Genomic DNA, 112,458 nt, shown 5'->3' on the forward strand with positions numbered 1-112,458 from the left:
TCGGTGGAGTCGCCGGCGTGTTCAACGGCATGATGATCACGCGGGGCCGTATTGAAGCCTTCATCGTGACGCTGGGCACCATGGGCATCTTCCGCTCGCTGGTGACGTTCCTCGCCAATGGCGGCACGCTGTCGCTGAACTTCGAAGTCGCCGACGTCTATCGCCCGGTCTATTACGACGGCCTGCTTGGCGTGCCCTATCCGATCATCGTCTTTGCCCTGGTGGCGATCGCCGGCGAAATCGTCATGCGCCGCACCGCCTTCGGCCGCCACTGTGCCGCCATCGGATCCAATGAGCAGGTAGCCCGCTATTCCTCGATCAATGTCGATAACGTCCGCCTGATGACCTACATCCTGCAGGGCGTGCTCGTCGGCGTCGCTGTGCTGCTCTACGTGCCGCGCCTCGGCTCGGCCTCGAGCACCACTGGCGTGCTGTGGGAACTGGAAGCCATTGCCGGTGTGATCATCGGCGGCACGACGCTCAAGGGTGGCTATGGCCGTATCTGGGGCACCGTCGTCGGCGTGGTGATCCTCGGGCTCATCGGCAACATCCTCAACCTGCAAAGCCTGATCAGTCCCTATCTCAACGGGGCCTTCCAGGGCGTCATCATCATTCTCGCCGTGCTGCTGCAACGGGGCAGCCGCCGCACCTGAGCGAGCAAGAATTTACATCGCCCATCCAAGGGCACTTACGGGAGGACTACGCATGAAACTGGCTAAATCCCTATTGGCAGCGACGGTTATCGTCGGCGCCCTGGGCGGCGTTGCCGTCGCGCAGGACAAGATCGTCATCGGCGTTTCGGTTCCGGCGGCCGATCACGGCTGGACCGGTGGCGTCAACTACTTCGCCCAGCAGGCCATCGAGCGCCTCGGCGCCACCTATCCGGATGTCGAGTTCGTCTTCGCTTCGGCGCCCGACGCGCCCAAGCAGATTGCCGACATCGAGGACATGGTCGCAACCCGTGGTATCGATGCGCTCGTCATCCTGCCGGGCGACCCGGACGCGATGACTTCGGCCATCAAGCAGGTCAAGGACTCCGGCAAGTTCGTCACCGTGGTTGACCGTCAGCTGTCGGTCGACGGCGTGGAAGACCTCTACGTGGCCGGCGACAATCCCGGTCTCGGCGCCAACGCTGCCGCCTATATCAAGGAACAGCTGCCCGAAGGCGGCAACATCGTCATTCTGCGCGGCTTGCCGATCCCGATCGACCAGCAGCGCTTCGACGGCTTCATGGCCGGTATCGAAGGCAGCAACATCACTGTTCTCGACGACGAATTCGCCAACTGGAACCGCGATGACGGCTTCAAGGTGATGCAGGACTTCCTGACCCGCTTCCCTGACATCAAGGCCGTGTGGACCCAGGACGACGACATCTCCCTGGGCGCCATCGAAGCCATCAAGCAGGCTGGCCGTGAAGGCGAAATGTTCATCGTCGGCGGCGCCGGCATGCAGCAGATCCTGCAGGCCGTTGCTGCGGGCGACGCGCTGACCCCGGTCGACGTCAGCTACAGCCCTGCTATGATCGCCACCGCGATCGAACTGACCACGTCCCACCTCGTCGGTGGCATCCACGTCAACGGCCGTTTCGTGCTCGAATCAACGCTGATCACCCAGGACAATGCGGCTGAATACCTGGACGCCGACAGCCCGTTCTGATTGGTTCGCTGATCAAGCAATGCGGAGGGCGCCCGGTGGGCGCCCTTTGTCTTTTGGGAGCGGCGCCAGCCAAGCGCTGTTGGAACCTCGTGCCTCAAGCCGCTTCCGGCGTATACCCCGCCTCGCGAATGGCTTCCTCGCCCTTCACCCGGTCGCCGGTAAACTCCACCCGGTGCGTCGCCAGGTCCACCGAGATATCAGCCCCCGGCAGCGCCTCCTCCAGTGCCTTGCGCACCGTGCCCACGCAGTGGCTGCAGGTCATGTCGTTGACGGCGAAGATGGTCTTGTCGGTCATGTCAGTGTCCTTTCGAAATGGGGTGCTCGCCGGCCAGGTCGTCGAGAATGGGGCAGTCCGGGCGGTTGTCGCCGCCGCAGCAATGGGCCAGGTGCTTGAGGGTTTTGACCATGCCCTGGAGTTCGGCGATCTTGCTTTCGAGCGCCTGGATATGGCCGGTCGCAATGTCCTTCACCTCGGCGCTGGCGCGTGTCTTGTCGTGCCAGAGGCCCAGCAGGGTGGCGGTTTCCTCCACCGAGAAGCCCAGCGTTCGCGCCCGTTTGACGAAGCGGAGCACGTGGACTTCGTCCTCGCCATAGACGCGGTAGTTGCTGCCGGTGCGCAAGGGCGCGCGGATGAGGCCGATGGATTCGTAGTAGCGGATCATCTTGGCCGATACGCCCGTGGCGCTGGAGGCTTGGCCGATATTCATGCGGATACTCCTTTGACGGCGCGCAGGCGCTGGGCGTTGCCCACGACAAAAACCGAACTCAGCGCCATGGCGCCAGCGCCGATCATCGGATTGAGCAGGATGCCGAAGGCGGGGAACAGCACGCCCGCAGCGACGGGGATGAGCAGGATATTGTAGCCGAAGGCCCAGCCGAGGTTCTGCCAGATATTGCCCATGGTAGCGCGGCTGATGGTGAGGGCGTTCAGCACGCCCTTGAGGTCGCCGCCGAGCAGGACCACATCGGCGCTTTCGATGGCGGCGTCGGTGCCGGTGCCGACAGCGATGCCGACATCGGCTTCGGCGAGGGCAGGGGCGTCGTTGATGCCGTCGCCGACATAGGCCACCGGGCCGAACTGGCGCAATGACTTGAGCGTCGCAACCTTGTCCGCCGGCAGGACTTCGGCGCGGACCTCGTCGATGCCGAGCTGGCGGGCGATGGCCTCGGCGGTGCGCCGGTTGTCGCCCGAGATCATTGCAGTCTTGAGCCCCAGCGCATGCAGCGCATCGATGACCAGCTTGCTGGAGGGCTTGATGGTGTCGGCGACAACGATGGCCGCTGCGAGCTTGTCATCGATGGCGGCAAAGACGGGAGTCTTGCCTTCGTCGGCGAGTTTTTCGATCGCGCCGGCAAAATCAGAGAAATCGAGGTGGCCGAGGTGACGCTCTGAGCCTATCGAAACCAGCCGGCCATCGACGCGGGCGGTGATGCCATTGCCGGCATGGGACTGGAAGTCGGTGACGGCGCCAAGCGGGAGGCCGGCTTTCTCTGCCGCCGCGACGATGGCGGCGCCGATCGGGTGCTCGGATTTGGCCTCGACGGCCGCAACCAGCGCCAGGACTTCGTCATGGGTGAAATCGTCGTCGAGGATGAGGTCGGTGAGGGAGGGCTTGCCTTGCGTCAGCGTGCCGGTCTTGTCGAAGGCCACGACCTTGACGTCGCCGAGCTGTTGCAAGGCTTCGCTCTTGCGAAACAGCACGCCGAGTTCGGCAGCGCGGCCGGTGCCGACCATTATGGAAGTCGGCGTGGCCAGGCCCATTGCGCAGGGGCAGGCGATGATGAGAACGGCAACGGCGTTGACGAGGCCGAATGTATAGGCGGGGTCGGGGCCCCAGATGGCCCATACGGCGAAGGTGGCGATGGCGAGAGCGATGACCACAGGCACGAACCAGGCGGTGATCTGATCGACCACGCCCTGGATCGGCAGCTTGCCGCCCTGAGCTTCCTCGACCATGCGGATGATCTGCGCCAGCATGGTATCGCCGCCAACCTTGGTAGCGCGATAACGGAAACTGCCCGATGTATTGAGCGTTCCGCCGATGACGGTGGCGCCGACGCCGCGCGAGACGGGCAGGGGTTCGCCCGAGATCATGGACTCGTCGATATGGCTGGAGCCTTCAATGATTTCGCCATCGACTGACAGCTTCTCGCCGGGGCGGATAACGATGATCTCGTCGACCGCGACCTGCTCGATGGGCAGTTCGACAATTCTGCCATCGCGCTCGACGCGGGCGGTCTTGGCCTGTTCCCGCACGAGGCGCTGGATGGCCTCACCGGTCCGGCCCTTCGCGATCGCCTCAAGCCAGCGACCGACAAGGATCAGCGTGACGATGACGGCCGCGGCTTCGAAATAGACGTAGCGCGTCCCATCGGGCAGCAGCTGCGGGGCGAAGGTGGCAACCGTCGAATAGAGATAGGCCGCGCCCGACCCCAGAGCGACCAGCGAGTTCATTTCGGGGGCACCGCGCAGCAGGGCGGGAATGCCAATCTTGAAGAAGCGCCAGCCGGGGACGAACAGCACGATGCTGGCGGCGACGAAATAGGCGGGCCACAGCACGTCCATTGAGACGACCGACATCAGCCACATGTGGAAGGGCATATAGAGATGCCCCAGCATTTCGAGCGCGAAGAGCGGGAGGGTGATGACCGCAGCGATCAGGGTGTCGCGGCGAAGGATGGCGGCATCCTCGTCGTGGTGATGGTGGCCGACATGATCGTGGCTGTGGTTTTCGGGCGTCTTGCTGCCCTTGTAGCCGGCCTTGGCAATGGCGGCGAACAGGGCATCGACATTGGACGTGTCGCCGAGCTGCACAGTGGCGCGCTCGGTCGCCAGGTTGACGGAGGCCGACGTGACGCCGGGCACCTTGAGCAAGGATTTCTCCACCCGCGCCACGCAGGAGGCGCAAGTCATGCCTTCGATATCGATGGAAACGGGCTTGGCGTGGACGTGTTCGTTCATGATGGTTCACCTCGTCCGTGGGTATATAGACCTTCCCATGATGGGAGGGTCAAGGGGTTACTGCGACAATCGTGGGCAGTGCATGCGGCAGGATGGCGCTGCGACCTTTGCGCAGGTTAAAGTGCTGGCGGCGCGAGCCTATATGGACGGTGTCAGGAGACGACATGCCATGCAGCCCGTCCGCAACGACATCCACAACTCCACCATTCCCGTGCTCTGCCAGAGCTGTGAGGCTCGCCACCAGGGCATATGCGGCGCGCTGACGCCGGAGCAGCTTTCGGCCCTGGCGCGACACACGCGACGGGTGCATCACGATGCGGGTGACGAGCTGCTGGCCGATGCCGAGCCGATCACCAGCTACGGCAACGTGCTGCGCGGCGTGGTCAAGCTGTCCAAGGTGCTGGAAGATGGCCGGCAGCAGGTGGTGGGGCTGCAGTTTGCGCCTGACCTGCTGGGACGGCTGTTCGCCAATGAGAGCCGGGTGACGGCTGAGGCGGCGTCGGATGTCGATCTTTGCATGGTGCCTAAGGGCGCGATGGAAGCTTTGGTGCGGGAAAATCCTGCGCTGGAGCATCGCGTCATGCTGCAGACGCTGCGCGAGCTCGACGAGGCGCGCGACTGGATGGTGACGCTGGGCCGAAAAACGGCTGCCGAGAAGGTGGCGAGCTTTCTTTATCTGATCGCCAGCCACATCGATCCCACGGGGGAGGTCACGACCTTCGACCTGCCGCTGAGCCGGACCGATATCGGCGATTTTCTGGGCCTGACCATCGAAACCGTGAGCCGGCAGATAAGCAAGCTCAAGGCCGATGGGGTGATCGAGATCGAGAACTACCGGCATGTGTTGGTGCCGGATCTGGCGCGCTTGCGGGTGCGGTGCGGGTAGGTCACAGCTCTCACCCCACGCTTACTCTAGCCGACCATTTCTGAGTGTCAGCACCCGGTCGATTGTCCCCTCGGGGATGGCTGCATGTGTGACCACGATGACTGTGCGACTCTGCGCGGCCACATGCAGGGTTTCGAAGAATGCCACCTCCGCCGTGCGATCGAGGCCTGTCGTCGGCTCATCGAGCAACAGTATCTTTGCATCGGACAGCAGCACGCGGGCCAGGCATAGACGCCTTGCCTGACCGACCGAGACGGTGCGGCCACCTTCTCCAATAAGGGTATCGAGCCCCAACGGCAGCGTACGGACGAAAGGTTCGATGCCGGCGGCGGCGAGGGCGTCCCACAGCGCTTCGTCATCCGCGTTGGGGCGCGCGAGCAGCAGGTTGGCGCGGATGGTGTCGTTGAACAGCGGGCTGTCCTGGCTGAGCAGGGCCAGGCTGGCATGGACATCGGCTTGTAACAGCGCCGGAAGGGCTACGCCACCGAGGGTGATCCGGCCCAGTTGTGGTTCGGCTAAGCGAAGCAGCAGCGCTAACAGGCTCGATTTGCCGCTGCCGCTGGGGCCAGTGATGGCGATGTGCTCGCCTGCAGAGGCTTTGAGCGAGAGGTTGCTCAGGATCGAAGGCGCATCATCGTAGCCAAAGGTCAGGTCGGTGATGTTCAGGTCGAATCTCGGGGGCAGAGCGGCGGGCGTCGCTGGATCGGTGATGGCGATCGGCGTGTCGGCGATGGCCCTGAGCCGTTCGGCTGCGGCGATGGCGGTGGTCAGCTTGCCGACGCTGCGCACGATGGTGCTGGTGGCTTCGAAACTGCCAGCAATGGCCAGCAGCAGGCCGGCAAGGACCGGCCCGTCGATCTGGCCGGCAGTGAAGGCGTTGAGCCCCAGCCAGAGCGCGCCGACCAGGGCAAAGGCGGCGAGCGCCTGCACCCCAAAGCCGGACATAGCCGTGAGCGTAGCGAGGCGACCGCGAGCCTGAGCGAGGCGTTGCGCGGTGGAGAGAAAATCAGCTTGAGCCGAGCCGAGGGCGCCGAACAGGATGAGATCGGCATGGCCTTCGATGCCGTCGAGCACGGCGGCGCGGGCGAGGGCGGCACTGGTGACGATGTCGCTACCCACTTTGCGACTGGCGATGACCAGGCCGGTGGGCACCAGCGCGACCGCCGCGGCAAAGCAAATCCCATAGACCAAGGCCGCTGATGGCAGCAGCCAGGCGAGGACGGCGGTGAGTGCGCCGCCGATCAGGAGCGCCGCTGCAATCGGGCCGATAGCGACGAGAAAGGCGGTATCGAGCGCATCGACATCGGCGGTGAGGCGGCTGACGAGGTCGCCATGGCGCAGGCCACGATCGCTCAGCGGCAGGCGGGGAAACAGGCGCGCGAACAGCCAGCTGCGGATGTCGGTCAGCAGGCGCAGGGTGGCGTCGTGCCCGGTCAGCCGCTCGCCGTAGCGCGCGAGAATGCGGATAAACGAGAATGCCCGCACCAGCGCCGAGGGAACGAAGAGGTTGAAGCCCAGGCCTGCCGTGGTCAGCGCTGCCGCGGTGATGAACCAGCCGGAGGTGCCGAGCAGCGCCACGCCGGCCGCCAGCACGATCAGCGACAGCAGCAGGGCGAGCAGCAGGCCCTTGGCCTGGGCGGAAAAGAGGTGGCGGAAAGCGAGGAGGGCTCTCATGCAACGCTCCGCTTGGCGGGCAGGGGTGTCTGAACCAGGGTTTCGCCGGCAATGCGCCAGGCTTTGTCCATGCGGGCCGCGACGGCAAGTGAGTGGGTGGCGATGATGAGCGTACGGCCGCGGGCAAAGCGCTTGAGGTCGTCGAGCACCAACTGTTCGAGGTCGGCGTCGAGATGGGCAGTCGGCTCGTCGAGCAGGATCAGGCCTGGATCGCGTAGGTAGATGCGGGCGAGGGCGATGCGTTGGGCCTGGCCGCCGGACAGGCCCAATCCGCCTTCGCCGAGCAGCGTATCGAGGCCATCGGGCAGCGCATCGGCGAAGCCGGCGACATGGGCGAGTTCGGCGGCGCGGCGGATGTCTGCGGTCGACGCTGTGGGGCGTGCCAGGGCGATATTGTCGGCCATGCTGCCAGCGATGATGCGTGGCCTTTGACCGAGCATAGTGACCCGGTGGCGGAGATCGGGTTCGGGCCAGTCGGCCAGAGCATGATCGCCGAGGGTGATCGTGCCGTCATAGGGGCGGAGCCGCGCCACTGCTTCGAGCAAGGTGGACTTGCCGATGCCGCTGGGGCCAAGGATGGCGATGTGCTCGCCTGGGGCGATGGCGAGGTTGGCGGCGTCGAGGATGACGCTGGCATTGTCGGGAGTGCGCAGGGTGACGGCCGCAAGGGCTAGGGCTAGAGCGCCGGACCCGGTACCGGGATCGGGCGTGGCGAGCGATACGATCTCGGCGGGCAAGACACCGAGCTGGCCTTCGATCTCGCCGATAGCGGCCTTGGCAGAGGCGCGGTCGTGGTAGTGGGCCGCGAGCAGGCGCAGCGGGTTGTAGACTTCGGGAGCCATCAGCAGCAGGAACAGGCCGAGTTCGAGGCTCAGCGGGGTGGTGCGCAAGTGCAGGTAATCGATGAAAGTGAGGCCGACATATAGGGCGATGCCGGCGACGCCGAGGGCGGCGAAGAATTCGAGCACCGCGGAGGAGAGGAAGGCGATGCGCAAGACGCGCAGGGTGCGACGACGCAGTTCGTCGCTGGCCGCAACGATGCCCGCGGTTTCGGCTTCAGCACGGCCGAAGAGCTTGAGCGTGGTGAGGCCGCGCAGGCGATCGGCGAAGCGGCCGGTGAGCAGGGATAGTGCGCGGGCTTGGCGGCGCGTGGCGATCTGGGCGCCCAAGCCTGCCAAAGCCATGAACAGCGGAATCAGCGGCGCGGTGACGAGGAACAGCAGCCCAGCCAGCCAATCGAGCGGCAGGATGATGGCGCCAAAGGCGATGGGCAGCACGGTCGCTTGGATCATCGCCGGCAGGTAGCGGGCAAAGAAGCCATCAACGGATTCGACCTGGTCGATGATCGCGGCGGAGGCCGCGCCAGCTTGGGGTTGGTCCGGCGCGCGAGGTGGGCGGGCGAGAAGCTCGGCGAACAGGGACTGGCGCAGGTGGAGCTTGATGGCTTCTGCGGCAGCAGTGCCGGCGCGGTCGCCGATGGCGGCAAGCCCGGCACGGATAAGGAGAAGGACCAGCAGCAGCGCGATGGCTGGCGCCAGCGTGTCGAGGGCGGCCCTAGATTCGATGGACCGGCCGAGAATATCAGCCAGAGTCCACGCTTGCCAGACGAGCAAGGCACCACCAAGCAGGGGCGCGCCAATGGCCAGACCGAGCCACGGACCGCCGAGACGGCTGAGGCCAGACAGGGTCTTGCCGTTCAGGCGATCGTTGTCAGTCACAGGCGGTGTCCGGTGGGTATGATGGTATCCAGAAAGGGCATGATCGTACAATAAACTGCAGGCCACAGAAGGCCTTGATCTGAATCAAGGCGCGGACAAGCCTCAACGCGCATAGAGTGCGCAGTGACGGCCGCGACTCAGGCGTGCCGCCAACCAAAAGGGCCGTATCGCCATGATCGACATGACCGTTGTCGAACTCTCGCGCTGGCAATTCGCCGCCACCGCCATGTATCACTTCCTGTTCGTGCCGCTGACACTTGGTCTTTCCGTGATGATGGCTATCATGGAAAGCACCTATGTGATGACGGGGCGCGACGTATGGCGCAAGGCGACCCTGTTCTGGGGCACGCTGTTCGGCATCAATTTCGCCATGGGCGTGGCAACCGGCATCGTCATGGAATTCCAGTTCGGTATGAACTGGAGCTACTACAGCCACTATGTGGGCGACGTATTCGGTGCACCGCTGGCCATCGAAGGGCTCATGGCCTTCTTCCTTGAGGCGACCTTCATCGGACTCTTCTTCTTTGGCTGGGACCGGTTGAGCAAGGTGGGGCACCTTGCGGTCACCTGGCTCGTGGCGCTGGGCACGAATTTGTCCGCGCTATGGATCCTGGTCGCCAATGGCTGGATGCAGAATCCAGTGGGTTCCAAGTTCAATCCCGACACCATGCGCATGGAAGTCACCGACTTCATGGCGGTCATCTTCAATACGGTGGCACAGGCCAAGTTCGTTCATACTGTCAGTGCCGGCTACGTGCTGGGTGCGGTCTTCGTCTTTGCCATATCGTGCCTGTTCCTGCTGCAGGGCCGGCACATCGAGATGGCCAAGCGCTCGATGGTGGTGGCGGCGAGCTTCGGCCTGGCCTCGGCCCTGTCGGTGGTTGTACTGGGCGACGAGAGCGGCTACGTCGCAACCGAACACCAGCAGATGAAGATCGCGGCCATCGAGGCCAGCTACCACACTGAGCCGGCGCCTGCGCCTTGGACTGTCATCGCCTTTCCCGGGCCAGACGGTGGCGCGCCCAGCTTTTCGCTGCAGATACCGTGGCTTGGTGGCCTGATCACGACACGTTCGCTCGACCAGGAACTGCCCGGCATCGAGGAGTTGGTCAGCAATGCGGAAGGGCGAATCCGCCAAGGCATGATCGCCTATGACACGCTCCAGACCATCCGCGCCAATCCCGATGACGGCCTGGCGCGCGCTAGGTTCGAGCAATACTGGCCCCACCTGGGCTATGGCCTGCTGCTCAAGAAGTATCGCGAGGATGTGGGCAATGCGACGCCGGAGGAAATCCGCCTCGCCGCCGAAGACACCGTGCCCGATGTGTGGTCGCTGTTCTGGACCTTCCGCATCATGATGGGGCTGGGCTTCTTCTTCATCGCCTTCTTCGCGCTGTGGTTCTATCGCGCCTCGCGCGGCTGGCTCGATACCAACCGCCCGCTGCTGTGGGTCGGTTTCCTGATCCTACCGCTGCCCTGGGTGGCCATCGAGGCCGGCTGGTTTATCGCCGAGTTCGGGCGACAGCCCTGGGTGGTCGAAGGCGTGCTGCCGACATTCTACGCCGCATCCGGCCTCAACTTCTGGGACTTGGTCATCTCGCTAGGCTTCTTCGTCACGCTCTACACCATCCTGCTGGTCATCATGGTCATGCTGATGATCAAGACCATCAAGGCCGGGCCGCAGGACCAGCTGTTCACCGCCGCCGACGAAGGCGACGACGAGGATTTCGTCATCGCTGCCCTGCCTGCCAATGCTGCCACCAAGGAACTCGGATCATGAGCACCATTCCGCTCGACTACGAAACCCTGCGCCTTGTCTGGTGGCTGTTGCTGGGCATTCTGCTGATCGGTTTCGCCATCATGGGTGGCCGTGATCTGGGTGTCGGTGCATTGCTGCCCTTCGCCGCCCGCACCGACGACGAACGGCGCGTGCTGCTCAATCTGGTCGGACCGACCTGGGAAGGCAATCAGGTCTGGCTGATCCTGGGCGGTGGGGCGATCTTCGCCGCCTTCCCGCCGCTCTACGCAGTCAGCTTTTCCGGCTTCTATCTCGCCATGATTGTGATCCTGCTGGCGCTGATCCTGCGCCCGGTAGGCTTCAAGTATCGCGGCAAGATCAAGGACGAGCGTTGGCGCGCGGTGTGGGACTGGGCGCTGTTTGTCGGAGGCTTCGTTCCATCGTTGATCTTCGGTGTGGCTGTTGGCAATGTCTTTCTCGGCGCGCCGTTCCACCTCGATGACACGATGCGCTCGTTCTACACAGGCAACTTCTTCCAGCTGCTGATGCCGTTTGCCCTGCTGTGCGGACTGGTCAGCGTCGGCATGATCGTGGTGCAAGGCGCGGCAGTGATTGCCGGCCGAACCAGCGGTCCGTTGGCCGAGCGGGCCCGGACCTACGGCTCGCTCGTTGGCCTCGTGACCATCGTGCTGTTCGCGCTGGGCGGCGTGTGGGTTGCCTTCGGGTTGGACGGCTATGCAATCACCAGCGTTGTCGATGGCAATGCGGCCATCAATCCGCTGGCCAAGACGGTGGTGCTGACGCGCGGCGGCTGGATGGCCAATTACGGGCTCTATCCCTGGATGATCGCCGCGCCGGTTCTGGGCTTTGTCGGCCTGGTGGGTGCAGTCCTGGGTTTCCAGGCTCGGCTACGCCTGGTCACGCTGCTGGCGTCGAGCCTGGCGATCTTTGGCATCATATCCACCGCTGGGCTGTCGCTGTTTCCGTTCCTGCTGCCGTCGTCGACCGTGCCGGAATCGAGCCTCACGGTGTGGGATGCCAGTTCCAGCCACCTCACGCTGTTCATCATGCTGCTGGCGACATGCCTCTTCCTGCCTATCATCCTGCTCTACACCAGCTGGGTGTTCCGCGTCATGCGCGGGCCGGTCACGACCCAGTCGCTCGAAAAGAACCCCAACGCCTACTAGGAGACGATCATGTGGTATTTCTCTTGGATACTGGGACTGGGGCTGGCCTGCAGCTTCGCCATCCTCAACGCCATGTGGTTTGAGATGCGCGAAGACCGCCGCATTGCCAAAGAAGAAGGGCGCGAGCCGATCCAGCGCTAGGCGCATGGCTCTTTACCGGATGGTCAAAAAATCGTTAAGACGGGCGTCGCGTGAGTGGCGTCCGTTTTTCGTTGTAATATCAGTGCGTTGAGAACGTCGTCGCCAGGCGTTGAGGGCAGGGTCCGACTTCGCTACCTGAAGCGAGTGTGAATGACATGCCTCTTTTGTTTGCACTCAGTGCATAACGGATGTGCACAGAGTCCATCTTCTAATCACGACCGAGCGGCTATAGATATTGGTCATCGAAAACGAAGGGGAACCGAAATGAACATCCGCCAGAAAATCGCACAGTTTGCTCAGTACCAGCGCACGATGCGCGAGCTTAACGCTCTCGACGCACGTCAGCTCAACGATCTGGGCATCACCAAGGGCGACATCAAGAACATCGCTCGCGGCAACTACGCCAACTAATACCTGGCTTGCCGAAATAGACTTGAGATGAAGGCGTCCATTCGGGCGCCTTTTGTCGTTTTACCTCTCCCTCTGGGGGAGAGGTCGACCCGCCTTCGGGTCGGGTGAGGGGGGGCGTTACTCGGCACCTGACCCATCAAAGGCCCCCTCACCCGTCGGCTGCGCCGCCGACCTCTCCCCCGAAGGGAGAGGTGAAGAGGCTCATTCCGTGATGGTGAACCGCGTCACGCTGCCTGCAGCGAGGTTCATCCGCTCGTACGCTTCGCCGCCGCCCAACTCGCCACCACCCACATCCCAGCAGCCGGACGACAGCGTGAAGGTGCGCGCATCGCCGGGCGCGATCGAGTCGCCGTCCGACAGGCGGTTGAAGCCGTAGGTGAAATTGTTGCAGTCGGAAATGACGATGGCGTCGAGATAGCCGTAAGAGCCGTTGATAATGATCAGCGTGGCTGTCGGTTCGCCCGGCCGGATCAGGTCGCCGCCGGTAACGCTGCAGCCGGCCAATGTGACTGCGGTCACGGCCGCGAGGCCGAGCGCGATGAGCTTGTTCATGATGGTGTCCCTCCAAGGATGGGGCGACACTAATCATTGCCAGCGCCCAGCCTATCCCTGAACAGGGGGGCTACCGGATTAGGTCCGCCGCCTTGGCGCTCAGGGCGGCGATCAGATCGTCCGGCTTCATCCGGATTTGTAGGCCGCGCTGGCCGCCATTGAGGAAGATCTCGTCTTCCAGCGTCGCAAGTTCCTCCACCGCGGTAGGAACTGCCTTCTTCTGCCCGAACGGACTGATGCCCCCGACCTTATAGCCGGTGAGCCGCTCGGCATCGGCTGGTTTCATCATATGCGCCGACTTGCCGCCAAAGGCCGCGGCCAGCTTTTTCATGTTCACTTCTTCGTCCGAGGGGACGACGACGCAGACAGGCTTGCCATCGACCTCGGCCATCAGCGTCTTCAGCACGATGGACGGCGAAACACCCATCGCCTCGGCGGCCTGCAACCCGACCCGGTCGGCATCGGGGTCATAGTCATAGGTCGCCGTGGCGAAGGGTAGGCCAGTCTTGGCAAGGGCGAGGGTGGCTGGGGTGGTCTTGGACATGGAGTGGTTTTAGTAAGGCGGGCGGCGGGAGCGCAAGCCTCGGTAGGCAAGTCTGGTGTGGGAGGCGCAGGTTGTGTGGCCGATGGTCCAGTCGTCTCCCTCCCCCTTGTGGGGAGGGATCAAGGGTGGGGTGGGCAGCAAGCGGCGAGCTCACATCACTTGCGACGCTCGCCGAGGTTGCCCTCCGTCATCCCGATATCGCGCAATAGGTGCGGTGAGGAATGGATCAGGTCGATGGTCGCCCGCTTGCGCTGGTGCTCGGCGGAGGACAGGCGCGGAATGGCCCAGCGGGGCAGATGAAAAGTGGCAATGATGGGCTTGGTCATGGCTGTCATGGCTGCAATCGTCCTTATGAGGACGCCTCCTGCTTGGTGTTCCATGACCATAGAATGGCTGGATAGGCTGTGCATTTCCAACTAAAGCTCAGCGGGTAAGCATAAGGAGATTTGATCCATGAGCACTTTGCCGCCACTGACCGCGTTGCGCGCCTTCGAGGCCGTGGCGAGGCATCTGAGTTTCACCAGGGCCGCCGAGGAACTGGGAATGACCCAGGCGGCGGTGAGCTACCAGATCAAGATTCTGGAGGAACGGGTGGGAGCGCCGCTCTTCCTGCGCAAGCCCAGGCAGATTGCGCTGAGCGAGACCGGCGCACGGCTGGCGCCCGATGTGGGGCAGGCCTTCGATATCCTGCGCACGGCCTTCGACAACTCGCGCGGGCAGGTGGATGGCCTGCTCAGCATCACCTCGGTACCCACCTTTGCCAGCCACTGGCTGGCCGCCAATATCGGGCTGTTCCAGCTTGCCAACCCTGATATAGCGGTGCGGGTCGAGAGCTCGCCGCATCTGGTGGATTTTGGCACCGAGGAGTTCGACCTTGGCATTCGGGCAACGAGCACATTGCAGCAGGGCATGGTGTGGCACCTGCTGCTCAAGGCCGAGTTCGCGCCGCTGCTGAGCCCGAGACTGGTCGAAGAGTACCAGGTGCGTGAGCCTGCCGACCTGCTGCGGGTGCCACAGATCACGCCGGATGATCCCTGGTTGTGCGCCTGGCTGGAGCTGGCGGGCGTGAGCATGCCCCCAACGCCGGATCGACCCTTCAGCCGCCTCGGCTCGCAGAATCTCGAGGCCGCTGCCGCCATTGCAGGGCGTGGCGTCGCCATGGTGACTCCGGCTTTCTATCGTGATGACATCGCCAGCGGGCGGCTGGCGCAGCCGTTCGACCTTACCGGCTGGGACGGCCACGGCTATTACCTGACCTATCCTGAGGCGCGACGCAATTCGCCCAAGATCAGGGCTTTCCGCGATTGGATCCTACCAGCGACGGCCGGGTTGCGGGCCTAGCCAAACATGGCCCGATCGCGCGCGACGATCTCGGCCAGGAATTCGGCGACCAGCGCTACACGGCGGATGTTACGCAGGTCTTCGTGGACGACGGTCCAGTAGCCGCGCATCAGCGTGTGGGCGGGCAGCACCGGTATCAATCCGGCATCGCGGTTGGCCATAAAGGCGTGGAGAATGCCGATGCCGGCGCCGGCGCGCACGGCCTCGGTCTGGCCCATCGCAGACGAAATGGCGAGCGACGAGCGCCAACCTTTGAGGAACTCGGCGGTGTAATCGAGCGAGGTGGTGAAGAGCAGATCGTCCACGTAGCCCACAAGCTGGTGGTCGTTGAGGTCGTCCAGCGATGCAGGCGTGCCGCGGCGACTGAGATACCTTTGCGCGGCATAGAGCCCAAGGCGGTAATCGGTGAGCTTGCGGGCTACGAGCCGCCCCTCGCGCGGACGCTCGAGTGTCACGGCAATATCGGCTTCTCTGCGAGACAATGAGAAGGCGCGGGGAACCGGCACCAGTTCGATGCGAAGACCCTTGTGGCGATCGGTGAGTTCGCCGAGGCGCGGGGCAAGGAAGGCGACGCCGAAGCCGTCGGGGGCGCCGACGCGGACCGTGCCGTCGATGGCACTATCGGCACCCGCGGATTCGTTGGCGGCGAGCATGGCGCTTTCCATGGCCTCGGCGTGGACAAGAAAGCGCTCGCCGGCTCCTGACAGTTCGGAGCCGTTGGTCTTGCGGGTGAACAGCTTGCTGCCCAGCGCGTGCTCAAGTGCAGTCAAGCGGCGCGCGACGGTTGCGTGGTTGAGACCAAGCGCCTTTGCGGCCCCCAGGATCTGACGGGACCGGGCTACGGCGAGAAAGATACGAACGTCGTCCCAGTTCATTTGAACTTCAATTTCTGCACAACAGATGCGATATCTATCGCGTTGCGATGCGCAGAATGTAGCGCCATGACTGCTCCCCAACAAGGGAGAGCTTCATGCGCACTATTGGCCATTTCATCGACGGTACTGAAACCACTGGCAACAGTGCCGAATTCCAGGATGTGTTCAATCCGGCAACGGGTGAAGTGCAGGCGCACGTCGCGCTGGCAACCGAGGCCGATTTGAACGCTGCCGTCGCATCCGCCGCTGCGGCCCAGCCCAAGTGGGCCGCGACCAATCCTCAGCGCCGGGCTCGCGTGTTCTTCAACTTCGTGGCGCTGATCAACCGTGACATGCAGGAACTGGCCGAACTGCTGAGCGCCGAGCATGGCAAGACGATAGAAGACTCCAAGGGCGACATCCTGCGCGGCCTCGAGGTCGCCGAGTTCGTGGCCGGTGCGCCGCACCTGCTCAAGGGCGAATTCACCGATGGCGCCGGGCCGGGAATCGACATGTATTCGATGCGCCAGGCCGTTGGCATTGGCGCAGGCATTACCCCATTCAACTTCCCTGCGATGATCCCACTGTGGATGCTGTCGCCGGCCATTGCCGCGGGCAATGCTTTTATCCTCAAGCCCTCGGAGCGCGATCCGTCCGTGCCGGTCAAGCTGGCGCAACTGGCGATCGAAGCCGGGCTGCCCAAGGGCATCCTCAACGTGGTGCATGGTGGCAAGGCCGTAGTCGACGGCATCCTGCACCACCCCGAAATCGGTGCGGTGAGCTTTGTCGGTTCGACGCCAATCGCGCGCTATGTCTATGCGACGGCGGCGAGCGAGGGCAAGCGCGTGCAGGCTTTCGGTGGCGCCAAGAACCACATGATCATCATGCCCGATGCCGACATGGACAAGGCCGCCGACGCGCTGATGGGCGCCGGCTACGGCTCGGCCGGCGAGCGCTGCATGGCGGTATCGGTGGCGGTGCCCGTCGGTGACGAGACGGCGGATCGGATCGTGGCGGCGCTGAAGCCGCGCATCGAGGCGCTCAAGGTCGGTCCGGCGACAGACAAGGCGAGCGAGATGGGACCGGTGATCACCAAGGCAAGCAAGGACCGGATTGCCTCGCTGGTCGAATCCGGCATTGCGCAGGGTGCTACGCTGGCCGTCGATGGTCGCGGTTTCTCGTTGCAGGGCTATGAGAATGGCTATTTCGTCGGGCCGTCGCTGTTCGACAACGTCACTGCCGAGATGGACATCTACAAGGAAGAAATCTTCGGGCCGGTGCTGTCGGTAGTTCGTGCCAAGACCTATGAGGGTGCACTGAAGCTGACCATGGACAATCCCTATGGCAACGGCACGGCGATCTTCACGCAGAACGGCGATGCGGCGCGCGACTTCGCGGCGCGGGTCAATGTCGGCATGGTCGGCATCAACGTGCCGGTGCCGGTGCCGCTGGCCTATCACAGCTTCGGCGGCTGGAAGGCGAGCGCCTTCGGCGATCTCAACCAGCATGGGACGGATTCGATCCGGTTCTGGACCAAGACCAAAACCGTGACGGCCCGCTGGCCGAGCGGCATCAAGGATGGCGCTGAGTTCCAGATGCCGACAATGAAGTAGTCTGCTGACAGCACCCGTCAGCACGGAGTTGAGATTGTCGTCCCCACAACAACGGGGACGACATGACTATCGACGAACTCACTGCCATCATCGTAGCCGCCAAAGCTGCCACCTATGTCGGCGGCGGCAACAAGGTTCCACCATCACGCGCCGGCGCGCATGATCTGAGCTGGGAAAGCGGCGATTGGCGCTATCTCGACAGCTATTTCGGCGGGACGGACTTCCTTGGACAGGAAGTGGTGTGGCATCGCGGACATCCGGTCTGGTCGATGAGTTACTACGGCTACATCAAGCGCGCCGACCTGATCGATGGCGAGCGGGCAGGTGCCACGATCAAGGCGGCGCTTTCGGCTATGTATGAAGAAGGCCGATTCCTCGGCGGCTTCGACTGGACCGGGCCACATGGGCGCTATCGCGATCGCAGCGAGGGCAGCACGGCACAGTTTCGTGGGCGGGAGGTGATCCTGGTCGATGAGGTTGAGGCTTATGCGCTCGACTATTTCGGCGGGCTGGTAAAAGCATAAGCCAAAGGCCCGGTGATCGCTCACCGGGCCTTTGTTTTTCCACGCGGGGAGGAGCGTGGATATTCTAGACGATGCCGCTTGAGCCGGCCGCGACTTCGGGTCGGATTTCAGAGACCTTGGCACGGTAGCCCGAGGCGCGGTAGGCGCCGAGCAGGTCGATGGCGCCGCCCTGTTCGAGGCGGGCCATGGCCAGGATCGGTTCGACATCGGTGCGGTAGGCGAGGCGCAGGGCCTGGGTGGCGGCGAGGGCGTCGTTAGCCTCCTGTGCCGCCTTGAGGCCGGCGCGATCAACCAGCAAAGCCTGGGCATAGGCACGCTGCACATCGGCGGCCGAAAGCATCAATGACTCGATCGGGTCGGTGACGTTATGCGACTGGTCGAGCATGTGGGCCGGATGGAAGTCGCTATAGCGATCCTCGGCATCGACCAGTTCGTTGAAGACGAGGAACAGGCGGTACGGGTCGATGGAGCCGGCGTCGAGGTCGTCGTCGCCATATTTGCTGTCATTGAAATGGAAGCCGCCGAGCTTGCCGAACTGGGCGAGGCGGCTGACGATCATCTCGATATTGACGTTCGGCGCATGGTGGCCGAGATCGACCAGGCAATAGGCCTTGTCGCCCAGTTCCTTGGCGATGAGGTAGTTGGTGCCCCAATCCTGCACGACCGTCGAATAGAAGGCCGGCTCATACATCTTGTGTTCGGTATAGACGCGCCAGTCATCGGGCAGGGCGGCGTAGATCGCCTTGGCGGAGTCCAGATAATGCTCGAACTGGGTGGCGAAATTGACCTGTCCGGGAAAGTTGGAGCCATCGCCGATCCAGATGGTCAGGGCCTTGGAGCCGATGGTCTTGCCGATCTCGATGCATTCGAGATTGTGGTCGATGGCCTGCTGGCGCGTGGCCTTGTCGGCCGAGGTCAGCGAGCCGAACTTGTAGCTCTGCAACTGGCCCTTGGCGTCGGCGAAGGTATTGGAGTTCATGGCGTCGAAGCCGAGGCTGAAGCGGCTGGCGGCCTGCTTCAGACGGTTCGGATCGGCCTTGTCCCACGGGATATGCAGCGAGACGGTGTTGGTTGCCTGCGTCAGCTGGGCGATGACGGCGCAATCCTCGATCTTGTCGAAGATGTCGCGCGGCTCGCCCTTGCCGGGGAAGCGGGCAAAGCGCGTGCCGCCGGTGCCAACGCCCCATGACGGAACGGCGACATTGAAGGCGCCGACCTTGTCCTTGATGGCGTCGATATCGATGCCGCGGCGGTCGAGGCGTTCGCCCAGCGTGTCGTAATCGACATTGAGGTCAGCCAGGCGCTTGGCGTTATCGGCTTCGACGACGGATGGGTCGATGATGGTATCGGTCATGTCGATCCTCAGCGCGTAAACGACTGGGCGTTGCCCGCGTCGACGTTGATGATGTTGCCGGTGGACTTGGCCGAGGCGTCCGAGGCGAAGAAGTAGATGGCTTCCGCGATGTCCTCGGGGAACACCGAGCGCTTGAGCATCGAGCGTTCGCGGTACATTTCCTCAAGGCCATCCTTGTCGGTCTTGTAGGTCGACGCGCGCTGCTCGAGCCATTCACCAGCCCAGATCTTCGAGCCGCGCAAAACGGCGTCAGGGTTGACGACGTTGACGCGGATCTGCTCGGCCGCGCCTTCCAGGGCGAGGCACCGGGCGAGGTGGATTTCGGCGGCCTTGGCGGTGCAATAGGCCGAGGCGTTGGGCGAGGCAGCGAGGCCGTTCTTGGAGGCGACGAAGACGACATTGCCGCCGATCTTCTGCTGGCGGAACAGCCGGAAGGCCTCGCGCGAAACGAGGAAGTAGCCCGTGGACAGGATGTCCATGTTCTTGTTCCACAGCTCGAGCGAGGTTTCCTCGATCGGGGCCGAGGAGGCGATGCCTGCGTTCGACACGAGGATATCGAGGCCACCGAATTCGACCACCGCTTCGGCGAAGCCGGCAATGACCACGGCTTCCTGCGTCACGTTGAGCTGGACCGGACGGACGAAGTCCTTGCCGAAGACGCCGCCCAGTTCGTCAGTGGCGGCGGCAAGTGCGTTCTCGTCGATGTCGGCCAGCACCACGCAGGCGCCTTCACGCAGCAGGCGGACAGCCGTGGCCTTGCCGATGCCGCCGGCGCCGCCGGTGACCAGCGCGATCTTGCCGGCCAGCGATTTCGGCTTGGGCATGCGGGCGAGCTTGGCCTCTTCGAGCAGCCAGTATTCGATGTCGAAGGCTTCCTGCTCGGGCAGGCCTTGATATTCGGACACGGTCGACGAACCGCGCATCACGTTGATTGCGTTGACATAGAACTCGCCGGAAATACGGGCTGTCGCCTTGTCTTTGGCGAAGGTGAACATGCCGACGCCCGGCATCAGATAGACCACGGCATTGGGGTCGCGCACGGCCGGCGAATTGTCGTGTTTGCAGCGGTCGTAATAGGCCTGGTAGTCGACGCGATAGGCGGCGATCTGGTCGCCAAGGCCGGCGATCACGGCATCCACATCCGGATTGGCCCGATCGAAGTCGATCACCAGCGGACGGATCTTGGTACGCAGGAAGTGGTCGGGGCAACTTGTCCCCAAGGCAGCAAGGGGGCGCAGGTTGTTGGAGTTTACGAATTCCAGCACGGCAGCCGAGTCATCGAAATGGCCGAGCTTATGACTGTCCTCGGAGATGAAGCCGCGAATCTTGGGCATCAGCCGCGCAGCGATGGCCCGGCGCTGATCGGCCGGCAGGGACTGGACGGCGGCGCCACCGAAGATGGTCTTGCCTTCGGTCTGCTGCTCAAACCACTCGATGGCCTGGTTGATAATGCCGATGGTGGTTTCGTAGCATTCCTTGGGCGTGTCGCCCCAGGTGAAGAGGCCATGCGACTCAAGGATCAGGCCCTTGGAGTTCGGGTTTTCCTCGCAATACTTGCCGAGCCACAGGCCCAGCTCGAAGCCCGGCTTCTTCCATGGCAGCCAGCCGATGCTGTCGCCGAAAATCTGCTTGGTCAGTTCTTTGGAATTCTTGCTCGCAGCGATGGCGATGATCGCGTCCGGGTGCATGTGATCGACGAACGGGTGGTTCACATAGGCATGCAGCGGGGTATCGATCGAGGCAGCGCGTGGGTTGAGATTGAACGTGGCGTGGGGCAGGTAGCCCACCATTTCATCTTCGAATTCGACGCCGCGATAGAGGTTCTTCAGCGCGCGCAGCTTGTCCATATAGAGCGTCGAGAAGCCATCGAGCTTGATCGAGGCGCTGTCGCCGCCCGAGCCCTTGACCCACAGCACTTCGACCAGATCGCCAGTCAGCGGGTCCTTCTGCATGATCTTGGACGAGGTGTTGCCGCCGCCGTAATTGGTGACGCGCTTATCCGATCCGAGCAGGTTGGAGCGATAGACGAGGCGTTCCGGCTCGCTCATCGCGGCAGCCTTGGCGTCGTCCCAGAGGTTCGCGAGGCGCTTTGGCGCGGAAGTGGACATGAGACTCCTCCCAGAGGGTAGTGGTGGTCAGGTTAGTTTGGCCGGACATGGCCACGATCGATCATCACTGTCAATCACAAACAATCATGATTGCGCATATCTCAGCATCAACGCTCGAACCTGAGCGTTTGATGATTGACACTGATTGAAATCGGTGTGAAGGAATGCGCCAGGGAGATACCAGCCTTGCATGAAACAGAGCGCCAGAGAGTGATCATTGCAGCCGTCCAGACACGGCCGGTGGTGACTGTTGCCGAGCTTTGCGAGGTCACCGGATCGTCTGAGGCCACCATTCGCCGCGATATCGCCGCCCTCCACGTGCAGGGCAAGTTGCGCCGGGTTCGTGGTGGTGCCGAGGCGCTGACCCCGCCGGAACAAGGTGGCCTGATGGGCCGTCCGTTCTCGGTGAACGAAACGATCAACATTGCGCAGAAGCGCGCGATTGCCCGCGCCGCCGTCGAGCTGTGCAAGGACGGGGAGCCGATCATCATCAACGGCGGCACCACCACCTACCAGATGGTGCATCATCTCACGGATCGCCGGCTTTCCGTCTTCACCAACAGCTTCGGCATTGCCGAATTCCTCATCCACAACTCGCGGAACTCGGTCGTCATTCCCGGCGGCACGATCTATCGCGAGCAGAATGTCATCCTGTCGCCGTTTGGTGGCGTGGTGGCGTCGCACTTCTACGCCAAGCGCATGTTCATCGGCTGCCAGGGCATCGGCGCGCACGGACTGATGGAGGCCGATCCGATGGTCGTCCAGTCCGAGCTCGGCCTCATCGGGCAGGCGGACGAACTGATCGTGCTGGCTGACTCATCCAAGTTTTCGGGGAGATCGAGCCTCATCCTGTGTGGGCTCGACCGAATAACCGCCGTCATATCCGACAGCGGCATCCGCGACGAAGACCGCCAAATGCTGGAAACGGCAGGCGTGCGGCTCATCGTGGCGGAAACGACTGCTCATGCCGATCGTCAAGCGACGGTCGCGTGAGATCTCAAGACCAAGACCAGAACGTCCCAGGGAGGGATTACCTATGAAACTCTTGAAGATTTTGGCCGCTACCACTGCTGTCGCAGTGCTGCTCGCCGCCCCAGCCTATGCCCAGACCCGCATCGCGCTGGTCGTCAAGTCGCTCGGCAACGGCTTCTTCGATGCCGCCAACAAGGGCGCGCAGGAAGCTGCTGCTGAACTCGGCGACGTCGAAGTGATCTATACCGGCCCGACCGCCGCCACCGCCGAAGCTCAGATCGAAGTGATCAACGCACTGATCGCCCAGCAGGTCGACGCTATCGCCATCTCGGCCAACGATCCGGACGCTCTCGTCCCGGCTCTGCAGAAGGCCATGGAACGCGGCATCAAGGTCATCAGCTGGGATTCGGGCGTCGCTCCCGAGGGCCGTCAGCTGCACCTGAACCCGTCCGAGACCAACCTGATCGGCGAGACGATCATTAAGCTGGCCGCCGACTTCCTGCCTGACGGCGGCGACGTTGCCATCCTGTCGGCCTCTTCGACCGCGACCAACCAGAACGCCTGGATCGAAGCCGCCAAGGCCGCGCTCCCCACCATGTTCCCCAATATCAACCTCGTCGCCGTGGTCTATGGCGATGACGACTCGGTCAAGTCGACCGACGAAGCCAAGGGCCTGATCGCCTCCTATCCTGATCTCAAGGCCATCATTGCACCGACCACCGTCGGCGTTGTGGCTGCAGCTCAGGTCGTCACCGACATGGATCTGATCGGCAAGGTCAACGTAACCGGCCTGGCTCTGCCGTCCGAGTTCAAGCAGTTCATCGACAATGGGGCGTCGCAGGCCGTGGCGCTGTGGAACCCGATCGATCTGGGCTACTCGGCTGTGATGCTGGCCAACGACCTCGTCGAAGGTGGCACGGCTGAGCCGGGCGCAACCCTCTCGATGGGCCGCATGGGCGAACTGACCCTCGATGACACCAACTCGGGCGCCATGGCTGCCCCCTTCACGTTCGACAAGTCGAACATCGAAGAGTTTTCGAAGATCTACTGATCTTAAGTGACCCGGCGCCAAGGCGCCGGGTCGACCTTCTTGACGGTTGTGTGCCACGCCCTCGTGGTTCGAGGGTCGCTACGCTCCCACCTCACCATGAGGACTACTTGGAGTTCGATGTTCCAGTAGCCCTCATGGTGAGGTGCGAGCTCTTGCGAGCCTCGAACCACGAGGGCGTGGCACACGTAACCGTAAGCGCCTGGAATATCATTCATGACCGACCCCATCCTTACCCTATCTGGCATATCCAAGAGCTTTCCCGGCGTGCGGGCGCTCAACGATGTGTCGCTGGAACTCTATGCCGGTGAAGTCACCGCGCTGATCGGCGAAAACGGGGCGGGCAAGTCGACCCTGGTCAAGACCATGACCGGCATCTACCAGCCGGACGCCGGTGAAATCCGTGTCGGCGGACAGGTGGTCACGCTGCCGACGGCGCATTCGGCCTCGGCAGTCGGCATCACCGCCATTCATCAGGAAACCGTACTGTTCGACGAGATGACCGTCGCCGAGAACATCTATCTGGGCCACGCGCCGCGCAATCGCTTCGGGATGATCGACTGGCGCACGATGCGCGCCGAGGCGAAAGAGACGCTCGATTCGATGGCAGCCGGGATCGATCCGGACATCAAGCTCAAGGAGCTCGGCATAGCCAAGAAGCACCTCGTCGCCGTCGCGCGGGCGCTATCGATCGATGCGCGTGTCGTCATCATGGACGAGCCGACCGCCGCCTTGAGCCAGAAGGAAATCGAAGAGCTCTACGTGCTCATCGACCTGCTCAAACAGGACGGCAAGGCGATCCTGTTCATCAGCCACAAGTTCGATGAAATCTACCGCATCGCCGACCGCTTCACTGTGTTCCGGGATGGTGAGCAGGTGGGCAAGGGCTTCATCAAGGACAAGACGCAAAGCGAGATCGTGCAGATGATGGTTGGCCGCGCGGTGGAGCATATTTTCCCCGAGCGCAAGGCCGATATCGGCAACGTAGTGCTCGAGGCCACGGGGCTGAGTCACCCGACCGAGTTCGAGGACATTTCCTTCGCCGTGCGCAAGGGCGAAATCCTGGGCTTCTATGGCCTGGTCGGGGCAGGGCGCTCCGAGGTCATGCAGGCCGTGTTCGGCCTGACCAGGCCATCGTCCGGCTCGCTGGTTCTGGACGGCAAGGCGATTGCGCCAAAATCACCCGCCGACGCGGTTGAAGCGGGCATCGTCTATGTGCCCGAGGAACGCGGCAAGCAGGGCGTCATCACCGGCGAGCCGATCTTCAAGAACGTGTCGCTGCCCTCGCTGGGCAAGACCAGCAAGAACGGCTTCCTGCGCATGGCCGAGGAATTCGCGCTGGCCCGGACCTATACCGAGCGGCTTGATCTGCGCGCCTCGTCGCTGAGCCAGAATGTGTCGACGCTGTCGGGCGGCAATCAGCAGAAGGTGGTGATCGCCAAATGGCTGGCGACGCTGCCCAAAGTCATCATTCTCGACGAACCCACCAAGGGCATCGATATCGGCTCCAAGGCGGCGGTGCACCAGTTCATGGGCGAGCTGGTGGCGCAGGGGCTGTCGGTGATCATGGTGTCATCCGAGCTCCCCGAAGTGCTGGGCATGAGTGACCGCATCGTCGTCATGCGCGAAGGGCGGATCGTCGACACGCTCGACAACAAGGGGCTCAAGCCCGAGACGCTGGTGCGGCTGGCGGCCGGTATTGCCGAGGAGCAGGCAGCATGAACCGGCTGTTGAAGCACCGCGAAATCTTCCTGGCCCTGGCGATCCTGCTGGTGCTGGTTCTGGTCACCGTGCGCTTCCCGCGCTTTGCCCAGCCGGGCAACCTGCTGACCATCTTCAACGACACGTCCATCCTGATGATGCTGGCGCTCGGCCAGATGGCGGTCATCCTGACGCGGTCGATCGACCTGTCCATGGCGTCCAACCTGGCACTGACAGGCATGATCGTCGCCATGGTCAACGCGGCCTTCCCGTGGATCCCAATACCGCTGCTGATGGCCGGCTGTGTCGTCGTCGGCGGCGCGCTGGGCGCGTTCAACGGCATTCTGGTCTGGAAGCTGAACATCCCCCCAATCGTGGTGACGCTGGGCACGCTGACCATATTCCGCGGGCTGGTCTTCGTCATTTCCGGCGGTGCCTGGGTCAACGCGGCGCAAATGAGCCCTGATTTCATCGGCCTGCAGCGCACCATTTTCCTCGGCCTGCCGCTGCTGAGCTGGTTCGCCATCGTGGTGGCTTTGCTGTTCTTCGTGCTGATGACCAGAACGCCGCTGGGCCGGTCGCTCTACGCCATCGGCGTCAACCCGACGGCCTCGGTCTATACCGGCATCAATGTCGGTCGCACCAAGTTCTATGCTTTCGTCATCGCGGGCGCCGTTGCCGGCCTCTGCGGCTACCTGTGGATATCGCGCTACGTCATCGCATCGGTGGAAGTTGCCGGCGGCTATGAGCTGACCATCATCGCTGCTTGTGTGATCGGCGGCGTGTCCATTGCTGGTGGCATCGGCTCGGTGCCCGGCGTGCTGCTTGGCGCGATCTTTCTCGGCGTCATCAACAACGCGCTGCCCGTCATCAATATCAGCCCGTTCTGGCAGATGGCGATTTCGGGAACGGCGATCCTGCTGGCGGTCGTCCTCAATGCGCGCGGCGAACGCCGCAAGGGGCGCATCATCTTGAAGAAAGCGGAGGCGGTTTGATGGAAGGCCAGTATCTTGCCACGCCCTCGTGGTTCGAGGCTCGCGAAGAGCTCGCACCTCACCATGAGGGCTGTTCTGAACTCCATGCTTCAGTAGCCCTCATGGTGAGGCGGGAGCGTAGCGACCCTCGAACCACGGGGGCGTGGCACCCTTGCCTCCCGGATTTCTGTTCATGACCGATACTCCCCTCCACCGCAGGCTCCCCAACCGCCTCGACAATCCGCTCAAATCCGCCGTGTTGAGCTGGGAAAGCCTGCTTGTGCTCGTCGCGGTGGCGATCTTCATCCTCAATTCGTTCGCCTCGCCGTATTTCCTCAACGCCTGGAGCCTGTCCGACCTTACCTTCAACTTCACCGAGAAGGCGCTGATCGCCCTGGCCATGGCCCTGCTGATCATCTCGGGGGAGATCGACCTGTCGGTGGCGGCGATCATCGCGCTGGCGTCGACGCTGATGGGATTTGCGCTGCAGTTTGGCGCCGATACTCCCGCGCTGGTGGCCATCGGCATCGGCACCGGCATCGCCTGCGGTGCCTTCAATGGCTTCCTCGTCACCGGCCTCAAGCTGCCCTCGATCGTGGTGACGATCGGCACGATGAGCCTGTTCCGCGGCATCGCCTTCATCATTCTGGGCGACCAGAGCTTCAAGGGTTACCCCGCCAGCTTCTCCTGGTTCGGCCAGGGCTATGTGTTCTGGGTGATCTCGTTCGAACTGGTGCTCTTCCTCGTCTGTGCCTTGATCTATTGGATACTGCTGCACCGCACCAATTTCGGCCGCCGGGTCTTTGCCATCGGCAATAACGACGTCGCAGCGCAGTTCTCGGGCGTGCGCGTCGACAAGATCAAGTTCATCCTGTTCTGCCTCACGGGCCTCATGAGCGGTATCGCCGCAGTCCTACTGACGGCGCGACTGGGTTCGACCCGTCCGTCCATCGCCGAGGGCTTCGAGCTCGAGGCCATCACCATGGTTGTGCTCGGCGGCGTGTCGATCCTGGGTGGGGCAGGGTCGATCCTGGGCGTTGTCCTGGCGGCGCTGATCGTCGGCCTGGTGACCTTCGGCCTCGGACTGCTCAACGTGCCGGGCATCGTCATGACAATCTTCACCGGCTCGATGCTGATTGTGGTGATCGCGCTGCCCATCCTGTTCCGCATGTGGAGGCAGCGCGCATGATCGAGGATGCCGGCTACGAAAAGCACGCCTTCAAGATGCAGCTCAATCCCGGTATGGCCGCCGAATACCGGAAGCGCCACGATGAGATATTCCCCGAACTGGTCGACCTGCTGCACGAAGCGGGCGTGAAGGACTATTCGATCCACCTCGATGAGGAGACAAATATCCTGTTCGGCGTGCTATGGCGGCGCAAGGACCACACGATGGGCAACTTGTCTAATACCGAAGTCATGAAGCGCTGGTGGGCGCATATGGCCGATGTCATGGCGACCAACGAGAACAACGAGCCGCTGTCGACCGATCTGGTGCCGATGTTCTGGATGAAGTGACGGTCGGCACTGTTACTGCGGCGGCGGACCAAGCGTTGCGAGGATCGCCCGGCCTATTGCCGCATTGCCATAGGGCCAGCACAGCCAGAAGTTCATGTCGTATTGCGGCGGCAAGGCGAGCTGGCGCAGGTCGCTGCGGATACGTGTTACCGATGCCTGGGGCAACACGGAGACGAAGCCGTGATGCAGGACGAGATTGAGGATGACCGGGATGGAGTCGATCTCGATCAGCCTGATGGCGCTGCGCTCGGTCTCGTTGAGGTGCTCATCGAGAATGCGATTGATGCGCTGCCGCAATCCGCTGCGTGGGCTCGGTACCGCCAGCGGCGCCGTCAGGAGCGCATCGGCAATGCTGTGATAGCCTTCGGCAACGCCGACGACGGCGAGCGGCGTGCGGCCCACGATCTCGCCCTCCAGGTCGGGTGGCAGGCGCTCGGTGTCGAGGAAGGCAACGTCGAACAACCCGGTCTTGAGCCCCGCCAGTAAATCTTCTGCTGTGGTGGAACTGACAAACAGCGGCGCGCGTGGCCGCTCGGCCAGCCAACGGGCTGTGAGATTGGCGAGGAGGCGCGCGATCTCGCTTTCATAGCCCAACGGAATGATTGAGCCGAGCCGTGCCGTGGCCGCCGTCTTGCGAAACCGTTCCTCAGACGCCCCTGATAGCCGCCGCCACGCCGCCAGCAGCGCGTCCGCTGCGACAGCAATGCGCGCTCCCTCGGGTGTGACGCTGGAGCCGCCGCTGCCGCGTTGCAACAGTGAACAACCCAGGCTGGCTTCGAGCTGTGCAATCTGCCGGGTCAATTGCGGTTGGCCCAGACCCATGCTGCGAGCGGCGCGGCGGATGCTGCCCAGGTTGGCGACCGACGAGAAGCGTTCGAGCGCGTCGAGCTTGATGGCGTGGATTGGCGAGATTGCACGAGCCAATGCGGCGGCTGCGGTGATTTCGGGTTCAAGCCGAACGGCTTCGAGACTGGCAACGAGTCCGGAGCCAGCGCGTTCAACAAGGTGGATCGATATTTCGGCCTCGAACCGCGCGATAGATGCGGCAATGGTGGAGGCGGGTCGGCCCAGCAGGCGGGCGGCCCCGCGCACACTGCGTTCCGAGAGCACCGCGTCGATTGCAATCAGCGTCGCCGTATCCATGTGCCCGCCATTCGAGCAGGCGTCCTGGATGCACACGAAAACCGCATCGCCTGTTCATCATTTGGGATATCCCATGTCGCCAGACTATCCAATAGCGTGCCCATCATGAACGATCTGGCGATGACAGTGCGCGGCGCTCCCATCACCCTCAATGGCAAGCCGTTGAGCTTCTCGGACATTGCCCGGATCGGCCGTCGCAAGGTTCGGCTGGTGGCTGATCCTGACGCCATGGTCCGCGTCGCCAATGCGCGCGCCGTCATCGAAGAGGCCATCGCCAACCACCAGCCCGTCTATGGCTCGACCACTGGAGTGGGCGCCATGAAGGACGTCGAGTGGACGGATGACCAGCTCGACACCTTCAACATGGGTCTGGTGCGAGCACACCATTTCGGCACCGGCGAAGCCTTTTCCAGCGAGATCATCCGCACGGCGATGGCCATTCGCGTCAACATGGCGCTGACGGGGCGTGTGGGTTGCACCACCGACCTGGTCGAAGCCTATCTGGCGCTACTGTCAGCCGACGTCGTGCCTGTCGTGCGGCGCACTGGCTCCATCGGGTGCGCCGATATCGGCTTGATGGGCCAGATTGGCGCAGTGTTGACCGGGGCGGGCGAGGCCGTTTTCAGCGGCAAGCGCCAGCCCGCGGCAGATGCGCTGGCCTCGGCTGGCCTCAAGGCCTTCCGCCTGGCGCCGCGCGATAGCCTGGCTTCGATATCCACCAACGCAGTGGGCTATGCCGCCGCAGCCGCCGCCATTCGCGATGCAGCTGGCGCGGTGCGCGTCATGCTGGCAACGGGTCTGACCACGGCTGGCGCCCTCGGCGCTTCGCGCGATCCGTGGAAGGCCGTGGCCCATGTCGGCACTGAGCGCGAAGCCGGCATCGGTGCGTGGCTCTATTTCAACGCCAAGGGCTGGGACTGGCCCAACGCCACCCATATCCAGGATCCGCTGTCGCTGCGCATGATGAGCCAGGTGTTTGCCACCGGCTTCGAGACGCTGGTGGCAGCAGGCAAGATTCTGTTGGCCGCCACCGGGCGGACCGACGACAATCCTGTGGTCGCGGGAGGACAGGTTTTGACGTCGGGTGGCTCGCTGCCGCTCGACGTCACCGTCTTCCTGCAGACCGCACAACTGGGCCTGGCCCATATCGCCCGCAACTCGTTCAACCGCTGTGTGCTGCTCGGCAATGGCCAGCGGCGCGATTTGCCGGTCAACCTGGTCCAGCCGGGCGCGATTGCGACCGGCTTCGGCCCGATCATCAAGCTGGCCGGCGAACTCTTCGCCCGCGTGCTGACCATGACCAATCCGATCTCGGCAAATTCCATGGTCGTCGCCGGCGGCCTGGAGGACGAGGCAACGTTCCTGCCGCTGGTGGTCGAGCGACTGGAACGCCAGGTGCTTGCCCTGCGGCGCCTGGCAGCACTCGAAGCCATGCTCGCCGCGCAGGCGATGGACATATCTGGTGACCGGCCGGGTAACGTCCCCGGCATCATCTACGAATTGGTTCGGCGACATGCTGACACGTACTGGCAGGATCGCCCTCTATCGACCGAAGTCGAGGCGATCGAAGACGCTCTGGGCTCAGAAGAGCTTATGAGCGAACTAATATCCCACTCAACGATTATGGAGTTGGACGAGTTTTTCGCCTTGGGTCCGGTTGCCTAGCACAGGCAGCCTATCCCAATTCTACCAACAGTTTACGCTAGGGACAGCCGGGGCTTGGGAGCCCTGGAGAAAACGGAGAAACCAATGCGCCTCACTACCAAGCTTCTGAGCGCTGTTGCAGCGCTCGCCATCACGGTGACTGCGGCCCAGGCTCAGGTCGTCGTGTCCTCCAAGATCGACACCGAGGGTGGCGTTCTTGGCAACATCATCAAGCAGGTGCTGGAAGCCAACGACATCCCGGTGGAAGATCGCATCCAGCTCGGCGGCACGCCGATCGTGCGCGAAGCCATCATGGCCGGCGAAATCGACATCTATCCCGAATATACCGGCAACGCCGCCTTCTTCTTCGAGAAGGCCGATGACCCGCTGTGGAACAACGCTGAATCGGCCTATGCCGAGGCCGCCAAGCTCGACTACGACGCCAACAAGATCATCTGGTTGTCGCCGTCGCCGGCCAACAACACCTGGGCCGTCGCCGTCCGCAACGACGTGGCCGAAGCCAACAGCCTCAACACCTTCACCGAATTCGGTGCCTGGGTCGCCGGCGGTGGCGAAGTCAAGCTTGCGGCATCGGCAGAGTTCGTGAATTCGCCCGCCGCCTTGCCCAAGTTCCAGGAAGTCTATGGCTTCACCCTGACTCCCGATCAGCTCGTGACTCTCTCGGGTGGTGATACGGCCGCGACGATTGCCGCCGCCGCCCAGCAGACCAACGGCGTCAACGCCGCCATGGTCTATGGCACCGATGGTGGCATTGCTCCCTCGGGTCTCAAGGTGCTCGAGGACGACAAGGGCGTGCAGCCGGTTTACCAGCCTGCGCCGATCATCCGCGAAGCCGTGCTGACCGAATATCCGCAGATCGAAGAACTGCTCAAGCCCGTGTTCGAAGGCCTGACCATCGAAGTGCTGCAGGACCTCAATGGTCGTGTTCAGGTCGGTGGCGAAGCCGCTGCGGCCGTTGCGACCGACTACCTGACCAAGGGCGGTTTCCTGGACTAAGCGATTTGGGCGCGGGCTCAGTCCCGCATCCATCCCGCCCACATGACGTCACCCTCGGGCCTGACCCGAGGGGCCTGCACTTGCCTCGTGTGCAACTAGTGAAGAGCCCTCGGGTCAGAGCCCGAGGGCGACGCGCGGTGGGTGGGCGAGAGTTTTGCCCGCCACTTCGCCTGCGAAGCCAGCGACCGCATTCCGGAGCCAGCATGAGCATCGCCGACACCGCCATCGCCGATAGCCGACCCGCCTGGCTCGCGCTCGACAAGCTCGGCGTGCTGATTGCGCTCATTGCAGCGGCCGGTGCGGTGCTACCCTTCGCCCTGTTCCGCGCCAATCGCATCGTGCTGGGCGAACCGAAGTCCCTGCTGGATGCGCTGCCCAGTGTCTCATCCGGACTTCTCATCGGCATCCTGCTGGTCGGCTTCGTGATTGCGCTGTTGCGCTTTCCGGTAGTCGTCAAGCTGATTGCCGGCTTCCTGGTGCTCGCGGCCCTATTTATCCTTATCGGCTGGTCGGGCAGCTATCTGACGCCGGAGGACGACACGTTTGCCCGTGTCTCACCCGGTGCTGGCTTCTGGCTGCTGGTCTTTGCCTTTGCTCTGTTGGTGACCGATGCACTGACGCGGCTACGCCTGGCGCCGCTGGCGCGCATTGGCATCCTCCTTGCCGTTGCCTTGGCAATGGCTGCGCTGTTGTGGAGTGGCGGCTGGAACAATCTCTCCATCCTCAAGGAATACGCCACCCGGGCGCCCGCTTTCTGGGCCGAGGGTCGGACGCATCTTGCGCTGGCCTTCGGTTCGGTGGCCGTTGCGACGGTGGTTGGCGTGCCGGTGGGCGTGCTGTGCTACAAGGTCGGGCCGCTGCGAGCCGGCGTGCTGAACGTTCTCAATATCGTCCAGACCATTCCGTCGATCGCCCTGTTCGGCCTGCTGATCGCGCCACTGGCATGGGTTGCCGCCAACATTCCTGGCGCCTCCGCCATCGGTATTTCCGGAATCGGGGCTGCGCCGGCTTTGGTCGCTCTATTCGCCTATTCGCTGCTGCCCATCGTCTCCAACACGGTGGTCGGCCTGCTGAGCGTATCGCCCGCTGCCGTCGACGCGGCGAAGGGCATGGGCATGACCGGCGCGCAGCGCTTGACCGGCGTCGAGCTGCCGCTGGCCTTTCCCGTGATCCTCACCGGTATCCGCATCGTGCTGGTGCAGAATATCGGGCTGGCCACCATCGCCGCGCTGATCGGCGGCGGCGGGTTTGGCGTCTTCGTGTTCCAGGGTATCGGACAAACGGCGATGGATCTGGTGTTGCTCGGCGCAGTACCGACCGTGGCTTTGGCCTTTGTCGCCGCCGTGGTGCTCGACGCCATCGTTGAAATGACGTCACGCGGGGGACGCCGCCCATGATCGAGATCGACTACATCACCAAGACCTACGATGCGACAACGGTCGTCGATCATGTGACGCTGACCATCCAGCCACGCAGCATCTGCGTCATCGTGGGCACGTCGGGTTCCGGCAAGACCACGCTGATGCGGATGATCAACAAGCTGGTGGAGCCGACGTCCGGCCATATCCGCATCGATGGCGAGGATATCGCGGGCATCCCCGCCTATGAGCTGCGCCGCCGGATCGGTTATGCCATCCAGGGACATGGGCTGTTTCCGCACCGGACCGTCGGGCAGAATGTGGCGACGGTGCCCAAGCTGCTCGGCTGGGACAAGGCCAGGACGGCCAGCCGGGTCGATGAACTGCTGAGCCTGTTTCAGCTCGACCCCGGCCAGTTCCGCGATCGCATGCCGCATGAATTGAGCGGCGGGCAGCAGCAGCGCGTGGGCGTGGCGCGGGCGCTGGCGGCGGAGCCCAATATTCTCCTCATGGATGAGCCTTATGGTGCACTCGATCCGGTGATCCGGGCGAAGGCGCAGGAAGACCTGCTCGCCATCCAGCGCAAGTTTGGCACCACGATCGTACTGGTCACCCATGACATGGAAGAGGCCATCCATCTTGGCGACACGATCGCCGTGATGGACAAGGGCAAGCTGCTGCAATGCGCCAGGCCTGCAGAGATCATTGCCAATCCGGCGACGCCGTTTGTGGCGGAGCTGATCGGCACCAGCGAGCGGCCGTTCCGGCTGCTGTCGCTGGCGCGGGTCTCCGACCATGTCGAACCTGGTGAGGTGGCGGGCGAGCCCATCGAGGCCAGTGCCTCGCTGCGGGATGCCTATGCCGAACTGCTGTGGTCGGGTCGGCCGGCTTTGCCGGTGCGGCGCGACGGCCAGATCGTGGGGCAGATTACCCTGGCCGCGCTATCGCAGTTGGCGGCGCGGCCGCGATGAGCGTTGGCAATATAATCAGGCTGATCGCCTTTACGGTGCTGGTGCTGTTCCTCGTCAAGCCGGACGTGTTCAGCGGGTTCTTTGGTGTATTCACAAAGAACAATCAGCCGGCAATCTACAATCAGGGCAGTCTGCTCGATATCACGCTCAATCACCTCGGCATCGTATTGGTCGCCACACTGGCCTCCACGATCATTGCCGTGGGGTTGGCGATCATCGTCACGCGGCCGTTTGGTGCGGAGTTCCTGCCGCTGTCGCGTTCCCTCGCCAATGTGGGGCAGACCTTGCCGCCGGTTGCCGTGCTGGCACTGGCCGTGCCTGTGCTTGGATTTGGCACGGCGCCGACGCTGGTGGCGCTGTTTCTCTATGGGCTGCTGCCGATTTTCGAGAACACGCTGACGGGCCTCACCAACCTGCCACCCGCGGTGACCGATGCCGCCAAGGGCGTCGGCATGACGGGGTGGCAGCTGCTGGTCAAGGTTGAGTTGCCGCTGGCTCTGCCGGTGATCCTGGCCGGCGTGCGGCTATCGACGGTGATTTCGCTGGCGACGGCGACTATTGGCTCCACCGTTGCGGCCCGGACGCTGGGCGAGGTGATCATCGCCGGGCTGCTGTCGAGCAACACGGCCTTGGTGCTGCAGGGCGGGCTGATCGTCGGCGTGCTGGCCGTGCTGATCTATGACGCGCTCTCGGCGCTGGAGCGGTGGCTGATGGCGCGTACGGGGCAATTGGGGAGGGCGGCGGGGTGATAACCGAGTGCCCGACCTCGTGGTTCGAGGCTCGCGAAGAGCTCGCACCTCACCATGAGGCCTCCAAGAACACGGAGTGCCAAGTAGGCCTCATAGTGAGGTGGGAGCGCAGCGACCCTCGAACCACGAGGGCGTGGCAGGATATTCGCCAAGGAAACTGACATGTCCGATTTTGATCTCGTCCTCTCCGGCACCGTGGTGCTGCCGTCGTCCATCGTCAAAGACGGCTATGTCGCGGTGCGCGATGGCAAGGTCGTGCATGTTGGCGAGGGCAGGGCGCCGTCGGCGAAGACCCGCCATGAGCTGGGCAATGCCCTGATCCTGCCCGGCGCCATCGATGCGCAGACGCATTCGCTGAGCCAGAAGGACCAGGAAGACTTCATCTGGTCGACGCGGTCGGCGGCGGCAGGTGGCGTCACCACCATCGTCGACATGCCCTATGACGAGGGCAATCTCGTTTGCTCTGCGGAGGCAGTCCGGATCAAGGTGGATCACGCCAGCCCGCAGGCACGCGTGGACTTCGCGCTGTATGGGACCATCAACCCGGAAGAGGGCGCGACGCGCATCGCCGAGCAAGCCGAAGCCGGTGTCGCCGCCTTCAAGTTTTCCACCTTCGGCACCGACCCGATCCGCTTTCCGCGTATTCCCCCCGCCTTGCTGGAGGAGTGCTTTGCGGCGGTAGCCAAGACCGGACTGACGGCTGGTGTGCATAACGAAGACGATGAGATGGTTCGGGCGGCAATGGCAAAGGTCAAGGCCGCTGGGATCACCAATTATCGGGCCCACGCATTGAGCCGTCCGCCGCTGACCGAACTGCTGGCCTCACTGCAAATTTATGAGACGGGCGCGCAGACCGGCTGCGCTGCTCATGTGGTGCATTGCTCGCTGTCGCGCGGATACGAGATCGCGCGCAGCTATCGCGACCAGGGCTATCCGGCCACGATCGAAGCCTGCATCCACTACCTGACGCTGGATGAGGAAAACGACGTGGCGCGTCTGGGCGGCAAGGCGAAGATCAATCCACCGATCCGCCCGCGTGTCGAGGTCGAGAAGCTGTGGGAGCATGTGCGACAGGGCAACGTGACACTGGTTTCGACCGACCATGTGAGTTGGTCGGAAAACCGCAAGACCAATCCGGACATGCTGGCCAATGCATCGGGCGTGCCGGGGCTGGAAGTCATGGTGCCACTCTTCATCATGGGCGCGCTGAAGCGCGGCATCCCGCTGACCTGGGCTGCCAGGCTGATGGCGGAAAACCCGGCGCGGCATTTCAGGCTTGATCATGTGAAGGGTGCGCTGACGCCCGGTCGTGACGCCGATATCACCGTGCTGTTTGCGCGGCCTATGCGCTACGACGCGGCAGCAAGCGGGCACAACGTGGTGGGCTGGTCGCCATACAACGGCATCGAATTGCCTTGGACCGTGGGCCTCACTTATCTACGCGGGCAGCAGGTGTTCGACGGAACGACTGTGGCGCAGCCGGGTACGGGCCGCTTCGTGCGACCGGAAGCGCGCCCATGATCCCCAATTCCCCAATCCGCGCTGACCGTATTGGCGCCGATATCGATGCGCTGGCCGCGATCACAGAACCTGGCCGGCCCTGGACGCGGCGGGCTTTTACGCCGCTCTTCCTCGAAGGGCGCAAATGGCTCGAGAGAGCCATGCAGGATGCCGGCGCGGTGACGCGGGTCGACGCGGCCGGCAACCTGATTGGCACCATTCCGGGCAATAAGCCGGCCCTGGGCACGATCATGCTCGGTTCGCACTCGGACACAGTGCCCGATGGCGGGCGCTTCGATGGCATTGCCGGGGTGATCGCGGCGCTGGAAGTGGCGCGGGCGCTGCGCGACCAGGGCGTGGTGCTGGAGCACACGCTGGAAGTGGTCGATTTCCTTGCCGAGGAAGTCTCGATCTTCGGCGTCTCCTGCATCGGCAGCCGCGGGATGAGCGGAACGCGACCTGCGGAATGGCTGGTGCGCGAGAGCGGTGGGCTGACGCTTGAGCAAGGGATCGCCCACGTCGGCGGAGTGGCCTGGGCACCAGCACAGCGCGACGACATCAGGGCCTTCCTCGAATTGCATATCGAACAGGGGCCGGTCCTCCAGAACGAGAAACTCGACATTGGCGTAGTGACGGCGATTGCCGGGATAACGCGCATCGAGATCATTGTGGACGGTCGGGCCGACCACGCGGGGACTACGCCGATGGGGTCGCGCAAGGATGCCTTGACGACAGCCGCCTGGATCGCGCTGGGGGTCGAGGAACTGGGCAAGGCGCTGGCATCAGGCGAGACGCATTTTGCGGCTACGGTTGGCGAATTCGAGATGACGCCCAACGCCGCAAATGTCGTGCCGGCAAGGGTCCGCATGCTGATCGATGCGCGCGCCGAGCAGCGCGATGATATGGAGCGGTTCATTGAAGAGCTCGAGAAGGGCGTCGCCGCGATTGCTGAAAAGACCGGTGTATCAGTCTCCACACCGCGCCTTGTCTCGGACAATCCGCCGACACCGAGCGACCCCGAGCTGCTCGACGTGCTAGACGCAGCTTGCCAAACGGCGGGTGCCAAGCATCGGCGGATGGCCTCCGGCGCAGGGCATGACACCGCATGGATGGCACGCATCACCAAGGCGGCAATGATCTTCGTGCCCTGCGTAAACGGCCGCAGCCATTCGCCGGACGAGTTCGCCACATCGGACGATATCGCGCTCGGCGCGGCGGTTTTGCTGGACGCCGTCAAAGCGCTCGACACTAAATTGCAAGGAACCGAGTAATGGGGCGGATTCTCACCGAAAAGGACGTGGAAGCGGCTGTGCGCGGCGGCTCGGTCTATGCGGCGGGCGGCGGCGGCTGGGCCGATCATGGCCGCATGCTGGGCACGGCAGCGGTCCGCGCCGGCCAGCCGGAACTCGTCAGCATCGAGGAGCTTGAACCTGACGACTGGGTCGCCACCGCAGCTGCCATCGGCGCACCGGCATCGACGACGCCATGGGAGATGCGCGGCGTCGACTACATCAAGGCTGTGCAGCTGTTGCAGGATGCGCTGGGCGAGAAGCTCAGCGGGCTGATGGTCGGCCAGAACGGCAAGTCGTCGACACTCAATGGCTGGCTGCCCTCGGCGATTCTGGGCACCAAGGTGGTGGATGCGGTGGGTGACATCCGAGCCCACCCAACCGGCGATATGGGCTCCATCGGCATGGCCGGCTCGCCCGAGCAGATGATCCAGACGGCTGTGGGCGGCAATCGCGCGGAGAACCGCTACATCGAGCTGGTGACGCGTGGCGCCACGGCGAAGGTCTCGCCCATCCTGCGCACGGCGGCCGATATGTCGGGCGGTTTTATCGCCTCCTGCCGCAATCCGCTGCGGGCGAGTTACGTGCAGAAGCATGCAGCCTTGGGCGGGATTTCTCTGGCGTTGACGCTTGGCGAAGCGATGATCGCGGCCGAGGGCAAGGGGCCCGGCTCCATGATCGACGCTATCGTCAAGACGACGGGCGGTTCTATCCTGACCAAGGGCTACATCACCGACATTGACGTGACCTACACCAAGGAAGCCTTCGACATCGGCAAGGTGACGATCGGCGAGGGCGACAAGGCGACGGTGTTGCATGTCATGAACGAATATATGGCCGTGGAAGATGCCGGCGGCACGCGTCTCGCGACGTTCCCCGATGTGATCACGACGCTGGATGCGGCCGGGCAGGCCCTGTCGGTCGGGCAACTCGGGCGTGGCATGTACATCTTCGTCCTGCACGTGCCCAAGGCGATCATTCCGTTGAGCTCTTCGGTGCTCGATCCGGCGGTGTACCCGTTCGTTGAGGATCGGATGGGGATTGAGCTGGCAAAGTATGCGCTGGCGGGCAACTAGCCCATCCACCCACGGTGTCATCCGGCGAAGGCCGGGATCCATCCCGAGATGGCGCCGCGTTGACAGACCTCAGGATGGATTCCGGCCTTCGCCGGAATGACCCCGAGTTTGGAAGATTCATCATGCCCACACCCAATCCCCGCCATCCCAACTTCCCCATTCCCGGTGGCTCCGAACTGCGCGCCAAGGGCTGGCGGCAGGAGGCGCTGCTGCGCCTGCTGGAGAACGTGCTCTCCGTCGGCGAGAATCCCGATGAGCTGATCGTCTATGCGGCGCTGGGCAAGGCGGCGCGCAACTGGGCGAGCCACAAGGCTATCGTGGAGACGCTACTGCGGATGGACGAGGACCAGACCCTGATCATCCAGTCAGGCAAGCCGATCGGCTTGCTCAAGACCCATGCCAAGGCGCCGCTGGTGATCATGGCCAATTGCAACATCGTCGGCCAATGGGCCAAGGCCGAGGTGTTTTACGAGCTGGAGAAGAAGGGGCTGATCTGCTGGGGCGGGCTCACGGCGGGGGCCTGGCAATACATCGGTTCGCAGGGCGTCATCCAGGGCACCTATGAGATTTTCATGCGCATCGCCGAGAACCGTTTCGGCGGTGATCTCGCGGGACGGTTCATTCTGACTGCCGGTCTCGGTGGCATGGGCGGGGCGCAGCCGCTGGCCGGGCGAATGGCGGGGGCGGCAATCCTGTGCGTTGACATCGACGCCGATCGCGCCCGCAAGCGCAAGGAGATCGGCTACCTCGAAGAGATTGCGCCCGATCTTGATACCGCGCTGGCAATGATCGACAGGGCGGTGGCCGAGAAGCGCGCGACGTCGATCGGGCTGGTTGGCAATGCGGCCGAGATTTACCCCGAGGTCGCACGGCGTGGCATCGTGCCCGATATCGTGACCGACCAGACGTCGGCGCATGACCTAGTCTACGGCTACGTACCCAAGGGCATGTCGCTGGACGAAGTCCGGCGCCTGCGTGTCGAAGGGCCGGGGCAGTTGATGGCCGCGAGCCGCGCATCGATCGTCGATCACGTGCGCGCCATGCTGGCCTTCCAGCAGGCGGGTGCGGAAGTGTTCGACAACGGCAATCTCATCCGCACCCATGCCAAGGCGGGCGGGGTGGAGAACGCGTTCGATATCAAGATCTTCACCGAGGCCTATCTGCGGCCACTCTTCGCACGGGCCATCGGACCGTTCCGCTGGATGGCGCTGTCAGGCGATCCGGAGGATATCAGCAAGATCGACGACAAGCTGCTTGAGATGTTCCCGGACAACAGGATCGTCACCAACTGGATCGCGCTCGCCCGCAAGCATGTGCCGTTCGAAGGTCTGCCGGCGCGCATCGCGTGGCTGGGGCATGGCGAACGGACGGCCCTGTCGCGGGCGGTCAATGCCATGGTGGCCGATGGTACGCTGGCCGGGCCGGTGGCGTTCAGCCGCGATCACCTGGATGCTGGCGCCATGGCGCATCCCAATATCATGACCGAGGGCATGAAGGACGGATCGGACGCCATCGCCGATTGGCCCATCCTTGATGCCATGCTGCTCTGTTCGTCCATGGCCGACCTCGTCGTGGTCCATTCCGGCGGTGGCGGCTATGCGGGATATATGACCTCCGCCGGCGTGACCGTCGTGGCGGATGGCACCGCAGGTGGCGACGAGCGACTGGAGTATGCGCTGACCAATGACACGGCGCTCGGCGTTATGCGCTATGCCGATGCTGGGTATGAGGAGAGCCTGGACGAGATAGAGCGCAAGGGGATTGGGCATATTGCGGTGGGTTGAGGCCTGTCCCACCCACGATGTCATTCCGGCGAAGGCCGGAATACGTGCGGTGGGCAACCAACGCACTGGATGAAGGGGTGAGCTACGGACATGGATCCCGGCCTTCGCCGGGATGACACTGTGGTTGTTTGACCCTAGGCGTTCACTGCCATCGCGATAGTGGCCACCACCCGCTGCTTCAGCGCATCGCCCACCGCAAAGATCGTCGGTGCACTCAGCGGAAACGCCTCCACCGCCGCACCGGCCTCGCCAATCGTCCCACGCCAGACCTGCTCGTCCGCCCGGCCGACATTGCCAGCGATGATGGCCGGTGTGTCGAGGCTCATGCCCTGCGCGCGGAGCTGGCTGACGATCTCGGGCAGGGTGCGGCGGCTCATGTAATAGACGCTGGTCGTGGCGGAATCGGCCAAGGCCGTCCAATTCAGCGTCTCGGGCAGCACGCCCTTGCGGGAATGGCCGGTGACGAAGCGCACCGACTGGGCATGGTCGCGGTGGGTCAGCGAGATGCCGAGGCGGCTGGCCAGCGCCAGGGCTGCGGTGACTCCCGGGACGACGGTGACCGCTATGCCGTGCTGTTCCAGCATCTCGATTTCTTCGCCGGCTCGACCGAAGATCATCGGGTCGCCGGACTTGAGGCGCACCACATGCTTGCCCTGGCGGGCGAGGTTCAACATCATCTCGTTGATGTCTTCCTGGCGGCAGCTTTCGCGGGCGGCGCGCTTGCCCACCAGCATGCGCTTGGCTTCGCGACGGGCCAGCTCGAGCACCTCGCCGGAGACGAGATCGTCGAACAAAATGACATCGGCCGACTGCAGTGCCCGTACCGCCTTGATAGTCAGCAGGTCGGCATCGCCGGGGCCAGCGCCGACCAGCGTCACGCGACCCACTGCCGGTGCGGCGCTGATCATATCGATGTCGGCGTCCTTCGCTTCGGGCGCGGTATCGCCGAAGGCGCGATCAACGAGTCGTTCCCAGAACGCGCGGCGTTGTGGGCCTGCCGCGAGCCGGTCCATCACGGTGCCACGCACCTGTTGCGCGAGACTGGCCCAAGCACTCAGTGTTTGCGGCAGCAGCGTCTCGATGCGGCGACGTACGGCCTGGCCGAGAATGGGCGCTGCGCCTGATGTGGAAATGCCGACAACGACGGGCGAGCGGTTGACGATGCTGCCGAACTGGAACTGGCAGAATTCCGGCCGGTCGATGACATTGTAGGGCGCGCTGGCATCGCGCGCGGCCTCGACGAAGGCCTGCGCCTCGGCGTCATCCTCGATATCGGCGACGGCCAGCGCCGCCCCCGACAGGTCCGAGGGCGCCCATTGGCAATCCACCAGGCTGATCGTGCCGGCAGCTGCGCCACTCTCGGCCAGTGCGATCAACTCGTCGCACCAGTCTGCGATGGGAGCCAGCACCTGCACATGGGCACCGGCGGCGGCCAGCAGCTCGATCTTCCAGGTCGCCGGTTCGGAGCCGCCAATGGCGATGACACGCTTGCCGACCAGGTCAAAGAACACCGGCAGGACGGCTAGCGGTGCGATGCGGACTTTATTCGGCTGCGGCGAGACGATTTGCATCGATAATCCCCCTGATTTCGGCGCGACAGGAGCCGCAATTGGTGCCGGCCTTGGTACAGGCGCCGACGGCTTCGACGGTGGTACAGCCCTGGTCGGTGACGGCTGACGTGATGGTGTTGATGCCGACAGAGAAGCATGAGCAGACGATGGCGCCGCTATCAGGCATATCGGCGCCTGGGCGGCCTGCCAGGACAGTGGACGCGGTCAAATTGTCTGATGTCAGCAGGCCGACAGCCCATTGCCGCGACACCAGCACCGGGTCCGGCGAGGTGTAGAGCGCGGCGACAAGGCGACCGTCTGCAAGCACGGCAAAGCTGCGTCGGCCGGAGCGGGGGTCGAGCACGCTCTGGACCATGGCAGTGTCATCGAGCTTGAACGCGGCGCGCAGCCAGGAGGACAGGTCAGCGGGCTCATCGAACCAGGCTAGCTCCCCGCGCACGCCGGTCGCCTCGGCGATGGCCCAATAGTCGGCGGCAAGCTGGGGGCGGTCGGTGGCGACGAAGAAGCCGTAGAGCTTGGCGTGGACAGGCTCGGCATGGGCCTGGGCCATCTTGAGCGCGGGCTGCGCCGAGACAGGGTCAACCTTGGCGGTGACCAGCGCGTCGATGCGGCCGTTGGAGGCGAACTGGTCGGTCCAGTGCATCGGCACGAACAGATGGCCACGCCGCTGACGGTCGGTGACCAGCGCGCGCACCACGGCACTGCCATGGCGATTGCTGAGACGGACCAAGGTGGCGCGACGAATGTTGAGCCGTTCGGCGTCAGCAGGATGAATTTCGACAAAAGGCTCGGCGTAGTGGGCGGAGAGTCGCGCCGCTTTGCCGGTGCGGGTCATGGTGTGCCAGTGATCGCGCACGCGGCCGGTATTGAGGATGAACGATCCAGGTAAGGGGGCAAAGGAGGGCGGCGGCAGCACAGGCACGAAGCGGGCCTTGCCGTCTGATGTGAAGAAGCGGCCATCGCCGAACATACGGGCAGCGGGCTTGCTCCGCACCGGCCATTGTGTTGGCGGCAGGGTGGCATAGTCGGCGCCGACAAGGCCGGATAGGTCGAGGTCGCGGCTGCCATCATTTTCAAAAGCAGTCAGGGCAACGTGCTCGGCGAAGATCTCGGCGGGCGATCGATAGTCGAAGGTCTTCGCAAAACCCATCCGCTTGGCGACTTCCTTGATGATCCACCAGTCGGGACGGACTTCGCCGGGCAAAGCCAGGAACGGGCGCTGGCGCGAAATGCGGCGTTCCGAATTGGTGACGGTGCCGTCCTTCTCGCCCCAGCCGGCGGCGGGGAGGCGGACATGGGCGGTCACGCCGGTATCGGTATCGGCGCTCATGTCGGAGACGACGACGAAGGGGCAGGTGGCCAAGGCAGCGCGAACGGCATCGGCTTCCGGCATGGAATCGACCGGGTTGGTCGCCATGATCCAGACGGCCTTGATCTCTCCGCGCCCCATGGCGGCGAACAGGTCGACGGCCTTGAGGCCCGGCTTTGTCGCGACGGTGTTGCTGCCCCAGAAGCGTCCGACGCGATCGATGGCTTCGGGGGTGAAATCCATATGGGCGGCCAGCATATTGGCCAGGCCGCCGACCTCGCGACCGCCCATGGCATTGGGCTGGCCGGTTACCGAGAACGGTCCCATGCCTGGCCGACCGATGCGACCGGTCAGCAGGTGGCAATTGATGATGGCATTGACCTTGTCTGTGCCTGAGGACGACTGATTGACCCCCTGCGAGTAGACCGTGACGGCCTTCTCGGTCTTGGCGAACCAATCGTAGAACAGCGAGATGGCCTTTTCCGACAGGCCGGTGACTTCGGCGACGCGGCCTATCGGCCAGTCTTCGGCAACGAGCAGCGCGGCATCGACGCCGCTGGTGTGCTGGGCAACGAAATCGGGAGCGGTGATACCGTGATTGGCGAGATGGGCGAGAAGGCCGACGAAGAGTGCACTGTCGCCATCCGACTGCAGCGGCAGGTGCAGGTCGGCCATGTCGGCGCTGACGGTGCGGCGTGGATCGATCAGCACGACGCGCATCTGGGGGCGCTCGGCCTTAGCCTTGACGATGCGCTGGTAGAGCACCGGGTGGCACCAGCCCAGATTGCTGCCGACCAGCAAGATCAAGTCTGCCAGTTCGAGGTCTTCGTAATTGCCCGGAACGGTATCCGATCCGAAGGCGCGCCGGTGGCCGGCCACTGACGAGGCCATGCACAGGCGCGAATTGGTGTCCATGTTGCCCGAACCGATGAAGCCCTTCATCAGCTTGTTGGCGACGTAATAGTCCTCGGTCAGCAGCTGTCCGGAGCCATAAATGGCCACGGAATCGGGGCCATGCTCAGCGATCGTCTCCTTGAAGGTATTGGCAACCCGGTCAAGCGTCTGGTCCCAAGTGACTCTGGCGCCGTCACTTTCCGGGTAGAGCAGACGGCCATTGAGCGACAGGGTTTCGCCAAGCGCCGAGCCTTTTGAGCAGAGACGACCATAGTTGGCCGGGTGTTCGGTATCGCCGGCAATGGTCACGCTGCCATCCACCTGGGGCGTGGCCAGCACGCCGCACCCCACCCCACAATAGGGGCAGGTGGTTCGTACGGTGGTGGACGTGGCAACGACGGTCATGCGGCAAGCCTGAGCGAGGGGCGGCCGTTGCAGGAGCGGGTGTTAGCCGGCCAGGCTGCAACGGCCTCCATAGGGTCCAAGGGGATGCCCCCCTGATAGGATTGACCGAAGATCAACATGTCGCGCACGCTGGTCGTATCCTCTCCCCTGCGCAGCAGGTCGAAGAACCATGGGCCATCAGCGGTCTCGCCGTAGAGGACAGCGCCGACGATGCGATCGTCCTTGAGGATAAGCCGCTTGTAGACACCGCCGTGATCGTCTTGCAGCACAATTTCCTCGCGGTCGGCGCCGCTGGCGAAGTCGCCCGCCGAGTAGACTGAAATGCCAGTGACCTTGAGCTGTGTAGCCGTCTGCACCGGGCGGAACGCGGCTGGTTTGCCGACCAGCGTGCTGGCGATGACCTTGGCCATGTCGTAGAGCGGCGCGACCAGGCCGTAGCAGACAGCCTCGTGTTCGACGCACTCGCCGAGCGCCAGGATGTGCGGGTCCGAGGTCCGCATCTGGTCATCGACGACAATGCCGCGCTCGACATGGAGACCGGCATCGGTGGCAAGGCGCGTCTCCGGACGGATGCCCACGGCCATGACGACAATGTCGGCAGCGTATGTGGTGTTGTCGTCGAGCAGCACCGCCTCCACCTTGCCGTCGCCGATAATCGCAGAGGTTTGGGCGTTGCAATGCACCACGATGCCCCGCGCTTCGAGCGCGCGCTGCAACAGCTGGCCGGCGGTGGCATCGAGCTGGCGGTTCATCAGGTGGCCGGCAGCATGGAGTACGACGACCTCCATACCGCGCAGCCGCAAGGCCGCAGCAGCCTCCAGGCCAAGCAACCCGCCGCCGATCACGACCGCACGCGCACCGGGTTGCGCCGCAGCTGCAATCATGGCGCCGACATCGTCGAGATCGCGGAACGCGACCACGCCGGGCAGTTCCCTGCCCACGATAGGCGGCACGAATGGCGCGGAGCCAGTAGCAATGATCAGCTTGTCATATGGAGTTTCGCCCGAGCGGGAGATCACCACCTTGCGGTGGCGATCAATGGCGCTCACGTGCTCGCCGAAGCGCGTTGTGACGCCACGCTGTGCGTACCAGGCAGCATCATGGGTGATGATCTGCTCGTAGGTCTTCTCCCCGGCCAGTACGGGCGAGAGCATCAGGCGGTTGTAATTGCCCCGCGGCTCCGCGCCGAACAGGGTGACCCGGTAGGCGCCGGGCGCCTCCTCGAAGAGGTGCTCCAGCGCCCGACCGGAGGCCATGCCCGCGCCGACCACCACCAGTCTTTGCACGGGCTGGCTCATGCCGTCATCCAGAGCAGGCATGCCGCCAGCTTGCCCGGGCGCATGATCAAGCCGCCTCGACGAAACGGTGGCGTTCGTAGAGGAACTTCAGCACCGACTCGCGGCACTTGAGGTAGGTCCGGTCGGCCGCCAGCTCCAGCCGCTGGCGCGGACGCTCCAGCGGCACCTCGAGGATTTCGCCGATGCGCGCAGACGGTCCGTTCGTCATCATGACGATGCGGTCGCTCAGCAATACGGCTTCGTCCACGTCATGGGTGATCATGATCATGGTGTTGCCAAGCTTTTTCTGGATGTCCATGACCGCATCCTGCAGATGCGCCCGGGTGAGCGCGTCCAATGCGCCGAAGGGCTCGTCGAGCAGCAGGATCTTGGGCTGCATGGCCAGCGCACGTGCGATGCCGACGCGCTGCTTCATGCCGCCCGAAATCTCGGTCGGCCGCTTGTCCTTGGCGTGGCTCATCTGGACCAGATCGAGATTGTGCATGATCCAGTCGTGCCGCTCGGCGCCGGTCTTGCTGCGGCCGAACACCTTGGCAACGGCCAAGTTGACGTTCTCGTAAACGGTAAGCCAGGGCAGCAGGGAATGGTTCTGGAACACCACGGCGCGCTCCGGCCCCGGCCCGTTGACCTCACGGCCCTCGAGCTGGATGCCGCCGGAGGAGACTTCGGCCAGGCCGGCAATCAGGTTCAGCAGCGTGGATTTGCCGCAACCGGAATGGCCGATGATAGAGATCACCTCGCCGCGCTGGATGTCGATGCTGATGTCCTTGAGCACTTCCGAGCGGACGCCGCCCCGGTCGAAGTGTTTGTCGACGTTTTCGATCTTGAGATAGGTCATGTGCCGGTCCTCAATTCGCTGATGTGCCGCGGGTGACGAAGGCGCCGATGGCTGAGACCAGCTTGTCGAGAATGAATCCGACGAGTCCGATATAGGCCAGGGCGACGATGATGTCGGAGAGGCGCGAGCTGTTCCACGCATCCCAGATGAAGAAGCCGATACCCACGCCGCCGGTGAGCATTTCTGCGGCGACGATGGCGAGCCAGGAGAGGCCGACGCCGATGCGCAGGCCGGTGAAGATGTAGGGCGCCGCAGCCGGGATCATGATCTTGAAGAAGAACTCGAACTGGTTGAGCTGCAGGATCTTGGCGACGTTGCGATAATCCTGCGGAATGTTGCGCACGCCGACGGCGGTGTTGATCAGCACTGGCCAGACCGAGGTGATGAAGATCACGAAGATGGCCGAAGGCGCTGCGTCCATGAAGGCCGCCAGCGACAGCGGCAGCCAAGCCAGCGGCGGTACGGTGCGTAGAATCTGGAAAATCGGATCGAGCCCGCGCATGGCCCAGATGGATTGGCCAATCAGCGCGCCCACCGATACCCCGACCACCGCAGCCAGACCAAAGCCGATTGCCACGCGCTGCAGCGAGGTCAGCACCCGCAGGCCCAGGCCGATGTCACCCTGGCCGTAGTCGAAGAACGGGCTGTAGATCAGCTCTGCGGCTTCCGCCCAGATGCGGCTCGGCGCTGGCAGCGATGCGCCCGGGGAAGAGCAGACGATTTCCCAGATGATCAGACCAAGCGCCATGACCACCAGTGGCGGCACGACATTGGCAGCGACCTGGCCGAGCGTCTTCTGCCAGGAGTTGGGCCGCGATGCTGGCTTGGGCAGGGCGATGACTTCTGCCTTGGCGGAGGCGGCGGGCATAGCCGGGGTGACGAGGCGCTGTACGGTGGCGGTCATGGTCAAAGGTCCTTTCGGGGCGGAGCCGGGAAAGGGTGCGGGGCATGCCCCGCACCGCGTTGGGTCAGACCATCGCCTTGATGGCGAGGCTGTCGAGATAGGCGGTGGGGTTGGCGGGGTCGAACACCTTGCCGTCGAAGAAGGTCTCGGGACCGCGCGACGTGCCTTCCGGAATGTCGGCCGCAGCGACACCGAGCGCGGCAGCGGCGCCGCGCCAGATGTCCTCGCGGTTGACCTGGTCAACGGTCGCCGCGATGTCGGTGGTACCCGGCAGATAGCCCCAGCGAATGTTCTCGGTCAGGAACCAGGCATCATGGCTCTTGAACGGATAGGACGCGTGGTCCTTCCAGAACTTCATTTCGAGACCGGTCGCAGTCGCGACGCGACCATTGCCATAGTTGATATCGCCCTTGAGGCGGCCGGCGACGTCGGCGGCAGGAATGTTGAACCAGCTGCGCTTGCCCAGGATTTGCGCAAGCTCTTCCTTGTTCTCAAGTGCATCGGCCCATTGCGCCGCTTCCATCACCGCCATCAGGATCGCCTGGGTGGCAATCGGGTTGGCCTCGATGAACTCGTTGCGCAGGCTGAGCGCCTTCTCCGGGTGCCCCTTCCACAGCTCACCGGTGGTTGTGGCGGTAAAGCCAATGCCCTGGTTGACCAGTTGTTCGTTCCACGGCTCGCCGACGCAGAATGCGTCCATGGTGCCGACCTTCATGTTGGCGACCATCTGCGGCGGCGGCACGGTGATGAGCGAAACCTCGCTCGTCGGGTCGATACCGCCAGCCGCGAGCCAGTAGCGCATCCACAGATCGTGGGTGCCGCCTGGAAAGGTCATGGCGACATTGACTTCCTGGCCGGCTGCCTTGCGCTCGGCGAAGATTGCCTTGAGCGGGCTGGAGTCGAGGCCGACACCGGCATCCTTGTAGCCCTGACTGACCGAAATAGCCTGCGCATCGAGATTGAGCCGCGCAATAATCGACATCGGCACAGGGTTGCCACCGGTCACCGTACCAAGGCTCATCAGGTAGGGCATGGGGGTCAGGATATGCGCGCCATCAATGCCGTTGGCAGCACCACCAAGCACCAGATTGTCGCGTGTTGCGCCCCATGAGGCCTGCTTCATCACCTCGACATCAGGCACGCCGTGTTTGGCGAAAAGGCCCTTCTCCAGCGCGATGATCAGGGGTGAGGAATCGGTCAGGGCAATGAAGCCCAGTTTGGCCCCGGTAACTTCCGGACCTGCGCCCTGCGCGAAGGCTCCGGAAGGAAACAGTGCCCGGGCAGCGATCAAGGTCGCGGCAGTTGCCGTTGCCCCTTTGAGAAAGCTACGGCGGGTGGTCGTGGTCTGCGTCATCAAGTTCTCCATCTGCACCGATTGAGAAAACAAAAAAGCTGCCAACGGATGAGCATGGTCTTGCGACTGCATGCAGCACCTGTTGGCAGCTTTGCCTGGGAACGCCCATCATTGGACGTCGACTAAAAGGATCGTCTCGGGAGGAGCGCCTTCGAGAATAACATTGCAGGAAGCGTGCCAAGTCGAGTAATGCGCGATTTATCCTGTCTTGGCAGTGGTTTAGATTTCAGCGGCAGAATCTCGGTTCAAGTCGCCTCTGTCTAGATGGCTCAAAACCGCGCCAAACTGCTCATCTAACGGGCAGTATTGGGTCGTGCCCAATATTGGCTCAGACTTCCGGCGTCTGCTTTGCCAGGTAGGCCTCCAGCGCATCGGAGTCGAAGACTTCGCCATCGAAAAAGAGGTCCGGTCCGATGGTGAGGGTGCCGTTTTGTGCGGCAATGTCTCCGGCTGCGGCGCGTGTGCCCTCTGTCTTATAGTCTGCAAACGGCGTGGCCGCGCCTAGCGGCGCAAGGGCGTCCCTATAGAGGTCTGGGCGGAAGCATGCGGCCGCGATTGCGGCATTGCTCGGACTCGCCGCAACTTCGCCCCATCGAACCATCTGCGTATAGTACCAGAGGGCATGGCTCTTCCACGGGAAGTTGGCGGCGCTGGCATGCGGAATGAAATAGTCCGCCACGTGCTGGATGTGGCCGCCTCCCGTGTCGAGCATGCCGCTGAGGGATCGTCCGACGATTTCAGCGGGGGCGTTAAGATAGGCGCTGCCTGACATGATCTGCGCAGCCTCGGCGTGGTTGGCCGGGTCGGCGCACCATTGTCCCGCGCGGTAGACCGCACGAATGATGGCGGCCACGAGGTCGGGATGCGACTCCGCCCACACTGCCCGCATGCCGACGACCTTGTCGGGGCTGGACTGCCAGATCGACGCCTTCACAGTCGCGATATGGGCGCTGGCCGATGCGACGCCGATGCTATTCCAGGGTTCGCCGACGCAATAGCCGTCAATGCCGCCGCTCATGAGCGCGTCCGGTAGCAAAGGTGGTGGCAGCACGACGATCTCGATGTCGCGATCCGGCCTGATGCCGCTGGCCGCCAGCCAGTAGCGCAGTTCATAGTTGTGCGAGGAGGTCTGATGCACGACGCCAAAGCGCAGTTTGCGCGGACTGGATGCCACGACCTTGGCGAGAGCAGCGCCAGCGGGCCTGGCCGCAAGATCGCCCGGCGCGCCTTGATCCGCCATGGCGCGCCAGAGGTCGGCGCTGACAGTGATGGCGTTGTTGCCCAGGCCCAATACGACCGGTGTGATCATCGGCGTAGCGAGTGGCGTAATGCCGAGGCTGGCTGCGAGCGGCATGGGCGCCAGCATCTGGGTAATGTCGAAATGCCCGAGGGCAGCGCGGTCGCGGATATTGGCCCAGCTGGTCTCGCGCACCAGATGCAGGTCCAGCCCCTCGTCTTCGGCAAAGCCTTTTTCGCGCGCCAGCACCAGCAGCACGCTGTCGAGCAAGGGCAGGAATCCGGCGGTGAGGTGGGTCGTGGACATGGGGCTTCCTATGGGCCGAGAAGATCGGCTGCGGTCACAAGGCTCTGGGCGATGTCGACCATCCTCCGGTTCTGGTTCATGGCGGTGGAGCGGAGCAGGGCATAGGCATCGGCCTCGCTCAGCCCGCGGCTGCGCATCAGGATGCCCTTGGCCTGCTCGATGACTTTGCGGTCTTCCAATTCGCTGCGCGCCTGCTCGAGTTCCCGGGTCAAGCGGGAAAAAGCATTGAAGCGCGAGATCGCCATGTCGAGGATGGGCTTGACGCGTTCTTTCTTGAGCCCGTCCACCACATAGGCCGATACACCGGCCTCGACTGCCTTCTCGATCATCGCGCCGTCGGAGCGGTCGACGAACATGGCTATGGGGCGCTGGATGGCCCGAGACAGCGAAAAGAAGTGCTCCAGCGTGTCGCGCTTGGGATTTTCGAGGTCGATCACGATGACATCGGGCGCGGTGGCGGCAATCGTCCGCCCGACCTCGTTGACGTCGTGAATGACGGCGACGCGCTTGTGCCCGGCCTCGCGCAGCCCATCCTCGATGATGGACGCACGAATACGATTCTCGTCGATAATCAGAATGGAGAGGTCGGAATTGGGCATCGGCGGCAGTTATGCCTGTGCCCAGATAAACCACAAGGGTACGAACTGCACAATTCGTATGCAATTTTGCGGCCTGGGGGCCGGCCCGAGCTACACTTTGGCGTTGATCTCGCTCCGCCAGCTGTACTGCGGCGAGTAGCCCAGCATCCGCTTGGCCTTCTCGATCGACAGCAGCGTGCCATTGGTTGTCAGGTTGCCCTTGGTCGGCACGGATGGAAACACTTCGGCCAGCAGCGACATGTTGGATCGGCTCATGACGGTATCGGCATTGGCGATGATGAAGGCCTCGAAGCCGGTAAAGTCGGCCTGGATTGACCGACGGACCGCCTGGGCACCGTCTCGGGCGTCAATATAACCCCACAGGTTCCATTTGCGGCTGCGCGGATCGGCGTCGAACTTGGGGAAGGCGGCATAGTCTTCCGGGTTCATGACATTGGAGAAGCGCAGGCCGACGATGCGGAGCGACGGATCCCAGCGGCAAAACTGTGCGGCCATGGTCTCGTCGAGCAACTTGCCGAGCGAATAGGCCGATTCGGGGCGGGGATAGTATTCCTCGTCGACCGGCGCATAGGGCGGTGGCGTTTCGAAGGGCAGGCCGAGCACGGTCTCGCTGGACGCGAAGACGATGTTTTTGATGCCCGCAAGCCGGGATGCCTCGAAGACATTGTAGGTGGTGGGCACATTGTTGGCGAAGGTGCGCGCATTGGCGGCGAGGCCGGGGGCCGGAATGGCCGCCAGATGCACCACGGCATCGAACGGCCCCTTGCGCTCGTCCACGCCACCGAGAATCGCAGCGGCCACTTCACCGAAATTGGTCAGATCGATCCGTACGGAAGGGCAAATGGGATCGGCGAGGGCCTGCTGGTCGATGTTCAGCACATCGTAGCCGTGCGCAACGAGGTCGCGCAGCACGGCACGCCCGAGTTTGCCGCTGCCGCCGGTAACGAGAACCTTGGCCATCCTAACCTCCTCAAATTGCAGGACTTGTACCCTGCCGTTGCGAGAACGTGGCACGGAATACCGGCGCTGCCAACCGGCACGCGAACACCGATCTCTCAAAATTCGCTACTGATGGCGGCTTTGATTATCAGCGGCTGCGACCATCAGACGTGGTTTCGATCGGCGCCGCCCTATGTCCTCCAGCGCGACAGCGCTGATCCAGGAGAGAGCTTGCCGCAGGAATGAACGCTTTCTGAACGTCGATCTCAGCATCGGTTCAAGGCGGTGGTGGCAATCTCTCAATCATGGAAACGCAATTCTCTTCCAGGGAGAGAACAAATGAACAAGCAGCAGGAAAAAGTACTGGTCGCCGGCCTCTGTGGCCTGGTCGTTGTCGCCGCCGGCGCCTTTGCCGTACAGCCAGCGATGGCCGCAGGTTACCAGGTCGACCAACTTGCCCAGGTTACGGGCGTCGCTCATTGGGACAACCTCAATGTCCGCAAGTGGCCCGCCTCCTATTCGCAGAAGATCGGCGCCTACGAGCCAGGCTCGCATGTCTGGGTTGAGCGCTGCATCGAAGCCCAGGTCGGCGCCGACTGGTGCCTCGTCGATGGCCAGGGCGTCTCCGGTTGGGTCAATTCGAAATACCTGACCGTCGTCTATGACTGGGACATCTGATCCCTGTCGGGAGCGCTTCGTTTCGAAGCGCCCCTGATGTCGGCGAAGGCGGAGACCTGCCGAGCGATGGCATAACATCGCCGCAGATCACTGTCGTCACTCGGTCGGGTCTCCACCTCCGCCGACATACCTTGAGTTTCGTGCCTGCCTCCTTCCCATGCTCTGTTGACTTTTCCGGTCCTGCGCTGTTCTGAGAACAGCCTGGGCCGGAGTTTTTTTATATGGATGCCAATCCCGTTCTCGCCGAAACCGTTCGCGGCAACTGGGTGGAAAATCTCCACCGCGGCGCCTACGCCGTCGTCGACGCCGAAGGCACGATCATCGCCTCGGCCGGCGACATCGAGCGGGCGATCTTTCCGCGCTCCGCCATCAAGTCGATGCAGGCGCTGCCCATCTTCGCGCGCCACGCCGACGAACAATTCCACCACACGTCCGAAGAACTGGCGCTGGCCTGTGCCTCCCATCACGGCGAGGACGTCCATGTGAACACGGCAGCCGGGCTGCTGTCGCGACTTGGCCTGTCAGTGGCAGACCTCGAATGCGGTGCGCATCAGCCCACCAACAATGCGGCGCGTGAGGCCTTGCGGGCTGTCGGTGCCGAGCCTAGCGCGCTGCACAACAATTGCTCGGGCAAGCACTCCGGCATGCTGAGTGTCGCGGTGGCCATGGGTATCCCCACTGCCGGCTATGTCGGACGCGAGCACGAGGTGCAAAAGCAGGTTCGCGCCGCGGTTGAGGCAGTGATCGGCGAGCCGCTGACCGAGGGCAAGTGCGGCACCGATGGCTGCTCGATCCCAACCTTCGCCGCACCATTGCGTGCCTTCGCCTACGGCTTCGCGCGCATGGCGACCGGCAAAGGCATAGCGCCGGAGCTGGGGACCGCTGCTCGCCGCCTGTTCGACGCAGCGACTTCCCATCCGCACCTGGTGGCGGGCACGGGCCATGCCGACACCCTAATCATGCAGGCATTCAACGGCCGCTTGATGCAGAAGGTCGGCGCCGAGGGCGTGCAATGCGGTGCAATCCGTGACAAGGGCTGGGGTTACGCGCTCAAATGCGACGATGGCAACATCGCCGCATCGCAGGCCATGCTGGCCGGCCTGCTGCTCAAGATCGCCGATCCCGACGAGGCGCAGCGAGCAGTCCTGCAGAAGTGGGCAACGCAACCGATCAACAACGTTCGCGGCGCCGAAGTCGGCATGATGCGCACGCTGACCTAGCGACCTTTCGTCTGCTGGTTTTGGTCGTGGCTGGCATTAAGCTGGCGCAGTTCACGCAGCCCGGGGCGGCGCCACATGAGCAAACTGACCATCCTGATTGTCGGCGGCTACGGCACTTTTGGCGGGCGTTTGGCTGAGCTGCTGGCAGGCGAAACGCGTGTAACGCTACTGATTGCGGGCCGGTCGTTTGAAAGGGCTCAGCAGTTCATCTCGACGCTGTCTGCGGGCGCCGAGAAGCGGCCGGTGGCCTTTGATCGACGGACTGCAACGGTATCGGACATCCGAGCCCTTGCAGCCGATATCGTCGTCGATGCGACGGGCCCTTTCCAGCACTATGGCGATGATCCATACCGCCTAGTCAGGAACACCATCGAAGCCGGTGCCAGCTACATGGACTTGGCCGACAGCTCAGCTTTTGTCGGCGGCATAGACCAGTTCGATGCAGATGCCCGCGCCGCCGGGGTTTTCGTTCTGTCCGGCGTCAGCAGTTTTCCAGTGCTGACCGCGGCAGTGTTGCGACAGTTGTCCACTGGCCTGACTGATATTGACAGCATGCGCGGCGGCATCGCCCCATCGCCACACGCCGTCGTGGGACGGAACGTAATCGAAGCCATCCTGAGCTACGCAGGCAAGCAGCTACCGCTGATCCGCGACGGTCACAAGGCGGCCGGCTATGGTCTCACCGAGACCATGCGTTACACCATCGCGCCGCCCGGCCACTTGCCGCTGTGGAACACCCGGTTTTCGCTGGTCGACGTCCCGGATCTCCTGCTTATTCCAGCCGCTACGACCGGTCTCAAGACCGTCTGGATGGGCGCCGGAACTCGGCCGGAATTCCTGCATCGGGCGCTGAATGGCCTCGCCTGGCTTGTGCGTCTCAAGCTGCTGCCCGGCCTGTCCTGGCTTGCGGCCATCGTCTTTCAAGTACAGCGCGTTTTGCGCTGGGGCGAGCATCGCGGTGGGATGTTCGTTGAAGTGACCGGAACTGGTCCTGCGGGTCCGGTGCGGCGCTCGTGGCACTTGGCAGCCGAGGGCAGCGATGGCCCTTACATTCCGTCCATGGCGGTGCAGGCGCTGGTGCTCAAGCGGCTGGAGGGCCACTCTCCAGCGCCTGGTGCTCGCTCCGCCATCGCGGCGCTGGAGCTCTCCGACTATGATCGCGTCTTCGCCGGGCGGACGCTCTACAGCGGGTTTCGTGATGACATCGAGCTCTCCCGGTCGCTCTATGCACGGCTACTTGGCTCGGCTTGGGACCGACTCCCCGAGCCAGTTCGCATCATGCACACCGATATCCGCAAGGCCCGAGGCCAGGCGGTGGTGGAAGCGGGCGATGGGTTGCGCGCCCGAATTGCCCGGTGGCTTTTCGGCTTTCCATCGGGGGGTGAGCGCGTGCCAGTGACGGTTGAGTTCAGCACCAGCGGTGGTGTTGAAACCTGGAGGCGCAGCTTTGGCGGACGGTCGTTCGCCAGTGTCCAGTCCGCCGGTACCGGCCGCAACGACAGGCTCATGGTGGAGCGCTTTGGTCCGGTGCAGGTCGCATTGGCGGTCGTCAGCGATGATCAAGGGCTTCGCCTGATCATCAGACGCTGGACCCTGTTCGGGCTGCCCATGCCCATGGCGCTCGGCCCGCGTGGCGGGGGTGCGGAGACGGTGGAGCAAGGGCGTTTCACCTTCGATGTGGAAATCGGCCATGCCCTGACGGGCATGGTCGTTCGCTATCGCGGCTGGCTGGTCCCTGAGGGCTAGTTGGCTGCCAGCCAGGCCTTTGCCGCCTCGATGTCGATTGTCGGGTCAGTAATCGTTGCCGGTGCCAGATCGACAAAGGCTTGATACGCCTTGCGCGCGTCCTCGATTTGTCCAAGCGCTGCATAGACGTCGCCCGCATGTGCCTGGATGGACGGATCGTCCGGTGACAGCGCCAGTGCCTCTTCGAAATGAGGCAATGCGCCGGCGTCGTTGCCCTGCAGGTGCATCAGCCAGCCCAGCGTATCCATATAGTTGGCTACCTCGGGATCCGCGGCGACGGCCTTTTTGGCCAGTGCAAGTGCCTGCTTGTAGTTGGTCCCTTCGAGGACGTAGCTCCAGGCCAGACCGTTATAGCCGGCCCCCTGCGCCCTGGGAGTGTCACTATCAGCCGCCTGCTGCATCAATTCGCGCGCCTTGGCCAGATCCTGCGGTACCAGGATGCCGTCCGAGTAGATCGCGCCGGCATTGGACCAGCCCATGGGATCGCCGGCATCTGCGCCCTGCAGCGCCAGCTCAATGGCCCGCTCACCCGATTGCTCCAGGCCGCCGCGACCCTCCTCGTACATCACGCCCAGATTGACCATGGCATTGGAGCTGCCACCCGCTACGGCCAGCTCGTACAGCCGGACGGCCTCGACCTCATCCTGTTCCACGCCACGGCCGGTTTCGTAGAGATAGCCGAGGTTGGCGGCGCCATAGGATTCGCCGTTCTTGAAGGCGGTCTTGTAGAACTGGGCGGCCTTGACGAGGTCGGGCTCGACGCCCCGGCCATACTCGTACATGACCCCCAACTCGTTGGTCGCCCAACCGATGCCGCCATCGCTGGCCACTGTCAGGTACATCAGTGCCTGCTCAAAATTCTCCGGTCCGACAACGCCGTAGGCACTGAAATAACCCAGGTTCATCGCCGCAACCGGCAGCCGATCGATCTCGTAGGCTTGTTCGTAAAGGGCCAGCGCCTGCGCATTGTCGGGTTCGACGCCATCGCCATACTCGTACATCTCGCCGAGCGAGTTGACGGCCATGCTCAGTTCGCTTTCGGCAGCAATGCCATATTGCGCTATCGCCCCGCTAAAGTCGCCGGACACCTGCAGGACGCGGCCGTAGAGATAGTGGTCATGAGGCGTGGCGCCGACTGCCTCGGCAGCGGCCCGGCAGGCGGGCAGGGCGGCATCGATATCCATGTCATCGCGCTCAATGCCGGCGCCGGCGGGCGTCGCGGGATCAAGCGGGCTGGCTGCCAGCGCCTCGCAAGAGGCAGCGATGTCTTGAGCGAGCGACGGTGAAGCGATCACCATTGCCGTAGCGAAAGCCAAGCCAAGTATATGAACGCGCATGTTTGATATCCCCTCACAGACATCATTACTCGCGCGCAGCAAATGCGATGACAAGCCCGTTTCGGCTAGTTGACGCTCACGTTTGGATATTTGGTTACATTGGCCAGCAGGTCTGGTTCAACTACCTCTGTCCAGGCAAGACCCACGACGGCGTGCTCGGTCGGCGAGGCGATCAGATTGTCGCCCAGTCGCACGGCGCCGGCCTCATCGACCACGCTGACGCCGATGCCGATATTACTGTTTGAAATCACGTTGCCCGAGATCAGCACATTGCGCAGGTACGGGCCGTAGCCGGCGGCAATGCCGATGCCTGGAACGTTCTGCACCGTGTTGCCGGTGATGGCCGTTTCCGCCTCGGCATAGATCCCGATGGGCAGCGTGTCGGGATTGACCGCTGAGACGGGCGTGATGTTGCGCACGATGTTGCCCGAGCAGACGGCCAGTTGGCCGCCGTCATCGAGATTGGTGATCGAAATGCCGGTGGCGGCCCCATCGATGATGTTATTGGTAATTATCGAGCCAGAAAAGGCGAACTCGGAGAAGATGGCGACCTCGCCCGATCGCAGGCAGGTATTGCCGCTGACCTGCGTATTGTTGGTCGAGTTGAGGCGCACGGCGGTGAAAGCGCAATCGACGATATGATTGTCGCTGACGATCACTTCGTCGGCCTTGAAGACATTGATGCCATTGCCATTCTGGCCGTTGCCGCCGCCCTTCCATCCGATGTTGGAGATGCGGTTGCCTGAGATGATCGACGCGTCAGATCCGTTCTCGCCACGCCAGATGCGGATACCCGCATTGCCGCAGCCGTCGATACGGTTGCCGCTGATAAAGTGGCCACGCCCGTCCATTGAGTGGATGGCCGCGTCGCCGATGCCAGAGAAAGCGCAGTCGCGGATGGTCAGCGCGGAATCATAGAGACGGATGGCAATCTCCGGCACGTCGTGGAAACCGCAGCGTTCGAAGGCCACGCTGCTGGCAGATTCGAAACTGAAGAGATTGTTTGCCGCGTCCGAGGTCGTCCCGCCGTAAAAGTCGATATCCCGGAACAGGACCGAGCCGCGCTCGTAGATGTTGGCAATTGTGGTGATGGCTGCGCCGGGATGTGGCGCAAGGGACGACAGCATCGGCGCGCCCTCCATGACCAGTCCCCAAGGCAGGTTAAGCCCCTGCGCCCGGACACTGCCGGGCGGCAGGCGCAGGACCTGACCGGCACCGACCGCCAGGTCGATGGCCCGTTGCAGAAGTTCGCTCTGATCGGCTTCAGACCCGGGAACGAGGCCCAGGCTTGTTGCATCCAGGGTCGTCTGGGCGCGAACGGGCGTGACCGCAAGTGCAGCAAATCCGGCAATGAGGTGTCGGCGTTTCATCATGGCTCCATAGTGCCTCGCCGGCCCATCGATCGCCATCGACAATGGAAAACAGAGTTACGAGTTGTTCGCCCCTGACGCAGACGGCTATAAGAACTCGACTCCAATAGGTGGCGGCCAATGCTCGTTGACGACAAGATCTATCTCGGAACCAGCGAGCGGCCCGAATACCTCGCCCTCAAATACGGCAATCGCCACGGCTTGGTCACCGGCGCGACCGGCACGGGCAAGACCGTGACCCTGCAGGTGCTGGCCGAGGGCTTTTCCCGCGCTGGCGTTCCGGTGTTCGCCGCCGACATCAAGGGCGACCTGAGTGGCGTCGCCAAGATGGGTCAGGCGCAGGGCTGGCAGACGCAGCGGGCAACCGATATCGGCTTCACCGATTTTCAGGATGATGTGTTCCCGGTGATCTTCTGGGACCTCTATGGCAAGCAAGGCCATCCGGTACGGGCCACCATTTCCGAGATGGGGCCAGTGCTGCTGAGCCGTATCCTCGAGCTCAACGATACGCAGGAAGGCGTCCTCAACATCGCCTTTCGCATAGCGGACGACGAGGGGCTGCTGCTGCTCGACCTCAAGGATTTGCGGGCGTTGCTCGTCGACATCCAGGAGCGGGCTAAGGAAGTTTCGACGCGATACGGCAACGTGACCACTGCGACCATCGGCGCGATCCAGCGTGGCTTGCTGGTGCTGGAAGAGCAGGGCGCCGATCACTTCTTCGGCGAACGAGCGCTCGACATTGCCGACCTGATGCGGACCGACGCCGATGGTCGCGGATTCATCTCGATCCTCGCCGCTGACGAACTGATGCGCGCGCCGCGCCTCTATGCGACCTTTCTGCTGTGGCTGCTGTCGGAACTGTTCGAGGAACTGCCCGAAGTGGGCGACATGGACAAGCCCAAGCTCGTTTTCTTCTTCGACGAGGCACATTTGCTGTTCGACGATGCCCCTAAGGCGTTGATCAACCGCATCGAGCAGGTGGTCAAGCTCGTACGCTCCAAGGGCGTCGGCGTCTATTTCGTGACCCAGAACCCGGTCGATATTCCCGAAGAGGTGCTGGCGCAGCTCTCCAACCGCATCCAGCATGCCTTGCGCGCCTATACCCCGCGCGAGCAGAAGGCGGTCAAGGTCGCGGCGGAGACGTTCCGGCCCAACCCGGCCTTCTCGACCGAAGAAGTCATCACCCAGCTCGGTATCGGCGAAGCGCTGGTTTCAGTGCTGGAGGACAAGGGCATTCCGTCGATGGTCGGGCGTACGCTGATCCGGCCACCCTCCGCGCAGGTCGGGCCACTGTCGCCGGCCGAGCGCGAGTCGATCATCGCCAATTCGCCGCTGGGCACGATGTATGACGAGATCATCGACCGCGAGTCGGCGTTCGAAGTGCTGCAGCGTCGCGCACGCGACAAGCAACTGGCCGAAGAACGGCAGCGCCAGGACGAGGAGGTTCGTCGCGCGCCCGAGAGAACCTATCAGGAAGCTGCGCCGCGTCGCACCTCTACCCGCCAGACGCCCGCCGAGGCCGCAATGAACTCGCTGGCGCGGACCGTTGCCAACCGGCTCGGCAGTGCGCTGGTGCGGGGCATTCTTGGCAGCCTGAAGCGTGGTCGCTGATATGCTCGAGCCCGCCACATCAGCACCTGTTCTTGCAGTCTTCGCCTCCGACAAGGGGCCAGGCGATGCCGAGCGCGCCTCGATCATGGGGCAGACAGGCACCTATTTCGCCAAACGCGGGGCCAGCCTTGTTTGCATCGCCGAAAATGGCGTCATCCCCATTCCGCTCATTACCGCTGCGCGCGCTGCCGGCGGCAATGTGCAGATCGTTGCCGATACCTCCATCGTGCTGCCACCAGCGCTGGCCGGCGTGACCATGGAGGTCTTGGCGACGCAGCCCGAACGCCTGGCGCGCGTCGCCAACCTGGCCGAGGCCTTCGTCGCCCTGCCGGGCTCATTGGCCTCGGCGTCGGCCCTGTTCGGCGCCTGGGCAGCGGCCAGGGCGCAGGGTCGCACAATGCCGGTGGTGATGCTTAACCGGCATCGGGCATATGAGGTGATGCGCGGCTATGCGGCGGACGTGTTGTCGCCGGGGCTGCCTGGCTATGACCGGGCAGTGCAGTTTGCCGATACGATCGAAGATCTGTGGAGCCGGGTTAGCCGTCTAGTCAGCGAAAGCCGTTAGGCGTCCAAACCTGGATGCCGCGGCTTGCGGCGATCCGGGAAGAGCGGCACCACATTGTCGGTGGACCGCCGCGTGGGAACCGGCTGCGGGGTCGGCACAGCGGTGCGGTTACGCCGATCCGGCCCGCGATAGCCGCCCAGAACGCCGACGACACTGCGGGTACGCAACCGGGCCTGGATGCGCTGCAGCAAGTGGCGCGGCGACATCGGCTTGATGATGACTTCGTCTATGCCGGCGCTGATCGCCTGATGCCGCATCGGCGGCGTGATGCTGCGGGTGAGCGCAATGACCGGCACATCCTGGCTGACCAAAGCGCCGTTGAGCCGGATGCCCTCGACCATCTCATAGGCTGGGCGGCCCTCGCGGTCGAAATCGCAAACCAGCATGTCGACGGGCGCTAGGCGCATATAGGCGATGAGGTCGATCTCGCTGTCGAAGACGCGGACCTTCAGGCGTGAGTCACCTGCCACCACCATCGCCAGCAAGGACGAGAGCGCAGGATTTGCCGCGATGATGGCAATGACCTTGGCCGGTTCAGTCACACATTCCCCCGAATAGTAAACGATCCGTTACCATGCCCCAACGACGCGTTGAAGGGCTGGGTTCCGGAAATGGATAATTCGTAGGGGAAACTGCGCGGTAGCCATGAGAAAGCCCGCCGGCGCAAGCGCGCGGCGGGCTTTGGGATTGCTCGACGATAGGGATTAGGCTTGGGCTTCTTCGAACAGCAGTTCGACGTGTTCCCAGTTCACCAGGTTGTCGAACCAGGCTTCGAGGTACTTCGGACGGGCGTTGCGGTAGTCGATGTAATAGGAATGCTCCCAGACGTCGACGCCGAGGATCGGTTTGCCGCCATGGACCAGCGGCGATTCGCCGTTCGGGGTCTTGCTGACTTCCAGCTTGCCGTTTTTCACCGACAGCCAAGCCCAGCCCGAACCGAACTGCGTCGTGCCGGCGGCGATGAAATCGGCGCGGAACTTGTCAAAGCCGCCAAGGTCGGAATCGATTGCCGCCTGCAGCTTGCCCGGCAGCTTGTTGCCGCCGCCATTGGGCTTCATCCAGTTCCAGAAGTGAACGTGGTTGTAGTGCTGGCCGGCATTGTTGAAGAGGCCGGCATTCTTGCCGTAGCTCTCCTTGACGATGTCTTCGAGCGGCAGGATCTCGAGGCCTGAACCCTCAAGCAGCTTCTCGCCATTGGTCACATAGGCCTGGTGGTGCTTGTCGTGGTGAAACTCGAGGGTTTCCTTGGACATGTAGGGGCCGAGCGCATCATAGGCATAAGGCAGGGGCGGCAGAGTGAACTTGGTCGACATAGTGGCCTCCATTTAGGGAAAGACGCTGAGGATAGTGGGCTTGATATAGGTCGTTTTGATAACGGCAACAATCAGTTGGAGGGGAACGATCCTTCCAATCCGACTGCATTCAGCGCAAAGGCGTAGCACATCGCGGTTTCCTTGAGCCGGTCGAAGCGACCCGAAGCGCCGCCATGGCCCGCACCCATGTTGGTGCGCAGATACAACGGGGCGTTGCCAGTCTTGGTTGCGCGCAGCTTGGCGACCCACTTGGCCGGCTCCCAATAGGTGACGCGCGGATCGGTGAGGCCAGCCAGCGCAAAGATCGGCGGATAGTCGATTGCGGCCACCTGCTCATAGGGTGCATAGGCGGCGATGCGGGCATAATCCTCGGCCGAGGCCAGGGGATTGCCCCATTCGGGCCACTCGGGTGGCGTGAGCGGCAACGTCTCGTCGAGCATGGTATTGAGCACGTCGACGAACGGCACCTGGGCCAGGATGCCGCCCCACAGGTCGGGCCGCAGATTGACGATGGCGCCCATCAGCATGCCGCCGGCCGAGCCGCCCTGGGCCACGATGCGACCCTTGGAGGTATAGCCCTTCTCGATCAGCATTTCGGCCGAGGCGATGAAATCGGTGAAAGTGTTGGTCTTGTGCTCGCGGCGACCCTGCACGTACCAGCGATAACCCTTTTCCATGCCGCCGCGAATATGGGCGGTGACGTGGACGAAGCCGCGATCGACTAGGGATAGCGCCGAAATCGAGAACGCCGAGGGCATCGACATGCCATAGGCGCCATAGCCGTAGAGCAGCGCGGGAGCCGAGCCGTTGAGCTTGGTATCCTTACGGTAGAGCACGGTGACCGGCACCTGCTCGCCATCGCTCGCGGTGGCAAACAGGCGGCGGGTCTCATAGTCATCCGGGTTGTGACCGGACGGCACCTCCTGCTCCTTGAGCAGGGTGCGGACACCGGTTTCGAGATCGACATCGTAAGTCCGAGACGGCGTGGTGGGCGAAGAGTACGTGAGGCGGAAAACCGAGGTATCGAACTCATAGCCGACCGACATGCCGAGGGAATAGGCCTCCTCGTCGAACCTCACGGTCTCTTCGGCATTGGTCCGCAAATCGCGCACGACGATGCGCGGCAGGCCCTCGAAGCGTTCAAGACGCAGCAGGTGGTTCTTGATGACGATAGTATCGAGGATCAGCACACCCTGCTGATGCGGCACCAGGTCGGTCCAATTCTCAGAAGCAAGATTGTCGACCGGCGCCACTGACACTTTGAAGTCTTCGGCGCCATCGGCGTTGGTGCGGATGTAGAGCAGGCCGTCGCGCTCTTCGATATCGTATTCGCGGTCGGTGAGGCGCGGCGCGACGAGGCGCGGCTCGCCGCCCCGTTCGGCATCGATCAGCCAGCACTCCGAGGTCTGGTGGTCATGCGCGTCGATGACGATGAACTTGTCGCTGAGTGTGCGACCCACGCCGACGAAAAAGCCGGGGTCACTCTCCTCGAAGATAACAGGGTCATTCGCCTGGTCGGTGCCGATGGTGTGGAGCTTCACCCGATAGGGCCGATGATTGTCGTCGTATTCGGTGTAGTAGATCGCCCTGGAATCGTTGGTCCAGACATAGGAACCGGCGGTTTCGGCGATGATCTCTTCGCTGTCCTTGCCGGTCTCGAGGTCGCGAATGACGATGTCATAGTATTCCGAGCCAGCGCGGTCGGCGGCCCAGGCGAGGTAGCGGTGCGAGCGATCGTGTTCGGCTCCGGCAAAGCCGAAATACTCCTCGCCGGCCTCTACATTGCAGTCGAGCAGCACGGTTTCCGGACCACCCTCACGCGCCGTGCGCACGATCTGCGGATACTGCTTGCCCTCAAGCATGCGCGAATTATAGGCGTAGGGGCCATCAGGCGAAGCAATGCCGCTGTCATCCTCTTTGATGCGGCCCCGAATTTCCTTGTAGATTGTCTCCTGCAAAGCCTCGGTCGGCTTGCCGAACTCGGCTTCGAAATAGTCGTTCTCCGCGTCGAGATAGGTGCGAATTTCCGGATCGAGCGTTTCCGGTTTCTGCATTACCTCCTGCCAATTGTCCGCCCTCAGCCAATGATAGGGATCCTCGCGCCTGACGTTGTGGAATGTGGCGGAATGCGGCTTGCGCGCAGCGACGGGCGGGATGGGCTTGGTCATTGATATATCCGGGTGGAGGCGGGAGCCGCTTCGGGAAGGATTACTGACATAGGTCGGTCTACGCCTCAAAGAAAGAGGGCGATACGCTGGATAAGTGCGGCCTAACCCCGTTTTGACTTGTCCCGCGCGGCTCATTGATTATGGTCTGGCGCGAGACAGGGCCGGTCGCGGGAATCGGCGCATGGGAGTAGCGTGTTGGGGCCGGGCATGGATGCGAGCATAGCGCTGGTGGCGATCGGGCCATTCGGCGCCGCAGCACTGGCGCCGCTGGTGCACCGGATCGCGCGCCCGTTCTCTGGCTGGGTACTGGCCCTTGTGCCAACGGCGATATTCCTGTTTCTGTGGACGCTGATCGAGCCGGTTGCGAGAGCCGGCGCTGTTCGCGGCGTGATTGGCTGGGTACCCAGCTACAATCTGAACCTCAGCTTCTTCGTTGACGGGTTGAGCCTTACCTTTGCGCTCACCATCACCGGCATCGGCACGCTGGTCGTTCTTTATGCCGGCGCCTACCTCAAGGGTCATCCCCATCTCGGGCGGTTCATGGTCTTCCTGCTCGCGTTCATGGGCTCGATGCTGGGGCTCGTGCTGGCCGACAATATGCTGGCGCTCTTCATGTTCTGGGAACTGACGGCCGTCACCTCGTTCCTGCTCATAGGCTTCGACCATGAGCGCCAGGCCGCCCGTCGCGGCGCGATACAGGCGCTGGTTGTGACCAATATTGGCGGCATGGCGCTGCTGGTCGGCGTGATCCTGCTGCAGCAGGCGACCGGACTGTGGGATTTGAGCGAGTTGCAGGGTGAGGCCGTGCGTGGCCACGGCCTTTACGGCGTAATTTTGGGCTGCTTCCTCATCGCCGCTTTCACCAAGTCGGCACAGTTCCCGTTCCATTTCTGGCTGCCCAATGCCATGGAAGCGCCGACTCCGGTTTCGGCATTTCTGCATTCTGCCACTATGGTGCAGGCCGGCGTCTATCTGCTGGCCCGACTGTCGCCGAGCCTTGGCGGGACAGAGGCCTGGACCGTGATCCTGGTCTGCTTCGGCGGTCTGACGCTGCTCTGGGGAGCGCTGGGCGCGATCCGGCAAACCGATCTCAAACAGGTTCTGGCGCAAACGACCATCGCTTCGCTCGGCCTGCTTGTCTTACTCATCGGCCTGGGAACGCCAACAGCGATCGCTGCCATGGTGCTCTATTTCGTGGCGCATGCGCTCTACAAGGCAGCGCTGTTCATGGCGGTCGGCGCCATCGACCACGAAGCCGGCAGCCGCGACATCACGGCGCTCAGCGGCCTGGCTGACCGCATGCCTCTGACCTTTATCGCCACGGCAATTGCCAGCGCCGCCATGATCGGCCTGCCGCCGACACTCGGCTTCTTCGCCAAGGAAGAGATGTATCTCGACCTCCTCGGATCGCAATGGTCGCAGCTTGTCGTCTTGGTTGTCCTGGTCGCGGGTAACGCTGTGCTGGCTGGCGTGGCTGCGCTGGTGGTGATCAAGCCATTTCTCGGTGCGCCCATGCCAACACCCAAGACGGGTCATGAGGCACCAATAGCCATGCTTGCCGGACCATTGGTGTTGGGCGGGGTCGGGATCGTTGCGGCCTTGCTGACAGACTGGTTTGGCCACTCAGTGCTGGTGCCCGCCGGAACCGCGATCCTGGGCAATCCGATTGAAAGTCATCTGACCTGGGCGATAAACTTTGCCAGCCCGGTGCTCTGGCTCTCCGCTGCCACCTGGGCCCTCGGCCTTGTGGTTTACCGCCAGGCATCGGCTGTCCGCACGCTGTTGCGCCGCTTCGAGGTCGCGCTGGGCTGGACTGCCGACACGGTGTTCGATGCCCTCATGTTCGGTCTGATCCGCTTTGCCGGCGTTGTGACACGCCTGTTGCATCATGGTCGGCTGGAAATGTATCTGGTGACCGTGTTTGCCATGCTAGCGGTCGCGGTATCGGTGCCACTCTTCGTTATGGGAGGCATCACGCCTCTGCTGCCAACGGCCGACCTGGGTCTCTGGAGCGTCAAGCTCGACTGGCCGGATCTGTTGCCCTACGAGTGGGGCGTGATCGTGCTGGCACTGGTTGGCCTGGGGGCCATTCTTACGGCGTCGAGCCGGTTGGTGGCTATTCTGGCGCTGGGCATACAGGGCACGGCGGTGGCGCTGATCTTCCTGTTGTTCGGCGCGCCAGACCTGGCCTTCACCCAGTTCATGGTCGAAATCCTCTCGGTGGTGATCCTGGCATTGGTCATGACGCGTCTCAACCTCGACGAGCGCGACCGGCGGCCGTTCGAAGACCTGGCACGCGACGGTACCCTGGCGCTGGTCTGCGGTGCAGGGGTGAGCCTGTTGCTGATGGTCGTGCTGTCGGGTCCGTTCGATCCTCGGCTCTCCGAGTTCTTTACGGCGACCAGCGTGCCCATTGCCCACGGCGCCAATATCGTCAACGTCATCCTCGTCGACTATCGCGGCTTTGATACCTTGGGCGAGATTTCGGTCGTGATGGCGGCCGGCATTGCCATCATGGTGTTGCTGCGCAGGCGAGGCACGGCATCGCTGCCGCCAGCGGCTTCGCAGCAGCCGAAGGTGATGCCATGAACACCGTCATCTTCCGTACGGTCGCGCCGTTTATCGTGGCCATCATGCTGGTCTTCTCGGTCTATATTTGCCTCCGTGGCCACAACGAGCCGGGCGGCGGCTTTATCGGCGGGCTGATCGCGGCTTCCGCCATCGCCGTCCTCGGCATGTCGATGGGCGCTGCCGAGGCGCGTCGTGCCTTGCGGCTCGATCCGCTGAGCTTTGCCGGGCTGGGTGTGCTCATTGCCGCGCTATCCGGCCTGCTCTCGATCTTCAACGGCAATCCGTTCATGACCAGCATCTGGCTTTACCTGAACCTTGGCGAGACCGAGGTGCCGCTCTCAACGCCGATGATCTTCGATATCGGGGTGTACCTGGTCGTGTTCGGCACCATCGCCTCGGTTGCCCTGGCCCTCGAGGGCGACGACGGGGAGGCGCCCTGATGGACTATGCGGTTGCCGCACTCGTTGGCTGCTTTGTGTCGCTGGGCGTCTACCTGTTGCTGTCGCGCTCGCTCATCCGCATGCTGCTGGGTTTGGTGGTGCTCGGCAACGGCGTCAACCTGCTGATCTTTACGGCCGGACGGCTCACGCGGTCGGTCGCTCCGATCGTGCCTGACGGGCTGACGCAACCGGACGGGCCGATTGCCAATCCGCTACCGCAGGCGCTGATACTGACGGCGATCGTCATCGGCTTTGCGATGTTCAGCTTCTTGCTCGTGCTGTCCTTCCGCGCCTACCAGAGCCTTGATGCCGACAATACCGACACCATGCGCGTGGCTGAGCCGCCCGACGCGCCGCATCCCCCGTTGAGCTACTGATATGGGCGAACTCGCGCTGCCGGTGGCAATGATCGATACCCTGACCTCGGCGGCCGACTGGGTCATAGTGCTGCCGATCGTGCTGGCGCTGTTGGGCGCCGCCGCGCTCCTGCTGCTGCGCGGATGGGGGCGGCTCAGCTTCATCTTCGCTGCGCTGATCGTGGTTGGCATCATCGCCTGCGAAACCAGCTTGCTGTTGCGTGTTGCCGAGACCGGGCCGCTCAGCATGACCATGGGCAAGTGGCTGCCGCCCTTCGGTATCAGCTTTGCCGCCGACGTCTTCGGTGCAGCCTTCGCGCTGGCTGCCGCCGTCGTGACATTGATTGTGCTCGCCTATGCGGAAGCCGACCGACCGACAGAGGCCGCCGGCGATGGCTTCCATTCGCTGGTCTTACTGCTTCTGGCCGGCGTCACGGGATCGTTTCTCACGGGCGACCTGTTCAACCTCTACGTCTGGTTCGAAGTCATGCTGATCGCTTCGTTCGGGCTGATGGTGATCGGTGGCCGGGCAATCCAGCTCGATGGCGCCGTCAAATATGGCTTCCTGAATTTTCTCGCCACGACGATTTTCCTGCTCGCGTTGGGCCTGCTCTATGGGCTGCTTGGGACGCTCAACATGGCCGATATCATGCGGGTAGCTCCGGCGGCCAATCCGGTCGCCATGGCCGCCGTGGCGGCGCTTTTGTTACTGGCCTTCAGCATGAAGGCCGCAGCCTTTCCGCTCAACGCATGGCTGCCTGCATCCTATCATACGCCGCCAGCGGTGGTTTCTGCGCTGATGGCGGGCCTGCTGACCAAGGTCGGCGCCTATGCCCTGCTGCGTGTCCTGGTGATCGTCCTGCCCGCCAGTCGCGACCTGCTTGAGCCGGTGCTTGTCGCTATTGCTATAGCCACGCTGCTGATTGCGCCTTTGGGCGCTATTGCAGAGACCAACTTGCGCCGCGCCATCGGCTTTCTGGTCATCGGCGGCATAGGTTCGGTGCTTGCAGGGATCTCCATGCCATCGACGGAAGGCCTTGGCGGCGCTGGCCTCTATATCTTCCACGCCATGCTGACCATGACCGCCCTTTATCTCGTCGCGGGATTGATCGAACGGCAGACCGGTGAGACGGACAGTCGGCGCACGGGCGGGCTCTATGCCGCGAGCGCGTCGATTTCCATGCTTTTCCTGATACTGGTTCTTGCCACGGCAGGCATGCCGCCGTTCCTCGGCTTCTGGCCCAAGCTGCTGCTTCTTCAGGCAGGTATTGGCGAGGGTGGCTGGCTGGGCGCCGTGATGGTGGTCGCCTTGCTGGTCAACGCGGTGCTCACTCTCATTGCCGGTACGCGCCTCTGGTCGCATATCTTCTGGCGCACTGCGCCGAACCCGCCACCGGCCGTTGGTTCAGCAGGACTACGCATGGTCGCGACGGGCGCCCTGGTTGCCCTGATCGTCGCGGTCGGCCTGTGGCCTAACCCAATGTTCGAGGCCGTGCGGCTGGGCACAGCCGATCTCGTTGACCCGGCGCGCTATGTCGCGGCAGTGGGCTTGGCGGGAGTTGCGCCATGAACGTGAGTCTGACGATCGTCGGCCTTGCCTTGATCTGGGCCGCCATTACCGGCAACTTCTCCCTGCCCAACATTGCCTTGGGTGCGGGCGTCGGCCTATTGACGGCCGTGCTGCTTCGCAACGGCCTGGCCAAGCCTCTGAAGGCAGGGCGGCTGCGGCGGGTCGCTGCACTCGCCGCGTTGTTCCTGTGGGAACTCCTTGTGAGCGCCGTTCGTGTCGCGCTGATCGTGCTGCGACCCAGTCTGCGGGCCTCGCTGCGTCCGGCCATCATCGCCTTTCCGCTGACGGTGAAGTCAGATGTCGAAATCACGCTCCTCGCCAACCTCATCACGCTGACGCCGGGTACGCTTAGCGTGGATATCGCCGATGATCGCAGCGCTCTCTACGTTCATGTGCTGCACCTGACGGACCGCGATCAATTGGTGGCCGAGATCGCCGGGGGATTCGAGCGCCGGGTGCGCGAGGTGTTCGAATGACTGCTGCCGAACTTCTGCCTATTGCGACGATGATTGCACTGGTGTTGCTTGGATTGGCCCTGCTGATAGGGACCATGCGCGTCATCATCGGGCCGACACTGGCCGACCGCGTGCTGGCGCTGGACCTACTAACGGTCATCGCTATGGGCTTCGTCGGCGCCATCGCCATCCGCACTGGGCTTACGCTGTACCTCGACATTGCCATTGCCCTGGCTCTGTTAGGCTTCCTGGCAACCCTTGCCTTCGTGCGTTACATGCTCTCACGTCAGAGCAAAGAGGAGGAGCGGCGATGATTGTCGATCTCGCCATCTATCTCGGCTGCGCGTTCTTGCTGGCCGGCGCGGCCTTTTCGCTGTTGGCAGCGATCGGCGTGTTGCGTTTGCCCGACCTCTATACGCGCATGCATGCCGCGTCCAAAGCCGGCGCCGTTGGCGGTGGCCTGATCCTGCTGGCAGTTGCCCTGGTCAGTTTCGATGGCACCGTCGCCCTGCGAGCAATAATCGCTGTCGCGTTCCTTTTGCTCACTACGCCGGTGTCAGCTCATCTGCTGGCTCGCGCAAGTCATCGCGGCGGATATCAACCCGGCGTGAAAACGGAGATCGATGATCTCAAGTCTAAAAGCGAACAAACTCCTTCGGCATAATTACTGCACTTGGTAACATGTTAATTGCCAGGGTCGGGTTGCGGCTATCAGTAAACGGTCCTAGTAATCGTAGTACGGCTGTGACTGCCCTTGTCGCTGCCCAATAAGAAAAATGGAAGGTTGAAATATGAGTGACACCGCCGGCTCGGCGAATGGTTACGAGCACGAACTAGTCGAGCTCAGCACCGAAATCGTTGCAGCCTATGTGAGCCACAATGCTGTGAATCCGTCCGATCTGCCCAAGCTGATCGCCGACGTTCATGGTGCACTGCGCGCTCTTTCGTCCAACGAAGCTCCGCTTCCCGCAGAGGAGCTCAAGCCTGCCGTGCCGGTTCGCAAGTCTGTTGCGCCCGACTACATCATCTGCCTCGAAGACGGCAAGAAGTTCAAATCCCTGAAGCGCCATCTTCGCACCCACTACAATCTTTCGCCGGAAGAATACCGCGAGAAGTGGGGCCTGCCGGCCGATTACCCAATGGTTGCCCCCAGCTATTCGGCAACCCGCTCGAAGCTGGCCAAGGACAATGGTCTGGGCCGCAAGGCCGCCTGATAGATCACCACGCCAAGAAACGCCGCGCTGACAGTCTGACCAGACTTAGGCCCCGGCGACAACTCAGTTCAAACGGCCGCTCCCAAGGGCGGCCGTTTGAATTTCTGGACACTTATTCGACTTATCCCCGCCCTGCTTGCACGTCGCAGTATCTAGGAATAAATTCCTTAATACCGACGAGGCCAGCCCTATGTTTGATTCCCAGCCATCCCCTAGTCAGCCGAGGCCGTCTGCGACGGCGGAGGCTTCTCTATGTGCGTGCGATGATGTCATCGCGCTCGTTGCCCGCGAGAAACATGTGCCGATTCTGCTGCTTACGCACAGGTCACGCTGCCGGGCCTCTGCAGCGCGAGCTCGGCAGCTGGCCATGTATCTGTCACACGTTATCCTCGGTTGCAGCCTTGCCGAGGTTGGCGTTGCCTTTGGTCGGGATAGGACTACTGTCTCCTACGCGTGTGCGTTGATCGAGGATATGCGTGACGATCCGGTGTTTGACGAAGAGGTGTCGGGCTTCGAGCGCCGCCTCGAGGCACAGCGCGATGGAGTGTCCGTCGATGTCCACTGATGACACTGTCGTGTTGCGCCTGGCGAGCGGTCGCGATGGCGAGGGGCAACCTTTCCTGCTTCCGCACCATCTGCTCGCAGCAGGGCGTTTGGAAAGGCTCATCGAACGATCGCACCTGGCACCTCGTGTGACCATCTCCTACGACACGGCGCGGGTTGGTGGCGGCGACCGCTCGGGCAATAGTGCCGCAGAAGCGACCGACACGGCCGCCCAGGCGCGCCAGAAACTCAATCAGTTGGCGCGGACCATCCCGCCTGATTGTTGGGGCGTGATGATCGATGTCTGTGCGTTCGGCAAGGGTCTGCAGTTGGTGGAGACCGAGAGGCGCTGGCCGCGTCGTAGTGCCAAGCTGGTCCTGCGCATCGCGCTTGAACAATTGGCGCATCAGCTTGGATTGACGCCACAGGCGCAAGGCGTCGAGCAGGGGCAGACGCGTTCGTGGCTGCCCGAACGATTGCCGATCATCGCTGGAAGCGAACCTTAACTACGACAGGAACGGTAATGACTGGGCGGACGCGGTTCGTGCTACGCAGGTTTCATGCGTCAGAAGTTCCTCACAATTCAGTATTTGCGCGGCCTTGCGGCTATTCTAGTCCTGGCCTCGCATGCGCTGCTGTATCCTCTGGTGGGCGAGCACCTGGCCTATGGTCGGCTCGGTTGGTTGGGAGTCATCCTGTTCTTCGTGATTTCCGGCTTCATCATGGTGGCCGTGACCGGCGACGGGAAGTTCGCTGCACTGGACTTCCTGCGGCGACGCTTCGTCCGCATCGTGCCCATGTATTGGGCGGCAACGTTGCTGGCTGCTTCACTGGCGCTGTTTGCACCGCAACTGTTCAAGACGACAGTCTACGACGGAGCAGAGCTGGTGATGTCGCTGCTGTTCATCCCGTTCTACAATCCCGTCAGCGAGGGCATTCATCCACTCTACAAGCTTGGCTGGACGCTCAACTACGAGGTCTTCTTCTATATCTGCTTCGCGCTACTGGCATTCCTTGGCGCGGGCGCTCGGGTGGTCTGGCTGACAGTCGCCTTTACCGCACTAGCGGTGATCGGTGCCGTCTTTTCGCCGGAACCGGCCGTTCCGCAGTTCTACACTTCCTTCATGCCGCTGGCTTTTTGCGCCGGTGCTTGGCTCGGATTGGCGACATTGCGCGGACGCCTCGGCGCGTTGCCGCACAAGGTCGTCTATGCTGCTCTGATCATTGGCCTTGCGGCGCTGGTCGAGGGCTTTGCGTTTGACCGGGGCATAGTCGAAGACGGCTTCGCCTTTGTCGGTTTCGTCACCTTTGCCTCGGCCCTGGTGCTGCTGGCGGTCCGCTTCGAGCCGGTATTGCCGCGGATTGCTCTGCTCGAACGCATCGGCGACGCCTCCTATTCGATCTATCTCGTGCATATCTACGAAGTGGCGATCCTGGCCGGCGTTGCCTTCAAGCTGCTCGACCCGGCAAATATTTGGGCCGACTATTTTGTCGCCATCATATCGATCGCCGGTGGCACCGTGGCTGGGCTGATCATGTATTCGCTCGTAGAGAAGCCGGTGCTGCGCTTCTTTAGCAGCATATTTCTACCCAAGCCTACGCCCAAGCGGACGGCAGCGCCGGCAGAATAGGCGTCAGCTCAGCGCCTTGCCTTCGGCGCGGATGCGGTTGACCATGGCGACGAGGCCGTTGGAGCGCTGCATGCCAAGATGCTCACTCAATCCCACCTTGCCGAACCAGGCGACGGCGTCGGTCGCGGCGACCTCTGCGGCTGGCCGGCCCGAATAGAGCGCCAGCAGGATCGCGACGAGGCCCTTGGTGATAATGGCGTCCGATTGGCCCCTGAAGTCCATCACAGGTTGGCCTGTACTGCGGTCGACGCTGGAAACCAGCCAGACATTGGATACGCAGCCCTTGACCTTGTTCTCAGCGGTCTTGTCGGCATCGTCCATTGTCGGCAGCGCCTGTCCCAGCTCAATGACGTAGTTCAGCCGATCTTCCCAGTCGTCGAGGAAGGAGAGGTTTTCGGCAATGTCGTGAAAGGCGGCTGGCTCGGTCATGCTGCCTATCTAGGAGGCCGTCGACTGCACCGCAAGCAAAGAAAAACCCCAAGCACGGGGCAGCGTGCTTGGGGCAGGGGCCAGGGTCGCTGGAGTGCGTCGCTTGGGGAAGTGACGCGGCCCTGGGGTCGAGTTCGGGCGCCTGAGGCAGGCGTCCGCTATCCCGCGCGGTCCAATCGAGGTCTTGGATAGGGAACTGGAACACTGGTCGGCGTCTCATGCATGGGAAGGCCAACCGACGGGGAAGTCTGCAAAGCAGTAGCGACGACGGCCTTGCCGCCGATGCATTGAAACGAGTCACATTCGATATTGCTGACCTGTTCGGCGACCACTTGCGTCCCGGCTGCCATCGCCTGGATGGCGAGGGCATTGGCATCGGGAAGGTCGACACCGGGCTTGATCACCATATAGGCGGCGGTCAGCCAGAAAACGGATCGAACAATGGTGAACATGGTCTCTTCCAGAAATCTCTAGGGGGCTTCTGCCCTTGCGAAGATGACCCTAGCCCCGGCCCATTAAGCCGGTTTGGGACAATTCGATAAAATTTGAAGCAAATGCGCGCGAGCGGTCCCGAGCGGGCAACGGCTTGTTTACGCTAACCCCAGAAAGGGCGTCAGGCCGGTGCCCACAAGCTATTGGCCGACAGGGATTTAAGCCGGCTTTAGCTCTTGAGGGCCAGTGTGAAGGCAACGAGACCTGAAGCTCATTCAGGCGGTGCGCGGCGAGCAAGGCCGCGTTCCCGGTGCCCAGGCACCACCACAGCTGGCGTCGTTATAGTGAGTAATGCGTATGCGTAGCCTGTTCTCTTTCGGCGCAAGCAAAGAGATGAGTCTGGCCATTGCCGGCACCGGCCATCGGCCGGAAATGCTGCGCCGCAAGACGCTCGCCAACAATTCCCGAATCGCCATCATCGTCAGCGCGCTGATGATGCCGCTGGCCGTCTACTGGCTGGTGACAGCCGCGATACTTCCCATCGTTCTGGCCGCTATCGGCCTGGGCAGTGGCATGGTCACGCTTGCTCTGCACCAGCGTCAGCGTTTTGAAGACGCTGCGGCCGGGCAGGTCTATACCATGCTGGCCTTGGGTTTGCTGTTGACCCTGGCCGACAGTCAATTCGGCGACGCCGGCCTTGCTATCGCGCTGATGGCACCGGTACTGGCATCGCTGCTGGGCCGGCAGACCCTGCGTCGTCAGAGCTGGATGATGCTGGTGGGCGTACTTGCCCTGGGCACACTAGCGTCCACTTTTGTCGTGCCGACAATTCCTCTGCCTAGCCACATTCTTTTGGCAACTGCTGGCGTCACCTTCATCGCCTCCGTTGGCGTTGTCATCCATACCGCCAATCGCATCAATGCGGCCTATGAGGTCTACGACAAGGCCCAGGTCACCGCCTATCGGCACCTGATCGAACATGTGCAGGATGCGGTGATCCGCTTTTCCAGCGATGGCGAAGTGCTGCTCGCCTCGCGCTCCTCCGAAACCCTGTTCGGCTGCCGTCGCTATGAACTCACCGGTAGCGGTCTGGGTGAGCGGCTGCATGTACTCGACCGTCCCATATACCTGACCGCCTTTGCTGACGCCAACCAGGGCGGCAAGTCGCGGGTCATCGAAGTGCGCATGCGTCAGGACGACCCGCGTTCGGCCTCCAGCGTACCCCACTTCATCTGGGTCGAAATCAGCCTGTCCCCTGTGATCGATGCCGACCCTTCCACAATTCGGTACGAGGTTGTCGCCCTGTTGCGCGACATTACCGACCGCAAGGACAACGAAGTCGCCATGGCCGAGGCCCGGCGCGTTGCCGAGGAGGCGTCGATTGCCAAGTCGCGATTCCTCGCCACCATTGGTCACGAGTTGCGGACCCCGCTCAATGCCGTCGTTGGCTTCTCCGAAATGATGACATCAGGCATCGGCGGCGAGCTGTCGACGACGCATCGCGAATATGCCGGTTTGATCCACCAGAGCGGCAAGCATCTGCTTGAGGTCGTGCGCATGCTGCTCGATATGTCCAAGATCGAGGCGGGCAAGTTCGAGCTGCAGACCGAGCCATTCCTGGTGCAGGACATCATTGAACCATGCTTCCACATGGTAGAGTCCTTGGCCAAGGAGCGCGGTGTTCACCTCGTCCCCGAGATCGGCAAGGCCCTGCCCATGCTGATCGGCGACGAGCGTGCCTGCCGCCAGGTGCTGCTCAACCTGCTGTCCAATGCCATCAAGTTCAGCCATCCGGGTGGTACCGTGACGGTTACCCTCAAGCGGCAGGGTCAGAGCGTCAACCTGTCGGTCAGCGACCGCGGCGTCGGCATGGCCCCAGAATCACTCAAACGCATCGGCGAGCCATTCTTCCAGGCAGAGGATGGCCTGGCGCGGCGCTATGAGGGCACCGGCCTTGGCCTGTCCATCGTCAAGGGGCTGGTGGACCTGCATGATGGCACGTTGCGTGCCATGTCCGAAATTGGGGCAGGGACAACCATGACTGTCTTGCTGCCTATAAACGGTCCAGCAATAAAGACCGACGAAACTGCAACCGTGACACCCCTCCGTAGAGAGCCAGCCGCCGCTCCTGATACCCCATGGCAAGTCGAAAAAAGAAAAGCGCAATGACGGCAACCACTTTCACGCGCCTGCCCCTCGCGGCGGGTAGTGCCGTTGCGACCTCACTGGGTCGTGCCGGTCTTTGGGCGTTCTCCCACTATATGCGCGCGCCACTTGCCTCGACCGGCCTGATGGCGATGGTGACGCTGACGGCTCTGGCCGGCAGCAATGCCCTCTATTTCCAGACGGCTCGCCATCCCGCGCCGTTCTTCGCGCCAGCGGGCGATGTGCCCGTGCCGGTCGCTCAACCCGCGGATGCGCCTGTGCTGGCGCCAATCCCCGCCGAGCGGACTGCCGTCGTTGCACCCGCCGCGTCGGCTGTCGTAACCACCGACACCACCGGCAGTGTCGCCTCGGGTCCGCAGGCGATACCCAACGCGCCGGTCGGCAACACGCAGGCCTTCGAAGTGCAGAAGAAGCTGACCGAACTTGGTCTGTTCAATGGCAAGGTCGATGGCTTTTACGGCCCGATGACCGCCACTGCGATTCGCGCCTTCGAGCAGCGCAATGGCATGGAGCCGACAGGGGCGCTGACCCCCGACGTGATCGAAGCCATTCTGCGCGCTGACGCTTCGGGAATGATTCCGGTAACGCAGCAGGCAGCTGTCGTTCAGCCACAACCCGCGCCCGTGACGGTGCAGCCGGCGCCGGTCCAACAGGCTGTCGTCGTGGCACCGCAACCGCAAGTTGCGGCGCGACTGCCGGAACTGACCCCGGTGGACAACGCCGTCGATGCTGTGGGCAATGCTGCGGCGCAGACCATCGATTCGATCGTTGCTGCCGTCGGTGGCGCACGTGCGACTCCCGTGTCGCAAGGCGTGGCGCCAACGCCTGCCTTGCCGATGATGGCGACGACCGCCCAGCCCATGCCAGCACCGGTGCAGGTCGCCTCGCTCGAACCCATGGCCGCGCCGCAGCCGGTGACGGCCGTGCAGCCCAACCCGGTGCCCGATCAGGTGATGGCGGCGACCACGGTAGCGCCGGCTAACAACGTCCAACTGGTCAGCCAGATCCAGCGTGGCCTGGCAAGCCTTGGCTTCTATCACGGCTCGATTGACGGGCATCCGGGTGATGCCACAGCCAAGGCCATCCGCGAGTTCGAGAACTTCCACAGCTACCGGGTGACCGGCGAGGTCAAGCCGGACCTGGTGGGTCTGCTGCGCCAAGCCGGCGCTTCGATCTAGGTGAGCCTGCTGCGCAGCGACATCTGGGTGAGCGCCTTCGTCAGGCGCCACAACGATCTCGGAAATATGTGCGTGGTGTCGAGGCGCGGCGATCCGATTGCCGGGCAGGTGTTCATCGAAGTCGACCACCTGGACCGTACGCTTTCGCTGTTTACCCCCGCGCCTATGGCTAGCCGCAAGGATGATGCCAGTCTGGTATTTCAGCGCCGCTTCAACCGCGTTGAACCAGACAAGGTACGTGAGCGCATTGCCCGGGAGATCGAGTTTGACCCAGATCTATGGGTGGTGAGTGTCGATCTTCGCGGCGAAGATCCAGGGATCGAAATCGTGATCTGAGGTACCGCAGGGCCGGGACAAGTCTCAGCTGGCGCGTTTGATGCCGATGCGGGCCAGGGCCTCAATCGCCTGTTCCACCACCGGATTGTGGGCTGGCGACATGCTCGGCGTGCGGCGGCTGGTTTCGGTGAAGGACTTGTATTCCGGCTTGGCCAGTTCGAGCAGGTTCACCTCTCCGCGCCAGGCGCTCATCAGGTAAGCCATTGATTCTGGCGTCACATTGCCAAAGAGCGTGGCAAAGTCGGCCAGCGCGCGCGAGCGTTCGCTGTCGTGGCTGGTGGCGTGGATCAACACTTTGAGCCCGTCATAGGCACTGCAGCCGAAGGCGCGTAGGATGACGAAGAGCGAAGCGCCCGTCACGTCGTGGGCGATCTGGCCGCAGCGCACTTCGTCGAGGCCGGTGATCTGGCTGAGCAGGCGCGTGACTTCCGGGCGGCGGTTCTCCGAGAACAGCTTCATCAGGGCCTTGGTCAATTCCGCATTGGCGACGGTAAGCTGCTCGATGGTCTTGCGGATCGGCGCGACCGGTGTTTCGCGATGGGCAAAGGCCTGGATCACCTTGACCCTGTCGATGTCGGATAAGTCGAAGAAAGCCGGGGCCAGCAGAGCGGCGTCGAAGTCGTCCCGCTTGGCCAGCGACTCGGCGACCATGTGGTCCATCTGCGCCGAACGGGCAAGGGCGCTGAGATAGGCGCCGCGTGGCACGATGGCGGTGTTGGAGGCCAGGGCGCGGTAAACCTTACGCGAATTCATCTGGAACAGCTTGGCCAGAACGACATTGGACAGGTCGGCGCGGGCGGCAATGGTCGAGGCGGACGGGACGTCGTAGCGGGCAATGATATCGAGCATGGTCTGCTCGGACAACTCAGCGGCGCCGGACAGGAAGGTGTTGAGGTCTTCGCCGATATTCTCGACGACCAGCTGCTCCAGAGTCGGGGACAACATTTCCGCACGACCGAGAATGGCCGCACCTTTGGCCTTCGCCTGCGGCCCGGCAATAGGAAAGAGGCGACTGGCAAGAGCCTCGAACTGTTCCATTTCGGGAGGGGTCGGCTTGCCCCGGCGAGCATAGGCGTCGCACGCCGCGATGAGCAAGGTGTTGGTGCGGTCGACGCCGCCGGTCTCGATCAGCAGTTGAAACGTCTCGTAAGGCTGAAAACCAAGCATATCGCGGGGACCGTCACTTCGGAATCGCATCACATTCGATGCAAGGCCACTCTTGCCGCCAATTCGTTAGCAGACTGTTAACCTTGACGATCTCTTAATGGGGTCGACAGGTAAGATTCATATTCGCCAGTCTAGAAGAACGAGCACGAGGGGCGTCGTGCCGACTGATGTGCAACACGAGACGCTGTCCCCATGGGAAGGGAAGCGAATTGATTTTGGAGGACAGCTTGGGAAAGCTCGTCATATTTGATCGGCGGCGAAAGCCCGTCAGCGCTGCGCGTAGAACCGCCGGCGACGCCCAGATCCTGATGTTTACCGGGGTGCGTTATGAACGCGGGACGCCGCCAACCAAGACTGTCGACCCATCGCGACCCAAGCGGAAGCGTGGCTGATCGTCTGCGCACCGCGCTGCGCCTGATCCCTATTATTGCCTTGGCAGGCCTGACGGCCGGCTGCGTTGCCCGTCCGGTCGGCGATTTCGGCCGCGCAGTGCCCGGCTTCACCCATGATACTGCCATGCCTGCCATCGGGAATGGCTTGGCAGGGGCACGTGGAGAGCCGGTTTCCAATTTCAATATTACCGACCAGGAGGAAGAGATGCACAATCGCGTCTGGCGCTTCCTTGTCGCGGCTCATGCCAAGGACTGGGTGTTCGACAGCTCGGTCGAGTTGCAGCGCACCCGCATCATTCCGCCCCGCAAGGATGAGTATTACTCGCGCGAGCGCTACTATGCCTGGTTGCGAGAGACCGAGTACCAATCCTCGCGCACCCGTTACAGCACCGTCGGCCGACATATCACCGCCGACATCGACACCATTCCAACGACCTTCGCCGCTATCTGCGCGGTCATAGAAGTGGACAGGCAGCGTGCGGTTGCACTTGCAGGTCTTGGTGCCGGATTGCCACCCGACATGGCCAATCAGGTCGAGGCGCGGAAACACGAGAATAGCGCCTTCGTCACGTGGTTTGTGCGGGCGCTGAACTATCGTTACGAGAGCTATGACTTTGCGCTCGACAGCCTGCTTGTCGAAACGCCTCATGAGCAATCGCTGGCGGTGGACGAGACGCTGCGGCGTATGTCGGTCTATGTCGGTCGGGCCAATCGGCATGACTTCTGTGGTGGCAGCAGGCCGGAGCATGGCAGTGGCGACGTGTTGATTCCGTCGCGCTATCAGCTGCCTGGCGATAGCGAGGTTGTGCTGCCCAAGTAGCGCCAAAGCTGCGGTTGGGGACTATCCCCTGGTCCCGCAACTCGCCTCGGACAATTCTTGCGCGAAGCGCTGCCGCATCGCCTGATGTGGTGGAATGAGCTTCACCACAGCGAACAGCTTGTTGGACGCCGATTCCACGACCAGCAGCCCTTCCGCTACGTCGAGTTGCTGCTGGGCCAGGAGGCGCGTTTGTGCGGCATTGAATATGCCGAGCTCGAGGATCTGGCCGATGCCGTCCCGATTGGTCGTCGAGTAGATTACAATGCCGGCTTCGTTGTAGAGGGCAACCGACCAGAAGGCGTCGGGCAGCACACCGCTGAGATAAGCAGGCCCACTGGCGAGATCGATGACGCAAAGGCCGTAGATGAGGTCGGGATCAAGGCTCAGCGGATTGGGCTGGCCGGCTTCGACCTGGGGCAGGATGACCATGCGGTTGGCGGCGTCGAAGGCGGCAATGCGCGTCAGGACGGTCTCGTCGGCCAGCCGGGGCAGGGTGAGGATGACGATAATGTGGATGATGCCGCCCAGAACCACGCCACCCAGCAGCCAGAGCAGGAAGCGCGTCATGTGCAGTCACCCCGCAGGATGGCAGGCATGGATTCGTCGCTGGAAAAGCCAGAGAACACGGCGGTGTCGTAGAGTGTTAGCTCAAGAACAAAGGGACCGTCGCCAACCAGTTCGAGCCAGTTGCCAGGCATCAGGCGCGTCCCTACTTTGATATCCACCGAACCATCATTGGCGCGAGCGATGCCGGTAGAGCGAATGGAGGGCTCGGTGTCAGGGGCGGCCAGGTTGACGCCCTGGGCATCCACTGCGACCAAGGTCCAGAGCGTGGCCAGCGGCGTCTTGCCCTCGATGCTGTAGCTGCAATTGCGGGTCAGCGGCTGGCCGTCACTGTCGATAGTCGCGGTAAACTGCAGGCCCTCAGCCTGGCCAAGCTGCAACGAGGCCTCACGGGCAAGATGACCGCGCGTATAGGGATTGGGCGCCGACGCACCCACATCGGGCCAGGCGGTCCAGGGCCCGACCTGGGCGGCGCCAAAGAGGCGACCGTCGGTGAGGGCGTAGTAGCTCAGGCCAAACCCTACCGTCAGCGCCACGGCGATCATCATCAACAGGTAGAAGACGAAGCGCACGGCTCAGTAGCTCTGATCGAGAATCGGCATTGGTGGCAAGGACCTGCGCGAAGTGGCTGGCTAAAGCCTATAGCAAGGGGGTGGAGTGGGCGGAAGGGCGGATCGTTCGTGAACCCCTGTAGGTTACAAGCCCTCTGTCGCCATCGGCACTGCCGCGCGGGCCTCGGTTGTGATGCCGCCGGCATTGAGTGTGGCGTTGAACAGGTCGGCGAGGACGACGAGTTTACGTGCCGCTCCCGGTGTAAGGTTCGGCGGGCGCTCGGCGATGGTTTCCTCGACGGCGGCCGGATCGGTTTCGGCGACGACAGTTTGTTCGGGGACGAAGTCGACGCCGAAGACCGGTAGCACATCGATGTTGGTGTGGGCGTAGGCCATGAACTTCTGCCAGGCCACCGCGGGCAGTGTGCCCCCCGTCAGGTTGTTGGTTGGGTGGTAGTCGTCATTGCCGAACCACACCGCAGCAACATAGTTGCCGGTGAAGCCGCAGAACCAGGCGTCGCGATAGGACGAGGTGGTGCCCGACTTGCCGACAGAGGGTACGCCGGGAATATCGGCGCGGCGCCCGGTGCCACCGGTAACCACGCCGCGCAGCATGGAGTTCATGTTGGCCACGGTGGTTTCGCTGAGCAGTCGCTCCTTGGGCGCAGTGGGGTCGAGTTCATAGACCAGTTCGCCATTGAGCGTCGTCATGCGCGTGATGCCATAGGCAGGCGTCTTGTAGCCGTGGTTGGCGAGGACGGCATAGGACGAGGTCATGTCGAGCACTGACACAGAGGCGACGCCCAGGGCCAGCGAGCGGGTGACGGGGTAGTCGGCAGTGAGACCCATACGGTGGCTGAGCGCCGCAATGGTGTCGCGACCGGTCTTGATCGACAGCGTCACCGGCACCGTATTGAGGGACTGGGCGAAGGCACTGGCCAGCGTGACCGAGCCCTTGTAGCTGCGGCCGTAGTTCTGCGGGCACCAGTCACCGATGCAGACCGGGCGGTCGGTGATAACGTCGGCGGGCGTAAGCCCTAACTGCTCGAACGCCTCGGAATAGACGAAGATTTTGTAGGCTGAGCCCGGTTGGCGGGTAGAGACGATGGCGCGGTTGAATTGGCTCTTGGCATAGTCCATGCCGCCAACCATGGCGCGAACGGCGCCGTTGGTATCGGTGACCACCATGGCGGCCTGCTCGACATCATACTGCTCGGCCCCCTCGCGCACCGTGGAGATGACCGCCTCTTCGGCATATTTCTGCAGCGTATTGTCGATGGTGGTGCGGACCACGAAATTGTTCGAGGCGTGCTGAGTGGCCACAATGATCTTCTTGGATTCCTCGAAGGCCCAGTCGAGGAAGTAGTTGGGCGAATTGGCGTCCTGGATACGATCAATGGCCGAAGCAGGGTGGCGCCGCGCCGCCGTCACTTGGCCTTCGGTCAGGAAACCTGAGGCGACCATATTGGACAAAACCAGATTAGCGCGGCCGCGCGCGGCGGCGAGATCGACATGCGGGGCATAGTTGCCGGGCGCCTTGAACAGGCCAGCCATCATGGCGGCTTCGGCAAGCGAGATGTCCTGCACCTTCTTGCCGAAATAGTAGTCCGCCGCAGCGACGACGCCGAAATTGCCGCCGCCCATATAGGCGCGGTCAAAATAGAGCTTGAGGATGTCGTCCTTGCTATAGTGCCACTCGAGCCAGACGGCGAGGAAGGCCTCGATGATCTTGCGCTCGAGGGTGCGCTCGGAGCTGAGGAACAGGTTTTTGGCCAGCTGCTGGGTGATGGACGAGCCGCCCTGCGTGCTGCGTTCGCCCGAGGCGTTGGTGACGAGCGCGCGCAGGGTGCCGACCACGTCGATGCCGAAATGGTCGTAGAAACGCCGGTCTTCGGTCGCCAGTGTGGCCTTGATCAGGTAGTCCGGCATGTCCGCGAGCGGCACGGAATCGTCCGAGCGGATACCGCGGCGCCCGATCTCAGTGCCAAAACGATCAAGGAAAACAACGGAATAGTTCTCGGCCTCGTTGAACTCGCCGGTCGCCGTCGCGTCGAAGGCGGGGAGGGCCAGGGCCACCATGAGGACGCAGCCGATGGCGAAGAAGGAGAAGCCGTCGGAGATGATTTCGACGAAAAAGCGTTTGATGCCGGTGACGTGGAAGATGGACATGAAGTCCTGGAATCGCGTGTAGCCGCGCCCGAGCCACTGCCAGAACTCGTAGAGCGAGGAATCGAGCCACGCGTCAGCCGCCAGCATGCTGGAGGTCTTTTTGCGTTTCTCTTTGGTATAGAACGGATCCTGCACCAGAAATCCCTCGGTGACGCGTCACGGACTGTTGTCCGTTGGTTGGCGTCAAAGCAACACAATCGCTGGAATATGATTGCACTCGTGCGCCGACAAGAGCAAACCGGCAACAGCCTTACCAGACCTGAGTTAAAATGGCCTTCTGGGACGAAAAAACGCTTGAGGAGATGACCGACGCGGAGTGGGAAGCCCTCTGCGATGGTTGCGGCCGTTGTTGCTTGATCAAACTGGAGGACGAGGATACCGGCATCCTGATCACCTCCGACGTCCGCTGCCGGCTGCTCGATGGCGATAGCTGCGCCTGCACCGATTATCCCGGCCGCCAGGCCAAGGTGCCTGACTGCATCAAGCTGACGCCGCAGAACGTGACCGAGATCAAGTGGATCCCCACCACCTGCGCCTATCGCCGCATCGCTGAGGGCAAGGGGCTGGCCTGGTGGCACCCGCTGATCTCGGGCGACCCGCAGACGGTGATCGATGTGGGCGTGTCGGTAAAGGGTCGGACGTTCGGCGAGGACGAAGTCGAGCCCGATACGTGGGAAGAGCACGCAGTGGACTGGCCCGAATGGGAGCCGCCGGAGCGGCTCTAAACCTTTGTATTTACCCCTGATTAACCATGTTGTGGCCAGATTGGCTGGTGCGCGAGGCACTGTCTAGCCTAGGATGGGCCGCATCATGACCGACACCCTTATCGCCAAAGAGACTGCCGACTCGTTCTGGGCACGCGTTCGCGCGGCGCTGGTCGGGTCGCGACCCGCGCCGAACGATCGGCCGCCCGCCTATGGCCAGGCGGCGATTGCCCGTTCGCTTGGCATGAAGCCGCGGCTGGGCGCACGGATCGAGGAAGAGCTTGTCGCCGGCTGGAATCACGCCGCGGCTCGGCGGGTATCGATGAGCCTGCTGGTGGTCGAGATCGACCGGATGGCAGATTATTTTGCCGCCTATGGCAAGGCCGATACCGACGACTGTGTTCTGGCAGTGATGCGGGCAGTGACCGACAAGCTGCCGCGGCCGGGCGATACCTGCCTGCGACTGGGGCGCGCCACCTTTGTGATCGTGCTGTCCGATCTGCCGATGCTGATGGCCCGCGCCTGCGCGACCAAGATCGCCGATGCGGTGCGCGAACTGAACCTGCCGCACAAGGAAAGTCATGCCGGCATCGTGACCGTGAGTACCGGTCTGGCGGTGGGCAACCCGCAGGGCGGCTATGACAAGAAGTTCTTCGAAACGGCGGCCGAAGCGCTGAAGAAGGCGCAGCGCAAGGGGCTGGGCCGGATCGAGGCAGTGGACCTGCGTCCGGCGCAGGAGCGCAAGCGGAAGGCGGCTTGAACGGTGCCACGCCTCGTGGTTCGAGGTTCGCAAGGGCTCGCACCTCACCATGAGGGCTACTGTGAGCTCAATGCACCATCAGCCCTCATGGTGAGGTGCGCTTCTTCAGCGCCTCGAACCACGAGGGCGTGGCACTATTTGCGCTTCGGCCTGCTCGCCAAATCGGGCAGCCCCTCATAGTCGCCCCTGATCAAGGCTTCCTTCTTCCGCCGAGACCATTTCTTGACCTGTTGTTCGCGCGCGAATGCGTCGATGAGACGCTCGTAGTATTCGGTGTGGACCAATGTCACTGGCGTGCGCGTCGAGGTGTAACCTTCGACCACCCGCTCGTTGTGTTCCCATGTGCGCTGATCCGGCTCCTTCTGGGTCGAACCCACATAGTAGGAGCCGTCTGAAGACAGCGGATGTAGACGTAGGCGTGCATGGCCGGAGTATGGCGCAGGTCACACCATTGTGCCACGCCCTCGTGGTTCGAGGCTCGCGAAGAGCTCGCACCTCACCATGAGGGCTGTTGTTAGTGCTTTGTATCAGTAGCCCTCATGGTGAGGCGGGAGCCCTTGCGACCCTCGAACCACGAGGGCGTGGCACAACAGCCGTGGCTTGCCACTCCGCCCATCACCCATTATGAGAGCCGTCCCTTTGGCGCCCGGCGCCGGCTTCCCCATGGATGATTGGTATGACCCTCGCTTGCGGCCTCGACTTCGGCACGTCCAATTCGACCATGGGGCGCGTCGGTGCGGATGGGATTCCGCAATTGCTGGCGCTCGAGGATGGCAAGCAGACCATTCCCAGCGTACTGTTCTTTGGCTTCGAGGATGATGCGATCCATTTTGGCCGCGAGGCGGTGGCCGAGTATGTGACAGGTGCCGACGGGCGGCTGATGCGGTCGCTCAAGAGCGTGCTGGGCACGGCGCTGATCGGCGACAGCACGCGGGTGCGGGCGCGCAGCTATGGGTTTATCGAGATCCTGGGCATCTTCATTGCCGAGGTGAAGCGCAGGGCCGAGGCGGAGCTGGGTGAGGCGGTGGACACGGTGGTCTGCGGGCGGCCGGTGCATTTCGTCGATGACGATCCGGTGGCCGATGCCGAGGCGCAGAAGCAGCTCGAAGGCGCGGTGCGGGCGCAGGGCTTTGCCCATGTCGACTTCCAGTTCGAGCCGATCGCGGCGGCGCTCGACTACGAGCGGCAAGTCAATTCGGAGCGGCTGGCGTTGATCGTCGACCTGGGCGGCGGTACGTCGGACTTTTCGGTGATCCGGGTTTCGCCCGAACGGGCAAAGGCGGTGGACCGGGGCGGCGATATCCTGTCGACGGCGGGCGTGCATGTCGGCGGCACCGATTTCGACCGGCTGCTCTCGATGACCAAGGTGATGCCGGAGCTGGGGCTGGGCACCATGACGCGCGACGGCAAGCGGCACCTGCCGGTGGCGCCATACTATGATCTGTCGACCTGGCACCGGATCAACCGGCTCTACAACGCCCAGGCCTTGCGCGACCTGCGCGGCACCATGCGGGAAGCGCGGGCGCCCGAGCGGGTGGACATGATGATCGAGCTGATCGAGGATCGGTTGGGGCACCGGCTGGTCGGCGCGGTCGAGGCGGCCAAGATCGAACTCTCCGATGCCGACGCGACGGCCTTCGCCTTTCCGGTGCGCGACCGGCTGGTCGAAACCGAGATTGATATCGGTGACCTGACACGGGCGCTGGCGGCATCGGTGCAGCGCATCGAGGACACGATCGCCGAAACGCTGAAGCGGGCCGGGGTCGATATCGGCTCCATCGACAGCCTGATCCTGACCGGCGGCTCGACCCAGGTGCCTGCGATTGCCGGGCGGTTGAGGGCGCTGTTTCCGGAGGCGGAACTGGTGCGCACGGACGTGCTGGGAAGCGTGGGCCTTGGTCTGGCGATGGATGCTAAGCGGAAGTTTGGCTGAGGCTGGAGGCCAAACGAACCGGTGAACCCCAAGTGAACCGGCGGTTTCCGGAGGTTCAGGCCGGAAATGGCAAACCCTTGATCAACATCCATTGCGTCGCCAGGCGACGTGTACCCCTTGTTGAGGAGACATCATGAGCTTGACCAAAACCATCATGGCAGTCGCAATGACCGCGTTCATTGCTGCCCCGGCATTCGCCCAGGACCTGACCCCAGTCGGCACCTGGCAGACCACCACCGGCGAGTCGCGCTACACCGTGAGCTATTGCGGCGACGGCACCGAACTCTGCGCCAAGCTGACCTGGTTGCGCGACGACGCCAAGACACCGGAAAACCTGGCCTTGCTCAACAAGTATGTCGTGCGGCACGCCAAGCCGACCGCCGAGAACAAATGGCGTGGTACGGTGAGCTACGAGGGCCAGTCGGTCAACGGTTCGGTTACGCTGGTCAGCGATGACTTCATGTCGCTGTCTGGCTGTCAGTTGATCGCTTGCCGCAAGGTGGAGTTCGTGCGGCTTTAGTTTGTGGCCGACTGCCAGACGTATGAACCCCGTTGCCCGGCGCAGCGGGGTTTTTCGTTGGCGACGGTCCGAGAGAAGCAGCGACTTATCCATCTTATCCCCGCGTCACGGTGATCGGCTATAGTTCAGGCATGGTCGGAAAAGTGGGTGAGGCGGAAGCCACACCCGGCAGCGGCGGAACTTCATGGACAGGCAAGAACGAGGCGACACCCGTGACTGGGCGAGTATCCGGCACGCTTATGAAAATGGCGACGGGACGATCAAGCAAATCTGCGAACGCTTCGGCGTCACCAAGGGATCGCTGGAACATCGTCAGCGGGTGGATCGGTGGATCCCGCGACTGACGACCAATGCGAACAACCAGTCGGTGCTGCTGGCCCGCCTGTTTGCTGTGCTCGAAGCGCAGGTGACCAAGCTGTCCAACACCAAGGGCGAGACACTGGGCGACAAGGAGGCCAACCAATTGAGCGAGATGATCAAGAACTTCGACAAGCTGAGCACGATCGAGGCAGCCGACACCAGCAAGGGTGGTCCGGCGCAGAAGAAAGACATGCGCGACCTGCGCGACAAGCTGGCCAAGCGAATTGCCCAGTTCAAGCGCCGTTGAGGTCGACGCCGAGTCGCGGGCCGAAGTGGCGGCCATGCTGGACGAGGCGGTCGAGACGAAATTCTACGATTGGCGCCACTGGTCATACTCACAGCAACGAGAGCCCGCAGGCGACTGGACAACCTGGCTGTTTATGGGTGGTCGGGGCTGTGGCAAGACAAGGACGGGCGCCGAGTGGGTGCGCCAGCTGGCTAACGATCGGGTATCGCCGATTGCGCTGGTTGGCGAGACGATGAATGAGGCACTGGCCATCATGGTGCGCGGGGAGAGCGGTATTTTCGCCGTTTGCCCCGAGGAGGAACGGCCAAAGCTGCGCGGGCACCAGCTGATCTGGAAGAACGGCGTCGAGGCGACGCTGATGTCGGCGTCCGATCCCGACCGGTTTCGCGGACCACAATTTGCCGCCGCATGGTGTGATGAAGTGGCCAAATGGCCAGATGCGGAGGCGGCGTGGGACCAACTGCAGTTCGGGCTTCGGCTGGGGGACAGGCCAAGGCAGCTGGCCACGACGACACCCCGGCCGATTGCCTTGCTGCGACGCCTGCTGGCCGACCCGAAGACGGTCACCAGCCACATGAAGACCAATGACAACCACGCCCATCTGGCGCCGGACTTTATGGAGGCGGTGGTTGGGCGCTATCGCGGGTCGATCCTGGGGCGGCAGGAGCTGGATGGCGAGCTGATCGAGGATATGCCCGGGGCGCTGTGGCAGCGCGGGATGTTCCGGCGGTTCGAGGGTGGCGAGATCAGGCGCATTCTGGTGGCGGTCGATCCGCCGGTAACGGGGCATGAGCGCTCCGATGCCTGCGGGATTATCGTGGCCGGGCGCGTTGGCGACGGGGCGGTGGTGCTGGAGGATCGGACGGTGAGACAAGTTGCGCCGCTCGATTGGGCGCGGCGGGCGGTGGCGGCCTATGAGGCGCATGGCGCAGACGCCATCGTGGTCGAGGTGAACCAGGGCGGCGATCTGGTGCAGGCGCTGATTGCGCAGGTCGATGGCAAAGTGCCGGTGCGGCCGGTGCGGGCGAACCGGGGCAAGTGGCTGCGGGCGGAACCGGTGGCGGCGCTCTATGGGCGCGGGCTGGTGCGCCATGTGGATGGGCTGACCGAGCTGGAGGACGAGATGTGTGCGTTTGGGATGGACGGGCGCAGTGATGGGCATTCGCCGGACCGGGTGGATGCGCTGGTGTGGGCGGTGACCGAATTGCTGTTGAATGAGAGTGAGCCGCGGGTGCGGAGGCTGTAAGGCGCTGGGCGCGCAGTCGATACCCTCCCCACCCGGGTCGCGCCTTGGCGCGCCCGAGTGCAAGCTCTTGTGGGGAGGGATCAAGGGTGGGGGATTCCACGCACCGGACCTGCGGCGAGATACCCCCTTCCTGCTCGATTCAACGGACTTAGCGAAGGGCTAAGTCCTATCTCGCTTCCCTCCCCACAAGGGGGAGGGTGGACGACTGAGAGGCCGGTTCAGGCCAGAGGATCAAGAACATGCCGAACTGGATCAGCCGCCTGATGGGTGGCGGAACGAACACGCCTGCGGAACAGAAATCCTCGGGGCATACGCTGCTGAGCCTGAGCCAGCTGGGGGCGGCGAACTGGAGCAATCGGGGGTTTGTCAGCCTCTGCAACCAGGGCTTTGCGCGCAACCCGGTGGTGTATCGCTGTGTGCGGTTGATCGCCGAGGCGGCCAATCGCGTGCCGCTGGTGGTGAGCGAGAACGGGCGCCGGGTGGATGAGCATCCGCTGGCGGCGTTGTTGGCGCGGCCCAATGGGCGGCAATCGGGCGGGGAAATGCTCGAGGCGGTCTATGCCTATCTGCAGACGGCGGGGAATGCCTATCTGCAGGCGGGGATGGTCGATGGCGAGGTGCGCGGGCTGTTTTGCCTCAGGCCAGACCGCATGAAGGTGGTGGCCGGGGCCGATGGCTGGCCCATGGCCTATGACTATACGGCCGGGGGCCGGACGGTGCGGTTGCGGCAGGACGAGGCTGTGCCTTCAGTGCTGCATATGGCGCTGTTTCATCCGCTCGACGATCACTACGGCATGGCGCCGCTTGAAGCCGCGCAGACCAGCCTCGATATCCACAATGCCGCCGGGCAATGGAACAAGGCGCTGCTCGACAATGCGGCGCGGCCATCGGGGGCGCTGGTCTATTCGGCCGGCGGCGGCAACCTGACCGAGGAGCAGTTTGAGCGGCTGAAGCTGGAGCTCGAGGCGAACTTTTCCGGGGCGGGCAATGCCGGGCGGCCGATGGTGCTCGAGGGCGGGCTCGACTGGAAGGCGATGGCGCTCAGCCCGCGCGACATGGATTTCATCGAGGCCAAGCATGCCGCGGCGCGCGATATCGCGCTGGCCTTCGGCGTGCCCCCGATGCTGCTCGGCATACCGGGCGACAATACCTACGCCAACCTGGCCGAGGCCAACCGGGCCCTGTGGCGGCAGACGCTGATCCCGCTGGTGGTGCGGGTGGCGGATGACCTGAGCAATTGGCTGTCGCCGGCGTTTGGCGGGGCGACGGTGGCGCCGGACTTCGATGGGGTGGAGGCGCTGGCGGAGGACCGCGCGGCGCTGTGGTCGCGGGTGGGCGGCGCGGAGTTTCTGAGCGACGCGGAGAAGCGGGCGATGTTGGGGATTTAGGAGGTTTGACCATGGACGACCTGACCAAGACCGTCATCGAGCGGGGGGATCTGGCGCATCTGGCGCTGTTCCTCTGGGCATCCGGCGCCAGCGCTCTGCTGGTGTGGTCCCTGCGGGAGATGGCGAAGGTGAATCAACACTTCAACGACTTCGTGCAGGAGATTGCGTCTCTGAATCGGCTTTTCAGGAAGGATGACTAAACCCATGGCCAACAAGCAGAATCGGGAGAATGCGCAGCAGACGTTCCGGCAGTTTGCCTGGAACCTGGCGGGGACGCTGGCCAAGGACAAGCCGGCCGTGCCCAAGCCGGGCAAGCGCTGATGGTGGGCATTCCCATCGACGGCGAAGGGCGGTTTTCGGGTTATGCCAGCGTGTTCAACCGGGTCGATGGCGGTGGCGACATCGTCATGCCGGGGGCGTTTGCCAAGAGCCTCGGCAAGCGCAAGGATCGGATCCGGCTGTTGTTCCAGCATGACCCCAAGGAGCCGGTCGGCACCTGGGACGCCATCGGCGAGGACAGCTATGGGCTGTTCGTGGCCGGGCGGCTGGTGCCCGATGTGCCGCGGGCCGATGCGCTCAGGCGACTGATAGCGAATGGGGCGCTCGACGGGCTGTCGATCGGCTTCCGTACCGTCAAGGCGACCCGCGAGGGCGGGCATCGCAAGCTGTGGCAGGTCGACCTGTTCGAGGTGTCGATCGTGACCTTTCCCATGATGGAGGACGCGCGCATTGCGCCCTCCGGCTATTCGACCGGCGCCGCCATTGCGGCCGCCACCCAAACCATCCGCAACCGATAGGGACACCTAAATGGATATGACCAGTGACGGCCTTGAAACCAAGGCCGGCGCGGGGAGCGATATTGGCTCGCTCTTCGCCGAATTCTCGATGGCGTTCGAGGAATTCAAGCGCACCAATGACCAGCGCCTGGGCGAGCTGGAAAAGCGCGGCTCGGCCGATGGGCTGCTCGAGGGCAAGCTCGATCGGCTGAACGCGGTGCTGGACGGGCAGAAGGCGGCGATGGACCGCGCGCTGGTGGAGCGGGCCCGCCCACAGCTCGATGGCAAGGCTCGCCAGGCGGGCGGCGAATACAAGGAAGCGTTCTCGTCCTATGTGAAGCGCGGCGAGGAGAAGGCGCTGTCGGTGGGCGTGGCTGCCGATGGTGGCTATGTGGTGCCGGCAGAGACCGAGACGGAAATCACAAGGCTGATGACGGCGGTGTCACCGATCCGCGCTATTGCGGGTGTCCGGCAGGTTTCGAGCTCGGTGTATAAGCGTCCGATCTCGGTATCCGGACCGGCGACGGGCTGGGTGGGGGAGACGGCGGCGCGTCCGACCACCAACTCGCAGACGCTGGCGGAGCTCAGCTATCCGACCACCGAGCTCTATGCCATGCCGGCGGCGACCTCCGCCTTTCTCGACGATGCGGCGGTGGATGTCGGCCAGTGGATTGCCGACGAGGTCAATGCGGCGTTTGCCGCGCAGGAGACCACGGCCTTCGTCAATGGCGACGGCACCAACAAGCCCAACGGGTTTCTCGCGGCGACCACGGTGGCCGAGACCAGCTGGAGCTGGGGCAATCTGGGCTATATCCCGACCGGCGTGGCCGGTGCGCTGCCGGCGAGCAATGCCAGCGACGTGCTGATCGACCTGGTCTACGCGCTCAAGGCCGGTTACCGGCAGAATGCGTCCTGGGTGATGAACCGCAAGGTTCAGGGCGCCCTGCGCAAGCTCAAGGATGCCGACGGCAACTATCTGTGGCAGCCGGCGCTGTCGGCCGACGGCAAGGCCCGGTTCATGGGCTTTGACCTGGTCGAAGCGGAGGACATGCCCAATATCGCGGCGAACTCGCTGTCGATCGCGTTTGGTGACTTCAAGCGCGGGTATCTGATCGTCGATCGCCAGGGCGTGAGCGTGCTGCGCGACCCGTTCAGCAGCAAACCGTATGTGCTGTTCTATACGACGAAGCGCGTGGGCGGCGGGATTGCTGATTATGACGCGATCAAGCTGCTGAAGTTCGCGGTGAGCTGAGCTAGCAGTCGACTCCCTCCCCCATGCGGGGAGGGTTAGGGTGGGGGGTGGGTTGGCCCGGATATTCGGGCTCTCGTCCCCCCACCCAGCTACGCTACGGCCCTGCGGGCCTAGCTTCGCTACCCTCCCCGCAAGGGGGAGGGATGCCGACTGATAAGTCGGTGCTCGAACATCAAAAGGCAAAAACATGACTTCATACCTTCTCGCGGGGCCCGCGGAGGAGCCGGTTTCGCTTGGCGAGGCCAAGGCGTTTCTGAAGGTCGACGATAGTGCCGAGGATGCTCTCATCACCACGCTGATCGGCGCGGCGCGGATGCATGTCGAGGGCGTGACGGGGCGGGCGCTGCTGGCGCAGAGCTGGCGGGTGGTGCTCGACGAATGGCCGGACAATCGTGTGGTCAGGTTGCCGGTGACGCCCTTCATGGCGGTGACTGAAATCAATGCCTATGACGCTGAGGGCGCCGCGCATGAGGTGCCGCTGGCGCAGTTCATGAGCGAGCCGGATCGGCTGCTGCTGCCGACCACTGTCGCCGGGATGCCTTTGCTGCGGGAGCGGCAGGGGATCGAGATCGATTATGTGGCCGGGTTCGGAACCGAGCCGGAGGACGTGCCATCAGACATCCGCCAGGCTTTGCTGGTGTTGGTTGGCTACTGGCACGAGCATCGCGATGCGGTGATCGTGGCCGGGTCCGGGGCGGTCGTGCCTTCCGGTTTCGAGCGGCTGGTGGCGCCGCACAAAAGGGTGCGGCTGTGAGCGAGCGGGCCCCGCCCTTGGGCACGCTGACCGATCGAGTGCAGCTCAAGCGGCGCGAAATGACCGAGGAAACCGAGGGCGGCCATGTGACGCTGTTCGTTCCGGTGACGAGCCTGTGGGCGCGGGTGCGGTCGCTGACCGGGCGGCAGGGGACCAGTGCCGATGGACGCGCGGTGGAGATTTCCCATGCGGTGGTGCTGAGGTTTCGCAATGACGTGAAGCCGGGCGATCGCATCGTTTATCGCGGGCGGGCGCTCGATGTGGTGAGCGCGGCCGACCTCAACGGGCGGCGGGCGTATCTCAGCTGCGCCTGCAGCGAAACCAGTTTTACGGGGTAGGCGATGCATCCGATCAGCCTGTTGCAGGGGGCGCTGGTGACGGCGCTCAGGGCCGATGCGGTTTTGGTGGCGATCACCGGGGCGAATGGGATTTTCGATGCGGCACCGACGGGACGGGCACCGCCCTGCGTGGTGGTGGCGCGGCACGATGTGCTGTCGCGCGATGGCGATGAGGCGCCGGGGCACGAGCATCGGCTGTTGCTGCATTGCTGGGGTGATCAGCCGAGCCGGAAACGGGCGCTGGATATGGCGGAGCGCGTGGTGGCTGTGGCGATGGCGTTCTCAGCAGCCGGGATCACCGTGACGCATCGCGAGCATGTGCGGACGGATACGGTGATCGACGGCGATACGGGGCAGGCGCGGGCTGCGGTGGTGCTGCGGTTTTTGAGCGAGGCTTAGCCGGCGTTCAGCGTTTGCTGCCCCACCCCCTCCCAGCCTCCCCCATCAAGGGGGAGGTGCCACTCCACTCATTTGGCACGATCTGACCACGGCCACCGGCCAGCACCTCCCCCTTGATGGGGGAGGCTGGGAGGGGGTGATGGTTAGGCACTGACACAAGGATCATCACATGGCCGCTCAGAGCGGGAAGAATATGCTGCTCAAGCTCGACCAGACCGGGTCGGGGAGCTTTCTCACCGTGGCGGGTTTGCGAACGCGGGCATTGGCGTTCAATGCCTCGACCGTGGACACCACCGACCAGGAAAGCACCGGGCGCTGGCGCGAATTGCTGGCGGGCGGCGGGGTGAAGCGGGCTTCGGTATCCGGGGCTGGCGTGTTCAAGGACGGCAGTTCGGATGCGCAGGTGCGGTCGCTGTTCTTTGGCGGGACGATCCGCAACTGGCAGCTGATCATCCCCGATTTTGGCACGGTGGAGGGGCCGTTCCAGATCGTGGCGCTGGAATTTGCGGCCGATCATGCCGGTGAAGTGACGTTCGACCTGGCGCTGGAAAGCGCGGGCGAGATGACGTTCACGGCGATCTGATTTTCCACGGTGTCATCCCGGCGCAGGCCGGGATCCAGGGTCCGAATGTCTCCCCTAACTCGGTGTTTGCGGGGGCGGACGGACATGGATTCCGGCCTTCGCCGGAATGACCGGGTGGGTGAACAAGCAAAAAGAGGACTTTCATGGCCATTACGCAACGAGGCGAAATCGACGCTGTTATTGGCGGAGAGACCCGCACGCTTTGCCTGACGCTGGGGGCGTTGGCGGAGCTGGAGACGCGGTTGCAGGCGGGGGATCTCGTCGGGCTGGCCGAGCGGTTTTCCGCCGGACGGGTTTCGGCACGGGATTTGACGGCGATCCTGGGGGCCGGGTTGCGCGGGGGCGGCAATGTGTTGACCGACGACGACCTGGCGCGGCTGTCGATAGAAGGCGGGCTCAAGGGGGCGGCAGAGATTGCGGCGCGGCTGCTCAAGGCGACGTTTGGAGAAGTGGCATGACACCGTTTCCCTGGGACGCGGCAATGCAGTTCGGGCTGGGCGTGCTGCGGCTGCCGCCGCGTGACTTCTGGCGCATGACGCCGCGCGAGCTGGCTTCGGCCTGGGGCGCGGTGATGGGCGATCGTGGTGGGCCGCTGCGACGGCAGGAACTCGATGGATTGATGGAGCGCTTTCCCGATGGCCGGTGATTTCTTCCCCGATAGTTTCGGCGACGAGCTGAGCAGTGTGACGCTCGAACTCGAGCGCATACAGGATCTGGCTGACGGCGTGGCCCGCTCGATCAGCGCGGCGTTTCGCGGGGCGCTGCTCGACGGCAAGTCGTTCAAATCGGTGCTGGGCGATATTGCGCGCAGCTTTGCCGATATCGCGCTCAAGGCCGCGATCAAGCCGTTTGGCGACATGATTGGCGGGCTGGTGGGCAATCTGTTTGCCGGAACCAATCCGGCGCTCGGCACTGTGACACCGTTCGCCAAGGGCGGGGTGATCGCGACGCCGAGCTTTTTTCCAATGGGCAACGGGCTGGGCCTGGCGGGGGAAGCAGGTCCGGAGGCGATCATGCCTCTGGCCCGAGGCTCTGACGGTCGGCTTGGTGTGGCCGGCGGTGGTGGCGCGGTCAATGTGACGTTCAACGTGACGGCGAGCGATGCAAGGAGCTTTGCGGCGAGCGAAGCGGAACTGAGCGCGATGCTGTTGCGGGCGGTGAAGCGTGGGGCGCGGGGGAGTTAGGTCCTCCAGCGTCAGCCACACACTCGATCGTCACCCTCGGGCCTGACCCGAGGGCACTGTACTTAACGGACGCTCAGCCAGTGAAGAGCCCTCGGGTCAAGCCCGAGGGTGACGATCTGTGGTGGTTGCAGGCGAGCGCTCATCTCAACGACTGGGGAGAATTGTCATGGCCTTTCACGCAGTGCGCTTTCCGCTCGATGTCGCGCTGGGTGCGCGGGGTGGGCCGGAGCGCAGGACCGATGTGGTGCAGCTGGCCGGTGGTGGTGAGCAGCGAAATGGGCGGTGGCAGCATTCGCGGCGGCGCTACAATGCTGGCTATGGCGTCAAGTCGCGGGCCGATATGGCCGCGGTGCTGGCGTTTTTCGAGGAGCGGCGCGGGCGGCTGCATGGCTTCCTGTGGCGCGATGGGCTGGATTTCTCCAGCAATGGCGGCACGCCGACGCCAACAGACCAGGCGATCGGGACGGGGACCGGCAGCCAGACCAGCTTCCAGCTGACCAAGACCTATGGCGCGAGCTTCGATCCCTATCTGCGGCCGATCACCAGGCCTGTGGCGGGCTCGGTGCGCATCGCGGTGGCGGGCTCAGAGCTGATGAGCGGCTGGACGGTCGATGTCGCCACCGGCGTTGTCGGCTTTTCGGTGGCGCCAGCCGACGGGGCGGCGGTGACGGCGGGCTTTCTGTTCGACGTGCCGGTGCGGTTCGATACCGATCGGCTCGATGTGGAACTGACCAGCTTTGACGGGGCCGAGGCCCCCAGTATTCCACTGGTGGAGATCTTGCCATGAGAACTCTCGGTAGCGGCTTTGCTGCGCATATCGCGCAGGGCGAAACGACTTTGTGTCATTGCTGGAAGCTGGTGCGTGGCGATGGCGTGGTGCTGGGCTTTACCGATCATGATCGGGCGCTGAGCTTTGGCGGCACGAGCTTTGTGCCGGCGCATGGGCTGGATGGCGGCGAGGTGCCGGCGCGGCTGGGACCGCAGGTGACGACCAGCGAAGTGCTGGGCGTAATCCATGCCGACGCCATCACCGAGGACGATATTCTGCTCGGGCGCTATGACGGTGCACTGGTCGACACGTGGCGGGTCAACTGGAACAATGTCGGCCAAAGGCTGCTGCTGCGAACCGATACGATCGGCGAGATCGTGCGCGAGGATGGCGTGTTCCGGGCGGAGCTGCGCTCGCCGCAACAGGGGCTCAATGCTACGCATGGGCGGATCTACCAGGGCCTGTGCGATGCGGCACTGGGCGATGTCAGGTGTGGCATCGATCTTGATGACCCGGCTTATACCGGGTTTGCGACGGTCACCGCGATCGACGATCCTTACCGGGTCGTGGTGTCCGGCCTTGGTGGCTTTGGCGAGGGCTGGTTCTCCTTTGGTGGGGCACGCTGGACCGATGGTCGGCGGAATGGGCTGCGCGACGGGGTGATGACCCACGGCCGGCATGGCGCGTCCGATGTGCTGGGCTTCGGGGTCAAGGTCGGCGATTGGGTCGTGGTGGGCGATACGCTCGCGGTGACGGCCGGTTGCGACCGGCGCTTTGCCACCTGCCAGGCCAAGTTCGCCAATGGCGTCAACTTTCGCGGCTTTCCGCACATCCCCGGCAGCGACTTCGTGATGCGCGCGCCGCGCCGTGACGATGCACTGGATGGCCAGGCGGTGGTGCGGTGAGCGTCGAACGGATCGTCGCGGCGGCTCGGGAGTTTCTCGGCACGCCTTATCGGCATCAGGCGGCGACACTGGGCGCCGGCTGCGATTGCCTGGGGCTGCTGCGTGGGGTGTGGCGCGCGCTCTATGGGTGCGAGCCGATGGTGGTGCCGCCCTACCGCGCCGACATGCGCGATCCGCTCAATGCCGGGGCGTTGCGGCTGGCGGCCGAGCGCTTGCTGGTGGCCGAGACGGGGCCGCTGGCGTCGGGGCAGGTGCTGCTGTTCCAGCTGGCTGCGGGCGAGCCCAAGCATTGCGGCATCCTGGTGGCGCCGACGCGATTTATCCACGCGCAGGAGCGGCTGGGCGTGGTCGAGGCGAATTTGACCGAGGCCTGGGTGCGACGGGTGAGCGCCAGGTTCCGGTTTCCTGACATCGAGGACTAATTCATGGCCACTCTTGCGCTTTCGCTTGCCGGACAGTTTGCCGGGGGGCTGATCGGTGGTCCGTTCGGGGCCACGCTTGGCCGGGCGCTCGGGGCGCTGGCGGGCAATGCGCTCGACAGCATGCTGTTTGGCGAAAGCACGGAAACGGCCATCGGCGATATCCGGCTGCAGGGGTCGAGTGAAGGCGGGGCCGTGCCGCGGCTTTATGGCTGGAACCGGCTATCGGGCAATATCATCTGGGCACGGGACCTCGAACTGCTGGGCGGTGAAGATGCCGGTGCCAAGGGCTTTGGCGGCGAGGGCGATGACGAGGTCGGCGCCAGCTTCGCAGTCGCCTTCTGCGAGGGCGAGGTACATCGGCTGGGGCGCATCTGGGCCGATGGGCAGCTGCTCGACACCGATGGGCTGACGCTGCGCTTCTATCGCGGCACCGAGGATCAGTTGCCGGACGGGCTGATCGAGGCGACCCAGGGCGCCGCGCCGGCCTATCGCGGGCTGTGCTATCTGGTGGTGGAGCAGCTGCCGCTGAGCCGGTTCGGTAACCGCATCCCGCATCTGTCGGTGGAACTGTGTCGGGTGGTGGGCGATCTCGAGCCCAATATCCGTGCGGTGACGGTGATCCCCGGCGCGACGGAGTTTGGCTACGATCCCGTACCGCGCGTGCGCATCACCGGGCCGGGTTCGACGACCGGCGAGAATACGCATGTGTCGGAGAAGGTCAGCGACTGGACCTATTCGATCGACGAGCTGGTCGATCTCTGCCCCAACCTCAGCCATGTGTCGCTGGTGCTGGCCTGGTTCGGCACCGATCTGCGTTGCGCCAACTGCGCCATCGAACCACGCGTCGAGGCGGCGAGTCGCGAGACGCTCGACGTGGCGTGGAGCGTCGCGGGGCTGGGGCGCGGCGATGTGACGGTGGTGTCGTCGCATCTGGGCTCGGCATCCTATGGCGGTACGCCCTCGGATGCCTCGGTGCTGGCGGCGATTGCCGATCTCAAGGCGCGTGGCATCGGCGTGACGCTCTATCCGATGGCGATGATGGACGTTCCGGCAGGAAACAGCCTGCCCAATCCCTATGGCGGGACCGGGCAGGGCGCCTATGTGTGGCGCGGGCGGATAACCTGCCACCCGGCGCCGGGGCAGGCCGGATCGCCGGACCAGACGGCGACGGCGGCGGCGCAGGTGGCGACGTTTGTGGCGGCCTATCGGCCGATGATCCTGCACTATGCCGGGCTTGCTGCAGCGGCTGGCGGCGTGGACACGCTGATCATCGGCTCGGAAATGCGCGGGATGACATCCGTGCGCGGGGCGGGGAACAGCTTTCCGTTTGTCGATGCGCTGGTGACGCTGGCAGCCGATGTGCGGGCGATCGTCGGGCCATCGACCAAGCTGACCTATGCGGCGGACTGGAGTGAGTATTCGGGCTACCAGCCGCCGGGCGAAAAATTCTTTCACCTCGATCCGCTCTGGGCCTCGTCCAATATCGATGCTGTTGGCATCGACAATTATATGCCGCTGGCCGATTGGCGCGACGGCACCGGGCATCTGGATGCGGCGCAGTCGGCCACTGGCCACGACCTGTCGTATCTGCTGGCCAATATGGCGGGCGGGGAAGGCTATGACTGGTATTATGCCAGCGATGCCGACCGGTTGGCGCAGGTGCGGACGCCCATCACCGATGGCGCCTATGGCGAGCCATGGGTGTTCCGCTACAAGGACATCCGCAACTGGTGGAGCCAGGCGCACCACAACCGACCGGGTGGCGTACGCAGCGGTTCGCCGACGGCCTGGGTGCCGGGTAGCAAGCCGATCTGGATGACCGAGCTTGGTTCCGGGGCGGTCGACAAGGGCGCCAACCAGCCCAACATCTTTGGCGACGAGAAGAGCGTCGAGAGCGGGCGTCCATATTTTTCGAGCGGGTTGCCCGATCCGTTGATGCAGCGGCAGTTGCTGCGGGCGCATCAGGCGTGGTGGCGCGATCCGGCCAACAATCCGGCCGGCATGCTCGACGTGGCGCGCATCTATCTCTGGACCTGGGATGCGCGGCCCTATCCGGCCTTTCCGGCCATGCTCGACGTCTGGGCCGACGGCACCAATCACCGCACGGGGCACTGGCTGACCGGACGGTTGGGCAGCATGGCCAGCGATGAACTGGCCACGGCGATTGCCGCAGAACACGGCGTGGCGCTGTCGGCGGACGCGGCTTTGCCGTTCATCGCGGGCTACACACTTGGCACGGCAACGACGGCGCGCGATGCGTTGGAGCCGGTGCTGGTGGTGAGCGGACTGAGTTTGCGCCATGGCGCCGACGGTATGCATCTTGGCGCCGCCGGGCACCTGCCGGTGACCACGCTGCAAGCCGACGAACTGGCGCAGGGTGAGGGGGTGACGCTGTCGCGCCGGCGCGGAGACCCGGCCGAAACGCCGGGGCGGTTGGCGCTGAGTTATATCGATCGCGAGCGCGACTATCTGACCGGAACGGTGACGGCGTTGGTGCGGGCCGATGGTCCAGTGACCGGCGAGGCGCTCAATCTTGTGCTCGATGGCGCTGCGGCCCGACTGGCGGCCGAGAGGATGCTCGATGGGCGAAGTGGTCAGCGCGAAACGCTGGAGCTGGAGCTGCCACCGTCGGCGCTGGCGCTGGAGCCGGGCGATCTCATCGATATCGTCGACCTGGTCGAAGGGCCATTCGAAATCTCGGAGATCCGCGATGGCGGGACCCGGCGCCTAACCGCCCGTACGGTACCAACGCCGATGGCCATCGCGACCGGCGGTAATCGGGTGATGAGCGGCGGTGGCAGTTTTGCGCGGTCGTTGCCGATGGTGACAGTTGCGCATCTGCCGGCTTTGCCCGCTGACCCGGGTCGGTCGCGGCTGGTCGCGGCGGGGCATGCAGTGCCCTGGCCGGGCGGGTTGCAGATCGTTGATGACACGACGGGGGCGGCGGTTCTCGCGTTGAACCGGCGGGGGCTGATCGGCACTGTCGCGACGGCGTTTCCGGTTGGTCCCACCGCAGTCTGGGACTTGGCAAGCACCGTGGAGGTGACGCTGCTCGCGGGCCACCTGGCATCGGCGGAGACGCTGGCAGTGTTGGCGGGCAGCAACCGGATTGCCATCGAGACTGATGCCGGGCCATGGGAGGTTGTCGGATTTGCCGAAGCCACGCTGGTTTCGGCGGGCCGCTACCGCCTGGCCGGATTGCTGCGTGGACTGGATGGTACGGGGCCGGCCATGGGGCCGGTATCGGTCGGACGCCGCGTGCTGGTGCTGGACGGGCGTGTGGGCAGCCTGCCGGTGGAGGCGGGCCTGCTCGGGGACACCAGGGCATTCCGCGTCTATGCCGGCCGGGGTGACATCGTAGGCACGACCTTGTCGGTCGGCACCAACGTGGCACCGGCCCTGCCGCTGCCGCCTGTGCATCTACGGGCGAGCCGAGATGCGGCGGGCGACATCGCCCTGCGCTGGGTTCGCCGCAGCCGCGCCGATGGCGATGGCTGGGGCAATGCCGATAGCCCGCTGGAGCACGTGCCCGAGCGCTACCGCGTGATCATCTACAATGGGGTCACAGCAGTGCGCACGCTCGATTGCTATGTCGCCAGCGCGGCCTATTCCAGCGCCGAGCAGATCGCCGATTTCGGTGCGCCGCCATCTACTTTCACCTTCACCGTCGCGCAGCTGAGCCCGGTGCTCGGCGCGGGGCATGCTGCATCGGGAGCGTTCAATGGCTAGGTCAAGGTTCGATGTCTGCCTCGACGAGGTGCTGCGCCATGAGGGCGGCTATGCCGACCATCCGAGCGATCCCGGCGGCGCCACCAATCTGGGCATTACGCGCCAGACGCTGGCCAGCTGGCGCAAGGTGTCGCCGTGGTGGGCGCTGGAAAAGGCAGAAGTGCGCGGGCTCAAGCGAGACGAGGCGGCGCAGATCTATCGGGCCAACTATTGGGATCGGTCCGGGGCAGGGCACTTGCCGCCGGGTCTCGATCTGGCGCTGTTCGACTTCGCCGTCAATTCCGGCCCCGATCGCGCCGTGCGCATCCTGCAGGCCGAGTTGGCGGTTGCGACGGATGGGCGCGTCGGTCCGCTGACGCTCGACGCGATCAAGACGCGCATCGCCCTCAAAGGTGCGGCCGGGTTGATCGACGCCTTCTGCGGCCGAAGGCTGAGCTTCCTCAGCCAGCTCTCGACCTATGCCGTCTTCGGCAAGGGCTGGTCCGCGCGCGTCGCGGCCATCCGCAAGGCGGCCTTGGCCGCCGCAACCACGACCTCAACCAAACCAAATACCTGGAGCACGACCATGGACCGTTTCAACGGCTACAAGACCTACATCACCGCCGCCCTCATGCTGCTGGCAGGCCTCGCGCAGGTGCTGGGCGTCGATCTGCCGGCGCTGGACAGCGGCTCGGCCGGACACCTGATCATGGAAGCGCTGGCGGTGATCTTTCTGCGCAAGGGGCTGAAGGCGGATTTGGCGCGGGGGTAGGGCGCTCTTGCCATCGCGTGCTGTGTGGCCGATATCTTGATTGTCGTCGGCAGCACATATCGAGGAGCGCATGGCCAAACGAATGTTCAATGTCACCGCGCACTGGGATGATGAGGCGCAGGTGTTCTATTCCGACAGCGACATCGTCGGACTGCACATCGAGGCCGCCACGATCGAAGAGTTCGAGGTGGTCATGATGGATGTGGCACCGGGCTTGGTGGTTGCAAATCATCTGACCAAGGAGGAACTGCAGTCGACGGCGCCGGAGGATTTGATTCCGGCGATCCTTTGGCAGCGCCCCACCGGCAGGGCCGCTTGACTTGGTTGACGGCTACTACACGGGCGTAATCCGAGAACTAAAATCTCTTGGCTATGGGCATGTGACGAACGCAAAGGGCTCCCACGAGAAGTGGGCGAACCAAACTGGCAAGACGCTGATCGTGCCACGAAACTTGAAGAGCAGGCATACCGCCAACGCCATTCTGCGGGATGCGGGCAGCACCCAAAAATTCTGAGAGTTTGACGTCTCCGCCCTATTCATGTCCCATTCAGCAACTTCGCCCTAAGTTGCGGTCATGAAAACCTCAATCTCCAAATTGCTTGCCCCGATCGCTGTCGCGCTGGCCCTTGGCCTGGCCGGTACGGGCATGGCCAATGCGCAGGCGTGCCTGGACAATCGTCAGATCCAGGAGATGGTCGCGTCCGGGCAAATCATGTCGCTGGCCGATGTCCTTGCTTCGGCGGGCATAGACGGCAACTCCGAAATCCTCAATGTTCAGGTCTGTGACCAGGGTGGACTTGTCTATATTATTGGTCTGCTGACTCCCTCCGGGGAAGCACAGAATCTGGTATTGAGCGCTCAGTAACGAGCAAAGGTCTTGGGGGACCGGCGATGCGTGTTCTAGTTGTCGAAGACGATACCAATCTCAACCGCCAGCTCAAGGAAGCGCTGACCGAAGCGGGTTATGCCGTGGACGTGGCGTTTGACGGCGAGGAAGGCCACTTCCTCGGCGACACCGAGCCCTATGATGCCATCGTGCTCGATATCGGCCTGCCGCAGATGGATGGGCTTTCGGTGCTCGAAGAGTGGCGACGCGCTGGCAAGACCACGCCGGTGCTGCTGCTGACGGCGCGCGATCGCTGGAGCGACAAGGTGCAGGGCATTGATGCCGGCGCCGACGACTATGTCGCCAAGCCATTCCATATGGAGGAAGTGTTGGCCCGTATCCGCGCCCTGGTGCGGCGTGCGGCCGGGCTCGCTTCCAACGAGATCGTCGCCGGTTCAGTGCGTCTCGATGCGCGCTCGGGCAAGGTGACGGTTGGCGGTCAGTCGGTGAAGCTCACCAGCCACGAATTGCGTCTGCTGAGCTACCTGATGCACCACAAGGGCAAGGTGATTTCGCGCACCGAGCTGACCGAGCATCTCTATGACCAGGACTTCGACCGCGACAGCAACACGATCGAAGTGTTTGTCGGTCGCCTGCGCAAGAAGCTGCCCGACGATTGCATCCAGACCGTGCGTGGCCTGGGCTACCAGATCGCCGAGGACTGATCATTTCGCCGCTAGGAAACGTCCTGCGTTCGGGGGAATGACGCGGTGGTTGCCGAGACGACATCGCCAGCAGCAGGATCGCGCCGCAAGGGCTCGATCGCGGCGTCTCTGTTCTGGCTTTCCGCTGGATGGCTGATCGTTGCGCTGGTGGCCACTGGCTTCCTGCTGACGGACCTCTACTCCCGCGCGCTCGATACGTCTCTGTCAGAAACGCTCGACTTCCATGTCGAAAGCCTGGTCGGAACTTTGCTCGAAGCGGGCGATCCGCTGAGTGAGGACATCGGGTTGACCGATCCGCGCTTTGGCCGGCCGCGCTCGGGTTGGTACTGGGCCATCCGCGACGCGGATGGCGTGCTCTACAATCTCTCGACATCGGTTGTCGGCATCGACATGCCGGTGCTGATGGGCCCTGCCGACGCGAGCGGCCGCCGCTCCGCCATCATGGACGATGCCTTCGGCACGCGTATGCGGGTGGTCGAGCGGACCGTGACACTGGCGCCCAAGTCCTACCAGATCGTGGTGACGGGCAATCTTAGCGAAATTCTCGAACTGGTGGACGATTTCCGTGGCCAGGCCTTCATCGTGCTGGGCGCGGTGGGTGTGATGCTGGCCATCATGAGCTTCATCGTCGCCCGAATCGCCATGCGGCCGATCGACAAGCTGAGCGCCGCCATCGAAAGCGTGCGCGAGGGCGAAAGCGTCGCCGTCACCGGCACCTATCCGCGAGAGATCGCGCCGCTGGCCGAGGAGGTCAACGAGCTGCTACGCTCCAACGCCCAGATCATCGAGCGGGCGCGCAACCAGGTGGGCAATCTGGCGCATGGTTTGAAAACGCCGATCGCCGTGCTGCGCAACGAGGCGGCGGCCAAGAAAGGTGCTCTGGCGGACGTGGTCCTCGCCGAGAGCGAGAAGATGAGCACCATGGTGTCCACCTATCTCGAGCGGGCCCGGCTGGCGGCCCGCACATCGGTGGTGGGCAAGAAGTCCGACGCCACCATGATCATGCTGCGGCTGACGCGGGTGATGCGTAAGATCCATCCCAATGTCACCGTGGCGTTCCAGCGGCCCGATGCATCCCTGCCTTGGTTCCGTGGAGACGAGGCGGACTTGGAGGAAATGGCCGGCAATCTGCTCGACAATGCCTGCAAGTGGTCCAAGGGTCAGGTGGGCGTTCGGCTGGACGCCGAACGCGGCGACACGGGCACGATGCTGCTTATCCGCATCGACGACAATGGCCCCGGGCTGAGCGAAGACGATGCGCAAAAAGTGTTGCGCCGCGGTGTCAGGCTGGACGAGAAAACGCCGGGGACCGGGCTGGGGCTCGATATTGTCAAGGAATTGGTAGATGTGTACGGCGGCAATCTGGCGCTGAAACGCTCGGCTTTGGGCGGGCTTCTGGTGGAAATCCGCCTGCCAACAGCGCGCCTGGGCGGGATATCGAAGCCGGCCTCCGCCTGACGCACTTTCGCCGCATTGCGCCAACATGAGCCATACAACGCATACAAGAGATTCAAAGACATGAACCGTTACGCCATTCTCGCCACGCCGCTCCTCGCGCTGACCCTGGCTGCCTGTGCCAGCACGGGTCCGACCCAGGTGGCCACGGCGCCGGTGGTGGCGCCGCCGGTCATGCAGCAGCCGCTGGTAGCGACATCGGCCCAGACGACGCAGCAGGCGCTGTTGACCACCAGCGTCGCCAATGGCTTCGTCGATGCCGGTGCGCTGGCGCTGATGACGGCCAACGATTCTGCGCAGGCCAACAGCGCCCAGTTCTATGCCTTGCAGTTCGGCCGTCCCGGTGCTCCGCGTGCCTGGACCGGCGACAAGGGCACCAGCGGCTCGGTTGCCGTTGGCCCCTATGTCAAGGTCAACCAGATCGACTGCCGCGACTTCACCCACACGGTCAAGATCGGCGGCAAGGACTACGTCAAGAAGGGCACGGCCTGCCGCGAGCAGAACGGCAACTGGGCCGTTGAAGCCGGCGCCGCATAAGGCGTCACAGCGGTTCCCACTGCTGCTTGTGGGTAAGGATTGTTTACCAACGCACTATAGGTTTGGGGGGTATTGCTTCCCAGACCGACTGCGTTGATGTCTCAAGCCGCGAACCGATCCGATACAGCTGCTGCCATACCCCGCCCCACAGCGCGAACCGCGCGACCGGTGGTAAAGCCGTTTGCCGGCCTGATCGAGACCGTGATTGTCGAAGATCCGGCGCTGCATGCCTTCCCCGGCTCGATCCTGCGCAGCCATGCCATGGCCGCCTGGACCTGGGTCTATCGCGACCTCTGCCCCGACCTGCTCGACGCCGAATCCATCCTTGAGGGTTCGCTGACCGTAGCAGCGCTTGAGCCGCTGATGCCGCAGTTAATGACGCGCATCAAGGAGGGCCTGGCAGCCGCCAGCGATCCGGAAGCTAGCCGTCGCCTGCGCGCCATGCTGGGCAGCGACGAGGCGCGCGATGCATTGCCAGTGCTGCTCAATGCGCTGCGGGCCCGGCCACTGCTGGCCAAGGCGCAGGCCTTTGGCAAGGCCATCAACACCATTACCGACGATGCCGCCTTGGGCGTAGCGCTGCAATCCATGCCGCTGCAGGATCCGCCTCTGGCGGCACTGCTGTTTCACGCCGCTATAGGGCAGGTCGCCAATCCGACGCGGCTGGTGACGACCGTAATCAAGCTTTCGGGCAATGCCACCGAAGTCACCGTTGCGCGCAGCGGCTTTACGCCGGTCGTTGAGGCGATCCTGGCGCATGCGCAGAACCAGTTGCACCGGCTGCAGCCGACTGGTGCGTTTGCCGATGTCGATCTGATCTGCCGGTCGCTCGACCGCTTCCACCGCCTGGTGCGGTCGTTGACCGGCTATGTGGAATTCTCCCGTGGCAGCCGCTGGGCCACGATCCTCTCCGCTATCACCAAGCAGGTCTCGGATCGCATCGAACCGCGGCTGCGAGAGGTCGTGCCCGACATGAACCAGGCCCTGCGTCGCGCCCGTGAGGGTGTCGTCGATCGCCTGGATGATGATCGGGTGTTGGCGGCGATCAACGGCGTGTATCTCCTGGCCACCATCCGCGACTGCCGCGACTCGCTGGCACTCAACGCCATGTTCGACCAGGCCTGGAGCCAGTCGGCTCAGGCGCTGGAACTGCATCTGCAGCGCAACCTCGACCTGCTGCGCGAAAATCCCAGCGATGCGGTGATTTCGGCGCGGCTGGACGCCGGCATCAAGATGGCAGAAATCCGCTTCAATCCGGAATATGCCGAGACGCTGCGGCGTGCCCGCGCCGCCGCCGAGCGCCGCAATTAGCTAGCCGCCCTCATAGACAGAAACCAGCCGCACTGTCGTCGCGCGGCCCTGTTCGCGCACGGCCGCGGTGGGGCCGGCATTAGCGGCGGAGATCAGAGCGATTGTAGCGCCGTCCCGGACCCGCAGGACAATGCCGATGGCAGTGAGCGGGTCGGTTTCGTCGGCATTGCGCTGGATCAGCGCGCCAGGCTCCAGCGTCCGCGACTCACTGGGAGCGATGATCCAGGCCTGGGCTGTGCTGCCAAAGCGGCCAATCAGATAGTCGGGTATGAGGGGGAGCGGGCCCGGTGCAGGTTCGATGGCCGCCTCTGGCGCAGCAATGGCCACCATGGCGACGCGCTCCTGGGCGACGATGCCGGCACTCGCAGCCGGAATAGCGCCGAGCTGCACACCGGCCGCGATATCGCCGACGTCGAGCGGTTGGGGTGTATCGGCGAGGGACCTGCCGGCCGGCTTGGGTCGGAACGGCAACCAGGCCGGCCAACGCGATTCTTGCTCCACTGGTCGCTCGATATAGCGCCTGCTGGCATCGAGGAATGTCGGCGCGCCGGGTGCGTGATCGGCGCTGGCGACGGGCACGGGATCATCGGGCGTTTCATAAATGGGGTCGATGGTCAGTTCCTGCACCGGAATGCGGGTTCGATCGAGCAGCAGGTCCACCGCATCGGCGCCGCTGCCCAGGCAGGCATGGCGGCTGATATAGCCGGCGGCGCTGCCGGCCAGCACGACCCCTGCCGGACCGGTTTCTGTCGGCTCAAGCCGGGCGGTGACCTGGTTCCAGCGGCTCTCGCCGCCGGCCATGTGCCACAGCGCCAGGTCGGGCTGCCAGCCGCCGCAGGCGATCAGGCGATCGACGGCAATGTCCGCTTCTGTACGCGTGAGCGTGCCCACGGCCAGCTGCGGCGTGACGACCAGTGCGCCGCCCTTTGGTGCCGGGCGGACTGCGGCGACGATGGTTCCCGCAGCCAGCGTGATGCCGTAGGCCTTGGAAAATTCGATGAAGCGCGACTGCGGCTGCGTCCGCCCGTCGATGATGCGCGGGATGGTGATGCCGGCATCGCTTGCCAGCATGGCGAGGCGATAGGCGGGGCTGCTGACCGTGGTGAACAGCGCCGATTGGCCGGGCCAGACGCCATAGTGATAGGCCAAGTCGAAGGCCTCGAGCGCACCGACCACACCGGGCTGGCGGTTGCCGGGGAAGATCGGCAGGCGCTCGATGGTGCCGGTGGCGATGACGATGTGGCGGGCCCGGAGGTCGACGACAACGGGTGTCGGCGCGCCGCTCTTGAGATCGACGACATGGGCCCGCACCGCGTTGGAGCGCACCGCGAATACTTCGGCATGGGTCATCACGGTGATCGCGTCCGACTGGCCGATAGCCGTGGTCAGGCGGGTAATGCTTTGCTCGGGGGTCTCTTCGCCTTCCAGCGTCCCAAACAGGCGCGCGTGTCCACCCAGGCGTGGCGACGCTTCGAGCAGGGTCACTTTCAGTCCCGCTTTCGCTCCCGCAACCGCCGCCGTCATGCCGGCGACGCCACCACCCACGACGATCAGGTCGACCGGCTCCTCCGAAGCGCCCGCGCTGTTCAGCCATGGAATGCGCATGCCGTGCGGTTGATCAAGGTCGATGTCGAGCGAGCGCCGTGCACCGCCGGTGAGCCGTCGCAGCCAGCCGGTGATCGAGCGTCGCTTGCTGCCGGCCAGCGTCACATAGTCCGCACCATTGGTTGCCGGCGTGCGCTCCATCGGCAGGGCCCGCTGGTGGTCGCGAGCGAGCGTCGCGGGGATGATGGTGGGGGCGTAGCGCGCCGAAAGCGCAAGCGGCGTGTCGTGCCGTAGGCCCACGGTATCGATGCCCGAAGCCAGCACGGCGCTGAGCACGGTATCTCCGGCAAAGCCCTGGATGGTGCGGCCATCGAGGCGGAATTGCAGCGGACGAGAACGGTCGATTGCCGTCCCCGCGAAAGGCTTTCCCGCATCGGCGACGCGGCGGTTGGGCTGACCCTTCATCGCTGGTCTCCGACATCGCTGACCGGCGAAGCGGTGCCTGACCTGTCGATCAGCCGGGCGCCAAGCCAGGCGTTTTCGCTTGCGCTCGCCGCACCACACAGCCAGCGCGCGATGGCCGGCGCGAGGTAAGCGCCGATGCTGCCAAACCCGGCCAGAACATCAGGCCCGGTCCCGCCGATCCGTCCGACCGCCGGTGCCCGATCGGAGGTAAGGAAGCGCGTGTAGCTCGATTGCCCTGCTTGTCGGATAGCGCGCTCGCGACCCAGCAGCGTTCCGAGCGTGGCCGAGAATTCCCCGACGGCACCGGGGCCGAAAGCCACGATGCCACGATCGCCGTGCTGCGTGAGGACAGTTCCGCTATCGAGCTGATGCATGATCGGCGCGGCGATCGGTTCGGTTGGCTCGGTCAGGATGGTGCTGGCAACCTGCCGCTCCAACAGCGCCGGCCAGCCCGACGTCGGCAGATGGGCCAGGAGTGCAACGTCATCAGCAAGGATGGTCTGGCCGATCTCGATGCGCTCTTCGCCGATTGTGCATTCGGCGCTGCCATCCGGGCGAACCGTGACGACGGTATCGCCGTCAACGCGGCGAACCTTGTGGCTGTCGAGCCAGCGGTCCAATGCCGGTTCGAGGACCGCGCTGCGCAACTGCACGGCATCGCGTAGCATGAGCCCATCGCGGCCATTGCCGAGAAGATTGCTGGGCACGCGCTCGGCCGCGATGCCGAAGGCGCTTGCCATATAGCGGATATGCGACAGCGCTTCGCGTCCGGCTGCGCCTTCAGCAAAGAAGATCGGGTCCAGCCGGGTCCACGAGCGTTTGCCGATACGGCCGATCAGCTTGGTCGTTTCCGGCACGCAGGCCTTCAGCAAGGCCCAGGTCTCGGGGCGCGTTATGGCGCCGACCGACAGGTCGATGCCGCGCGAGAGGCGGTAACCGGCCTGGCTCTCACCTTTGAAGATCACTGTTTTGCCGTGGGCCGAGGCCAACATTCCCGCAACGAGGCGAGCCTGGGTCGTAGCGCCCAGAACGGCGAAGTCGACGCGGGATTCGGTCATGCCCGGGAGATGACCTGTGGCAATGCGTCCGGCTCACCGATACGTGTTTTTGTAGTTTTTCGCCGCATTCCGCTTATAGATGGCGCACTGTTGCCGCTCGCCGGCGTTAAGCGTCTGTGGCCCATGCTATTCTGGTTCATCGCCATCGCCGTTACCGCCATTGCGTGCGCTGCACTTTTCTACGCAGCGGGCCCCCGGATGGTCAACGCGCCTCACCCCGAATTGGACGATGCCAACAGCCATTTTCGCCTTGTGCTGTCGGGAATTGACGCCGATCTGGCTGCTGGCAAGCTTGGCGAGGCCGAGGCGCTGGCCGCCAAGGGCGAACTGGCGCGCGAGATACTGCGTCTCAAAGCCGAGGCCGGCAAGGCGGCAAATTCCATCAAGGATGTGGGGCGTGGTCCGCTGCTGGCCGGCCTGGCCGCGATAGCTGCCGTTGCGCTGGGGCTCTATGCACTGCTCGGAAACCCCGAAATGCCCAGCCAGCCGCTGGCCGATCGCAGCGACGTCGCCGCCCAATCCATCGATCTCGAAACAGCCATTGCCCGCATCGAGGCGGCCCTGACCGCCGACCCCGACGATCTCAGGGGTTGGACCGTCATTGCCCCCGCCTATATGGAGATGGGCCGTTTCGCCGACGCCGCACGCGCCTATCGCCGGATTATCGACCTGAGCGCGGCAACGCCGGACCTGCAGACCAGTCTCGCCGAGGCCCTGATGTTCGGCGCCGATGACAACGGTTCGCCCGAGGCTTTCGCGCTGCTGCAGGCTGCGGCGGCAAGTGACCCGAGCCATGTGCTGTCGCGGCTCTATATCGCCGCCGAACTGACCCGGCAGGAGAAATATCCAGAGGCGGTCGCGGCCTGGGATGTCGTCCTCGCGTTGTCAAAGGGCAACGAGTCCTGGTTGCCGGCCGCGCAGCAGGGACTGGCTGTGGCGCAGAATGGCGGCATCGCGCCCGCCAACGACCAGGAATCCGAGATGATCGGCCAAATGGTCTCGGGCCTAGCCACGCGGCTGGCCGAACAGGGTGGGTCGATTGAAGAATGGACACAACTGGTGCGGGCCTATCTGGTGCTGGGCGATACCGCCAATGCGCAGGCCGCTTTCGACGGTGCAGTTGCGGCCTATCCTGCGGCCTTCGATCGCGGTGACCTCGATGCCCTGGCGCTGGGCGCCGGCCTTACCATCAACGGAGCAACCCCATGACCATGCCTGCCGCCATCCGCAAGAAGGGCTGGTCGCGCAAGCAGAAGCGTCTGGCCGTCATCGCTGGCCTGGGCCTGGCGCTGGCGCTGGCGACGACGCTGGTGCTGATCGCTTTGCGCGACCAGATTGTGTTTTTCTACTCGCCATCCGACATCGTGGCGCGTCAGGTCGTTGCCGGCCAACCGATCCGGCTTGGTGGTCTGGTCAAGGACGGCAGCTGGGTTCGTGACGGGCAGGACAACACCTTCGTGGTGACCGACAACGCGACCGAGATCGTGGCTCACTATGCCGGCATTCTGCCTGACCTGTTCAAGGAAGGGCAGGGCGTGGTGGCCGAGGGCAGCGTCGGGCCCGATGGCTCCTTCCAGGCGACCAATGTGCTGGCCAAGCATGACGAGAACTACATTCCCAAGGAAGTTGTCGAAGCGCTGAAGGACAGCGGCGAGTGGCGGCCGGAGGCGGGGGTGCAATGATGGGTTTGTACGCTCGGCCCCACCCCCTCCCGGCCTCCCCCATCAAGGGGGAGGTGCCGCCCTGTGGCTGCGACGCGATCTTGCCTCTGGAGTGGAGAGATACCTCCCCCTTGATGGGGGAGGCTAGGAGGGGGTGGGGCCCCGAACTCGGTGGAGGGACCGCCCACCCATGAGCATCGAACTCGGCCACTTCGCCCTCATCCTCGCCTTCGCCGTCGCCACGATCTCCGCGATCGGCGGCTACGTATTCTGGCGCTCCGGCCAGCGCATTGCCCTGGTCCTGAGCCAGGGCGCCGTGCTGCAATTCGTGCTGGTATCGGTGGCGTTCCTGGCGTTGATCCAGGCTTTCGTCACCTCCGATTTCAGCCTCAAGCTGGCGGTCGACAACTCGCATTCGCTCAAGCCGCTGATCTTCAAGATCTCCGGCGTCTGGGGCAATCACGAAGGCTCGATGGTCCTGTGGATCCTTATCCTCGTCGCTTTCGGCGCCATGGTCGCCGCATTTGGCCGGCGGCTGCCCAATGATCTGCTGGCGCTGGTGCTGGCGACGCAGAGCCTGCTGACGGCGGCCTTTGCCGGCTTCACGCTGTTCACCTCCAACCCGTTTGCGCGCGTGTTTCCGCCGCCCTTCGAGGGCAATGACCTCAATCCGGTGCTGCAGGATATCGGCCTCGCCATCCATCCGCCGTTGCTCTACGCCGGCTATGTCGGCTTCTCGATCTGCTTCTCTTTCGCCATCGCCGCGCTGATCTCAGGCCGCATCGACCAGGCTTGGGCGCGCTGGGTACGCCCTTGGACCATGCTGAGCTGGACCTTCCTGACACTGGGCATCGCCATGGGGTCCTATTGGGCCTACTACGAGCTCGGTTGGGGCGGCTGGTGGTTCTGGGACCCGGTGGAGAATGCCAGCTTCATGCCTTGGCTCGCCGGCACAGCTTTGCTGCATTCGGCGCTGGTGATGGAAAAGCGCAACGCGCTCAAGATCTGGACGATCTTTTTGTCGATCATCACCTTCAGCCTGTCGCTGCTCGGCACATTCCTGGTCCGTTCCGGCATCCTGACGTCTGTCCATACCTTCGCGGCCGATCCGACGCGCGGGCTGGTCATCCTGACGCTGCTGGCACTGGTCATCGGCGGGGCTTTCTTCCTGTTCGCGTTGCGCGCCTCGAGCCTGCGCCAT

Annotated in this window: 110 protein-coding genes and 1 pseudogene (2 of these 111 running past the window's edge); 76 read left to right on the plus strand and 35 right to left on the minus strand. The window is 63.6% G+C overall.

Features of this window, described 5'->3' with window-relative positions; all coding sequences use genetic code 11:
* Both IM737_RS18895 and IM737_RS18900 read left to right on the plus strand, forming a co-directional pair.
* Positions 1-653 carry the 3' portion of an ABC transporter permease gene (locus tag IM737_RS18895; RefSeq protein ID WP_236896701.1) on the plus strand. Its footprint begins 352 nt before the window's first position, so the window shows 653 of its 1,005 coding nt (coding positions 353-1,005); its start codon lies off the left edge, out of view; the stop codon is at positions 651-653.
* Between the two features lie 52 nt (positions 654-705).
* Entirely contained in the window at positions 706-1,656 is a 951-nt protein-coding gene (locus tag IM737_RS18900) for a substrate-binding domain-containing protein (protein WP_236896703.1), read from the plus strand.
* A gap of 94 nt (positions 1,657-1,750) precedes the next feature.
* On the opposite strand, the gene IM737_RS18905 is transcribed toward IM737_RS18900, so the two are convergent.
* Genes IM737_RS18905 through IM737_RS18915 form a run of 3 tightly spaced genes read right to left on the minus strand, consistent with a single transcriptional unit; the run spans position 1,751 to position 4,618 of the window.
* Positions 1,751-1,951, minus strand: coding sequence for a heavy-metal-associated domain-containing protein (locus IM737_RS18905; RefSeq protein ID WP_236896705.1), 201 nt, complete (start codon positions 1,949-1,951; stop codon positions 1,751-1,753).
* Between the two features lies 1 nt (position 1,952).
* A complete protein-coding gene (gene cueR / locus IM737_RS18910; protein ID WP_236896707.1) occupies positions 1,953-2,363 on the minus strand; it encodes a Cu(I)-responsive transcriptional regulator in 411 nt (136 codons plus the stop codon).
* Positions 2,360-4,618, minus strand: a complete 2,259-nt coding sequence (locus IM737_RS18915; RefSeq protein ID WP_236896709.1) for a heavy metal translocating P-type ATPase — start codon at positions 4,616-4,618, stop codon at positions 2,360-2,362. Before IM737_RS18915 ends, cueR begins: the two co-directional genes overlap by 4 nt.
* Positions 4,619-4,787: 169 nt before the next feature.
* Between IM737_RS18915 and IM737_RS18920 the strand changes: the two genes are divergently transcribed.
* Entirely contained in the window at positions 4,788-5,504 is a 717-nt protein-coding gene (locus IM737_RS18920) for a Crp/Fnr family transcriptional regulator (RefSeq protein ID WP_236899969.1), read from the plus strand.
* Positions 5,505-5,525: 21 nt separating this feature from the next.
* On the opposite strand, the gene cydC is transcribed toward IM737_RS18920, so the two are convergent.
* Positions 5,526-7,178, minus strand: coding sequence for a thiol reductant ABC exporter subunit CydC (cydC, locus tag IM737_RS18925; protein ID WP_236896711.1), 1,653 nt, complete (start codon positions 7,176-7,178; stop codon positions 5,526-5,528).
* Positions 7,175-8,896 carry a thiol reductant ABC exporter subunit CydD gene (cydD, locus tag IM737_RS18930; protein ID WP_236896714.1) on the minus strand — a complete coding sequence of 574 codons (1,722 nt, stop codon included), beginning with the start codon at positions 8,894-8,896 and terminating at the stop codon, positions 7,175-7,177. The genes cydC and cydD overlap by 4 nt, the downstream gene beginning before the upstream one ends.
* Before the next feature lie 175 nt (positions 8,897-9,071).
* Here cydD and IM737_RS18935 point away from each other — a divergent pair, with 175 nt between their 5' ends.
* The 4 genes from IM737_RS18935 to IM737_RS18950 all read left to right on the plus strand — a co-directional run bounded on the left by IM737_RS18935 (position 9,072) and on the right by IM737_RS18950 (position 12,373).
* Positions 9,072-10,676 carry a cytochrome ubiquinol oxidase subunit I gene (locus IM737_RS18935; protein WP_236899970.1) on the plus strand — a complete coding sequence of 535 codons (1,605 nt, stop codon included), beginning with the start codon at positions 9,072-9,074 and terminating at the stop codon, positions 10,674-10,676.
* A complete protein-coding gene (gene cydB / locus IM737_RS18940; RefSeq protein ID WP_236896716.1) occupies positions 10,673-11,821 on the plus strand; it encodes a cytochrome d ubiquinol oxidase subunit II in 1,149 nt (382 codons plus the stop codon). Before IM737_RS18935 ends, cydB begins: the two co-directional genes overlap by 4 nt.
* Before the next feature lie 9 nt (positions 11,822-11,830).
* On the plus strand, positions 11,831-11,962 hold the full coding sequence (gene cydX, locus IM737_RS18945) for a cytochrome bd-I oxidase subunit CydX (RefSeq protein WP_236896718.1): 132 nt from the start codon (positions 11,831-11,833) through the stop codon (positions 11,960-11,962).
* A gap of 264 nt (positions 11,963-12,226) precedes the next feature.
* On the plus strand, positions 12,227-12,373 hold the full coding sequence (locus IM737_RS18950; protein WP_236896720.1) for a DUF1127 domain-containing protein: 147 nt from the start codon (positions 12,227-12,229) through the stop codon (positions 12,371-12,373).
* 201 nt (positions 12,374-12,574) lie between these two features.
* On the opposite strand, the gene IM737_RS18955 is transcribed toward IM737_RS18950, so the two are convergent.
* From IM737_RS18955 to IM737_RS18965, 3 genes are all read right to left on the minus strand, one after another.
* Positions 12,575-12,925, minus strand: coding sequence for an LptM family lipoprotein (locus tag IM737_RS18955; protein WP_236896722.1), 351 nt, complete (start codon positions 12,923-12,925; stop codon positions 12,575-12,577).
* A gap of 70 nt (positions 12,926-12,995) precedes the next feature.
* Positions 12,996-13,469, minus strand: coding sequence for a Cys-tRNA(Pro) deacylase (gene ybaK / locus IM737_RS18960; protein WP_236896724.1), 474 nt, complete (start codon positions 13,467-13,469; stop codon positions 12,996-12,998).
* A 155-nt stretch (positions 13,470-13,624) separates the two neighbouring features.
* Complete coding sequence (locus IM737_RS18965) at positions 13,625-13,804, minus strand: hypothetical protein (RefSeq protein WP_236896726.1); 180 nt, start codon at positions 13,802-13,804, stop codon at positions 13,625-13,627.
* A 118-nt stretch (positions 13,805-13,922) separates the two neighbouring features.
* Here IM737_RS18965 and IM737_RS18970 point away from each other — a divergent pair, with 118 nt between their 5' ends.
* Entirely contained in the window at positions 13,923-14,810 is an 888-nt protein-coding gene (locus tag IM737_RS18970) for a LysR substrate-binding domain-containing protein (RefSeq protein ID WP_236896728.1), read from the plus strand.
* Here the strand turns inward: IM737_RS18970 and IM737_RS18975 are convergent.
* Positions 14,807-15,685, minus strand: coding sequence for a LysR family transcriptional regulator (locus IM737_RS18975; protein ID WP_236896730.1), 879 nt, complete (start codon positions 15,683-15,685; stop codon positions 14,807-14,809). The genes IM737_RS18970 and IM737_RS18975 overlap by 4 nt on opposite strands.
* Positions 15,686-15,780: 95 nt before the next feature.
* Here IM737_RS18975 and IM737_RS18980 point away from each other — a divergent pair, with 95 nt between their 5' ends.
* Positions 15,781-17,277, plus strand: a complete 1,497-nt coding sequence (locus IM737_RS18980) for a CoA-acylating methylmalonate-semialdehyde dehydrogenase (protein WP_236896733.1) — start codon at positions 15,781-15,783, stop codon at positions 17,275-17,277.
* Positions 17,278-17,339: 62 nt separating this feature from the next.
* Positions 17,340-17,801, plus strand: a complete 462-nt coding sequence (locus IM737_RS18985; protein WP_236896735.1) for a DUF5680 domain-containing protein — start codon at positions 17,340-17,342, stop codon at positions 17,799-17,801.
* Between the two features lie 64 nt (positions 17,802-17,865).
* On the opposite strand, the gene rhaI is transcribed toward IM737_RS18985, so the two are convergent.
* Complete coding sequence (gene rhaI / locus IM737_RS18990; protein WP_236896737.1) at positions 17,866-19,155, minus strand: L-rhamnose catabolism isomerase; 1,290 nt, start codon at positions 19,153-19,155, stop codon at positions 17,866-17,868.
* An 8-nt stretch (positions 19,156-19,163) separates the two neighbouring features.
* Positions 19,164-21,263, minus strand: coding sequence for a bifunctional rhamnulose-1-phosphate aldolase/short-chain dehydrogenase (locus tag IM737_RS18995; protein ID WP_236896739.1), 2,100 nt, complete (start codon positions 21,261-21,263; stop codon positions 19,164-19,166).
* 186 nt (positions 21,264-21,449) lie between these two features.
* Between IM737_RS18995 and IM737_RS19000 the strand changes: the two genes are divergently transcribed.
* From IM737_RS19000 to rhaM, 6 genes are all read left to right on the plus strand, one after another.
* Positions 21,450-22,256: a DeoR/GlpR family DNA-binding transcription regulator gene (locus IM737_RS19000; RefSeq protein WP_236896742.1), complete on the plus strand. Its 807-nt coding sequence runs from the start codon at positions 21,450-21,452 to the stop codon at positions 22,254-22,256.
* A gap of 43 nt (positions 22,257-22,299) precedes the next feature.
* On the plus strand, positions 22,300-23,286 hold the full coding sequence (gene rhaS / locus IM737_RS19005; RefSeq protein ID WP_236896745.1) for a rhamnose ABC transporter substrate-binding protein: 987 nt from the start codon (positions 22,300-22,302) through the stop codon (positions 23,284-23,286).
* A gap of 213 nt (positions 23,287-23,499) precedes the next feature.
* Entirely contained in the window at positions 23,500-25,005 is a 1,506-nt protein-coding gene (locus tag IM737_RS19010) for a sugar ABC transporter ATP-binding protein (RefSeq protein ID WP_236896748.1), read from the plus strand.
* On the plus strand, positions 25,002-25,979 hold the full coding sequence (locus IM737_RS19015) for an ABC transporter permease (RefSeq protein ID WP_236896750.1): 978 nt from the start codon (positions 25,002-25,004) through the stop codon (positions 25,977-25,979). Before IM737_RS19010 ends, IM737_RS19015 begins: the two co-directional genes overlap by 4 nt.
* Before the next feature lie 172 nt (positions 25,980-26,151).
* The gene (locus IM737_RS19020; protein ID WP_236896751.1) at positions 26,152-27,147 is read left to right on the plus strand and encodes an ABC transporter permease; all 996 of its coding nucleotides are present in this window, start codon (positions 26,152-26,154) and stop codon (positions 27,145-27,147) included.
* Complete coding sequence (gene rhaM / locus IM737_RS19025) at positions 27,144-27,476, plus strand: L-rhamnose mutarotase (RefSeq protein ID WP_236896753.1); 333 nt, start codon at positions 27,144-27,146, stop codon at positions 27,474-27,476. Before IM737_RS19020 ends, rhaM begins: the two co-directional genes overlap by 4 nt.
* 12 nt (positions 27,477-27,488) lie before the next feature.
* On the opposite strand, the gene IM737_RS19030 is transcribed toward rhaM, so the two are convergent.
* The gene (locus IM737_RS19030; protein ID WP_236896755.1) at positions 27,489-28,619 is read right to left on the minus strand and encodes a LysR family transcriptional regulator; all 1,131 of its coding nucleotides are present in this window, start codon (positions 28,617-28,619) and stop codon (positions 27,489-27,491) included.
* A 105-nt stretch (positions 28,620-28,724) separates the two neighbouring features.
* On the opposite strand from IM737_RS19030, the gene IM737_RS19035 reads away from it, so the two are divergent.
* The 9 genes from IM737_RS19035 to IM737_RS19075 all read left to right on the plus strand — a co-directional run bounded on the left by IM737_RS19035 (position 28,725) and on the right by IM737_RS19075 (position 40,007).
* Positions 28,725-30,284, plus strand: a complete 1,560-nt coding sequence (locus tag IM737_RS19035; protein ID WP_236896757.1) for an aromatic amino acid lyase — start codon at positions 28,725-28,727, stop codon at positions 30,282-30,284.
* A gap of 84 nt (positions 30,285-30,368) precedes the next feature.
* Positions 30,369-31,280, plus strand: a complete 912-nt coding sequence (osmF, locus tag IM737_RS19040; RefSeq protein WP_236896759.1) for a glycine betaine ABC transporter substrate-binding protein OsmF — start codon at positions 30,369-30,371, stop codon at positions 31,278-31,280.
* A 203-nt stretch (positions 31,281-31,483) separates the two neighbouring features.
* Positions 31,484-32,677: an ABC transporter permease gene (locus IM737_RS19045; RefSeq protein WP_236896760.1), complete on the plus strand. Its 1,194-nt coding sequence runs from the start codon at positions 31,484-31,486 to the stop codon at positions 32,675-32,677.
* Entirely contained in the window at positions 32,674-33,609 is a 936-nt protein-coding gene (locus IM737_RS19050; protein ID WP_236896762.1) for an ABC transporter ATP-binding protein, read from the plus strand. The genes IM737_RS19045 and IM737_RS19050 overlap by 4 nt, the downstream gene beginning before the upstream one ends.
* Positions 33,606-34,358: an ABC transporter permease gene (locus tag IM737_RS19055; protein WP_236896764.1), complete on the plus strand. Its 753-nt coding sequence runs from the start codon at positions 33,606-33,608 to the stop codon at positions 34,356-34,358. Before IM737_RS19050 ends, IM737_RS19055 begins: the two co-directional genes overlap by 4 nt.
* 162 nt (positions 34,359-34,520) lie before the next feature.
* The gene (locus IM737_RS19060; protein ID WP_236896769.1) at positions 34,521-35,879 is read left to right on the plus strand and encodes a dihydroorotase; all 1,359 of its coding nucleotides are present in this window, start codon (positions 34,521-34,523) and stop codon (positions 35,877-35,879) included.
* Entirely contained in the window at positions 35,876-37,129 is a 1,254-nt protein-coding gene (locus tag IM737_RS19065) for a Zn-dependent hydrolase (protein WP_236896772.1), read from the plus strand. Before IM737_RS19060 ends, IM737_RS19065 begins: the two co-directional genes overlap by 4 nt.
* Positions 37,129-38,223, plus strand: a complete 1,095-nt coding sequence (locus IM737_RS19070; RefSeq protein ID WP_236896774.1) for a DUF917 domain-containing protein — start codon at positions 37,129-37,131, stop codon at positions 38,221-38,223. Before IM737_RS19065 ends, IM737_RS19070 begins: the two co-directional genes overlap by 1 nt.
* 122 nt (positions 38,224-38,345) lie before the next feature.
* Positions 38,346-40,007, plus strand: coding sequence for a urocanate hydratase (locus tag IM737_RS19075; RefSeq protein WP_236896776.1), 1,662 nt, complete (start codon positions 38,346-38,348; stop codon positions 40,005-40,007).
* A 134-nt stretch (positions 40,008-40,141) separates the two neighbouring features.
* Here the strand turns inward: IM737_RS19075 and cysG are convergent, their stop codons facing one another.
* From cysG to IM737_RS19120, 9 genes and pseudogenes are all read right to left on the minus strand, one after another.
* Positions 40,142-41,578, minus strand: a complete 1,437-nt coding sequence (gene cysG, locus IM737_RS19080; RefSeq protein ID WP_236896778.1) for a siroheme synthase CysG — start codon at positions 41,576-41,578, stop codon at positions 40,142-40,144.
* The gene (locus IM737_RS19085; protein WP_236896780.1) at positions 41,550-44,186 is read right to left on the minus strand and encodes a molybdopterin-dependent oxidoreductase; all 2,637 of its coding nucleotides are present in this window, start codon (positions 44,184-44,186) and stop codon (positions 41,550-41,552) included. Before IM737_RS19085 ends, cysG begins: the two co-directional genes overlap by 29 nt.
* A gap of 23 nt (positions 44,187-44,209) precedes the next feature.
* A pseudogene (locus IM737_RS19090) lies at positions 44,210-45,484 on the minus strand (NAD(P)/FAD-dependent oxidoreductase); the annotation flags it as partial.
* A 46-nt stretch (positions 45,485-45,530) separates the two neighbouring features.
* The gene (locus tag IM737_RS19095) at positions 45,531-46,322 is read right to left on the minus strand and encodes an ABC transporter ATP-binding protein (RefSeq protein ID WP_236896782.1); all 792 of its coding nucleotides are present in this window, start codon (positions 46,320-46,322) and stop codon (positions 45,531-45,533) included.
* Between the two features lie 10 nt (positions 46,323-46,332).
* The gene (gene ntrB / locus IM737_RS19100) at positions 46,333-47,226 is read right to left on the minus strand and encodes a nitrate ABC transporter permease (RefSeq protein WP_236896784.1); all 894 of its coding nucleotides are present in this window, start codon (positions 47,224-47,226) and stop codon (positions 46,333-46,335) included.
* 64 nt (positions 47,227-47,290) lie between these two features.
* Positions 47,291-48,580 (minus strand): CmpA/NrtA family ABC transporter substrate-binding protein, encoded by a 1,290-nt coding sequence (locus tag IM737_RS19105; protein WP_236896787.1) that lies wholly within the window; start codon positions 48,578-48,580, stop codon positions 47,291-47,293.
* A 328-nt stretch (positions 48,581-48,908) separates the two neighbouring features.
* Positions 48,909-50,123: a CmpA/NrtA family ABC transporter substrate-binding protein gene (locus tag IM737_RS19110; protein ID WP_236896789.1), complete on the minus strand. Its 1,215-nt coding sequence runs from the start codon at positions 50,121-50,123 to the stop codon at positions 48,909-48,911.
* Positions 50,124-50,131: 8 nt separating this feature from the next.
* Positions 50,132-50,722 (minus strand): ANTAR domain-containing response regulator, encoded by a 591-nt coding sequence (locus IM737_RS19115; RefSeq protein WP_236896792.1) that lies wholly within the window; start codon positions 50,720-50,722, stop codon positions 50,132-50,134.
* A gap of 90 nt (positions 50,723-50,812) precedes the next feature.
* Positions 50,813-51,682 (minus strand): NAD-dependent epimerase/dehydratase family protein, encoded by an 870-nt coding sequence (locus IM737_RS19120; protein WP_236896794.1) that lies wholly within the window; start codon positions 51,680-51,682, stop codon positions 50,813-50,815.
* 318 nt (positions 51,683-52,000) lie between these two features.
* On the opposite strand from IM737_RS19120, the gene IM737_RS19125 reads away from it, so the two are divergent.
* From IM737_RS19125 to IM737_RS19135, 3 genes are all read left to right on the plus strand, one after another.
* Positions 52,001-52,339, plus strand: coding sequence for an SH3 domain-containing protein (locus IM737_RS19125; protein ID WP_236896795.1), 339 nt, complete (start codon positions 52,001-52,003; stop codon positions 52,337-52,339).
* A 221-nt stretch (positions 52,340-52,560) separates the two neighbouring features.
* Positions 52,561-53,559: an asparaginase gene (locus IM737_RS19130; RefSeq protein WP_236896796.1), complete on the plus strand. Its 999-nt coding sequence runs from the start codon at positions 52,561-52,563 to the stop codon at positions 53,557-53,559.
* Between the two features lie 75 nt (positions 53,560-53,634).
* Positions 53,635-55,305 carry an SDR family oxidoreductase gene (locus IM737_RS19135; protein WP_236896798.1) on the plus strand — a complete coding sequence of 557 codons (1,671 nt, stop codon included), beginning with the start codon at positions 53,635-53,637 and terminating at the stop codon, positions 55,303-55,305.
* Here the strand turns inward: IM737_RS19135 and IM737_RS19140 are convergent.
* Together IM737_RS19140 and IM737_RS19145 are read right to left on the minus strand one after the other, a co-directional pair.
* Entirely contained in the window at positions 55,302-56,642 is a 1,341-nt protein-coding gene (locus IM737_RS19140) for a tetratricopeptide repeat protein (protein ID WP_236896799.1), read from the minus strand. The genes IM737_RS19135 and IM737_RS19140 overlap by 4 nt on opposite strands.
* A gap of 65 nt (positions 56,643-56,707) precedes the next feature.
* Positions 56,708-58,012 (minus strand): TIGR03808 family TAT-translocated repetitive protein, encoded by a 1,305-nt coding sequence (locus IM737_RS19145; RefSeq protein ID WP_236896800.1) that lies wholly within the window; start codon positions 58,010-58,012, stop codon positions 56,708-56,710.
* A gap of 120 nt (positions 58,013-58,132) precedes the next feature.
* Between IM737_RS19145 and IM737_RS19150 the strand changes: the two genes are divergently transcribed.
* Positions 58,133-59,623 carry a helicase HerA-like domain-containing protein gene (locus IM737_RS19150; RefSeq protein WP_236896801.1) on the plus strand — a complete coding sequence of 497 codons (1,491 nt, stop codon included), beginning with the start codon at positions 58,133-58,135 and terminating at the stop codon, positions 59,621-59,623.
* A gap of 1 nt (position 59,624) precedes the next feature.
* Entirely contained in the window at positions 59,625-60,188 is a 564-nt protein-coding gene (locus IM737_RS19155) for an LOG family protein (protein ID WP_236896803.1), read from the plus strand.
* Here IM737_RS19155 and IM737_RS19160 read toward each other — a convergent pair.
* The 3 genes from IM737_RS19160 to IM737_RS19170 all read right to left on the minus strand — a co-directional run bounded on the left by IM737_RS19160 (position 60,185) and on the right by IM737_RS19170 (position 63,669).
* On the minus strand, positions 60,185-60,730 hold the full coding sequence (locus IM737_RS19160) for a response regulator (RefSeq protein ID WP_236896805.1): 546 nt from the start codon (positions 60,728-60,730) through the stop codon (positions 60,185-60,187). The two genes, IM737_RS19155 and IM737_RS19160, sit on opposite strands and share 4 nt — an antisense overlap.
* Positions 60,731-60,892: 162 nt before the next feature.
* Positions 60,893-61,501, minus strand: coding sequence for a superoxide dismutase (locus tag IM737_RS19165; protein WP_236896806.1), 609 nt, complete (start codon positions 61,499-61,501; stop codon positions 60,893-60,895).
* Positions 61,502-61,572: 71 nt separating this feature from the next.
* On the minus strand, positions 61,573-63,669 hold the full coding sequence (locus IM737_RS19170) for a S9 family peptidase (protein ID WP_236896809.1): 2,097 nt from the start codon (positions 63,667-63,669) through the stop codon (positions 61,573-61,575).
* Positions 63,670-63,876: 207 nt separating this feature from the next.
* Between IM737_RS19170 and IM737_RS19175 the strand changes: the two genes are divergently transcribed.
* The 11 genes from IM737_RS19175 (at position 63,877) to IM737_RS19225 (ending at position 72,449) form a co-directional block, all read left to right on the plus strand.
* Positions 63,877-66,258 carry a putative monovalent cation/H+ antiporter subunit A gene (locus tag IM737_RS19175; protein ID WP_236896811.1) on the plus strand — a complete coding sequence of 794 codons (2,382 nt, stop codon included), beginning with the start codon at positions 63,877-63,879 and terminating at the stop codon, positions 66,256-66,258.
* Positions 66,255-66,680, plus strand: a complete 426-nt coding sequence (locus tag IM737_RS19180) for a Na+/H+ antiporter subunit B (protein WP_236896813.1) — start codon at positions 66,255-66,257, stop codon at positions 66,678-66,680. The genes IM737_RS19175 and IM737_RS19180 overlap by 4 nt, the downstream gene beginning before the upstream one ends.
* The gene (locus IM737_RS19185) at positions 66,680-67,057 is read left to right on the plus strand and encodes a Na+/H+ antiporter subunit C (protein WP_236896815.1); all 378 of its coding nucleotides are present in this window, start codon (positions 66,680-66,682) and stop codon (positions 67,055-67,057) included. The genes IM737_RS19180 and IM737_RS19185 overlap by 1 nt, the downstream gene beginning before the upstream one ends.
* 1 nt (position 67,058) lies before the next feature.
* Complete coding sequence (locus IM737_RS19190; RefSeq protein ID WP_236896817.1) at positions 67,059-68,606, plus strand: proton-conducting transporter transmembrane domain-containing protein; 1,548 nt, start codon at positions 67,059-67,061, stop codon at positions 68,604-68,606.
* Positions 68,603-69,082, plus strand: coding sequence for a Na+/H+ antiporter subunit E (locus tag IM737_RS19195; protein ID WP_236896819.1), 480 nt, complete (start codon positions 68,603-68,605; stop codon positions 69,080-69,082). Before IM737_RS19190 ends, IM737_RS19195 begins: the two co-directional genes overlap by 4 nt.
* Positions 69,079-69,375 carry a cation:proton antiporter gene (locus tag IM737_RS19200; protein ID WP_236896822.1) on the plus strand — a complete coding sequence of 99 codons (297 nt, stop codon included), beginning with the start codon at positions 69,079-69,081 and terminating at the stop codon, positions 69,373-69,375. The genes IM737_RS19195 and IM737_RS19200 overlap by 4 nt, the downstream gene beginning before the upstream one ends.
* Positions 69,372-69,725 (plus strand): monovalent cation/H(+) antiporter subunit G, encoded by a 354-nt coding sequence (mnhG, locus tag IM737_RS19205; RefSeq protein ID WP_236896823.1) that lies wholly within the window; start codon positions 69,372-69,374, stop codon positions 69,723-69,725. Before IM737_RS19200 ends, mnhG begins: the two co-directional genes overlap by 4 nt.
* A 127-nt stretch (positions 69,726-69,852) precedes the next feature.
* Positions 69,853-70,275 carry a MucR family transcriptional regulator gene (locus tag IM737_RS19210; RefSeq protein ID WP_236896825.1) on the plus strand — a complete coding sequence of 141 codons (423 nt, stop codon included), beginning with the start codon at positions 69,853-69,855 and terminating at the stop codon, positions 70,273-70,275.
* 190 nt (positions 70,276-70,465) lie between these two features.
* Complete coding sequence (locus IM737_RS19215) at positions 70,466-70,840, plus strand: helix-turn-helix domain-containing protein (RefSeq protein ID WP_236896827.1); 375 nt, start codon at positions 70,466-70,468, stop codon at positions 70,838-70,840.
* Positions 70,830-71,324 carry a DUF6456 domain-containing protein gene (locus IM737_RS19220; protein WP_236896829.1) on the plus strand — a complete coding sequence of 165 codons (495 nt, stop codon included), beginning with the start codon at positions 70,830-70,832 and terminating at the stop codon, positions 71,322-71,324. Before IM737_RS19215 ends, IM737_RS19220 begins: the two co-directional genes overlap by 11 nt.
* 54 nt (positions 71,325-71,378) lie before the next feature.
* Complete coding sequence (locus IM737_RS19225; RefSeq protein WP_236896831.1) at positions 71,379-72,449, plus strand: acyltransferase family protein; 1,071 nt, start codon at positions 71,379-71,381, stop codon at positions 72,447-72,449.
* Between the two features lie 3 nt (positions 72,450-72,452).
* On the opposite strand, the gene IM737_RS19230 is transcribed toward IM737_RS19225, so the two are convergent.
* Positions 72,453-72,878 carry a SufE family protein gene (locus IM737_RS19230; RefSeq protein ID WP_236896833.1) on the minus strand — a complete coding sequence of 142 codons (426 nt, stop codon included), beginning with the start codon at positions 72,876-72,878 and terminating at the stop codon, positions 72,453-72,455.
* A 158-nt stretch (positions 72,879-73,036) separates the two neighbouring features.
* A complete protein-coding gene (locus tag IM737_RS19235; RefSeq protein ID WP_236896836.1) occupies positions 73,037-73,330 on the minus strand; it encodes a hypothetical protein in 294 nt (97 codons plus the stop codon).
* Positions 73,331-73,667: 337 nt separating this feature from the next.
* On the opposite strand from IM737_RS19235, the gene IM737_RS19240 reads away from it, so the two are divergent.
* The 3 genes from IM737_RS19240 to IM737_RS19250 are packed head-to-tail and all read left to right on the plus strand — an operon-like array spanning position 73,668 to position 76,990.
* A complete protein-coding gene (locus IM737_RS19240) occupies positions 73,668-75,479 on the plus strand; it encodes a PAS domain-containing sensor histidine kinase (protein ID WP_236896838.1) in 1,812 nt (603 codons plus the stop codon).
* Positions 75,476-76,654 carry a peptidoglycan-binding domain-containing protein gene (locus IM737_RS19245; RefSeq protein WP_236896840.1) on the plus strand — a complete coding sequence of 393 codons (1,179 nt, stop codon included), beginning with the start codon at positions 75,476-75,478 and terminating at the stop codon, positions 76,652-76,654. Before IM737_RS19240 ends, IM737_RS19245 begins: the two co-directional genes overlap by 4 nt.
* The gene (locus IM737_RS19250) at positions 76,655-76,990 is read left to right on the plus strand and encodes a DUF1491 family protein (RefSeq protein WP_236896842.1); all 336 of its coding nucleotides are present in this window, start codon (positions 76,655-76,657) and stop codon (positions 76,988-76,990) included.
* A gap of 24 nt (positions 76,991-77,014) precedes the next feature.
* Here IM737_RS19250 and IM737_RS19255 read toward each other — a convergent pair whose 3' ends face one another.
* Positions 77,015-78,157, minus strand: coding sequence for a DUF2336 domain-containing protein (locus IM737_RS19255; RefSeq protein WP_236896844.1), 1,143 nt, complete (start codon positions 78,155-78,157; stop codon positions 77,015-77,017).
* Positions 78,158-78,541: 384 nt separating this feature from the next.
* On the opposite strand from IM737_RS19255, the gene IM737_RS19260 reads away from it, so the two are divergent.
* A complete protein-coding gene (locus tag IM737_RS19260; protein ID WP_236896846.1) occupies positions 78,542-79,369 on the plus strand; it encodes a hypothetical protein in 828 nt (275 codons plus the stop codon).
* 21 nt (positions 79,370-79,390) lie between these two features.
* On the opposite strand, the gene IM737_RS19265 is transcribed toward IM737_RS19260, so the two are convergent.
* From IM737_RS19265 to IM737_RS19275, 3 genes are all read right to left on the minus strand, one after another.
* The gene (locus tag IM737_RS19265; RefSeq protein ID WP_236896847.1) at positions 79,391-79,936 is read right to left on the minus strand and encodes a DUF1254 domain-containing protein; all 546 of its coding nucleotides are present in this window, start codon (positions 79,934-79,936) and stop codon (positions 79,391-79,393) included.
* A complete protein-coding gene (locus IM737_RS19270) occupies positions 79,933-80,505 on the minus strand; it encodes a DUF1214 domain-containing protein (RefSeq protein ID WP_236896850.1) in 573 nt (190 codons plus the stop codon). The genes IM737_RS19265 and IM737_RS19270 overlap by 4 nt, the downstream gene beginning before the upstream one ends.
* Before the next feature lie 123 nt (positions 80,506-80,628).
* Positions 80,629-82,740 carry a transglycosylase domain-containing protein gene (locus IM737_RS19275; protein ID WP_236896852.1) on the minus strand — a complete coding sequence of 704 codons (2,112 nt, stop codon included), beginning with the start codon at positions 82,738-82,740 and terminating at the stop codon, positions 80,629-80,631.
* Positions 82,741-82,922: 182 nt separating this feature from the next.
* Here IM737_RS19275 and IM737_RS19280 point away from each other — a divergent pair, with 182 nt between their 5' ends.
* Together IM737_RS19280 and IM737_RS19285 are read left to right on the plus strand one after the other, a co-directional pair.
* Complete coding sequence (locus IM737_RS19280) at positions 82,923-83,378, plus strand: YcgN family cysteine cluster protein (protein ID WP_236896854.1); 456 nt, start codon at positions 82,923-82,925, stop codon at positions 83,376-83,378.
* An 85-nt stretch (positions 83,379-83,463) separates the two neighbouring features.
* Positions 83,464-84,117, plus strand: coding sequence for a diguanylate cyclase domain-containing protein (locus tag IM737_RS19285; RefSeq protein WP_236896858.1), 654 nt, complete (start codon positions 83,464-83,466; stop codon positions 84,115-84,117).
* 134 nt (positions 84,118-84,251) lie between these two features.
* On the opposite strand, the gene IM737_RS19290 is transcribed toward IM737_RS19285, so the two are convergent.
* Positions 84,252-84,518, minus strand: a complete 267-nt coding sequence (locus IM737_RS19290; RefSeq protein WP_442874221.1) for a GIY-YIG nuclease family protein — start codon at positions 84,516-84,518, stop codon at positions 84,252-84,254.
* Positions 84,519-84,793: 275 nt separating this feature from the next.
* Between IM737_RS19290 and IM737_RS19295 the strand changes: the two genes are divergently transcribed.
* From IM737_RS19295 to IM737_RS19420, 26 genes are all read left to right on the plus strand, one after another.
* Positions 84,794-86,050 (plus strand): Hsp70 family protein, encoded by a 1,257-nt coding sequence (locus tag IM737_RS19295; RefSeq protein ID WP_236896862.1) that lies wholly within the window; start codon positions 84,794-84,796, stop codon positions 86,048-86,050.
* 133 nt (positions 86,051-86,183) lie between these two features.
* Positions 86,184-86,570 carry a DUF2147 domain-containing protein gene (locus IM737_RS19300; RefSeq protein ID WP_236896865.1) on the plus strand — a complete coding sequence of 129 codons (387 nt, stop codon included), beginning with the start codon at positions 86,184-86,186 and terminating at the stop codon, positions 86,568-86,570.
* A 184-nt stretch (positions 86,571-86,754) separates the two neighbouring features.
* Positions 86,755-87,177, plus strand: coding sequence for a hypothetical protein (locus IM737_RS19305; protein WP_236896866.1), 423 nt, complete (start codon positions 86,755-86,757; stop codon positions 87,175-87,177).
* Between the two features lie 34 nt (positions 87,178-87,211).
* The gene (locus IM737_RS19310) at positions 87,212-88,423 is read left to right on the plus strand and encodes a DNA-packaging protein (RefSeq protein WP_442874222.1); all 1,212 of its coding nucleotides are present in this window, start codon (positions 87,212-87,214) and stop codon (positions 88,421-88,423) included.
* 239 nt (positions 88,424-88,662) lie between these two features.
* Positions 88,663-89,811 carry a phage portal protein gene (locus tag IM737_RS19315; RefSeq protein ID WP_236896871.1) on the plus strand — a complete coding sequence of 383 codons (1,149 nt, stop codon included), beginning with the start codon at positions 88,663-88,665 and terminating at the stop codon, positions 89,809-89,811.
* 11 nt (positions 89,812-89,822) lie between these two features.
* On the plus strand, positions 89,823-90,011 hold the full coding sequence (locus IM737_RS19320; RefSeq protein WP_056227361.1) for a hypothetical protein: 189 nt from the start codon (positions 89,823-89,825) through the stop codon (positions 90,009-90,011).
* 120 nt (positions 90,012-90,131) lie between these two features.
* A complete protein-coding gene (locus IM737_RS19325; RefSeq protein ID WP_236896873.1) occupies positions 90,132-90,608 on the plus strand; it encodes an HK97 family phage prohead protease in 477 nt (158 codons plus the stop codon).
* 10 nt (positions 90,609-90,618) lie between these two features.
* The gene (locus tag IM737_RS19330; RefSeq protein ID WP_236896875.1) at positions 90,619-91,839 is read left to right on the plus strand and encodes a phage major capsid protein; all 1,221 of its coding nucleotides are present in this window, start codon (positions 90,619-90,621) and stop codon (positions 91,837-91,839) included.
* Positions 91,840-92,026: 187 nt separating this feature from the next.
* On the plus strand, positions 92,027-92,593 hold the full coding sequence (locus tag IM737_RS19335) for a head-tail connector protein (RefSeq protein WP_236896877.1): 567 nt from the start codon (positions 92,027-92,029) through the stop codon (positions 92,591-92,593).
* Complete coding sequence (locus IM737_RS19340) at positions 92,590-92,931, plus strand: phage head closure protein (protein ID WP_236896879.1); 342 nt, start codon at positions 92,590-92,592, stop codon at positions 92,929-92,931. The genes IM737_RS19335 and IM737_RS19340 overlap by 4 nt, the downstream gene beginning before the upstream one ends.
* Positions 92,932-92,934: 3 nt before the next feature.
* Positions 92,935-93,330, plus strand: coding sequence for a DUF3168 domain-containing protein (locus IM737_RS19345; protein WP_236896881.1), 396 nt, complete (start codon positions 92,935-92,937; stop codon positions 93,328-93,330).
* Between the two features lie 169 nt (positions 93,331-93,499).
* A complete protein-coding gene (locus IM737_RS19350; protein WP_236896884.1) occupies positions 93,500-93,913 on the plus strand; it encodes a phage major tail protein, TP901-1 family in 414 nt (137 codons plus the stop codon).
* 143 nt (positions 93,914-94,056) lie between these two features.
* Entirely contained in the window at positions 94,057-94,371 is a 315-nt protein-coding gene (locus tag IM737_RS19355; RefSeq protein ID WP_236896886.1) for a gene transfer agent family protein, read from the plus strand.
* The gene (locus tag IM737_RS19360; RefSeq protein WP_236896888.1) at positions 94,368-94,559 is read left to right on the plus strand and encodes a rcc01693 family protein; all 192 of its coding nucleotides are present in this window, start codon (positions 94,368-94,370) and stop codon (positions 94,557-94,559) included. Before IM737_RS19355 ends, IM737_RS19360 begins: the two co-directional genes overlap by 4 nt.
* Complete coding sequence (locus IM737_RS19365; protein ID WP_236896890.1) at positions 94,549-95,097, plus strand: phage tail tape measure protein; 549 nt, start codon at positions 94,549-94,551, stop codon at positions 95,095-95,097. The genes IM737_RS19360 and IM737_RS19365 overlap by 11 nt, the downstream gene beginning before the upstream one ends.
* A gap of 166 nt (positions 95,098-95,263) precedes the next feature.
* Positions 95,264-95,884: a DUF2460 domain-containing protein gene (locus tag IM737_RS19370; RefSeq protein WP_236896892.1), complete on the plus strand. Its 621-nt coding sequence runs from the start codon at positions 95,264-95,266 to the stop codon at positions 95,882-95,884.
* Entirely contained in the window at positions 95,881-96,771 is an 891-nt protein-coding gene (locus IM737_RS19375; RefSeq protein WP_236896894.1) for a DUF2163 domain-containing protein, read from the plus strand. The genes IM737_RS19370 and IM737_RS19375 overlap by 4 nt, the downstream gene beginning before the upstream one ends.
* Positions 96,768-97,193: an NlpC/P60 family protein gene (locus IM737_RS19380; protein ID WP_236896896.1), complete on the plus strand. Its 426-nt coding sequence runs from the start codon at positions 96,768-96,770 to the stop codon at positions 97,191-97,193. The genes IM737_RS19375 and IM737_RS19380 overlap by 4 nt, the downstream gene beginning before the upstream one ends.
* Positions 97,194-97,196: 3 nt before the next feature.
* Positions 97,197-100,922 carry a baseplate multidomain protein megatron gene (locus IM737_RS19385; protein WP_236896898.1) on the plus strand — a complete coding sequence of 1,242 codons (3,726 nt, stop codon included), beginning with the start codon at positions 97,197-97,199 and terminating at the stop codon, positions 100,920-100,922.
* A complete protein-coding gene (locus tag IM737_RS19390) occupies positions 100,915-101,673 on the plus strand; it encodes a glycoside hydrolase family 108 protein (protein ID WP_236896900.1) in 759 nt (252 codons plus the stop codon). Before IM737_RS19385 ends, IM737_RS19390 begins: the two co-directional genes overlap by 8 nt.
* 70 nt (positions 101,674-101,743) lie before the next feature.
* Positions 101,744-101,992 (plus strand): DUF1902 domain-containing protein, encoded by a 249-nt coding sequence (locus IM737_RS19395; RefSeq protein ID WP_236896902.1) that lies wholly within the window; start codon positions 101,744-101,746, stop codon positions 101,990-101,992.
* Positions 101,993-102,248: 256 nt separating this feature from the next.
* Positions 102,249-102,539: a hypothetical protein gene (locus IM737_RS19400; protein ID WP_236896903.1), complete on the plus strand. Its 291-nt coding sequence runs from the start codon at positions 102,249-102,251 to the stop codon at positions 102,537-102,539.
* A 26-nt stretch (positions 102,540-102,565) separates the two neighbouring features.
* Complete coding sequence (locus IM737_RS19405; RefSeq protein ID WP_236896904.1) at positions 102,566-103,225, plus strand: response regulator transcription factor; 660 nt, start codon at positions 102,566-102,568, stop codon at positions 103,223-103,225.
* A gap of 45 nt (positions 103,226-103,270) precedes the next feature.
* Positions 103,271-104,683 (plus strand): ATP-binding protein, encoded by a 1,413-nt coding sequence (locus IM737_RS19410; RefSeq protein ID WP_236896906.1) that lies wholly within the window; start codon positions 103,271-103,273, stop codon positions 104,681-104,683.
* Between the two features lie 60 nt (positions 104,684-104,743).
* Positions 104,744-105,217, plus strand: a complete 474-nt coding sequence (locus tag IM737_RS19415; protein ID WP_236896907.1) for a hypothetical protein — start codon at positions 104,744-104,746, stop codon at positions 105,215-105,217.
* Positions 105,218-105,313: 96 nt separating this feature from the next.
* Positions 105,314-106,528: a hypothetical protein gene (locus IM737_RS19420; RefSeq protein ID WP_236896909.1), complete on the plus strand. Its 1,215-nt coding sequence runs from the start codon at positions 105,314-105,316 to the stop codon at positions 106,526-106,528.
* Here the strand turns inward: IM737_RS19420 and IM737_RS19425 are convergent, their stop codons facing one another.
* Positions 106,529-108,538: an FAD-dependent oxidoreductase gene (locus IM737_RS19425; protein ID WP_236896911.1), complete on the minus strand. Its 2,010-nt coding sequence runs from the start codon at positions 108,536-108,538 to the stop codon at positions 106,529-106,531.
* Positions 108,535-109,596 (minus strand): hypothetical protein, encoded by a 1,062-nt coding sequence (locus IM737_RS19430; protein WP_236896913.1) that lies wholly within the window; start codon positions 109,594-109,596, stop codon positions 108,535-108,537. Before IM737_RS19430 ends, IM737_RS19425 begins: the two co-directional genes overlap by 4 nt.
* A 123-nt stretch (positions 109,597-109,719) precedes the next feature.
* On the opposite strand from IM737_RS19430, the gene ccmI reads away from it, so the two are divergent.
* The 3 genes from ccmI to IM737_RS19445 form a co-directional block, all read left to right on the plus strand.
* On the plus strand, positions 109,720-110,805 hold the full coding sequence (gene ccmI / locus IM737_RS19435) for a c-type cytochrome biogenesis protein CcmI (protein ID WP_236896915.1): 1,086 nt from the start codon (positions 109,720-109,722) through the stop codon (positions 110,803-110,805).
* Positions 110,802-111,278 (plus strand): cytochrome c maturation protein CcmE, encoded by a 477-nt coding sequence (gene ccmE, locus IM737_RS19440; RefSeq protein ID WP_236896917.1) that lies wholly within the window; start codon positions 110,802-110,804, stop codon positions 111,276-111,278. The genes ccmI and ccmE overlap by 4 nt, the downstream gene beginning before the upstream one ends.
* Before the next feature lie 169 nt (positions 111,279-111,447).
* Positions 111,448-112,458: the 5' portion of a heme lyase CcmF/NrfE family subunit gene (locus IM737_RS19445; protein ID WP_236896919.1), read on the plus strand. Its footprint extends 963 nt past the window's final position; only the first 1,011 of its 1,974 coding nucleotides appear in the window; it begins with the start codon at positions 111,448-111,450; its stop codon lies beyond the right edge, outside the window.

Origin of the sequence: Devosia sp. SL43, assembly GCF_021729885.1 — a bacterium.
Taxonomy (GTDB): domain Bacteria; phylum Pseudomonadota; class Alphaproteobacteria; order Rhizobiales; family Devosiaceae; genus Devosia.

Bases quoted from the DNA above. Each gene is read 5' to 3' on its own strand.
- IM737_RS18900 (WP_236896703.1), top strand. From the start codon at position 706: ATGAAACTGGCTAAATCCCTATTGGCAGCGACGGTTATCGTCGGCGCC.
- IM737_RS18905 (WP_236896705.1), bottom strand. From the start codon at position 1,951: ATGACCGACAAGACCATCTTCGCCGTCAACGACATGACCTGCAGCCAC.
- cueR (WP_236896707.1), bottom strand. From the start codon at position 2,363: ATGAATATCGGCCAAGCCTCCAGCGCCACGGGCGTATCGGCCAAGATG.
- IM737_RS18915 (WP_236896709.1), bottom strand. From the start codon at position 4,618: ATGAACGAACACGTCCACGCCAAGCCCGTTTCCATCGATATCGAAGGC.
- IM737_RS18920 (WP_236899969.1), top strand. From the start codon at position 4,788: ATGCAGCCCGTCCGCAACGACATCCACAACTCCACCATTCCCGTGCTC.
- cydC (WP_236896711.1), bottom strand. From the start codon at position 7,178: ATGAGAGCCCTCCTCGCTTTCCGCCACCTCTTTTCCGCCCAGGCCAAG.
- cydB (WP_236896716.1), top strand. From the start codon at position 10,673: ATGAGCACCATTCCGCTCGACTACGAAACCCTGCGCCTTGTCTGGTGG.
- cydX (WP_236896718.1), top strand. From the start codon at position 11,831: ATGTGGTATTTCTCTTGGATACTGGGACTGGGGCTGGCCTGCAGCTTC.
- IM737_RS18950 (WP_236896720.1), top strand. From the start codon at position 12,227: ATGAACATCCGCCAGAAAATCGCACAGTTTGCTCAGTACCAGCGCACG.
- IM737_RS18955 (WP_236896722.1), bottom strand. From the start codon at position 12,925: ATGAACAAGCTCATCGCGCTCGGCCTCGCGGCCGTGACCGCAGTCACA.
- ybaK (WP_236896724.1), bottom strand. From the start codon at position 13,469: ATGTCCAAGACCACCCCAGCCACCCTCGCCCTTGCCAAGACTGGCCTA.
- IM737_RS18965 (WP_236896726.1), bottom strand. From the start codon at position 13,804: ATGACAGCCATGACCAAGCCCATCATTGCCACTTTTCATCTGCCCCGC.
- IM737_RS18970 (WP_236896728.1), top strand. From the start codon at position 13,923: ATGAGCACTTTGCCGCCACTGACCGCGTTGCGCGCCTTCGAGGCCGTG.
- IM737_RS18975 (WP_236896730.1), bottom strand. From the start codon at position 15,685: ATGAACTGGGACGACGTTCGTATCTTTCTCGCCGTAGCCCGGTCCCGT.
- IM737_RS18980 (WP_236896733.1), top strand. From the start codon at position 15,781: ATGCGCACTATTGGCCATTTCATCGACGGTACTGAAACCACTGGCAAC.
- IM737_RS18985 (WP_236896735.1), top strand. From the start codon at position 17,340: ATGACTATCGACGAACTCACTGCCATCATCGTAGCCGCCAAAGCTGCC.
- rhaI (WP_236896737.1), bottom strand. From the start codon at position 19,155: ATGACCGATACCATCATCGACCCATCCGTCGTCGAAGCCGATAACGCC.
- IM737_RS18995 (WP_236896739.1), bottom strand. From the start codon at position 21,263: ATGTCCACTTCCGCGCCAAAGCGCCTCGCGAACCTCTGGGACGACGCC.
- rhaS (WP_236896745.1), top strand. From the start codon at position 22,300: ATGAAACTCTTGAAGATTTTGGCCGCTACCACTGCTGTCGCAGTGCTG.
- IM737_RS19010 (WP_236896748.1), top strand. From the start codon at position 23,500: ATGACCGACCCCATCCTTACCCTATCTGGCATATCCAAGAGCTTTCCC.
- IM737_RS19015 (WP_236896750.1), top strand. From the start codon at position 25,002: ATGAACCGGCTGTTGAAGCACCGCGAAATCTTCCTGGCCCTGGCGATC.
- IM737_RS19020 (WP_236896751.1), top strand. From the start codon at position 26,152: ATGACCGATACTCCCCTCCACCGCAGGCTCCCCAACCGCCTCGACAAT.
- rhaM (WP_236896753.1), top strand. From the start codon at position 27,144: ATGATCGAGGATGCCGGCTACGAAAAGCACGCCTTCAAGATGCAGCTC.
- IM737_RS19030 (WP_236896755.1), bottom strand. From the start codon at position 28,619: ATGGATACGGCGACGCTGATTGCAATCGACGCGGTGCTCTCGGAACGC.
- IM737_RS19035 (WP_236896757.1), top strand. From the start codon at position 28,725: ATGAACGATCTGGCGATGACAGTGCGCGGCGCTCCCATCACCCTCAAT.
- osmF (WP_236896759.1), top strand. From the start codon at position 30,369: ATGCGCCTCACTACCAAGCTTCTGAGCGCTGTTGCAGCGCTCGCCATC.
- IM737_RS19045 (WP_236896760.1), top strand. From the start codon at position 31,484: ATGAGCATCGCCGACACCGCCATCGCCGATAGCCGACCCGCCTGGCTC.
- IM737_RS19050 (WP_236896762.1), top strand. From the start codon at position 32,674: ATGATCGAGATCGACTACATCACCAAGACCTACGATGCGACAACGGTC.
- IM737_RS19055 (WP_236896764.1), top strand. From the start codon at position 33,606: ATGAGCGTTGGCAATATAATCAGGCTGATCGCCTTTACGGTGCTGGTG.
- IM737_RS19060 (WP_236896769.1), top strand. From the start codon at position 34,521: ATGTCCGATTTTGATCTCGTCCTCTCCGGCACCGTGGTGCTGCCGTCG.
- IM737_RS19065 (WP_236896772.1), top strand. From the start codon at position 35,876: ATGATCCCCAATTCCCCAATCCGCGCTGACCGTATTGGCGCCGATATC.
- IM737_RS19070 (WP_236896774.1), top strand. From the start codon at position 37,129: ATGGGGCGGATTCTCACCGAAAAGGACGTGGAAGCGGCTGTGCGCGGC.
- IM737_RS19075 (WP_236896776.1), top strand. From the start codon at position 38,346: ATGCCCACACCCAATCCCCGCCATCCCAACTTCCCCATTCCCGGTGGC.
- cysG (WP_236896778.1), bottom strand. From the start codon at position 41,578: ATGCAAATCGTCTCGCCGCAGCCGAATAAAGTCCGCATCGCACCGCTA.
- IM737_RS19085 (WP_236896780.1), bottom strand. From the start codon at position 44,186: ATGACCGTCGTTGCCACGTCCACCACCGTACGAACCACCTGCCCCTAT.
- IM737_RS19095 (WP_236896782.1), bottom strand. From the start codon at position 46,322: ATGACCTATCTCAAGATCGAAAACGTCGACAAACACTTCGACCGGGGC.
- ntrB (WP_236896784.1), bottom strand. From the start codon at position 47,226: ATGACCGCCACCGTACAGCGCCTCGTCACCCCGGCTATGCCCGCCGCC.
- IM737_RS19105 (WP_236896787.1), bottom strand. From the start codon at position 48,580: ATGACGCAGACCACGACCACCCGCCGTAGCTTTCTCAAAGGGGCAACG.
- IM737_RS19110 (WP_236896789.1), bottom strand. From the start codon at position 50,123: ATGTCCACGACCCACCTCACCGCCGGATTCCTGCCCTTGCTCGACAGC.
- IM737_RS19115 (WP_236896792.1), bottom strand. From the start codon at position 50,722: ATGCCCAATTCCGACCTCTCCATTCTGATTATCGACGAGAATCGTATT.
- IM737_RS19120 (WP_236896794.1), bottom strand. From the start codon at position 51,682: ATGGCCAAGGTTCTCGTTACCGGCGGCAGCGGCAAACTCGGGCGTGCC.
- IM737_RS19125 (WP_236896795.1), top strand. From the start codon at position 52,001: ATGAACAAGCAGCAGGAAAAAGTACTGGTCGCCGGCCTCTGTGGCCTG.
- IM737_RS19130 (WP_236896796.1), top strand. From the start codon at position 52,561: ATGGATGCCAATCCCGTTCTCGCCGAAACCGTTCGCGGCAACTGGGTG.
- IM737_RS19135 (WP_236896798.1), top strand. From the start codon at position 53,635: ATGAGCAAACTGACCATCCTGATTGTCGGCGGCTACGGCACTTTTGGC.
- IM737_RS19140 (WP_236896799.1), bottom strand. From the start codon at position 56,642: ATGCGCGTTCATATACTTGGCTTGGCTTTCGCTACGGCAATGGTGATC.
- IM737_RS19145 (WP_236896800.1), bottom strand. From the start codon at position 58,012: ATGAAACGCCGACACCTCATTGCCGGATTTGCTGCACTTGCGGTCACG.
- IM737_RS19150 (WP_236896801.1), top strand. From the start codon at position 58,133: ATGCTCGTTGACGACAAGATCTATCTCGGAACCAGCGAGCGGCCCGAA.
- IM737_RS19155 (WP_236896803.1), top strand. From the start codon at position 59,625: ATGCTCGAGCCCGCCACATCAGCACCTGTTCTTGCAGTCTTCGCCTCC.
- IM737_RS19165 (WP_236896806.1), bottom strand. From the start codon at position 61,501: ATGTCGACCAAGTTCACTCTGCCGCCCCTGCCTTATGCCTATGATGCG.
- IM737_RS19170 (WP_236896809.1), bottom strand. From the start codon at position 63,669: ATGACCAAGCCCATCCCGCCCGTCGCTGCGCGCAAGCCGCATTCCGCC.
- IM737_RS19175 (WP_236896811.1), top strand. From the start codon at position 63,877: ATGGATGCGAGCATAGCGCTGGTGGCGATCGGGCCATTCGGCGCCGCA.
- IM737_RS19180 (WP_236896813.1), top strand. From the start codon at position 66,255: ATGAACACCGTCATCTTCCGTACGGTCGCGCCGTTTATCGTGGCCATC.
- IM737_RS19185 (WP_236896815.1), top strand. From the start codon at position 66,680: ATGGACTATGCGGTTGCCGCACTCGTTGGCTGCTTTGTGTCGCTGGGC.
- IM737_RS19190 (WP_236896817.1), top strand. From the start codon at position 67,059: ATGGGCGAACTCGCGCTGCCGGTGGCAATGATCGATACCCTGACCTCG.
- IM737_RS19195 (WP_236896819.1), top strand. From the start codon at position 68,603: ATGAACGTGAGTCTGACGATCGTCGGCCTTGCCTTGATCTGGGCCGCC.
- IM737_RS19200 (WP_236896822.1), top strand. From the start codon at position 69,079: ATGACTGCTGCCGAACTTCTGCCTATTGCGACGATGATTGCACTGGTG.
- mnhG (WP_236896823.1), top strand. From the start codon at position 69,372: ATGATTGTCGATCTCGCCATCTATCTCGGCTGCGCGTTCTTGCTGGCC.
- IM737_RS19210 (WP_236896825.1), top strand. From the start codon at position 69,853: ATGAGTGACACCGCCGGCTCGGCGAATGGTTACGAGCACGAACTAGTC.
- IM737_RS19215 (WP_236896827.1), top strand. From the start codon at position 70,466: ATGTTTGATTCCCAGCCATCCCCTAGTCAGCCGAGGCCGTCTGCGACG.
- IM737_RS19220 (WP_236896829.1), top strand. From the start codon at position 70,830: ATGTCCACTGATGACACTGTCGTGTTGCGCCTGGCGAGCGGTCGCGAT.
- IM737_RS19225 (WP_236896831.1), top strand. From the start codon at position 71,379: ATGCGTCAGAAGTTCCTCACAATTCAGTATTTGCGCGGCCTTGCGGCT.
- IM737_RS19230 (WP_236896833.1), bottom strand. From the start codon at position 72,878: ATGACCGAGCCAGCCGCCTTTCACGACATTGCCGAAAACCTCTCCTTC.
- IM737_RS19235 (WP_236896836.1), bottom strand. From the start codon at position 73,330: ATGTTCACCATTGTTCGATCCGTTTTCTGGCTGACCGCCGCCTATATG.
- IM737_RS19240 (WP_236896838.1), top strand. From the start codon at position 73,668: ATGCGTAGCCTGTTCTCTTTCGGCGCAAGCAAAGAGATGAGTCTGGCC.
- IM737_RS19245 (WP_236896840.1), top strand. From the start codon at position 75,476: ATGACGGCAACCACTTTCACGCGCCTGCCCCTCGCGGCGGGTAGTGCC.
- IM737_RS19255 (WP_236896844.1), bottom strand. From the start codon at position 78,157: ATGCTTGGTTTTCAGCCTTACGAGACGTTTCAACTGCTGATCGAGACC.
- IM737_RS19265 (WP_236896847.1), bottom strand. From the start codon at position 79,936: ATGACGCGCTTCCTGCTCTGGCTGCTGGGTGGCGTGGTTCTGGGCGGC.
- IM737_RS19275 (WP_236896852.1), bottom strand. From the start codon at position 82,740: ATGCTGGCGGCTGACGCGTGGCTCGATTCCTCGCTCTACGAGTTCTGG.
- IM737_RS19280 (WP_236896854.1), top strand. From the start codon at position 82,923: ATGGCCTTCTGGGACGAAAAAACGCTTGAGGAGATGACCGACGCGGAG.
- IM737_RS19285 (WP_236896858.1), top strand. From the start codon at position 83,464: ATGACCGACACCCTTATCGCCAAAGAGACTGCCGACTCGTTCTGGGCA.
- IM737_RS19295 (WP_236896862.1), top strand. From the start codon at position 84,794: ATGACCCTCGCTTGCGGCCTCGACTTCGGCACGTCCAATTCGACCATG.
- IM737_RS19300 (WP_236896865.1), top strand. From the start codon at position 86,184: ATGAGCTTGACCAAAACCATCATGGCAGTCGCAATGACCGCGTTCATT.
- IM737_RS19305 (WP_236896866.1), top strand. From the start codon at position 86,755: ATGGACAGGCAAGAACGAGGCGACACCCGTGACTGGGCGAGTATCCGG.
- IM737_RS19310 (WP_442874222.1), top strand. From the start codon at position 87,212: ATGCTGGACGAGGCGGTCGAGACGAAATTCTACGATTGGCGCCACTGG.
- IM737_RS19315 (WP_236896871.1), top strand. From the start codon at position 88,663: ATGCCGAACTGGATCAGCCGCCTGATGGGTGGCGGAACGAACACGCCT.
- IM737_RS19320 (WP_056227361.1), top strand. From the start codon at position 89,823: ATGGACGACCTGACCAAGACCGTCATCGAGCGGGGGGATCTGGCGCAT.
- IM737_RS19325 (WP_236896873.1), top strand. From the start codon at position 90,132: ATGGTGGGCATTCCCATCGACGGCGAAGGGCGGTTTTCGGGTTATGCC.
- IM737_RS19330 (WP_236896875.1), top strand. From the start codon at position 90,619: ATGGATATGACCAGTGACGGCCTTGAAACCAAGGCCGGCGCGGGGAGC.
- IM737_RS19335 (WP_236896877.1), top strand. From the start codon at position 92,027: ATGACTTCATACCTTCTCGCGGGGCCCGCGGAGGAGCCGGTTTCGCTT.
- IM737_RS19345 (WP_236896881.1), top strand. From the start codon at position 92,935: ATGCATCCGATCAGCCTGTTGCAGGGGGCGCTGGTGACGGCGCTCAGG.
- IM737_RS19350 (WP_236896884.1), top strand. From the start codon at position 93,500: ATGGCCGCTCAGAGCGGGAAGAATATGCTGCTCAAGCTCGACCAGACC.
- IM737_RS19355 (WP_236896886.1), top strand. From the start codon at position 94,057: ATGGCCATTACGCAACGAGGCGAAATCGACGCTGTTATTGGCGGAGAG.
- IM737_RS19360 (WP_236896888.1), top strand. From the start codon at position 94,368: ATGACACCGTTTCCCTGGGACGCGGCAATGCAGTTCGGGCTGGGCGTG.
- IM737_RS19365 (WP_236896890.1), top strand. From the start codon at position 94,549: ATGGCCGGTGATTTCTTCCCCGATAGTTTCGGCGACGAGCTGAGCAGT.
- IM737_RS19370 (WP_236896892.1), top strand. From the start codon at position 95,264: ATGGCCTTTCACGCAGTGCGCTTTCCGCTCGATGTCGCGCTGGGTGCG.
- IM737_RS19375 (WP_236896894.1), top strand. From the start codon at position 95,881: ATGAGAACTCTCGGTAGCGGCTTTGCTGCGCATATCGCGCAGGGCGAA.
- IM737_RS19385 (WP_236896898.1), top strand. From the start codon at position 97,197: ATGGCCACTCTTGCGCTTTCGCTTGCCGGACAGTTTGCCGGGGGGCTG.
- IM737_RS19390 (WP_236896900.1), top strand. From the start codon at position 100,915: ATGGCTAGGTCAAGGTTCGATGTCTGCCTCGACGAGGTGCTGCGCCAT.
- IM737_RS19395 (WP_236896902.1), top strand. From the start codon at position 101,744: ATGGCCAAACGAATGTTCAATGTCACCGCGCACTGGGATGATGAGGCG.
- IM737_RS19400 (WP_236896903.1), top strand. From the start codon at position 102,249: ATGAAAACCTCAATCTCCAAATTGCTTGCCCCGATCGCTGTCGCGCTG.
- IM737_RS19405 (WP_236896904.1), top strand. From the start codon at position 102,566: ATGCGTGTTCTAGTTGTCGAAGACGATACCAATCTCAACCGCCAGCTC.
- IM737_RS19415 (WP_236896907.1), top strand. From the start codon at position 104,744: ATGAACCGTTACGCCATTCTCGCCACGCCGCTCCTCGCGCTGACCCTG.
- IM737_RS19420 (WP_236896909.1), top strand. From the start codon at position 105,314: ATGTCTCAAGCCGCGAACCGATCCGATACAGCTGCTGCCATACCCCGC.
- IM737_RS19425 (WP_236896911.1), bottom strand. From the start codon at position 108,538: ATGAAGGGTCAGCCCAACCGCCGCGTCGCCGATGCGGGAAAGCCTTTC.
- IM737_RS19430 (WP_236896913.1), bottom strand. From the start codon at position 109,596: ATGACCGAATCCCGCGTCGACTTCGCCGTTCTGGGCGCTACGACCCAG.
- ccmI (WP_236896915.1), top strand. From the start codon at position 109,720: ATGCTATTCTGGTTCATCGCCATCGCCGTTACCGCCATTGCGTGCGCT.
- ccmE (WP_236896917.1), top strand. From the start codon at position 110,802: ATGACCATGCCTGCCGCCATCCGCAAGAAGGGCTGGTCGCGCAAGCAG.